The following is an 83405-nucleotide window of genomic DNA, read 5'->3' on the forward strand; positions in this document are numbered from 1 at the left end:
CGCGACCGCCACCCCTGGTTCATCCCACCCCACACACCCGGCGGACCCGAACCGGCGCATCTACGGTCCCACGCCCGCCGCACCCTGACCGACCTACCCGCCGCCGCATAACCCAAAGCCACAGCGCACCTTGACAACTGAACAGAGAAGCTGGGTCGTCCCATCAGGAGACCTGCGCCGCCTCGTCGGCGGTGATCTTCAGCACTGCCTCGTGGATGAGTGCGAGTACGGCATCGAGCACCGCGCCCGCGTGCTTGCCGCGCGCATAACTGCGCAGCACCACGCGGCGGGTCCCCAGGCCTGGCACGTCGACCGTCTCGACACCGTCCTGCGGCATGCCGCGCAGCGCAAGCATCGGGATCAGCGTCATGCCCTCGCCGGCGGCCACCAGCGCCAAGGCCGTCTGGGTGCCGAAGTAGCGATGCACGATCGGCTGGTTCAGCCCGATGGAGCGGCTCAGCCGTGCAGCCGCGCGAGCCGTGGCCGACGACGGCTCTACACCGACCCACGGCAATGGCAAGCGTCCCAGCTCGGTCACATCGGTAGCCAAGGTGCCGGCCGGCACGACCAGCTTCCACGGCTCGTCGAGCAGCGGTACCTCGACGATGCCCGCCGGAGGGCGCTTCGGGATGTCCGCGGAGTCCAATTCGACGATGGCGGCGTCCAATTCGCCATCCTTGAGGGAGCGCATCAGCGGTTCCTGGTCGGCCTCGACGACCTCGAACCGGATACCGGGCAGTTGGTGGCGCCACTCCGGGAGCATCGGCGCGATCACCACCGACAGGAAACTCTGGAACCCGCCGAGGCGCATCGTGCCGTGGATCTCGGCTTCGCCTCGCTCGAGCTGCAACTGTGCCTCGGCGAGTGCACGTTCGATCTGCTGGGCGGCCTCGGCCAGGATCTGGCCCTCGTGGGTGAGCACCGAACCGTTGGTGGTGCGGGTGATCAGGACACGGTCGGTCTCCCGTTCCAACCGGGTGATCTGCTGCGACACCGCCGACGGTGTCATCTGCAAGTCATCGGCCGCTGCGAGGACGCCGCCCTCGCGAGCCACCGCCAGCAGATAGCGCAGCCGACGCGGATCGATATTCATTCAGAAAAACTACACTGACAGTACACATCTATTCAATTGTGTTTAATGCGCACGGCACTGATACTTCTGCTGGCTTTGGTTGGCATGAAGGCGGTTTTGATGATTGCGGCAACCCTCGGTTGGTTCGGGGCGGCAGGCACGTTGTTTGCGTACCTGGCGGTCAGTCGTGGTTGGCTCGGCGGGAAGTCGCGCCGCTACGCAGCGCTCAACATCACGGGTGGCCTGATGGCTGGCGCGGCCGCCGCAATGTACGGCGCCTGGCCGAGCGCTGCATCGAACCTCGTCTGGGCGATGATCGGGGTCGCGTCCATGGCAACCCATCTGCGCGAGGTGCGCCACCACCGTCTGGTGCTCGTCTCGACCGTTCCTGCGCCCCGCTACTCGCTTCGGCGGGTCATCACCGCCCCGGGCACGCAGGTCGCGCCCGTCGCCGCCGAGGTGCAGACCTGCACCTGAGCGCACAGGATTACCGCACGCGCTGAGCGGGCACATCTCCTAGGTCACAAGTGACCTGCGCCACATCGGCGTGACGTGCAGGAGAGGCCATGACCACAGAGCAGCCTGTGAAGAAGACCGATGTCGACAGTGCCTTGATGGGTGGTTCCACCTACCGAAGTCTGGGTGAGCAACGGCTCAGTCCACAGGAAGAACGGTTCGAGAGAGGCCGCCGCACGACGGGTTTGTTCCTCGCGCCGGTCGTGGCCGCCGTGTTCCTGCTGCTGCCGCTGGATATCCCTCCGCAACAGCAGACGCTGGCCGGCGTGCTGCTCGCAGTGATCGTGCTGTGGGTGACCGAGCCGATCCCCATTCCCATCGGCGGCCTCCTCGGAGTCGCCGTCATCGTGTTCCTCGGCGTGGCCCCCGTCGACGAGGTGTTGGCGCCTTTCGGATCATCGACGGTCTTCACCTTCATCGGCGCGTTCATCTTGGCGCAAGCCATGCTCAAGCACGGTCTGGCCCGCAGATTCGCCTTCCGCATCCTGGCGTTGCCGCGGGTCGGGCAGTCGACCACCGGCGTGATCCTGGCATTCGGTGCGATCACCTGTCTGTTGTCGGCGTTCGTATCCAACACGGCCACGGTCGCGATGCTGTTGCCGACCGCGATCGGCATCATCGGCGTCGTCGCGAAAATCCTGCAGGCCCAGGGAAAGGTCGCCGACGACTTCGATCCCCTGAGGCTCAAAATGGGTGCCGCGATCATGCTCATGCTCGCCTATTCGGCCAGTGTGGGAGGACTGCTCACCCCGGTCGGCAGCCCGCCCAACCTGATCGGGCGCGGACTCATCGAGGAGGCGACCGGGGAGAAGATCAGCTTCGGACAGTGGATGGTGCTGGCCGCCCCGATCTGTCTGGCCATGTTCCTCGTACTGGCCCTCGTCCTCATCAGGATCAACAAGCCCGAACTCAAGCGGATCGAGGGCGTCACGGAGTACGTGGCCGAGCAGCGTGCAGAGATGGGGACGCTGTCTCGTGCGGAGAAGAACACCCTGATCGCCTTCGGAATCACGGTCACGCTGTGGGTACTGCCGGGCGTCATCGCCCTCATCTTCGGCAACGACTCGGACGTCTACACGATCGTCAGCGACCGTCTCGACGAGGGCACGGTCGCAGTCTTCGGTGCGGCGCTGCTGTTCCTGCTGCCCACCGACTGGCAGCAGCGCGAGTTCACCCTGCGCTGGAAGGATGCTGCGGCCATCGATTGGGGCACCATCGTGCTTTTCGGTACCGGCATCATCTTCGGTTCATTGCTCGCCGACACCGGACTCGCCGAGACCATCGGTACGTCGGTGGCCGACGGTCTCGGTTTCACCAGCGTGCTGGCCATCACGATCTTCGCGGTCCTGCTGGCCATCGTCGTATCGGAGACGACGAGCAACACCGCCGCGGCCGCCGTCGTCGTGCCCATTGTCATCCCCATCGCCGTCGCAGCCGGGGTCAACCCGTTCGTCCCGGCGTTGGCCGCCACATTCGCCGCCTCGTTCGGGTTCATGCTGCCCGTGTCCACGCCGCAGAACGCCATCGTCTATGGCTCCGGCGCCGTGCCCATCACCACCATGATCCGCTCCGGGGTGACCTTCGACATTGCCGGCGCGATTCTGATCATCGCGTTGTTGCCGTTGATGGTCGCGGTGCTCGGTCTCGGCGCGTGACGCGGTGTCAGCGGCGCCGGGAATGATACGCAGCGGCTAGTCTCGTCGGCGTGTCTGATGACCTCTGGGCCGCCGCGACCCGTCACCCGTTCCTCGAAGCGGTGCGTGAGGGAACCGTCGCCGCATCATCCTTCGACCGGTGGCTGTCTCAGGACGCGCTGTTCGTCGCCGACCTGCTGACCTTCCAGGCGCGCCTGCTGGCCCGTGCTCCGCGCTCGGCGCAGGGTGTGTTGGCCGGCGGATGCACGGCGCTGGTCGCCGAGTTGGACTGGTTCGACGGCCATGCCGCCGACCGCGGGTTGGCCCCGGACCCCGAACCGTTACCGACCACGCTGGCCTACCGTGAGTTGTTGCGGCGGTTGGACAATGAGCCGTTCGAGGCCGCCGCCACCGGCCTGTGGGTCATCGAGCGCGTCTACCTGTTGGGCTGGACCTCCGCGAAATCCGCCGACTCGCCGTACTCCGAATTCATCGACCACTGGACGGTTCCGGAATTCGCCGAGTATGTCGATGGCCTGGCCGAGCTGGCAGAGCCGCAACGTCACGCCGATCTGGTCGACGAGGTGCTCCGGCTGGAGGTCGAATTCTGGAACATGGCCTTGGCGGACGCGTCATGAGTCTGTCAGCACAGTTGTGGGCGGCCAATGCCGACATCGTTGCCGAGGTTCTGGACAACCCCTTCGTGCGGGGGATCGGTGACGGATCGCTGGACCGAGCCGCCTTCGCCGGGTACGTCGCACAGGATGCTTTCTTCCTCGAATCCTTCGCGCGCGCTTATGCGTTGGCCCTAGTACGCAGCCCAGATACGGATTCGCTGCTGACCTTCGCCGATCTCCTCGCCGGCGTCCGTGAGGAACTGCGTCTGCATGACTCTTATGCCGCCCGGTGGCATATCGATATGGCGGCCGTCCAACCGGCTTCGGCGACTTTGGCCTACACCGAATTCCTGCTGGCCACCGCAGCCACCGGCGAACTCGGAGTCATCTGCGCGGCGATGACCCCCTGTATGCGGCTCTATGCGCACATCGGTTCCATGCTGGACGCCGACAAAGCCGGGCCCTACGCGGAGTGGGTGCAGACCTACGCCGACCCTGAGTTCGAAGCGGTGGCAGCGCTTTTGGAGAGGCTACTGGATCAACACGGCGAGGATGTCCCGGCGGTACGGGAGGCCTATCGCCGCGCGATGCGCTTGGAACTCCAGTTCTTCACCGCCGCGTACAGCGCCTGAACCGCTACCGGTGACTACGCCTGCGAACCGTGGGCGATCGCATCGACCACCGCCGCGCAGAATGCGGGCAGATCATCGGGTGACCGGCTGGTGATCAGGTTGCCGTCAACGACGACCTCCTCGTCGACCACTGTGGCACCCGCGTTGCGCAAGTCGGTGCGCAGACTGGGATAAGAGGTGAGGGTGCGACCCTTGGCCACACCGGCCTCGACCAGCGTCCACGGTCCGTGGCAGATCACGCCAACCGGTTTACCCGATTCGACGAATGCTCGGACGAAGGCCACGGCGTCGTCATCGGAGCGCAGCTTGTCCGCATTCACGGTGCCGCCGGGTATGACGAGCCCGTCGTACTCATCCGCGCGGGCGTCCTTGACCAGGCCGTCGACGTGATAATTGCCGGACGGTTCCAGATCGTGATCACGCGCGGAAATGTCGCCGTCCTGCAGTGACAGGAGGGTCACGGTGGCGCCGGCTTTGTCCAACGCGTCACGCGGTTCGGTCAACTCGAGGCGTTCGACACCGTCGGTAGCGAGGATGGCAACGCTCTTGTCGGCGAGTGGGGCATGTTCATCAGTCATCCGATCTGGATTCCACGGCCGCGACGCGGCCAAACACCCGGGGATTCAGAACTGCACGCCGCGGGTCAGCGCACCATCGACCAGCAGATTGGTCCCGGTGATGAAGCCGGCGGCCGGGCTGGACAGAAATACCACGGCGTTGGCGACCTCCCGGGGCGTGGCCATCCGTCCCGTCGGATTCAGCGCGAGTGCGGTCGCGAACAGTTCCGGGTCGTTCTGCTCGATCGATGACCAGACCCCGTCGGGGAAGTACGTGTTGCCCGGACTGACGGTGTTGGCCCGTACGCCTTTGCCGGCCAGCTGGTAAGCCAGTCCCTGCGTGTAGTGGATGATTGCGGCTTTCATGGTGCCGTAAGGTCCTGCAGCAAAATCGATTTCGCGCCCGGAGACGCTCGAGATGGTCACGATTGAGCCGGAATTGCTTGCGTGCAGATGCGGCAGCGCGGCATCGACCAGACCGATGGTGCCCATCAGATCGACCTCGAAGCTGGTGCGCCAGTTGTCCGCCGACTCCGGGATGGCCAGGGCGCTGACATTGGCCACCACGCCGTCCAGACCGCCGAGCGCCTCGGCACTTGCATCCACCCAGGCCGCGAGGGCGGCGGTGGCGCCGACATCGACAGCCGTTCCGATGGCACCACTGCCGAGTTCCTGCTGGGCCGTGGCAACAGCCTCGGAGGTGCGGGCGCAGAAGGCCACCGTCGCCCCCTCGGCGAGGAGGCCCTCGACCACCGCCCGCCCGATACCGCGGGTACCGCCGGTGACCGCGAAACGCTTGCCCTTGAGTCCGAGATCCATCGGTCCTGCTCCTCAGTAGGTGATGCTGCCCAGAGTTTTTGCGGCAGAACGAAGCTCGGCATGCACACCGCCATATGCCGCGGCGGTGGGCAACAGCTTCTTTTCGATCTTCGTCACCGAACTGTAGTTGGTGTCGACGACGTTCGCGATCGGTGCCAACGAGATCTGGGTCAGCAGCTGGTAGGCGTCGAAGCGGTCCAGCCCGTAGAGCTCCCCGAGCCAGGTGATCATCTCGACCTGTCCGGCCCGCCAGGCCTCCTCCAGCGGGCGGCCCGAGCCGATACACATCAGGTGGGTATCGGTCTCCAGTCGCGGCCACGCGGGACCGCCACCCTTGATCAGGTCGACGATCGCCGTGACGTTCATGGCGCCCTCCACGGCCGTGCCGCACGACTCGCCCTCACCCTGGCGGTAATGACCGTCGCCGAGGGAGAACAGGGCACCAGGCACGTTGACCCGCAGGTAACAGGTTGCGCCTGCGGTCATCTCCGGGGTGTCCATGTTGCCGCCGAACACGTCGGGTACCAACGAGGTGCGCACCTCTCGGCGGGCAGGGGCCACCCCCACCGTGCCGAGCATCGGGTTGGCCGGTAGTGCGACTTCGAAGTTGCTGCCGTGCGCCGAGAAGCCGACGGTGTGGGTCGCCGAATCGTATTCGTAGATCCAGGTGCGTTCGGGCAGCGGTTCCTGAAGTGTCGGGTTGACCGGAACACTGGTCAATCCGCCGAAGAACGGGATCAGGGTGGACGCACCCCAGCCGCGGGCCGGAGTCAGGTCCACCAGATGCACGGCGAGCGTATCGCCCGGTTCGGCACCCTCGATCCAGAACGGACCGGTCTGCGGGTTGAGGTCCTCGGTGTCCAGTGCGGAACTGGCGATGTCATCGGCGCTGGTGATGCGCCCACCGTAGGCATCCTCGGTCCACAATCGCAGGGCCGTCCGTGGCTTGATCCGCATGACCGGTTCGGCACCGCCGAAGGTGAAGGCGAACTGCTCGGGTGTCGGGACGAAGGTGATGTGGTCCATGGCTCCATCCTTGTCGCACCGCGCCCGTGCGCGCCACCGATGTCCGAAAGATGTTGCAGTGCAGTGTTACCGAGTAGCCCGACTCTTCGTCCGCTGTCTTCCGCCGATGCTGACCCGGACTGCCGGGCCGTCAACATCCAGCCAGCTGCGTTCGACAGCCGCCATGGCCGGACGCAGTTCATCGTGCAATGCGGTGCCGCGTGCGCTGAGATACACCCGCACCTTGCGGCGGTCGAACTCATCGACCTCGCGGTACACCAGCGAACGGGACACCAGCTTGTCGACCACGCGGGTCTGGGTCGGCCCGGCGATCTGCGTGGTGGCCTGCAGTTCGGCCATCGTCAAGCCGTCACCGGATGCCAGGGCGGCGATGACGAGCCAATGGTCCAACCCGAGATCGGTACCCTGCAGTTCGGCTTCCAGGTCGGCACCGAGGCGTCGGGCAGCGCGCATCACGACGAGTGCCATCGAATTGCCTGCATCCTTTGCCGGCGACGCGCTCGACATGACGAATATCCCCTCAAACCTTGCCGATCGCGTGTGAAGCGCGCGATACTTCCAGTTGAAAACGATAGCAGTTGTACGCCCGTAAGCACAGGTGAGGACGAGAAGATGACGGGTCCGCCCTCGGCAGGTGGCGACCCCGAGCGTTGGCGGATAGCCATGGTCGTCCCGCTCCAAGGACCGGGCGGGATTTTCGGACCCGCCTGCGAGGCCGTCAGTCACCTCGTCGCCCAGGACCTCAATGCCGCGGGCGGTGTCCTTGGCCGGGAAGTGCAGGTCGAGGTTGTCGACGGGGGAGCGGCGCCTGTCGTGGTCGCGGACCGGATCGATGCGCTCATCAGATCCGGCCGCATCGACGCGGTCAGCGGCTGGCACATCTCTTCGGTGCGTAACGCGCTCGCGCCGGTGGTCGCCGGACGGGTGCCCTATGCGTACCCGGCGTTGTACGAAGGGGGCGAGCGGCGGCGCGATATCTACTGCTGCGGGGAGACCCCGGACGCGCAGATCGCTCCGGCGTTGCGATGGCTTCGCGACAATCTCGGTGCGCGTAGGTGGTTCATCGTCGGTGATGATTATGTCTGGCCGCGATCGTCGATGGATTCGGTGCGCCGCTACGCACGCGAACTCGATCTGGACATCGTCGGCGGTCGGTTCGTCGATCTCGGCAGTGCCGATATGACAGAGGTGGTCCGCGCGGCGGTGGCATCAGGTTGTGATGCCGTTCTGATGTTGCTGGTCGGCCACGACGCCATCGAGTTCAACCGCACATGCGCCGAAATGGGCGCCGATGCGGCGTTCTTGCGGTTCAGCCCACTGATGGATGAGAGCATGCTGCTGGCCAGTGGTGATGACGGCACACGTCGACTCTTCTCGTCAGCATCCTATTTTCGCTCGATTGTAGGTGCCGGCCCGATGGAACTGCTGGGCCGCTATCTGGAGTTGCACGGTACGGCCGCGCCTCCGCTGAGCGGAATCGCCGAGTCGTGCTACGAGGGACCGCAGCTGCTTGCCCGACTCATCCATCGGGTCGGCCGGCTGACCGATATCGCCACCGCGGACGAGATCTCGTATGAGAGCCCAAGGGGCACTGTCAAATTCCGGTACGACGGAACATCGCAGCCAGTGCACCTGGCGATCGCCGACGGGTTCGACTTCGAGGTGCTCACCACGCTGTCGCGACGCTGAATCGATCGCGGACCGCCACGCGCCCTTGACACTGTGGCCCGGCTCACATACTTTCATTTGGAGATAATCCAGATGAAATCAATGACGAGGTGTCGAGTGAACTATGTCGGATTGCTCTATGTCGGCGCAGTACTTTTCGTCAACGGTCTGATGCTGCTCGGGCGCGTGCCCGCCCGTTCCGCGGCAGTGCTTAACCTCTTCGTGGGAGCGCTGCAATGTGTCGTCCCGACCGTGATGCTCATCCAGAACGCCGGTGACCCCGCTGCCGTGCTCGCCGCATCCGGTCTGTATCTGTTCGGGTTCACCTATCTCTACGTCGGTGTGGTCAACCTCGCCGGACTCGAACCCGAAGGGCTGGGCTGGTTCTCGCTGTTCGTCTCGGGCGCGGCTGTCGTCTATTCGATCCTGTCGTTCACGGTGTCCGGTGACCCCGTATTCGGTGTGATCTGGTTGTCGTGGTCGGTCCTGTGGTTCCTGTTCTTCCTCGTGCTGGGCCTGCGTCGCGAGGAACTGACCCGCTTCACCGGTTGGGCGGTGACCCTGCTGAGCCTTCCCACCTGCGCGGCGCCGGCCTTCCTGGCGCTCACCGGCACCTACCAGACCTCGGGAGCGCTTGCCCTCGGGTGGGCGATCGGGCTCGCAGCACTGCTCCTGATCGCCAAACTGCTCAGCCCCGGACCGCGTCAGGTCCCCGTGGCCGCCGGTGCGGCATACCGCTGACGCCTGCCCCGGAAAGGGCCAATAGCGCGTCAAACCAATTGTTCGAAAACCATTTTCACCAAACAGAAGGAGAAGCATCATGCGTCACGGTGACATCTCGTCCAGTCCGGATACCGTCGGTGTCGCGGTCGTCAACTACAAGATGCCCAGACTGCACACCAAGGAGCAGGTTCTGGACAACGCTCGCAAGATCGCCGACATGATCGTCGGGATGAAGTCCGGACTGCCCGGTATGGATCTCGTTGTCTTCCCGGAGTATTCGACGCAGGGCATCATGTACGACCCCGATGAGATGTACGCCACCGCCGCCACCGTTCCCGGCGACGAGACCGACATCTTCGCCGCCGCCTGCCGGAAGGCAAAGACCTGGGGCGTCTTCTCCATCACCGGCGAGCGACACGAGGACCACCCGAACAAGCCGCCCTACAACACCCTGGTGCTGATCGACGACACCGGGGAGATCGTGCAGAAGTACCGGAAGATCCTTCCGTGGTGCCCGATCGAGGGCTGGTACCCCGGTGACACCACGTATGTGACCCAGGGGCCGAAGGGGATGAAGATTTCGCTGATCATCTGCGATGACGGCAACTACCCCGAGATCTGGCGCGATTGCGCGATGAAGGGTGCCGAGTTGATCGTGCGTTGCCAGGGGTACATGTACCCGGCCAAGGACCAGCAGGTGATGATGGCAAAGGCGATGGCCTGGGCAAACAACTGCTATGTGGCGGTCGCCAACGCCGCCGGATTCGACGGTGTGTATTCATATTTCGGTCATTCGGCGGTGATCGGATTCGACGGCCGCACGCTGGGCGAGACCGGCGAGGAGGAGTATGGCATCCAGTTCGCCCAGTTGTCCCTGTCTGCCATCCGTGATGCGCGGCAGAACGATCAGTCACAGAACCATCTGTTCAAACTGCTGCACCGCGGCTATTCGGGTGTGCACGCAGCCGGTGACGGTGACAAGGGTGTGGCCGATTGCCCGTTCGAGTTCTACAAGCTGTGGGTGACCGACGCGCAGAAGGCGCAGGAAGTTGTCGAGTCGATCACCCGTGACACTGTCGGCGTCGCGGATTGCCGGGTCGGCTCGCTGCCGGTCGAACAGACATCCGAGGCCTAGGAGTTTCTGGTGCCGTTTCTCACGGACATGTACCACGAGCAGAACGCCGCGCAGGACGACGACACCGGAGACACCGCTACGTTGCCGGATCGGTCTGTGGCGTTCGACCAGAGACTGTTTCGTGAGCGACTGGGCAGCAGAATCCTCGGTCAACCCGATGCCATCGACGCCGTCGCTCGTGCGGTGGCGATCGCCCAAGCGGGAATCACCGATCCCGGTCGGCCGCTGGCCAGCGTACTGCTGGTCGGTCCGACCGGGGTCGGCAAGACCGAGCTGGTCCGTCAGGTGGCGGCCGAATTGCGGTCGGGACCCGACGACCTGTGCCGCATCGACATGGCGGCGCTGGCCCAAGAGCACTACGCCGCATCGTTTTCCGGTGCCCCGCCCGGCTATGCCGGCAGCAAGGAATCGTTCACCTTGTTCGATCGGAGCAAGATCGAAGGTGATCCGTTCACGCCGGGCATCGTACTGCTCGACGAGATCGAGAAGGCTGATCCCACGGTGATCCGCGCCCTACTGCACGTGCTCGACAATGGTCAGCTGCGCCTCGCCAACGGCCGGGAGACCATCTCCTTCCGCAACAGCTACATCTTCATCACCTCGAATCTCGGTTCGAAGGACGTGGCCGACGACGTGCGTCGACGGCACCGGCGATGGCTGCGCAGGAAGGCCGTTACAAGCGAGCGGTACTCGCGGAGCCTGGTCGTCTCCGCCGTCGAGGACTTCTTCGATCCGGAGTTCTTCAATCGCATCGACGAAACCGTCGTACTCGACCCCTTCCGGCCGTCGACTGCGCGACAGGTGACGATGCGTGAGGTCGACCTGGTATGCCGTCGGCTGGCGGCGGAATCTGTACACCTGGATGTGGACGATTCGGTACTGGATGAGTTGCGAGCCGGTGGGTTCGATCCGGTCTACGGTGCGCGCGGATTGCGCAGGACCATCCGCGAACAGCTGGTTGCACCGGTGGCCGAAGCCCTGCTTGTCACCCGCCCGGCGGGCCGGGAACCCGTGTCGCTGACGGCGTCGGTGGTCGACGGTCGCGTCGTGGTGGTGGCGCGCCCGGCCTAACCTTCGCGGGGTATCAGCCGCCGGAACTGGGTGACGTGCTCGGGGGTCAGCTCGTCGAGAGCGGTCACGCCGAGCAGTCGCATGGTCCGGCTGATCTGCTCGGACAGGATTTCGATCGTCCGATCCACACCGGCCTCGCCACCAGCCATGAGGCCGTACAGGTAGGCCCGCCCGATCAGCGTGAACCGGGCACCGAGCGCCATCGCGGCGACGATGTCGGCGCCCGACATGATCCCGGTGTCCAGGATGATCTCGGTATCCGCGCCGACGGCGGCGGCCACCTCGGGTAGGAGGTGGAAGGGGATCGGTGCGCGATCGAGTTGACGTCCGCCGTGGTTGGACAGCACGATGCCATCCACTCCGAGATCGGTCACCGCCCGCGCATCGGCGACGGTCTGGATTCCCTTGACGACGAGTTTGCCCGGCCATTGAGACTTGATCCACGCCAGATCGTCGAACGTGACGGTGGGATCGAACATGGTGTCCAGCAATTCGGCCACCGTGCCCGACCACCGGTCCAGCGTGGCAAAAGCCAATGGTTCGGTGGTGAGGAAGTCGATCCACCATTGTGGTCGTGGGATCGCGTTCAGCACCGTCTTCGCTGTCAGTGCCGGCGGAATGGACATCCCGTTGCGCTTGTCGCGCAACCGCGCCCCGGCGACCGGCACGTCGACGGTGACCAGTAGCGTGTCGTAACCGGCTGCGGCGGCCCGCTCGACCAGCGCCATGGAACGGTCCCGGTCTTTCCACATGTACAGCTGGAACCAATTGCGTCCGTGCGGATTAGCGGCCTTGACATCTTCGATGGATGCGGTGCCCATGGTGGACAGGGAGAACGGGATGCCTGCGCGGGCCGCGGCCCGCGCTCCGGCGTACTCACCCTCGGTCTGCATCATCCGGGTGAACCCGGTCGGCGCAATACCGAACGGCAGCTCGGAGCGACCGCCCAGAATGGTGCAGCTGGTGTCGACCTTGGACACATCGCGCAGGATTGCCGGGTGAAATTCGATGTCCTGGAAGGCCTGTCGGGCACGGGCCAACGACAGCTCGGCCTCGGCGGAGCCGTCGGTGTAATCGAATGCGGCCTTCGGAGTTCGGCGTTTGGCGATGGCGCGAAGATCCTCGACGGTCAACGCGCCCGCCAGGCGACGCGTGCGAGCATTGAACTCCGGCTTCTTGAACTGCATCAACGGAGCCAGGTCGGCGATCCTCGGGACGCGGCGTTGCATGTGTCGACCTTTCTACCCGGCGCGGCGGGCACGCTCTGGCATCGCCTGCGCCGACACACAACCTACCGCAACAGGCCCCGGCCGAGTTCATCGTCGTGTGCCCGCACACGGACCGACGCTGCAGCCAAACCGATTTCGGTCGGCAGCGCCACAGCGCCGGATGCGCCGGCGCTACTCCAGCACGAACACCGGAATCTGACGGTCTGTCTTGGTCTGGTACTCGGCATAGGGCGGATATGCCTGCACGGCCAGGTCCCACCAGTGCGCCCGCTCGTCACCTTCGACCTCGCGCGCGGTCAGCTCGACCACCTTGTCACCGTCTTGGGCGGTGACCTGCGGGTGGGCCTTGACATTGTGATACCAGGCGGGGTGCGCGGGATCGCCACCCTTGGAGGCGATCATGGCGTACTTGCCGTTTTCCTCGACGCGCATCAGCGGCACGTAGCGCTTCTTGCCGGACTTGGCGCCGGTGGTGGTGAACAGCACGACCGGTCGGTCGAGTACCTCGACCCCTTCGGTTGTGCCCTGCTCGAGGATGCGTTCGGTCTGTTCACGGACCCAGTCGGTGGGGCTCAATTCAGGATTCTCGGCCATGGGCTCTAGAACACCACATCGCGCCACATTGTTTCCGGTTTCGACGACAGGCTCACTATCTGGGACGCTGAGAACGTGACCGATGCCTTCATCACCGTAGCCGAGCTGGCAGACCTACTCGCTGCCGGCGAGCCGGTGACCGTGCTGGACGTGCGCTGGCAGCTGATGCAGCCCGACGGTCGTGCCGATCATCAGCGCGGGCACATCCCCACAGCGGTGTACGTGTCCCTCGATGGCGAGCTCAGCGATCACGCGGTGACCGGGCGCGGTCGCCATCCGCTGCCGTCTGGGACGCAGCTGCAGGATGCTGCGCGGCGCTGGGGCGTACGCCGCGGGGTGCCGATAGTGGTGTACGACGACTGGAACCGGGCCGGATCCGCGCGGGCCTGGTGGGTCCTGCGGGCCGCCGGTATCCAAGACGTACGGATCCTCGACGGTGGCTTGGGTGCGTGGACTGCCGCGGGGCACGCCCTGGAAACCGGGAGTGTCGAGCCCGAACGCGGCGATGTCGTGGTCGTTCACGAAGATCTGTACGCCGGCGCGATGCCGACCTTGACCGCTGATGAGGCCGCCGTCCATCCGAATCTGCTCGACGCCCGGGCACCCGAGCGCTTCCGGGGCGAGGTCGAACCGGTCGACGCCGTCGCCGGCCACATTCCCGGCGCCCGAAACCTGCCCAGCACCGCTGTTCTCACCGAGGACGGCACCGTGCTCTCCGAGGACGAGCTCTCCGCGCTGGGCTGGACCTTCGGTGGAAGCGAGCAGGTCGGTGTGTACTGCGGCTCGGGTGTCACCGCCGCGGTGCTGGTGGCGGCGCTGGCCGCGGCGGGGGTGGACGCCGCGCTGTTCCCGGGTTCGTGGTCGCAGTGGTCGTCCGACGATCGTCCCGTCGAGACCAGCTGAGCCGAGCGGCTAGTGGTGCGCGATCATCTTCACCGCGACCACGACGGCGCCCGCCGCGGTCAGTAGCAGCACCGCCAGCAGCTGCTGCCACCAGAGCAGCCCGGCCCGCCGTACCGCGAGATAAGCGATCAGGGCCATTTCGGCGACCAGGAACCACATTGCGATCCACACCGCGGTGGCGGTATCCATCACTCCGAAGCCCGCAAGCGCGAGGATCAGGGCCGGTGCCGCGGCGGCCTGCATGATCTGACCCGAGGCCGCCAACATCGACCAGGCTGCGCGGCCGCGCGGTGCGGCTCCCTCGACGCTGAGCCGAGCCACGAACTCGGCCAGCAACGCCGCCGCCCACAACCCGCCCGCGGCCACCGCGACATCGAGCACCCGATACCAGGCATTGGTATCGGCGTCGGTATAGCGGGCCAAAGCGGCCAATGTCGCCAGGCATGAGATTGCGCCGTACAACCGTTCCCGCAGTGCGGCGACGACGTGTTCGACGGGAGGCTCGGCCGTACTCATGACAGCCGCTCCGACAAGAAGGCCGCGATCTCCCGTATCGACGCGTCCATGATCGAACGGTCACCCTGGGTGTTGAACGCGTGGTCGGTCGGATAGCCGGTATGGACGACGTCGACACCGCCCGCGCGTAACCGGTCGGCCATCTCGATCATCTCCGGGCCCAAGGTGTCCAGGTCGCCGGTCTGGATCAGCGTCGGAGGCATCTTCGCCGGCAGGTCGTCGTCATAGTACGGTGAGGCGATCGGGTCGGCGTGACTCGCCGGATCAACGAAATACATTCTGGCGGAGAACTTCTGAAGTGTCGGGGAGATGATCGGGTTGGCCTTTGGTGACGTGCGGCCGGTGCGCGTGCAGTCGGCGACCGCGTAGGACAGCACGGCGGCTCTCAAGGCGATGCCTGCCTCGTGGGCGTACTGGGCAAGGTTCATGCTCAACTTGCCACCGGCACTTGCGCCGCCGACGCTGACGCGGTCACCGTCCCAGCCCTGCTGGTCGGCATGGTCGATCACCCACTGCAGGACGTCGGTGCATTCCTGCTCCGCCACCGGGAAAAGCACTTGTGGGGCCGTGTGGTAGTCGATGGCCAACACCGCGCAGCCCACATCGGAAGCAAGGAAGCGGCAGATGTGGGCGTCCTCGGCGGTGTTGCGCAGCACGAAACCGCCGCCGTGGATATCGATGTGCAACGGTGGGGCGCCGGGGCCGGCCAGGGGCGCGGACGGATGCGGCCGGTAGACGAAACAGCGGACCGGACCATGCCGGGTCGGCACCAGGACGGTGTCGGGCGGGCCCACCGGCAGGGCGGGCTCGGGGACACCGGGTGGGCGGAAGACCAACGGGGCGGTCTGTTGCGCCAGGTAGGCCAGGGCGTACTCCAGCGGCGTGATGCGGGGGCTCGCCATGGCTGTCACCGTAGCGGGTTTCGTGACGGCACGTTACGGACTCCGAATCGCGCCGATCGGATAGCTGGACCCGGTGCGCACCGCGATCCATGGTGGCGTGGTGGGCAAGCAGATCATCCTCAACGCGTTCGACATGAACTGTGTCGCTCATATCGTGGCAGGTACGTGGCGGCACCCGGAATCGCAGGCGGCACGGTACAAGGATCTGGAGTACTGGACCGACCTCGCGGCACTGCTGGAACGCGGACTGTTCGACGGCCTGTTCATCGCCGACGTGCTCGGGGTCTACGACGTCTACGGCGGTGGGCCAGACGCGGCCCTGCGCGCCGGAACGCAAGTGCCGGTGAATGATCCGCTGTTGCTGGTATCGGCGATGGCGGCCGCGACACGACACCTCGGGTTCGGCATCACGGCGGCGACGTCCTTCGAGCACCCCTATTCGTTCGCCCGCCGGATGTCGACGCTCGACCATCTCACCAAGGGGCGCGTGGGCTGGAACATCGTCACCGGGTATCTGGAGAGCGCCGCGCGCAACCACGGTCTGGACACCATCACGCCGCACGCCGTCCGCTACGAGATCGCCGACGAGTACACCGAGGTGCTCTACAAGCTGTGGGAGGGTTCCTGGGAGGATGATGCCGTCGGCACCGATCCGTCGCGCGCCCATTACGCCGACCCGGACAAAGTCCATGCGATCGACCACGACGGCGAGCATTTCCGGGTGCCGGGTATCCATCTGTGCGAGCCGTCGACTCAGCGGACCCCGGTGCTGTATCAGGCCGGTGCCTCGGACCGGGGTCGATCCTTCGGGGCGCAGAACGCCGAGGTGATCTTCATCGGAGCGCCCACAAAGGACTTGCTGCGCGAGGCCGTAGCAGATATCCGAACCAGAGCCTCGGATGCCGGACGTGATCCCTATGACGTCAAGATCGTCAACGGTCATGTCGCGGTGACGGGGCCGACTCCGGCCGCGGCCCGAGCCCGGCACGACGACTTCCGCAGCTATATCGATCCCGAAGGGGCTCTGGCGTTGTGGTCGGGTTGGCTCGGCAGCGATCTGTCCCGGTTCGACCTGGATGACCCGGTGGCGGTCACGGACAACGAGTTCCTGAAATCCTCGGTGCAGATGTTCGGGCAGGGACAGTGGACGCTGCGCGACTTCGTCGACGCGCACGCCATCGACGCGGAGGGCGGATTCAGCGTCGGCTCGGGCAGCGACGTTGCCGACGACCTGCAGTCCTGGGTCGAGGAAACCGATGTCGACGGTTTCAACATCACCAACGTGATCACCCCCGGTTCGTTCGCGGATTTCATCGCCCACGTCATCCCGCAGCTGCAGCGTCGCGGTCTCTACAAGACCGAGTACACGCAGGGGTCGCTGCGGCACAAGCTTTTCGGGCGCGGCCCACGGCTCCCCGACACCCATCGAGCGGCCGCATACCGTCGTACCTACCAGGATGCGACCCGATGACCGTGACAACCGAACCGCTGACTTTCGGCTCGGCGCGACTGGCAGCCCTGCTCGCAAGGGTCGGGGAGGGCGTACTGGAACGAGAACGCGCCAACGAGCGACCGTTCGGCATCATCGACCTGATCCGGTCGGAACGGCTGGGAGCGCTTCGTGTCCCGGCCTCCGATGGTGGCGGCGGAGCCAGTCTGCGCGAACTCTTCGCCACCGTGATCGCCCTGGCGGCTGCGGATGTCAACGTCGCGCACATCCTGCGCGGGCATTTCGCCCACGTCGAGGAGCGGTTGCGGCTTTCCGGTGCGGTGCGACAGCGTGCGATCGAGTTGGCGTTGTCCGGCGCCATCGTCGGCAACGCGTCCACCGAGCTGGGATCGGACCCGGCGGGCGGATTCGTCTGGCAGACCAGGCTGACGCCGGACGGTGACGGCTACCGGCTCAACGGCAGGAAGTTCTTCACCACCGGCACGTTGTATGCCGATTACGCCGAGGTGTTGGCCAGCGATCCTGATGACGCGTCGGTGATCGCGCTGGTGCCCACCGACCGGGCGGGTGTCACCGTGCTGGACGACTGGGATGGCTTCGGCCAGCGCGCGACGGGCACCGGCACCGCGATCTTCGAGGACGTGGCGGTCGCCGCCGACGAGGTACTGCTCTGGGCGCCGCCGGAGAGCGGTGCGGAGCGGCCGCCGCTGTACCACTCCGGGGCGTTCTTCCAGTTGTACGTGACCGCGTTGGAAGTCGGTGTGCTGCGGGCGCTTCGCGATGATGCGGTCGCCCATGTGCATCAGCGGACACGCAGTTTCACCTGGGCGCCGAGCCCGTCACCGCCGGACGATCCGCTCTTGCAACGCGAGATCGGCGAGATCGCCGCCGCGGCGTACGCGGGCGAAGCCACCGTGCTGGCGGCAGCGGATGCCCTGGCCGCGGCCTACGACGCGGATGTGTCCGGCACCGACCCGAACCTCGATCTGGCCCACGAGGCGTCCTTACAGGCCGCCAACGCCAAGGTCGTCGTCGACGCGTTGGGCCAGAAGGCGGCCTCGCAGATCTTCGATGTGGGTGGGGCCTCGGTGGTGCGCGCGGCACATCTACTTGACCGGCACTGGCGCAACATCCGCACGCTGGCTTCGCACAACCCGACGTCGTATAAGGCCCAGGCGATCGGCGCCTACCTCACCCGCGGCACCAAACTGCCCGGCAGCGGCTACTTCTGACCTGTGATTTGTGGAGTTTCAGCCGCCATGGTGGCGGTTGAAACTCCACAAATCGCAGACGATGGAACCGTTCGGCCGGCCGCTGCGTCCAAGTCAGCATGCTCGCGGACATCTTGCGTCGCCACGACGGCGTCGTCACCCTTGCCCATGCTCGATCAGCAGGCCTGGGTCAGGACGCCATCGACTACCGGGTGCGTACCGGTCAGTGGCGCCGGTGCGCGAAGGGGGTGTACTTCGCCGATGATCGGGAGTTCACCGACCGGGCCCGGATTCGCGCCGGCATCTGGGCCTATGGTGATCAGGCCGTCGGTAGCGGACTGACGGCGGCGTGGTGGCAGCGGCTCACACAGTTCGCGCCGGACGTTGTCGAGGTCACGGTGCCGAGAGAATGCCGACTTCGCTTCCAGCCCGGCACCAGATTGCGTCGCCGCGATCTCGATCCGCGGGAGATCGTCGAGGCCGACCATCTTCGGGTCACCGCTCTGCCGCTGACGGTTATCGAAGCGGCCGTCCGACGTCGCGGTGGTGCCGCGTTGATGGACGCAGCCCTACAACGCCACGTCGACCTGCGGGCGCTGTGGAGGGCCCACCTCAACAACAAGGGGCGCCACGGTTCACCGGCCGCGCGAATACTGTTGCGTGCCGCGGAGGACGGAACTCGTTCTGCTGCAGAGCGATTGCTGGGCAGGCTCCTTCGCTCGGCGGGCATCACCGGGTGGAAGGCCAACTATCCGGTCGCCGGCTACAAGGGCGACTATGTGTTCGTCGACCGCAAGTTGATCCTCGAAACCGACGGCTGGGCATTCCACAGTGATGCCGACGATTTCAACAACGACCGGGTACGACAGAATGCGCTGATTCTTGCCGGCTATCTGGTCTTGCGATTCACCTGGTTGGACCTCACCGAGTACCCCGGTCGGGTCATCGCCCAGGTCCAACGTGCCCTCACCCGGTGATTTGTGGAGTTCTAGCCGCCATGGTCGCGGCTGAGACTCCACAAATCACGCGCGGGTGAGGGCGCACGCGCGCGCCGCAAGAGTTTCGCTCAGCGTGGGTTGCAGTCACGGTTATTTTTATCCTGCGCGAGATACTCGGCGAAATCCACTGAGCCGACTACCTTCTGGGCGATGACATCCGAGAGCGACAACCGTCGCGCCATCGACTCCGTTCTGGAGAAGCTGGATACCTACGGGCTGGGCAGGCGGCAGTTCGTCAAGCTGCTGGCCGGCAGTACCGCGGCGTTGGCTTCCGCGGGCGCGCTGACGGCCGTCGGACGCCGCGATGCCGCCCGCGGCGGGGCGGTGGCCTACACCGACGGCCAGATCGCGCTGCTCAACTGGTCGTCCACCGGCGATTACCAGGTGCAGTGGGGCAAGGCTTTTCAAGAGGCTGCCGCGCAGCTGGGCTACAAGTCGGTGGTGCTGGACGGCAAGAGCGATGCCGCCGTGCAGTCCAACCAGTTCAACCAGCTTCTCACCCAGAAGACCACGGCGATCTTCGTCGGCCTCAACGACCCGGGCTCGTTACCCACGTTGGCCCATGATGCCAACGATCGGGGCGTGCTCTTCCAGGCCGCCTGGAACTCACCGGCCTGGTACACGCCCTGGCACAGCGATCGTTACGGCGACAAGTACAACTCTTTCCTGATGCCCGACGAGTACCTCTCGGTGAGCAAGGCCGTGGATGTGTTGGCCAAGCAGATCAACGAGGAGGGGACCGTCGTACGGGTCGGCGGCTACTACCCGTCGATCGACGGTCTGGAGGTGCAGCGCAGGCTGGCCGTGCACGACACCCTGAAGAAGTACCCCAAGATCAACTTCGCCGGAGAACTACACGCGAAGTATGACGCCGACCTCTCGCAACGGGCCGCGGCGTCCTTGCTGGCCCGTTATCCCGACACGGTCGGCATCGTGGCGGTCAACGATGACGCCGCCACCGGTGTCGTCGCCGGTATCGAAGCCGCGGGAAAGGTGCCAGGCAAGGACGTGTTCGTCGTCGGGGCCAACGGCTCGACCGCCGGTATCGACCGCATCGTCAAGGGCACCCAGTTGGTGACCACCGGTAATGTCCCGGCCTACCCGTCTTTCGTGACACTGGCCCAGTTCCACGATCGCCTCAACGGGTGGAAACCCGAAGCGGCCGAACGCTTCTACGGCTGGCACGCCGAGATCATCACCGCCCAGAACGTCGGTTCGTTCAAGGCCCGCTATGTCGACGGGCCGATTGCGGAGTCCTTCGACGTCCGCTTGCTCTCGCGCACCGAACATCCCACGGATTTCGATCTGCAGTTCGACGGCTACCCCGTAGAGGACCTCGAAACCATCTGGCCGGGGGTGCCGAAGCCCGAGGGATTCGAGTACCCGGAGTCCTATCTGAACGCCAAGCGCAATGGCGATTTCGACCGAATCCGCGCTCTCTACAAGGACCACTACCGGACCCCGGTGCTCGGTCCATCACCGTACAAGAAGGTGTGATGTGAGCACTGTGAACGGCGCACCGCGCCTACTGGCCCGCGGCATCGTCAAGACCTTCGGCGCGCATCGGGCCCTCAAGGGCGTCGACCTGACCGTCGGCGACGGCGAGGTGGTGGGTCTGATCGGGGAGAACGGTGCGGGCAAGAGCACCATCCTCAACATCGTGTCCGGAGTGTTGCCCTTCGACTCGGGCACCTTGCAGCTCGACGGCCGTGATATCGCCCCGAAGTCCTACCAGGACGCCAACCGGCTGGGCATCTTCCGGGTGTTCCAGGAAGCCGCGCTGATCGACTCGCTTCCGGTGTATCAGAACGTCTTCTTCGGCTGGGAGCAGCTGTTCCGGACCCGGCTCGGTGGGCTGGATCACCGCGCGCTGCGCAGGGCGGCCGCCGATGCCCTGAGCAAGGCCGATGTCGACGGGGTGGGCGTGGATGCGCCGACGGGATCGCTGACCCCGGGGCAGAAGCAGAGCCTGGATATCGCACGGGTCACCGCACTGGCCGATCTGCTCGAGGTGGCGCGGCCCGTGGTGCTCTTCGACGAGCCGACCACCGCGCTGGACTCCGAGCACGAGGACAACTTTCTGCTGCTGCTGAAGCGTCTGCGCGGGGTCGCCGCCGTGGTGTTCGTGTCGCACCGTTTACAGGAGATCATCGAATCGACCGATCGGATCACGGTTTTCAAGGACGGTGAGTCGGTGGCAGACCGCCCGACCGTAGGGGTCGACGAGAGCGAACTGCACCGGCTGATGGTGGGCCGATCGCGGACCGAGAATTACTACCGGGAAAACCTGCAGCGCAGCATCACCGAGGATGTTCCGCCGCGGCTGGTCGTGGAGGGCGTGGCCGGCGCCGGGGTGCTGCGCGATGCGACGTTGCAGGTTGCTCGCGGCGAGATCGTCGGGCTCGCCGGTACCGAGGGCTCCGGTAAGCGCGTGCTCGGCGAGATCATCGCGGGGGCGGTTCGACCGACCGCGGGCCGCGTGTTGGTCGACGGTAAGACGGTGGCGGGGAGCATCGGCGATCATGTCCGTGCAGGCATCGCTTATGTACCGCCCGATCGTTCCGACAAGGGCCTGGTGACCTCGTCGTCCATCGTCGACAATATCCAATTGGCTTCACTGCATGATCTTTTCGCGACCAAGCGGGTCGGGCTGTGGGCCGTCGGACGCGCGCGCAAGGTTGCCGAGAAGTATGTCGATGAGCTCGGCATCGTGGCACGGGGCATCGACGCGCCGGTGTCCTCGCTCTCGGGTGGCAATGCGCAGAAGGTGCTGATTGCCAAATGGCTGCTGCGTAAGCCGGATGTGCTGGTGCTCGACGAGCCGACCCAGGGTGTCGACACCGGTGCGCGTGAGGGGATATACGACCTGCTGCGGCAGGTCGCCGCCGACGGCACCGCGGTGATCCTGGTCAGCGATGACCTGCCCGAACTGATCGGCCTGTCCAACCGGATCGCCGTGGTGACCGAGGGGCGTGTGGTTGCCGTCGTCGACGCCCCGCCGGACGACAAGCCCGGTGAACACGATCTGGTCGCGTTGATGATCCCCGGCTCGACCCATTTACCTACCACCATTGGATGAAGACATGACCGCCGAATTGACCCACCCCGCAGGCACACCCGACGCCATCGCAGAAGACGAATCGGCCGGCTCGCCCCCGAGCCGACTCAATATCGTGCGCGACGTGCTTCCCCTGGCAGCCCTGTTGGCGTTGGTGGTGTTCTTCTCGGTGCGTGCCGAGGCTTTCCTGTCGGCAGCGAACCTGACCTTGATCAGTGGACAGGCCGGAATCCTGCTGCTGGCCTCGCTCGGTGCCACCCTGGTGATCGTCGCAGGCAGCGTCGACCTGTCCGTCGGCTCGATCGCCCTGCTCACCGGAGCCGTCATCGCCTCGCTGATCAACAGCGGATTCGGCAACCCGATCGTGGTGCTACTCATCGCGATTGTCGTCGGCGCGGTGATCGGCCTGATCAACGGTGTCGTATTCGCCTACGGGCGGGTCCCGTCGTTCATCGCGACACTGGGCACGCTGTCGTTGTTCGCCGGTATCGGGTTGACGGTGTTGCAGGGCAGCACGATCAACTTCACCAACGAAGCGGTCCGCAACCTGGCGATCGGTCAGTTCATCCCGAACATCCAGAACGCCGCGCTGACCGCGCTGCTGACCCTCGCTGTGGTGTGGTTCCTGGCCCGCCGGACGCGGTTCGGGCTCTACGTCTATGCGATCGGCGGTAACGAACGTGTGGTGGAGCTGGCGGGCGTACGCACCGCTCGCGTGAAGGTGCTGATCCTGGTGCTCTCCGGAATCACCGCGGGGCTGGCCGGGCTGTTGCTCACCGCGCAACTCGGGGCGGCGGGGCCGACACTCGGTTCGACGATTCTGCTGGATTCGATCGCCGCCATCGTCATCGGCGGTACCGCACTCTCCGGTGGTGTCGGCGGTGTCGGTCGCACGGTGCTCGGTGTGCTGATCCTCACCGTGCTGTCCAACGGGCTCAACCAGATCGGAGCGGCCGACTACACCCAGACCATCATCAAGGGTTTGGTGATCATCGTCGCGGCGATCTTCACGATGGCCTCCCAGCGCAAACTGATCGTCAAGTAGTCCGGCGCACTAGAATCGAGGTATGGCCCGTAACTATGCGACCGCCGACACGGTCACCCGCGACGAGTTGCTCGCCTTCGTCCGGCCGCGCCACCAGATGGTGCTGACCACGTTCCGTTCCGACGGCTCGGTGCAGAGTTCTCCCGTCACCGGCGGCGTCGACGAGCAGGGACGGATCGTGATCGCGAGCTATCCGCAACGAGCCAAATCGCGCAATATAAGCCGTGATCCGCGAGCCAGCGTGACCGTGTTGTCCGAAGAGTTCCACGGGCCGTATGTCCAGATCGACGGTGATGCCGAGTGCATCGACCTGCCCGACGCCGTCGAGCCGCTGGTCGACTACTTCCGCGCCGTCGCCGGTGAGCATCCGGATTGGGACGAGTACCGGCAGGCGATGGCCGACCAGGGCAAGTGTCTGTTGCGGATCACTCCTCGACGGTGGGGCCCGGTCGCTACCGGGGGATTTCCGCCGCCGAGCTGACCGCGGTCATCTCCTCCCGGCGGGATCGAATCCGGTACTGGCTATCGCGGTCGACAATCCGATGCCGATCTGTCCGAGATGGTCGAACAGTGCCGTCGATCCGGTGGCGATACCGTCTGCGGCGCTGTGGGTCTGCACGGCGAGACCGATGTACGGGCCATCGGGTAACCGGCTCAGCGTGAGCGTGTAGTCGGCGTTGATGAACCCCAGCCCGGCAGTGCTGAAGTTGGCCATCGAAGCGGTGATGTCGACCGCCATCGCCGCACGCACGAACGCCGTCATCGACTCGCCCTGCACCAGGTCCCGGAACTCGCGAACCCATGCATAGCGTGGTCCGTCGTGTTGCCACGGAAAGTCGGCATCATCGGACGATCCGTAGGCCTGGATGAACATCGGCATGTTCGCGGCGACGGCATCGGTTTCGTCCGGTACCGCCGGCAGCTCCACCGGTGTGGTCCAGAATCGGCCGGGCGGTTGAGCGCTGCGCCGTAGGAACAGCGCGGATGCCCTGGCGACCACATCACCGGCCTGGGTCATGGTTGCGTCCATCGAACACATCCGCCGACCGGCCCGCAGCACCGATGCGCTCGTGCGCACCGGCTCGGTGGCCACCCGCCGCAGGATATCGACCGTCAGCCGTGCCGGATGCAGGTCGGGATCGTCGACCTGCTGCTCGATGGCCCGGGCCAGCAGGCCGCCGATGACCTGACCTCCCAGCGTCGGGCCCCAGCCGCCGTGGGCGACCGCGTTGGGCACCAACTCGTCCCCGTGGCGCGTCGTGAACGGTGTCACCGCGGTGTCTGCCATCACGGCATATTACAAAACACGACCGCGCTGTAATGTCGAAAGCTGCTTCTCGTAGAAGGCCAAGTGTGCTCGGGCCGCACTGTCCCAGGTCAGCGACAGTGCAAGCGCACGGCCGGGACCGGGGTCGCCGGGATCGGCCAGTGCAGCGGAGATCTCGGCCGCGAAACCGTCCACATCGGAGGCGAACCGGGCGGTGGAGCCGAACACCTCGCGCAGGACCGGCAGGTCGCGGGTGACCACCGGCCGGCCGGCCGCCAGGGCCTCCAGCGCGGCCAAACCGAAGCCCTCCTTGGTGGATGGGAAAGCGAACACCTCACAACCCGCCACCAAGCCCGGTAGCTGGTCATCGGCGATGGCCCCGAGGATGATCGGCTCGATGCCCAATGCGGCGCTTCGCGATTCGAACGCTCGTCGATAGTCGCGGTAATCGAACAGCGTTTCGCCACCCGCGATGACCAACGCGAGCTCCGGATGCCGGCGGCGCAGTAGCTGATAGGCCTCCAACAGGTCGAGGGTGCCTTTACGGGGTTCGATGCCACCCACTGTCAGCAGGTAGGGACGCAGCTGATCGAATCCCGGCTCGGCATCGATGAATCGCTGTGCTGCCACACCATTGGGAATCACCGTCGGATCCAGGCCCCAACCCGTCCGCACCTCGGCGGCGACAGCGGAGGAGACGCAGATCCGTGCGTACGGCGCGGTGATCGCCTTCTCGTGGCATTCGGCAAGGATCGGCGTGGTGAACTCGTCGAGGTGATGGATGGTGCGGATACAGTGCCCTACGGCATTGGCGCTGATGCAGTCCTGGGCGTGCACGATGTCATAACTGCCCGCGGTGAATTCACCTCGCAGGGTGTCGATGGAGCGCACGATGCGGTCGGTGACGGTGTCGCCGGGGAGATCGACGAACTCGACAAGTCGCAACGAGACCGCCGGATCCACGGACCGGAAGAATCCTGGGTCGCCGGCGCGCGCCAACGACCACACCGTGACGTCGGCGCCTGCTCGTGCCAGCGCCTCAGCCAGGTTGAGGGTGTGCACCACGCCGCCGCGTGGTTTGGTCGAGTAGGTGAGCAGAGCGATCCGCATATCACCTCCGCACCCGGTAGATGTCACTGCGCAGCTCCGTGAGGTGATTCAACACCTTTCTCGCCCTGGCAATCTCGGCCTCGACATCGATGTTCGCGACGGCCAGCCCGCCCTTGGACCTGGTGGTGGACAGGATGTCGCCGCCCGGACCGACGATCTTGGCCTGGCCGAGAAACCGCAGATTTCCCATCACCCCGGTTTGGTTCGAGGACACCAGCACCACCTGGTTCTCGGCGGCGCGCGCGCAATCGTAGAGGTCGAACAGTCGCGACTGGCGGTCCGCGGGTAGCCGGGAGGCACGATCGGTGATGCTCGCCGGCCATGCCGACAACGCGGCGATGATCTGCGCCCCGTCGAGTGCCAGGGTGCGGGCGGCCTCCGGAAAGGTCTTGTCGTAGTCGATGAGCATCCCGACCCGGCCGACCGGGGTGTCGAAGCTGTCGAAGCGATCACCGGCCAGGTAGGTCAGCGACTCACCGGCAGGCTGGTGCACCTTGCGGTATCGACCGAGGACACCGTCACCGGACACGCAGACGGCCGCGTTGTAGCGGCTGCCGCCCGCCGCTTCCTCGGCATAACCGACGCATACGGTCATGGGACCCGCCGCGGCGATCACGGCTGCGATCTCGGGACCGTCGGGATCCAGCGCGGGTGGTGGGTCATCGGGGTCGGGGGCAGAGAAGTCACCTATATAGCCGCCCAGGCAGGCGTCCGGTAGGACCAGCATGTCCACTCCGTCGCGGGCGGCGGACTCGATGATGCCCACGACCTTGGATACGCCGCGATCGAGATCACGCCCGAAGTGCCCGGCGACCGCGCCCAGGGTGACCGGTGCCATGCGCCCTCCTCAGGCCGGGCCGAGTCCGGTGACCGGCGACGACAGTGCGGTCGTGGTGACCCCGTCGGGCCAGCGTAGGCGCACGCCTGCGGTGGCGGTCAACCGTCCGCAGTCCGCGGCCGTGACACCGTGCGGAAGTGCCACCGGCTTGGCAGATCCCGCGGTCAGCATGGCGTAACCCGGGAAGCAGGTCAGCCAGGCAGCGAGGTCGGCGGCCTGCGGCCGGGGCACCGCGGAGACCTCCAGTTCGGCGCCGGTGCCGCACGCCTCGGCGAGCATGCCCAGGGTGCCGACCACACCGGCCATGCTGACGTCCTTGGCGGCGCGGGGACGCATCCCGGCGACGACTCCCGACAGCGCGGCAAGGTCGGCGCCGGACCGGGTGCTGCTCGAATCCCACTGCTTACCGGTGTAACCGGTCCGCCAGCCGCCGGACAGGTCGGCGGTCAGCCGCACCCGGTCACCGACGCGCCCGCCACCGGCCGGCACCGGATCGCTTGTCCGGCCGAGTGCGGTGACGGCCAGTGCGGCGGGGACACCGAGTTGGGTGTGCCCACCGAGAACCGGGACATCCCATGCCGCCGATGCGGCCGCGATACCACCGATCACGCGCTGCACGGTCCGCCGGGTGGGAGCCGCCACCGCGTCGAGCAATGCGGTGGGAACGGCGCCCATGGCGGTCAGATCGTTGATGTTGACCAGCACCGAGCACCAACCGGCCCACTCCGGATCGCGTTCGACCATCGACGGGATGATGGCATCGCATGCGGCGATCAGGTCCGTGCCGGGCACCGGGGCACCGTCGTCGCCGATGTACCCGTCGGCTCCGAGCCCTCCCGGCACAGCGCGGAGCGGGGCCAGCGAATCACCCAGAAACGACTTCGTTGCGGTCGCGAGTGTGCCGAAAGGGTTGATGGGGTAGCGCATCCGGGTGTGTGGTCGGCCACAGACCTGGTCGTCGCCAAGGCGTTCCCATCCCATGGCGGCGAAGACGGCCTCGTACCGGGTCTGCACACTGGCTTCGAATCGCAACACCCCGACCGATTCGGCGTAGGCGCAGGCGGCTCGGATCAAGGCCGGTCCGACACCCGCCGAACGGGCCTGAGGCGCGGTGACCAGGCGACTACCGGTCCACCACCCCAGGTCGCGGGATCCGACCGGCGCCAACCGCACACCGCCGAGGACTTCGCCATCGGCGGCGACGGCAACCAGCACGACGGTGCGCGGGTCGTCGTCGATATCGTCGGAGTCCGATCCGGTGAACAAGCGCTGGACACCGACGAACTCGATCCGGCGCAGGGTGCGGTAGGAGCAGACATCCGCTCCGTCGCCTCGACGGATGAGAAACGGTGCGCCCGGCCGTGTCCCGGCCAGGATCGACAGGTCTGCCGTCGACGTCGTGGCGCTGTGGTCGAAGGGGATCATCACGCACCGAGCCCTTGCAGCACCGAGCACGCACCACAGGCCGCGCAGCCGGCCCGTTGATCGGCACCGGCCATGCCCGCCATCGCCAGTTTTGTCGCGACCTCGCGAGATACCTTCTCCACCAATGCAGCATCCGGTGCCGGCGCGTGATCGACCTCGACCGCCAGCGACCCGGCCTGCGGGCGGTAGGGCACGACGAACGGATAGACCCCCATGTCGATCAACTCCGCGGCGCCGGCCACCAGGTCGTCCGGGTCCTCACCGAGGCCGACGAGTAGATAGGTGGATACCTGGTTGCGGCCGAACACCCGGACGGCTTCCCGCCAGGCGTCGCGGTACTGCTCCAGCGGCACGGTCGCCTTGCCGGGCATCCACCGCCGGCGCACATTTTCGTCCAGTGATTCGACGTGGATGCCGATCGTGGCGGCCCCCGCTTCACGAAGGTCACCGATGACGGACAGATCGGCGGGAGGTTCGCACTGGACCTGGATGGGCAGTTCCGGTACCGCCGCCGTGACCGCTCGAACACAGCGGGCCAGATGTGTTGCCCCCCGGTCGGTTCCGGCGGATGTACCCGTCGTCATCACCATCTGGGTCACCCCGTCCAGCCGCACCGCCGCCGCGGCCACCTCGGCCAACTCGGCCGGTCGTTTGACCGCTGTGGTGGAGTCCGTGCGCAGTGACTCCTCGATGGTGCAGAAACGGCAGCGCTGTTCGGCCTCGTAGCGAATACATGTCTGCACCACCGTGGTGGCGAGCACGTTTCGACCGTGCAGGCGAGCGATCTTCTCGTAGGGGACCCCGTCGGCGGTTCGTAGATCGTAGAAACGTGGGCGGTCGATCACCTCGACGTCCAGCCCGGTGTCCACACCGTCGCGAAGCACCCTGGTGCCGTCGAACAGGAACGGACTGTCATCGTTTCGCGGGATCGCGGCATTGAGACCGTCGATGACGAGGTGACCGTCGGCGCTCGGGCCGGCGCCCGAGGTACGGCGCACCGGTGGCTGCCCGCGAAAACCCATCAGGGCGAGGTCGACTCTGGTCGATATCGTCATTGCATCCCCTCAGCTGGCCGAAGCGATCGTGTGAAACCTGCTCTGCTGCGCAACGATCGACTCCGCGACATGGCGCGCATCGCGGTCGATCCCGAGAAACCGTCCCGACCCCCAGGTGTGCATCCACGGCAGTCCGATGAAGCTCAGTCCCGCCACGCCGGTGATACCGCGGGTCTGCATGGGCCGGCCGGCACCGTCGAACGCGCTGGCTTCGATCCACCGGTAATCCGGTCGGTAACCGATGGCCCATACGATGCTGGTGACGTTCCGGTCGACGAGATCGAGCGTGGTGGGCTCGTCCTCGGGTGTCCACACGGGGGTATAGCGCGACGCCGGAGGTGCCGGGATCCCCTTCTGCTCGATGTATGCGTCGATATCGGCGCAGATCGAGTTGTACACCGAATCGGCGTGATCCAGCGCGGTGGTCAGATTCGGGGCGAACCGCAGCTCACCGTCCCGGCCGTCGGTCAGCGAGCCGTACAGCATCATGCCTTCGAGGGCGAACTGGCGCAGGTCGACATCGCGGCCACCGTCGCGTCCGGTGACGTAGTGGTTGGTCTTCTCGATCGCCGCCTTGCCGCCTGGGTACTGGGCGGCGGGCCGATCGTAGAGGCCCATATCGGACAGCCAGGTCATGCAGTCCCGGCCGCGATAGGTCCGCGCCACCCGCGGTGCGCCACCGACGGCCAGATGCACCGCTCGGCCCGCCAGGTGCAGGTCCTCGGCGATCTGCGTGCCCGATTGACCGGTACCGACCACCAGCACCGCCCCGTCGGGTAGCTGATCGGGGTTACGGTAGAGCTCGGAGTGGAGTTGGCGGATCGATGGGTCCAGTGTTGCTGCGAACGGCGGTATGACGGGCAACGGGTAACCGCCGGTGGCGATGACGGCGTGGTCGCAGGTGAGGGTGTGTGAACCGGCGGCATCCTCGACGGTGAGTTCGAATCCGCCTTTGATGTGATTGGTCAGTTTGGTCACCCGGGTATGTGTGCGCAGCGGCGGGGTGAAGGTCGCCAACCACCCGTTCAGCCATTCGACGACCTGATCGCGGGTCATGAAACCGTCTGGGTCGGGGCCGTTGTAGGAGTAACCGGGCAGTCGACAGTGCCAGTTGGGTGTCACCAAGGTGAAGTTGTCCCAACGGGTGTCCGACCAGGCATGAACGGGGGTCACGGCTTCCAGGACGAGGTGCTCGATGCCGGCCCGGCCCAGGTACCAACTGACCGACAATCCGGCTTGGCCGGCTCCGACGACGACCACAGGGACATGGGTGTCGGTCATCGCTGCTCCGATCCGGGGTTCATCGAGGTGATCTCGACCAGCGCGTCCAGCGGGAAACCCGCAGCGGCGCCGCTGATCCGGGACGCGGTCTCAGCCGCGGAGGTGCAGGCGAAGCCGAACTTGGCTCGTACGCGGTCACTGGCCTCGGTCATGGCGTGTCCGGTGCGCTGGACCAACTCGCCGACGGTGTAGCTACGGCCCGTCGAGAGGTGATCGTGCACGACCAAACTGGGCGAGTAGTAGCGCTGGGTATTGCCATCGGGCCAGCGGACGTCGAATGTCATTTCAGGCATGGGCGAGCGCCTGCCAGTTCGTCTCGTGCGCCGAGGTCGGCGCGATCAGTGGGCCATACACATCGGGCCTGCGGTCGCGCAGGTGGAACATCCCGGCACGGGCGGTGCGGAAGGCATTGTCCAGGTCGACCTCGGCGATGGCCAGTCCACTGTCCAGAAGCGTTGTGGCGAGGATGTTTCCGCCAGGGTCGACCACCTTTGCGTTGCCGACGTAGCGCAGTGATCCGAAGGTGCCGCTCTGATTGGATGCCACCCAGAACACCTGGTTGTCCAGCGCGCGGGCGGTGTCGAAAAGATTGAACCGATAGGTCCAACGGTCGTCCTGCAGATTCTCGGCAGTGGCGGTACGCGCCGCCGGCCAGGCCGACAGGCTCGCGATGATCTGCGCGCCGTCCAAAGCCATCATCCGGGCAGCCTCGGGAAATGCCTTGTCGTAACAGATCTGTAGGCCTATCCGGCCGACCGGGCTGTCGAAGACCCGATAGCCGGATCCGGCGGAATAGGACATTCCCTCGCCGAGTGGTTGGTGGACCTTACGATAGGTGCCGTAGACCTGGTGGCCATCGAGAATGGCAGCCGTGTTGTACCGGGTCTCGCCGTCGTCGGCCAGTTCGCAGAACCCGATGGCGATGGTGAGATCGCCGATTATCTGCTGGACTCGGGCGATTTCCGGGCCATCGATCCGAATGGCAGGTGGCAGATCGCGCTTCGTTGTTCGCACGGTATCGCCGTGGTTTCCGAGGGAGGACAGATATCCGCCGATCGCGGCCTCGGGCAGCACCATGAAGTCCACATCGGCTGCCCGTGCTTTGTCGGTGAGCGAAGAGATGAGCGCGTAGTTCTGTTCGAGATCGCGGGTGAAGTTCGCCGAAACGGCGGCCAGGGTGGTCACCGTCATGTCCTAGACCATGTAGGTGGAGTTGATGATGGCGCCCTTGCGGGCATAGTGGATCAGCGCGTCCTGGACGTCGAGGGGGTGGGCCGGGATGACGCCGTCGATCAGATCTTCCTCGCGTCCACCGTGCAGGCCGAGTCCGAAGCGGCAGCAGAAGACCGTGCCGCCCTCCTTGATGAAGGTCGTCAGCGCGTCGTTGATGTTCTGCTCGCCAGGGAATCCCGAATCGCCGGTGGTCGGAAAGCCGCGGGTGGCAAGGCAGTTGATGGCTCCGGGACCGTAGAAGTAGAGCGCCGAGTCGAACCCCTTGCGCAGGGCCCGAGTGGCCTGCAGGACCGCGACGAATGACACCGACGATTCGTGGGCGATGCCATGGACGAGGGTGAAGTAGCTCTCACCTTCTTCGGCCTGGTAGTCCGGGAAGATCTTGGTCCCGCCGTAGATGGAGGTGCCCTTCGGTAGGGCGGGATGTGGGATCTCGGCCAGCGAGGTGGCGATGTTCGCGGTGATGGATTCGTCAAAGGACATGATGTGCTCCGGGTTTTCGTATCGCGGTTCGTCGGCGGTGTCGCCGGGCGGCCGGTGATCGGCTGGTTCCATTAGATGCGCCGGGTATTTCCGCGTGGTTAGGCCCGGAATACGGCTGCGTTGCCATCGACTCACCGCGGAAACATCACAGAAACATGAATTACGTTGTGCCGCAACGATAAATGGCCCGAGCGGAAATCCGCCGGGCCTGCAATATGGATAGTACACCATCAATTAGTGCGCCAGCATTCTGAAGTGGCTAGCTGTGGTATCGCTTTCGTCTAGCCTTGACGGGTGAAACTGGACGGCCAGCAGTTGACGGCCTTTGCCGCCGTACTCGACCTCGGCAGTTTCGATGCTGCCGCCGAGCGACTGCACATCACCCCGTCGGCGGTGAGCCAGCGTGTCAAAGCGCTTGAGCAACGGGTGGGGCAGGTTCTGGTGGTGCGCGAGAAGCCCTGCCGGGTGACGCCCGCCGGAGTGCCGATCCTGCGCCTGGCCGCCCAGATCGCGACACTGGAATCGGAGGCCTTGGCGGAAACCTCCGGTGGCTCCGCCGAGCGCACCCGTATAGCGGTCGCGGTGAACGCCGACTCGATGGCCACCTGGTTCACTGCGGTGTTCCGACTGTTGCCCGAGGTGCTGTTCGATGTGCGCATCGAGGATCAGGATCACTCGGCTCGGTTGCTCCGCGAGGGTGCGGTGATGGGCGCTGTCACCACCGAACGCGCCGCGGTGCCAGGATGCCGGATCCAGTCGTTGGGCGTCATGCGCTATGTTCCCGTTGCGTCGGTGGACTACGTGGCTCGGTATCTGGCGGACGGATTCACGGCCGCGGCCGCCGCGCAGATGCCCTCGCTGGCGTGGAACCGAGATGACGCGTTACAGGACAAGCTGATTCGGAAAGCATTCCGGCGCGATGTGCAGCGTCCCGTGCACTATGTGCCGACCGCCGAAGGGTTCGGTGCGGCCGTGCGCGCCGGACTGGGCTGGGGCATGTATCCCGAGCAGCTGGTCACCACCGACTTCGTGCAGATCTGTCCGACCTATCTCGACGTGCCGCTGTTCTGGCAGTCCTGGAAGCTCGACAGCGCGCTGGTGGCCTCGATCAGCCGTGCCGTATCCACGGCGGCCGCCGGCACCCTACGCTGAGTCGCCGGAGCTCAAGAAGCAAGTGACCTACGGAGCGCTGGGGTCCGTAGGTCACCTGGTGGGTCTCATGCACGTCAGCTGATACCGACGATCTCCTGGGCGATGGCGCTGAGCCGTGCCTGAGCGGCCGAGACGACGCGCTGCCGGTTCTTGTGGAACTCTTCGTAGGCAATGATCACCCGGATATCGGCGGCATCGGAGAGTTCCTTCACTGCGGCTACGGCGTCGTTGACGTTGAGGTCGTCGTAGCCGGCGATCGGCAACTCGTCTGCCTCCAGCACACCGGCCTCGCCACGGATGGTGTGCAGAGCGTCGGCGACCTCCGCGGCGCCCTCTCGACGGCTGACCTTCTCCGCGGCGGACAGCGCGGCATCACGCGAGGCGGAGAGCGTCTTTGCCGCGATCTCACCGGCCTGGCTACCGCGGCTGAGTGCATCGTCGATGGTCGGGCGAGTTGCCCGTGCGGTGGCGTACACGCGCTCGAAGGCGCGGGTGGCCACGATGCCCGGCAGGTTGGCCAGTTTGACCGCAGCACCGGCCACAGCCTGAATCGGTGTGCGGCGCAATGCCGCCGGACCACCGAGAGCCTCCTCGGCCAGTACCGTGGTCAACCAGATCACGGTCGCGCTGTGGGCTTCGATCAGCGAGTCGGCGAGATCTTGCACCTCTCGGTTGCCTGCGGCGACCGACAGCGACTTCAGGTAGCGGGCACGGTCCACGAGCTGATGCTCGAGAGCCAAGTCGCCCAGCAGTGCCTCGGCGAAGGGCTCGGCCTGCTCGGTGAGCGCCTTCACAGCGGCGGCGGCGCGGCCGAGCAGCGGTCCGAGAACATCGGGCGATCCGCCGAGTTCGCGGATGGTTGCCTCGATCAACGCTGCGCGTGTCCGCGCGTTCTCTGCGTTGGCGGACAGTTCTTCGCGTACGGCTTCGGTGCGCGCCTGTGCGGTCCGCACCTCGGCTATCTGGATCTCGGTGCTGGTCAATTCCAGAATGGTGCGCAAGTTGGTGATGAGCGCGGTCTTGTCAGTCATGCGTATCCCCCTGCACGTGTATGGATGAACGGATCCGATCGGTCGATCGGACGGTGCGGGTGAGCACCTTCGATCAACGGCTACCCGGCTGCGTCGGAGTTGACACGAGACACGCCGCGATGTGGCCCATGTCTCGATCAGCGATCATGACGATCGTAATATCTAGTGTTCAGAGTGCTTTATAACGATTGTTATAGGAGTAAATTTGAGTGGCGATGCGCTCAACTCGAGGGACCGACTGGTCGCCGGAGCAGCCGATCTGCTCGCGCGTCACGGTTTCGGGACGATGTCCATGCGCGAACTGGCTCGGCACGCCGATGCCCCGCTGGGGTCGACGTATCACTACTTTCCGGGCGGGAAACCGGAACTGACCGCAGAAGCGGTGCGTTGGGCCGACCGTGAAACCGGAGCGGTGTTGCGGCAAGGGCTGGTGGATGGCCCCGTCGCCGGGCTGCGCAGCTTCGTGCACATGTGGCGCCGCGCACTGGTCGACAGCGACTTCGGCCGAGGTTGCGCAGTGATGGCGGTTGCGGTGCACGAGGATCCCGGAGACGCGGCGCGCGATGCCGCGGTTTTCGCGTTCAGCAATTGGACGACCGAACTTTCCGCCGTGCTGCGTCGGTGCGGCATCAGCCATGAGGCCGCCGCCGAGCTGGCCACGTTGGTGATCGCAGCCGTCGAAGGTGCCGTGGCGATGTGCCGTGCCGAGCGCAGCCTTCAACCACTGGAGGTGGTGGCCACTCGGTTGGAGGGTCTGCTCAGATCCTGACGTGCAGGACCTCGCTGAGCGGACGCCGCGGTGTCGGCGGTGGGACTTCGTCGAGTTCGGAGGCCAACCCGACTCTGACCACGATCTGCGGATGAGCGCGGTTGATCAGGGCACCGATGATGTCGCGGCTGGCCGGGAGCTCGGTGAGGTGAGTGAGCGTGCAGGAGGACAGGCCGGCCATGGTGGCGTCGAGCAGGAGTGCCGAGAGCCTTTCGCCGCATCGCAGCATGTCCAGACGGGTGTCCTCGGGGGCGGAGATGACGATCAGCTGCGCCTGGTCTTCGGTGATGTGCCTGCGCCGCTCTGCGTGCTGGGTCACCGGGAAGTTGCGGCCGACGTCGACCCGGTCCGCCTCGGCGGCCGACACCAGTGAGCTGTGCGGGATGCCATCGCTCACCTCAAAAGGCGATGTCCACCAGTCGATTTCGTGATGATAGGCACTGTCGTAGAGGCGCATCGACTCGGTGAGCTGGGCGGCATCGGCGACAGTGTGGCGATCCGCGGGATCGATGGCATCCACGGTGGTCGCAGCGGGATCATGCGCGGTGTTCAGCAGCAGGTCGTTGGTTGCCGGGTCGGCAGGTGCTGCCAAGGGCAGACGGTCGGTTCGCCGGGCCAGGATGGCGTCCGCGTGACGGCGTTGCAAGGCGGTGACGGTGTCCGCGGGCGCCAGCGTGATGGTCGCGAGATGCAGATGGTCGTCGGGGTCGGGGTAGCGATCAACGGTGGCCCGCAAGCCGGCCGCGGCGGCCGCAACACGGAAATGGTCAAGGGCCGCACCGCAACTGATCACCGCCTGGCGTCCGCTGGTGTCGGTGGCGACCAATCGATCGGTGTCGACGAACAGCTGCACCCCGTCGGGGGTGATGAGCCACCGCCACGGCTGGCTGTTGTGGTACGACGGTGCACGGCACGCCAGGTGCACGACGTCTTCCACGATTCGTGCATCGGCCGCTGTCTGCGATGTTGCTGCCATGCCGCATAGTCTGCGGCGGGGCTGCCGGAGTCGGTAGGGCCGGAAGTCCCTAGCCGGATGTGGTGACTGCGACAGATATGAATCGGCTCCCGCCACAGAGGTGGCGGGAGCCGATTCGTTGTCGGGAAGGGGCCCTAGTGGGCCGGCTTGCGATGCCGACCGATCAGGGCGGTCAACCAGCGAACGTCGAGCAACATGTCGTTCCGCCTTTCTATGCGGTCTTGCGGAGGAGGGGGAGCAGGCGCCGCCGGGCAAGGGTGCCCTCGGCGAAATGGTGCAACGCCTCCGGAACGGAGACCGTGATGGGGAATGCGTCGTCGATCATGTGCAGGGTGTCGAGAACGGGGGCGCCGGCAATCAGCGCCCATTCGACACCGGCCATATCGCATTCGTCATCGAGTGCGTAGAGCAGTGCAACACCGCGTGCGGACAGGAAGGTCACGTCGGTGAGGTCGAGAACGAACGGCTTCTCGGCCAGGACCAGTCGACGCACCTGCTCGGTGAGGCTGTCGACGTTGTTGTCGTCGATCACCCCGGACACCGTCACCACCAAGGCCAGATGGCGGCACTGCGCCCGCAGTTCCGCTCCGCCGCACTGGACGGCGGGGTTGCCATACCGGAATGCGATTGTCATGGACTGCCTCCCTTCGTGGATCTCTACTGACACCGAAGTTATCGGGCGACTTTAAGGTACTTGGGAGTAGTGATTGAGACTTTGCTAAGAAGATAGTCTGAGAGCAGGGTAAGGTTTCGCTGAGCAAATTGAAAACCTATGCACTGCAATGTATTTCAGCTTTGCGTTTCAAGGGTTCGTACCGTGGGTACCGCTTACCGGCCAGTAGCCGACCCGCGCGTTCAGCGCCGCCACTGAGATCCGCTGTAGCCATCCCACGGCGAATAGTCGGCAATGAGTTCCTCTTGCACCGGCCGCTGTGACTGCGGGACGTGCTGCAGATTGACCCGGACGCGATACCAGATCGAGCTCGGTCCACGCATTCCGTCGATGAGCACGTCGACGGGTTCGAGGAGTGCCGCCGCCTCGGGATGGTGTTGGCGCCACACATCCAAGGCCGCCATCGCCTCGTCGCGGGTCTTGGTTCTGGCAACCTCGATGAGCGGCATCGTCGAGGTCCGCCGACCCGTACCCTTGGGCGGTTTCTCGGCCGGACCCAGCCGCTGGGCCAACTCCAGCAGACCATCCAGGCTTCCCCGATGGTCGTCCATCGCCTCCCACGGATCACCGATCTCGGCGAAGCGTGCCGGCACCGTGGCCACCGTGAACGCTTCCGGGCGGCATCCGGGCACCTCGTCCCAATGCAGTGGTGTCGAGACCCGCGCATCCGGGGTGGCTCGCACCGAGTAGGCCGAGGCGACGGTGCGGTCCTTGGCGTTCTGGTTGAAATCGACGAAGACGCGAGCACCCCGCTCCTCTTTCCACCAGCGCGCGGTGGCCAGATCGGGCCTGCGGTTCTCGACTTCGCGGGCCACCGCCTCGGCGGCCAGTCGCACCTGCTTGAACGGCCACTGGCGGTGGATGCGCGCATAGATATGGAAGCCGCGCGAGCCCGATGTCTTCGGCCATGCGGTCAGGCCATGGTCTTCGAGCACCGATCGCGCGACCGCGGCGACGTCGAGGATCTGTGCCCACTCCACACCGGGCATCGGGTCCAGATCCACCCGCAGCTCGTCGGGATGCTCAAGGTCGTCGGCGCGCACCGGATGGGGATTGAGGTCCACGCAACCCAGGTTCACCGCCCAGATCAGACCGGCCGGTGCGGTGAACACCGCCTCTTTCGCCGACGTGCCGGAGGCGTACTTCAGTTCGGCGACATGGATGAAGTCGGGTCGTTTCTCCGGGGCCCGCTTCTGGAAGATCGCCTCCACCGCGATGCCCTTGACGAATCTTTTGAGGATCATCGGTCGGTCACGCACGCCGCGCAGGGCACCATCGGCGACCGCCGCGTAGTAATCGAAAAGGTCGGCCTTGGTCAGGCCGAGATCGTCGAAGATCACCCTGTCCGGGTTGGTGACGGGCACTTGCCTACCCGCAATCTCCACCTGCGCGCGAGCGGCCATCTCCTCATCGTAGGTTCGACCGCGCGTAGCGACCGGCGTCACATAAGGTTGACAGATGTCGAAGCTGAGCCCGCTGTCAAAGATCCAGGAATCGGTAGGCAAGTACATCGATCGGGGCGCCGCGGAGCTGCACTATGCCCGCAAAATGTTCCAGGCGGGTGCGCTCAAGCTGGAGCCCCCGCGCGATATCGCCGCCTTCGTCAACGATATGAAGCAGTGGGGCGAGATCGGGATGATCCCCGCCCTCAATGCTCGTCGGTACCCGAACCGCAACGCCGTGATCGACGACTTCGGGACCATGACGTTCAAGGAGCTCGACGACGCGGTCAACGCCGTCGCCAATGCCTTGCTGGCCCGCGGTATCGGTGGTGGGGACGGGGTCGGCATCCTTGCCCGAAACCATCGGTGGTTCCTGGTGGCGGTGTATGCCACCGCCAAGATCGGTGCCCGCATAATCCTGCTCAACAGCGAGTTCTCCGGCCCGCAGATCAAAGAGGTGTCCGAGCGCGAGGGCAGCCGGATCATCATCTACGACGATGAATACACCGCCGCGGTCTCACAGGCCGCGCCTGAGCTCGGCAAGCTGCGCGCGTTGGGCGTGAACCCCGATAAGGACGAACCGTCGGGCAGCACCGACGAGACGCTCGAAGACATCGTCACCAAGAACGGTTCCGCGCCGCCGCCTGCGGCCACCAAGAAATCGTCGATCATCATCCTGACCAGCGGCACGACCGGTACCCCCAAGGGCGCGAATCGCAGTGCCCCGCCCTCGTTGGCGCCGATCGGCGGCGTGCTGTCCTCGGTGCCGTTCAAGTCGAACGAGGTCACCTCATTGCCGGCGCCGATGTTCCACGCGCTGGGTTTTTTGCACTCGACGATTGCCATGATGCTGGGTACGACGCTGGTGCTGCGTCGTCGATTCAAGCCCGCGACCGTGCTCGCCGATATCGAGAAGCACAAGGTCACCGCGATCGTCGTCGTCCCGGTGATGTTGTCCCGCATGCTCGATGAGCTCGAGAAGACCTCACCCAAACCGAATCTGTCCTCGTTGCGCATCGTGTTCGTCTCGGGTTCGCAGCTCGGCGCCGAGTTGGCGACCAGGGCGATGAAGGACCTCGGCCCGGTCATCTACAACCTCTACGGATCCACAGAGGTTGCATTCGCGACCATCGCCGGGCCGCAGCACCTTTCGAAGAATCCGTCGACCGTCGGCCCGGTGGTGAAGGGTATGAAGGTCCGGATCCTCGATGACAACGGCAACGACGTTCCCAAGGGTGAGGTGGGGCGCATCTTCGTCGGCAACTTCTTCCCGTTCCAGGGGTACACCGGTGGTGGCGGCAAGCAGATCATCGACGGCCTGCTGTCCTCCGGTGATGTCGGCTACTTCGACGACGATGATCTGCTCTACGTCAGCGGGCGTGACGACGAGATGATCGTCTCCGGTGGAGAGAACGTGTTCCCGGCCGAGATCGAGGATCTGGTCAGCGGCCACCCCGAGGTGGTCGAGGCGACCGCACTCGGCGTGGAGGACAAGGAGTGGGGCCACCGGCTGCGCTGCTTCGTCGTACGAGTCGAGGGCTCTTCGATCGACGAGGACACCATCAAGGCGTATGTGCGCGACAACCTCGCGCGCTACAAGGTGCCACGTGAGGTTGTCTTCATCGAGGAGTTGCCGCGCAATCCCACCGGCAAGATTCTCAAGCGCGAACTGCGCGAGATGGAGATCGACTGACCTCACCTTCCCGGCGAGCGTGCGTGTCTGCGCCCCGACACACCGCGTGTCGCTGCGAGTCGACGCACGCTCCCGGGCAGGAATACCTCGGGGCGCGTGGTGGTAATACCTTGTCGTGAACATCGACCTCTCCGGTAAAACCGCACTCGTCACCGGTTCCACCCAGGGGATCGGCCGGGCCATCGCGCACGGACTGGCCGGCGCCGGGGCGCGCGTCATCGTCAACGGCCGTGCCCAGGCCCGTGTCGACGAGGCCGTTGCCGCCGTCGGCGGTGATGCGGTCGGCTTCGCCGGTGACGTGGCCGACGCCGACGGGGCCGCCGCGCTGGTGGCGGAGTTCCCCGATGTGGACGTATTGGTCAACAACCTCGGCATCTTCGAGGCGGTTCCGGCCCGCGAGGTGACCGACGAGCAGTGGCGCACCTACTTCGACGTCAACGTGCTCGCGGCGGTCCGGCTGATCCGCGCCTACCTACCGAACATGATCGAAAAGGGTTGGGGCCGAGCGCTTCAGATCGCCAGCGACTCGGCCGTCGTCACACCGGCGGAGATGATCCACTATGGCGTGTCCAAGACGGCCCTGCTCGCGGTGACCCGTGGTTTCGCCAAGGACGCGGCGGGTACCGGTGTCACGGTGAACTCCGTGATCGCCGGGCCGACCCACACCGCTGGTGTGGAGGACTTCGTCTATCAACTGGTGGACAAGGAGCTGCCCTGGGAGCAGGCGCAGCGCGAGTTCATGCGGCTGCACCGGCCGCAATCGTTGATCCAGCGGCTCATCGAGCCTGAGGAGATCGCCAACATGGTGGTGTATCTGTCCTCGCCGCTGGCCTCGGCGACCACCGGCGGTGCGCTGCGCGTCGACGGCGGCTACGTCGACGCCATCCTGCCCTGACGGACCAGACGCGTGTACCCCTGAAACGGCGTTGTTTCAGGGGTACACGCGCCTGCTCGCGCAGGAAAGGTGACCGTTACGGGTCGCGGGGCAGGCCCAGCAGACGTTCGGCGATGATGTTGAGCTGCACCTCGGTGGTACCGCCGTAGATCGTGGTCGCCCGGCTGAACAGCAGCCGCTCCGACCACTTGCCCGGCGCATGCTCCTTGTCGCCGAGCGCGCCGTCGGTGCCGAACGACGAGACGCCGAACTCGGCGTAGCCCTGACCGGTCTTCATCGACAGCAGCTTGGAGATCGCGGCCGCGGGCATCGGATCGCCACCGGCCAGCGTCAGCAGCGTCGAGCGCAGATTGAGCACCTTGGCGGCGTACCCCTCGGCGATCAACTTGCCCGCGTGGTTCTGCTCGATCTGATCGAACTGGCCGTCGCGGACGAACTCCACGAACTGGTCCAGGCTGGCCAGGAACGGCGGCTCGGCACTACCGATGGAGACACGCTCATTGGTCAACGTGTTGCGGCTGACCTCCCAGCCACGGTCCACCTCACCGAGCACCATCGAATCCGGCACGAAGACGTCGTCGATGAAGACGGTGTTGAACATCGCGTCCCCGGTCAGCTCGCGCAGCGGCTTCACCTCGACACCAGGTGACTTCATGTCGATCAGGAAGTACGTGATGCCATTGTGTTTCGGAGCATCCGGGTTGGTCCTCGCCAGCAGTGCGCCCCATTGTGAGAACTGCGCTCCGGTGGTCCAGATCTTCTGGCCGGTGATGCGCCAGCCGCCGTCGACCTTGGTGGCCTTGGTGGTCAGGCTGGCCAGATCCGATCCGGCGCCGGGCTCGGAAAACAGCTGGCACCAGATCATCTCACCGCGGAAGGTCGGCGGGAGGAACTGCTGCTGCTGTTCGTCGGTCCCGTAGGCGACGATCGACGGGATGATCCAGGCCGCGATTCCCATCTGCGGGCGGGCCACCCGACCGGTCGAGAACTCCTGGGCGATGATGATCTGCTCGATCGGCTGGGCATCGCGGCCCCACGGCTTGGGCAGATGCGGTTGCACCCAGCCGCCCTCGGCGATCGCGGTGTTGCGCTCTTCGCGCGGGATCTCCTTGAGCGCGGCCACCTCTGCGCGGATCTCCTCGCGCAGCTTCTCGGTGTCGGGATCCAGATCGATGTCCAGCTTGCGCAGACCGCCGCCGGTGGCGGTGTCCACGACCTGCTGCGGGTAGTCGGCGGCCCGCCCGAAACTGGCGGCCAGCACCAGTGCGCGGCGGTAGTAGACGTTGGTGTCGTGCTCCCAGGTGAACCCGATTCCTCCGTGGACCTGGATGCATTCCTGGGTGGTGTGCTGCACGGCTACCGGAGCAAGTGTTCCGGCGACGGCGGCGGCGAACTCGTACTTGGAATCCTCGTTACCGCTGTGGAATTCGTCGATGGCGCGGGCGGCATCCCAGACCGCGGCGGTGGCCCGCTCGGTCTCGGCGATCATGCCCGCGCACTTGTGCTTGATGGCCTGGAACTGCCCGATCGGGCGGCCGAACTGCTCGCGGATCTTGGCGTACTCGGTGGCCGTGTCGGTCGCCCAACGCGCCACGCCGACGCACTCGGCCGACAGTAGGGTCGCGATCAGCGCCCGAGCATGTGCGCGGGTCAGGTTCGACAGGACCCGGTCGCCGGCAACCTCGACGGCGTTGACCCGGACGTGGGCCACCGGACGCAACGGGTCGAGACTCTTGACCTCTTCGATCTCCAGCGCGGCGGCGTCCAGGACGACCCACTCCTCGCTGCTGTCGATCGAGACGGGCAACACCAGCAGGGAGGCCTGGGCGGCGGCCGGGACGGCCCGCACCTCGCCGCGGATGACCAACTGCTCACCCTGGCGGGTGGCGGTCAGGCCGGAGTCGATCGCGTAGGCGGCGATGGTGTCACCGGTAGCCAGGCCGTTCAGCAGCGCGGACTCGCCGTCGTGGGCGGCGATGAGCGCACTGGCGATCGCGGACGGGACGAACGGGCCGGGGACCGCTCCGTATCCGAACTCGGCGAGGGTGATCGCCAGTTCGAGGATGCCGAAGCCCTGACCGTCGACCTTCTCGGACAGGTGAACGCCCTGCAGCCCCTGCTCGGCGGCGGCCTTCCAGTACGGCGGCGGGTTGGAGATCGGCGTCTCCAGCGCTTCGTGCAGGACGTCGGACGGGGCGACCTTGGCCACCAGTGACCGGACCGAATCGGCCAGGTCGTTGTGTTCAGAGTTGATCGCGATGGGCACGCTTAACCTCCATGGGGGCAACTTCCCTATTAACCGGTCGGTTGGTAACCGAGGGTACCCGCGGGGTGACGGTTGTCACCGCCCGCCCCTAGTTCACCTGGTTCACCACGTTAGCGAGGGGCTGGCCGTCCCGGATCCGTCGGCAGTTGTCGAGGGCAAGCTCCAGGTAGCGACGCATGGTGTCGGCGGTGTACCAGGTGACATGCGGGGTCAGCACCACGTTGTCGAGATTGAGCAGCGGGTTATCGGCTTCGACGGGTTCGACCGAGAACACATCGAGACCCGCGGCGGCCAAGCGTCCGGCGCGCAGTGCCTCGGCGAGCGCCAGTTCGTCCACGATCGGCCCACGCGCGGTGTTGATCAGCACCGCCGCGGGCTTCATCAATGCCAGGGCTTGCCGATCCAGCAGGTGATGGGTGGCCTCGGTGAGTGGCAGGTGCAGCGAGACGATGTCGCTGTCGGCCAGCAATTCGGGCAGCGGGCGCCAGCCAGGGTGCCCGTCGTCGCGGGTGCTGGTGTGCAGCACCCTGTCCGCGGGTGTGCCCATCGCGACGACCACGCGCTCGACCTGCTTGGCGATGTTCCCGTAGCCGACCAGTCCAACGGTGCAGCTGCCGACGTCGCGGACCGTCTCGCCGAGACTCGGATCCGATGGCCAGCCCGTTCCGGCACGGGTGGCGCGGTCGAGCAAGGGTAGGCGGCGCAGCGCCGCGAGCATCAGCAGCAGCGTGCCCTCGGCCACCGACGGCGCATTGGCGCCGGGCATGTTGGCCACCGCGATACCCCGGGCAGTCGCTGTCGGCACGTCGATCGTGTTCACCCCGGCGCCGAGCTTGTGCACCAGTCTGCAGCTGCCGGCCAGCTCCAGGTCTGCGCCCGACAGTGGGCGCAGCACGTGCCAGATCACCTCCGCGTCAGGGAGCTCGCGATAGAAGGTCTCGTCGTCATCCTCGGCGCACCACCGGATGTCCAGCCAATCATGTTCCGGCGCAACCATATCCAGAACACGCTGACCGGGTGTGAAGTGTGCGAGGACTCTCAACGCCACCGTGTCGCTATCCACCTGGAAATGGTATCGGCCTGTTCACTGCGCGCACCCGGCGTGGTGAAGTAGTGGTCGGTGTCGATCGAGACCATCCCCTTGTCGGTCGAGCTCAGCGCGTCATGAATTCGCTGCGCGTCGGACGGGAAGACGCCGGTGTCCTGGTGGGCATTGATCACCAGTGCCGGGCAATCGATCAGCGCCAGGTGGGGTTCGGCCCGGGTTTGTGCATGCCGCAGGCTCCACATGCCGATCCAGTTACGCAGCGTGCAGGCCGCGGCGATCCCACGTGCGGATCGGTTGGCCTTCACCGGTGGTCCGGCGTAACAGAGATTGGGCCGCCGGTTGGTCGGTTCCAGTGTCGGGTCCACCATGCGTGGATCGGCCCAGGTACGCAGGACGGTGAACGGCCGGTCCGAGTAGCCGGCTTTCTGCACGCGCTTCAGCTCGGATTCCACCCAGTCCGTGATCGCCTCGTTACGGGCCACTTGCGCTGCGCGGTATCGGGTCACGAAGTCCGGTGGGTAGGGCGGACCGTTGCGCTCGTCGAACAGGTCGAGCTCGGGATTGGCGGCGACCGCATCGGTTTCGTCGATGACCGAGGCGTCCATCCACGAAGTCAGTACTTCGGGACGGCCGGGGTGCGCCGCGCTGGCGACGTACCCGTCTGCTGCTGGCAAATCGGCCAGACCGGCGGCCGGACGCATGCCGTCCAACGGGGTGACATGCTGGTGCCGCGCCTGCGCCTGGTACGCCGCCATCAACGACCCGCCACCGGAATTGCCCAGCAGCACCACGGTTTCGATGTTCTGGACCTCGCGCAACCAGCGAACGCCGACGCCGATGTCGACCAGTGCGTGATCGAGTAGGAAGCTGCTCTCGAAACCGCGGAAGCGAGTGTTCCACCCCAGGAACCCGATACCGCGCGTGGCCAGGTAATCGGCGAGGTAATGCTCGGAGAAGTCGATCTGATAGTGCGTGGCGATGACCGCGATCTTCGGTTTGCGGCCGACCCCACGGTGATACAAACCCTGGCACGGGTGCCCGCCTGCACCTGCCCGCCGAGCCGTGGGGGAGTCCATCGCGACGAACTCTCGGATCACCCCCGGTGTCGCGCCCTTGGTTGTCATGGCCGGGGAGTCCCCTCGTGGTAGATGGTCCGGTGGAAGATGGCGGCCAGGGTCGCGATGCACTTGTCATCATCAACGGTCTGCGCACCCGAACCCGACAGCTGGGTGTAGCAGAACTGGTTGAGCATGGACACCAGCGCCACCGCGATCAGATGGGCGTCGTCACCGGCGCAGAATCCGCGCTGCTGTGCCTTTTCGACCATGGCGGTGATCAACGTGATGGGTAGTTCACAGATTTCGGACCAGTACTGTGCGAAATCCTCACTGACCATCGCGAGCTGAGATACGGCGATGATCTCGGCGAGACGGTGCCGGTAGGTGTGCCAGTGTGCTGCCGCGGCGGCATGGGCGCGGGCGGCATCGTCCAGACCGGGTTCGGCCGCCGCGCGAGCCCGCTCGCGCGCCTCGTCGCGGAAGCGGACGGCCCACTCTCGGACCATCGCCTCCTTGGAGTCGTAGTAGTTGTAGAACGACGCCGTCGAGCGCCCGGCCTCCGCGGTGATATCGGCGATGGTGGTTGCCAGAATCCCCTTGCGTGCCACGACAGTTCGTGCGGCAGCGTCGATGGCTGCCTGCGTCTGGCGGCCACGCACCGTGGGCAGCTCGACCCGAGCGGTCACGTTCCCACCTTCCCGGTTCGTTGATCAGATCTGAATCTGATGTTAGATTCAGATCTGGATCTGCGCCAGACCTGGAGGTCGTGATGATCAAGCCGGACAATCCGAATTCCGAGTTCACCCTGGGTGGTATCAACCATGTCGCTCTTGTCTGTTCGGACATGCAGCGCACCGTGGACTTCTACTCCGGTGTCCTGGGCATGCCGTTGATCAAATCGCTGGACCTGCCCGGCGGGATGGGGCAGCACTTCTTCTTCGACGCCGGCAACGGTGACTGTGTGGCGTTCTTCTGGTTCACCGATGCCCCCGACGGTGTCCCGGGCGTGTCCGCACCCATCGCGCTCCCGGGGCTCGGCGAGATCACCAGCGCCGTGTCCACCATGAACCACCTGGCCTTCCACGTGCCCGCGGAGAAATTCGACGAGTACCGGGAGAAGCTCAAGGCCAAAGGGGTTCGGGTCGGACCGGTGCTCAATCACGACGACAGTGAGTGGCAGGCCTCCAAAACCCTGCACCCGGGTGTCTACGTCCGGTCGTTCTATTTTCAGGATCCCGACGGCATCACCCTGGAGTTCGCCTGTTGGATCAAGGAGTTCACCGATGCCGATGCGACGACGGTGCCGAAGACCGCAGCGGACCGCCGACCGCGAGCGGTCGTATAGAACACCGCCGCGAGCGGTCGTATAGAACCGGTCTAACCCTGGCGCGGATCGGGGAAGCTGTTCAACATCCCGGTGAGCAGATCGATCAGTTCGGCGCGCGTGAGGTCGATGGCCCCGCTGAGCCAACCGCTGATCGTCTGGCTGACGCCGCCGACGACGAAATGCGCTATCGCGTCGACCTGCGCGGTCCCGGCTTTGGGGAGTACTTCCCCGGCATGCTGGGCGGCCAGCACGGCGAAGAATCCGCCAAGCTCGGCGCGTTTGCGGATGAGCATCGCGTTGGAGGACGAGGCATCGAAGAGCAGTCTGCCGACGCGGGCATCCGCCCCGATGGTCTCGACCAGATTGCTGATACCTGCCCGGTTCTGTTCGCTCGGTGGCGCGGCCGCCACCGCCGCCTGTGTGGTCGCCGCGATGGCGCCGATGACCGAGTCGAACACCGCCGCGACGAACTGATCCTTGTCGGTGAAGGCCTCGTAGAAGTGCCGGGTGGTGACTCCGGCCCGGCTGCAGATGGCGCGGACGGTCAGTTCCTCGTCTTCACCGCCGAGCAGGTCCAGGCCGGCGTCGAGGAATCGTTGCCTGCGTTCGGCCAACCGCTGCGGTGCCGCGATACCGCGGTACGGCCGAACCTGGGGCATGGACCCATATTGACACCCGTCGAAACTGCGCGGCAAGATGGGCGGCACTATCAGGAAACGTTCGTTCTCACTTTTGGGGGCAATCAATGGCGATCGTCGAACGAGGCGTCGGCGACACCTCCCGCCAGCCGTCTGTGCCGCACAAGCGAGGCCGCGGGGCTTCGGTCGGCGACGGGTTGATGGGCGTGGCCCTGCTGGCCGGTCCGGCCAACGTGATCATGCAACTCGGGCGCCCCGGCGTCGCGTACGGCGTGATGGAGAGCAAGGTGGAGAGCGGGCGCATCGATCGCCATCCGATCAAGCGGGCGCGCACCACCTTCACCTATCTGGCGGTGGCCGGCCGCGGCACCGAAGACCAGAAAGCGGCGTTCCGCCGGGCCGTCAACAAGGCGCATGCCCAGGTGCACTCGACCGAGGGCAGTCCCGTCGAGTACAACGCCTTCGACAAGGATTTGCAGTTGTGGGTGGCCGCCTGTTTGTACAAGGGATCGGTCGACGTGCGGCGGATCTTCGTCGGTGAGGTCGATGAGGAAACGGCCGACCAGCACTACCGCGACGGCATGGCGTTGGGCACCACGCTGCAGGTGACCCCCGAGATGTGGCCCGCCGACAGGGCGGCATTCGACGCCTATTGGGAAGAGCAGCTCGAGCAGATCCACATCGACGACGCCGCGCGGGAGTTCCTGTATCCCATTGCGGTCGCCCGGTTGCGCGGTCTGCGGTTGCCCGGCCCGCTGCAGCGGCATGCCGAGAACTTGGCAGGCCTGATCACCACAGGATTCCTACCGCAGCGGTTTCGTGACGAGATGCGGTTGCCGTGGGACCCGCAGCGACAGCGCCGGTTCGATCAACTGATGGGCGTGCTGCGGTTCGTCAACAACATCGCGCCGGGTCCCGTTCGGCAGTTCCCGTTCAACGTGCTGCTCAAGGACCTCGACTGGCGCATCCGGACGGGCCGACCGCTCGTCTGAAATTTCCCCGCGCTTCCCGCGGGTCTCGTCAGAGTTTGCTGATCGGCTGATCTCGCGAGTACATCCGCTGTGCGGCTTCGCTGGCACGTCGCACGCTTGGTGATGTTCCACACCGTTGGCGCCCGTGTCAGATATCTCGACAGTTAGTTTATGCAATGCTAACTTCTGCGGAGTTAGCCTAGGCATACTTAAGGAGATAGCAGGGGGCGTGCAGCCACTCTGTGACCACTACATGGACACCGTCAGTAACTCGCTTGCCCCGGCCACCGGGGGAGCGCGCGTGGATCGCGACGTGGTGAGCAGGTTCGCAACGTGCTGCCGGTCGCTCGGGCTGTCGGTCAACGATCGCCGACGACCGGCAGATCTTGTCGCGGCGCGTGCGGGTTTCACGGAGCTGACGCGTATCGCACGCGACCAGTGCGACGCCTGGATCGGCTTGGCTGCCGCCGGAGCGGGCGTCGGGACGGACGCTGACCGCGTCATCACCGCAATCTGGCGCACTCTGGGCACCTTCGGTGTGCTGAGCCGCGAGGTCGATCTGGGATCGGGCGACCTCGCCTTCGTCTATGACACCGGGCTCTACCTCCGGTTCCGCGCCACCGACCGCGACGACATCACGCTCGCCCATGCCGCCACGCTGGCAGAGGCCGGTGATCTTGCTGCCGCGGACCTACTCGTCGAGGAACTGATCAACAGGCGTCCAACCTGGCTACAGGCGCGTTGGGTGCGGGTCGCCCTCTACCACCGCAGCAGGCGCTGGTCGGATGTGGTGCGCGTGCTGACCCCCGTGGTGAACAACCCGGACCTCGACGAGCACTATGCCCACGCCGCCCGGGTGACCCTCGGCATCGCGCTTGCCCACCTCGGCATGTACGCGCCTGCGCTGTCGCATCTGGAGAATCCCGCCGGTCCTGTGCCGGTGGCCACGGTCGACGGCGGCCTGGTCAAAGGGTTGTGTCTGCGCGCCGAGGGTGAGGACGACGAGTCCGAGGATGTGCTCGCCGAGCTGTATGCGGCCAATCCCGAGCACAGCGGTGTCGAAGAAGCCTTGCTGGACAAGTCTTTCGGACTGAACACCACCACCGCAGCCCGAATCGAGGCCCGCGCCAACCCGTGGGATCCCGAGACCGAACCGGGTGAGGCCGACTTCGTCGACCCGGGCGCCAAGGAACGCAAGGCGCATCTGCTCGTCGAGGCCGAGACCGAACTCGCCGATTTCATCGGTCTGGAAGAGGTCAAGTATCAGGTGGCCCGGCTGAAAAGCTCGGTGGCCATGTCGATCCGCCGCCAGGAGCGCGGGCTGGCCGTCGCCCAACGCGCCAACCACCTGGTATTCGCCGGCCCCCCGGGTACCGGCAAGACCACCATTGCGCGGGTGGTCGCCAAGATCTATTGCGGACTAGGGCTTTTGAAGAAGGAAACCGTGCGCGAGGTGCACCGGGCCGACCTCATCGGTCAGCACATCGGCGAGACCGAGGCGAAGACCAACGCCATCATCGACAGCGCGCTCGACGGTGTGCTGTTCCTCGACGAGGCCTACGCGTTGGTGTCCACCGGTGCCAAGAACGATTTCGGCCTGGTCGCCATCGACACGCTGCTGGCCCGGATGGAGAACGACCGTGATCGACTGGTCGTGATCGTCGCCGGCTATCGTGCCGATCTCGACCGCTTCCTGGACACCAACGAGGGTTTGCGGTCACGCTTCACCCGCAGCATCGACTTCCCGTCCTATAACGCAACCGAACTCGTCGAGATGGCAACCCGGATGGCCGAGAAGCGCGACAGCGTCTTCGAGCCTGCGGCCCACGACGAGATGGAGGCGCTGTTCGCCCACCTCGCCGCCAGCTCCACTCCGGACGCCACCGGCACCGCCCGGCGCAGCCTGGACATCGCCGGTAACGGCCGATTCGTCCGAAACCTTGTCGAGCGCTCCGAAGAGGAACGCGAGTACCGATTGGATCACTCCGATTCCGACGACTTCACCGATGAAGAACTGATGGCCATCACTGCCGAAGACGTCAGTCGATCCGCCGGACCGCTGCTGCGTGGCCTGGGCCTCGCCTTGCCGCAGGCCGCCGGATGAGCGAGCAAGAGCGTCGCGAATTCGCTTCTCGCACACCGGTCAACGAGAATCCCGACCGTGTCGCGTACCGCCGCGGTTTCGTCACCCGTCACCAGGTGTCCGGGTGGCGATTCATGATGCGCCGCATCGCCTCTGGTGTGGCACTGCACGACACCCGGATGCTGGTGGACCCGTTGCGCACGCAGAACCGCGCGGTGCTCGTCGGCGCGCTGGTCTCGGTCACCGTCGTCGCAGGCTGCTTCGTCTTCTCCCTGATCCGGCCGGGTGGGGACGCCGGCAGCGCGACGATCTTGGCAGATCGGGAGACCTCGGCGCTCTACGTGCGTATCGGCGACGTCGTACATCCCGCGTTGAATCTGACCTCCGCACGGTTGATCGCCGGGCAGGCCGACAACCCGACGACCGTCAAGAGCAGTGAGATCGACCGGTTTGCCCGAGGTAACCTCATCGGCATCCCCGGTGCCCCGGAGCGCATGGTGCAGAACACCTCTCGCGATGCGAACTGGACGGTCTGCGATTCGGTGTCCGACAACGGGGCCGGTGTCACCCTGATCGCCGGCGTTCCCGACGAACAGGGCGAGCGGGCCGCGGAGTTGCAGACCGGCCGTGCGGTACTGGTGCGCAACGTCGGCGCCGTGAACGCGGGAACCTGGCTGCTGTGGAACGGCAAGCGCAGTCTCATCGACCTCGGCAACCGCGCCGTGACCGCTGCTCTCGGTCTCGGTACGGCCATCCCGGAGCCACGCAACATCGCCCCCGGCTTGTTCAATGCGATCCCGGAATCGGGACCTCTGGTCGCGCCTGCGCTGCCCGGTGCCGGAGCGCCGCCGCAGTTCGACCTACCGGTCCCTGCTCCGGTCGGAGCGGTGATCGCGGCGTTCGACTCCGACAACACCCTGCGGCACTACGTCGTGCAGATCGACGGACTGCAGCCCGTATCGCCTGTGCTGGCCTCCATCATGCGCAACACCGATTCATATGGCCTGCAGCAGCCACCGCGACTCGGCGCAGACGAGATCGCCAGACTGCCGGTGGCCGGCGGAATCGACACCGCCGCCTACCCGTCCGACGAACTGACACTGGTCGATGCCGGACCGGCCCCCGTCACCTGTGCCTATTGGTCCAAGCCCGCCGATGCGACCGCAGGCAGGCTGAGTCTTCTGTCCGGAGCCGCATTGCCGTTACCGCAGGGACTCCAGACCGTGGACCTGGTCGGTTCGGGAAGTGCGGCAACGGCCGAGCGGGTCGCCCTCAGGCCGGGCAGTGGATACTTCGTCCAGTCCGTCGGGTCCGATGCCGGTGCCCCGCCGGCCGGTTCGGCCTTCTGGGTCAGCGACACCGGTGTCCGCTACGGGGTGGACACCACCACCGACGCCAAGGCCGTCGAGGCCCTGGGCTTGAACCCGCCCCCGCTGGCCATCCCGTGGTCGGTGCTCACCCAGTTCGCGCCGGGGCCCACCTTGTCGCGGGCCGACGCGCTGGTCGCACACGATGCCGTCGGAGCCATCGCCTCGGATGGAGAAAACCGATGAGTCGCTTGATCTTCGAGGCGCGCCGCCGACTGCCGATTCCGGAGGTCCGCAAGGGTGCCATCACCATCGAGGCACCGCCGTCACTACCGCGACTGGTGCCGCCATCGCTGTTGCGTCGGGTGTTGCCCTATCTCATCGTCATCCTGATCGTCGGCATGATCGTGGCGCTCTTCGCCACCGGTATGCGGATGATCTCACCGACCATGCTGTTCTTCCCGTTCGTACTGCTGCTGGCGGCGAGCGCGCTGTACCGCGGTTCGGACAACAAACTGCGGACCGAGGAGGTTGACGCCGAGCGCGCGGACTACCTGCGCTATCTGTCGGTGGTGCGGGACAATGTCCGTGCCCAGGCCGCCGCGCAGCGAGCCGCGCTGGAATGGTCGCATCCCGAACCGAATTCGTTGTCCGCGATACCAGGAACCCGTCGTCAATGGGAGCGTGACCCGCACGACCCCGACTTCCTGGTGGTGCGTGCCGGTGTCGCCGATGTGCCGTTGAGTACCCCACTGCGGGTCAAGGACACCGCCGACGAGATCGACCTGGAACCGGTGGCGCACACCACCCTGCGCGGGCTGCTCGACGTACATCGGACGGTGCGCAACGCTCCGGTCGGCATCGACCTGGCCAACGTATCCCGCATCACGGTCTTGGGAACGTCGGACGAGGTGCGCGATGCGATGCGCGCCTGGGTCGCGCAGGCGGTCACCTGGCATGATCCGACGGTGCTGGGTGTCGCGCTGGCGACCCCTGACCTCGAGGCCGCCGACTGGTCCTGGCTGAAATGGCTGCCGCACACCGATGTTCCCGGCCGTGTCGACGGAGTCGGACCCGCCCGCTACCTCGCGCCCAGCGCTGATGCACTGCGGGCACTGCTCGCCCCCACGCTCGATGAGCGTGATGCGTTCGGTGGCAACGCGCTTGAGGCGGGAAGGCATCTCCTGGTGCTCATCGACGACGCCGATGCTGACGTTGATGCGGTGTTCGGTCGGACCGGTATCGCGGGTGTGACCGTGATCGTCCGGTCGGACACCGAGCCCCATCGCGAGCAGTATTCGGACCCGGAGCGCCCCATCCTGAAGGTGGTCGGTGGCCGCCTCGAGCGTTGGCAGACCGGTGGCTGGGGGCCCTATATCGATATCGCGGATGGCTTTTCGGCTGGACAGGCGTCCCATCTGGCCCGTCGGCTGGCGCGCTGGGACACCAACCCTGATCAGTCGCGGACCGCTGCCACCGGGTCATCGACCTTCACCACGCTCTTCGGTATCGACGATGCCTCGGCACTTGATGTGGCAAGTCTGTGGGCACCGCGGCATCGTGACGAGGAACTGCGCGTACCCATCGGCGTGACGGCCACCGGCGAACCCCTGATCTTCGACCTCAAGGACGAGGCCGAGGGCGGAATGGGACCGCACGGGCTGATGATCGGCATGACCGGGTCCGGTAAATCCCAGACCCTGATGTCGATACTGTTGTCACTTCTGACCACCCATTCGGCAGACCGGTTGATCGTCATCTACGCCGACTTCAAGGGTGAGGCGGGAGCCGATATCTTCCGCGACTTCCCCCAGGTCGTTGCCGTCATCTCCAATATGGCCGAAAAGCGTTCGCTGGCCGACCGTTTCGCGGATACCCTGCGCGGCGAGGTGGCCCGCCGAGAGCAGTTGCTCAAGGACGCCGGCCGCCGGGTCCAGAACAGTGCTTTCAATTCGGTCACCGAGTACGAGGGTGCGATCGCGGCCGGACACGATCTTCCGCCCATCCCGACGCTCTTCGTGGTGGCAGACGAGTTCACCCTGATGCTCGCCGATCATCCCGAGTACGCCGAACTCTTCGATTATGTGGCGCGCAAGGGGCGTTCCTTCCGCATCCATATCCTCTTCGCGTCGCAGACCCTGGACGTCGGTCGGATCAAGGACATCGACAAGAACACCTCCTACCGAATCGGTCTGAAGGTCGCGAGCCCGTCGATCAGCCGACAGATCATCGGATCCGAGGACGCATACCGGATCGAATCCGGCCGCGAACACAAGGGCGAGGGTTTTCTGGTGCCCGCACCAGGGGCCAACCCCATCAAGTTCCGCAGCACCTATGTCGACGGAATCTACGATCCACCACGCAGTAGTCACGCAGTGGTGGTGCACTCGGTGCCCGAACCTCAGTTGTTCACGGCGGGCTGGGTGGAACCGGCGCCCGATACCGTCATCGTCGACGCCGCGGTCGACGATGTCCCGCCGCCGCGCAAATTGATCGCAACGATCGGCGACCAGTTGGCCAATTACGGTCCCAAGGCGCCGCAGCTGTGGTTGCCGCCCTTGGAAGAGGCCATTCCGCTGGCCGATGTGCTGGCCCGCGCCGAGATCGCCGAAGGGCTATGGCGGTGGCCGCTGGGTGAGATCGACAAGCCGTTCGAGATGCGCCGCGATCTGTTGGTCTTCGACGCGGCGGGTTCGGCAGGCAATCTGCTGATCCACGGTGGCCCGCGGTCGGGTAAATCGACTGCATTGCAGACGTTCATGTTGTCGGCGGCAGCTCTGCACGCACCCGGTGACATCAGTTTCTACTGTCTGGATTATGGCGGCGGCCAACTGGCCCCGATGGCCGATCTGGCACATGTCGGTGCCGTCGCGACGGCATTGCAGCCCGAGTTGATCCGGCGCACCTTCGCCGAGCTGGAGCAGCTGCTGCGGGCACGTCAGGAACGCGGCGCCGCGACCGGCACCGCGGGCCGGTACAGCGACGGCTACGGCGAAGTGTTCCTGGTGATCGACAATCTGTATGCGTTCAGCAGGGACAACACCGATACGTTCAACACCCGCAACCCGTTGCTGGCGCGCGTGACCGAACTGGCCAACGCAGGCCTTGCCTACGGCATCCACGTCGTGATCACCACGCCGAACTGGCTGGAGGTTCCGCTGGCCATGCGTGACGGGCTGGGGATGCGGCTGGAGCTCAAGCTCAGCGACGCACATGACAGCAATGTCCGGGTCGCGGGTGCCTTGCGCCGGCCGGCGGAGAGTGTGCCGGCCGATCAGCCCGGTCGCGGCCTCACCATGGCCGCCGAACACTTCTTGTTCGCCGCACCGGAACTGGGCGGTATTGCGGCGCTCAACGCGCGGTACAACGGGCTACGTGCCCCGACGGTCCGGCTACTGCCGACACAGCTGACCCCGTCGGCGCTGGGCGCGGTGTATGTCGGCCCCGAACAGGTCGTCATCGGTCAACGCGAAGAAGATCTGCGCCCCGTCGCGATCGACTTCGCCCGGCATCCACTGATGATGGTGTTCGGCGACTCCCGCTCGGGCAAGACGACACTGCTACGCCACATCATCCGGACCATCCGCGAGAATTCCACCGAACAGGACGTCGCGTTCACGGTCATCGACCGCCGGCTGCACCTGGTTGAGGAGCCGTTGTTCCCGGACAACGAGTACACCCCGAATATCGACCGCGTCACCCCGGCCATGCTCGGCCTGTCCGCACTGATCGAAAAGCGCCGCCCACCGGCCGGATTGAGCGCACCGGAGCTACGCAACTGGTCCTATCGCACCAACGGCGGCGGGCAGATCCACTACTTGATCATCGACGATGTCGACCAGATACCAGATGGTCCTGCGGTCAGCGGTCCCTACGCCGGACAGCGACCCTGGAGCCCGCTGTTGGGCCTGCTGGCAGAGGCGGGTGATCTGGGGTTGCGCGTCATCGTCACCGCCAGGGCGAGCGGTTCCGCGCACGCGGTGATGACGGCACCTCTCTTGCGCAGGCTCAACGACCTGCAGGCGACCACCGTCATGCTGTCCGGTAGTCCCGCCGACGGAGGCAAGCTCCGCGGTGTGCGTTTCAGCAAGCTACCGGCCGGGCGGGCGATGCTGCTCGGTGACAGCGAGGTGGCAACTCATGTGCAACTTGTGAATCCGCTGGTACCCGAGGAGATCGCACCGGCCGGATCGAACGGAAAGGAATACAGCTGATGACACTGCGTGTGGTTCCCGAAGGACTTACGGCCGCCGGTTCGGCGGTGGAATCGCTGACCGCGCGACTGGCGGCCGCCCACACTGCGGCCGCTCCACTGGTCAACGCGGTGATCCCGCCTGCCGCAGACCCGGTGTCGTTGCAGACTGCAGCCGGCTTGAGCGCACACGGCAGTGCGCACAGCACTGTCGCCTCGCTGGCCCTCGAAGAGCTGGGCCGTGCCGGCATGGGTGTTACGCAGTCCGCCGCGAGCTATGCCTGTGGTGACGCACAGGCGGCGGCAAGCTACCTGATAGCCCGCGGCGGCTGACATGACCGCTCCCATCTGGATGGCCCTGCCACCCGAGGTGCACTCGGCGCTGCTCAGCAGCGGCCCGGGCCCCGGGTCGCTGCTGGCTGCCGCGGGAGCCTGGCAGTCGCTGAGCACCGAATACGCGGCAGCAGCTGCCGAACTGACCACGACCCTCGGCGCGGTGGCCGCCGGGGCCTGGGAAGGGCCGAGTTCGGAACAGTACATCGCGGCCCACCAGCCTTACCTCGCGTGGCTGGCGCGAGCCAGCGTCACCAGCGCCGTGGCCGGCGCGCAGCACCAGACCGCCGCGGCCGCCTACACCACTGCGCTGGCCACCATGCCGACGCTGGCCGAACTGGCCGCCAACCACGCCATGCGGGGCGTGCTGATCGCCACGAACTTCTTCGGTATCAACACGATTCCGATCGCCGTCAACGAAGCCGACTACGCACGGATGTGGATCCAGGCTGCCACCGTGATGAGCACCTATCAGGCGGTCTCCGCGGCGACGGTGGCCGCCACGCCGACATTGGAACCCGCGCCGCCGCTACTGGCCCCGGGTATCGGCGAGGCGGGTGCGTTCACCGCGAGCGCAGCCCAACTGTCGGCCCAAGCGGATGCGGTCAATTCGGCTTCGGCACTGAACAATTCGAATATCATCGTCCAGTTCCTGGAGCAGTACATCAAATCGCTGCCCGGTGGCGACCTGATCCTGGAGTTCTTCTCCGACCCGGTCGGCATCCTGCGCCAGATGTTCGTCGACTTCCTCACCAACCCGTCGGCGGCGCTGGTCACCTGGGGGCCGATGCTGTTCGCGCTGGTCTATCAGGCCATCTTCCAGCCGGTCGGCTGGGGCACCTGGATCGGGGTGGCGTTGGCGCCGTTCCTGCTGCCGCTGCTGTCCCTCGGCCTGGTCGCGCTGGCCTTCCTGGCATTGATCCCCAAATTCACCGACCTGCCACCATTGGTACTCAGTGATCCGGCCGCGCCTGGACCGCAACGAGAATCGGCGCTGCCGCTGGCGAGCATCGCCCCGGCAGGCACACCCGCGGGCGCGGCGCCCGCACCGGCCACCCCGGCCGCCGCACCGGCTGCCGCGCCGGCGGCGGCTCCCGCGGCAGCCGCTCCCGCGTTGGCCTACGCCGTCTACGGCGGGCACCCCGGCGGTGGCTTCAGTCCTACGGTCCGGGACGGCACCCAGGCAAAGGCGCCAGCGTCAGGGTCCTCAGCAGCCGTGGCCTCGGCCGCCGCGCTGTCGGCCGCCGAGCGTCGAAAGCGGCGGCGAAAAAAGGGTGGGGAGATCAAGGACCGCGCGTACGCCGACGAGTTCATGGACTACGAGGCCACCGAGGAGGACCCGCGACCGCCGCACTCCCGGCCCGAACCGACAGTCCGGGCTTCCGAGCGTGGAGCCGGCCCGATGGGCTTCACCGGCGCGGTCAGCGTCGAGCGGCCCACCGCCGCAGGCCTCGCGGAACTGGCCGAGGATTCCTTCGGCGGTGCGCCGACCAACCCGATGCTGCCGGGTTCCTGGAGTCCTGATGAGCCACCCACATCGGAAGGGGGAAGACCGCACTGAGAACTCGGCGGGTGAACCCCGAATGCCGCTCCATCTGATCCCGAATACTGCTGTCCGAAAGGAACATTCATGAGCATGCTTGACGCACATATCCCGCAGCTGGTCGCCTCCGAGTCGGCGTTCGCCGCCAAGGCGGCCCTGATGCGTAGCACCATCACCCAGGCCGAGGGCGCAGCCCAGGCTTCCCAGGCCTTCCACATGGGTGAGTCGGCGGCGGCATTCCAGGCCGCACATGCCCGGTTCATCGAGGTGTCGGCGCGGGTGAACGCGCTGCTCGACATCGCCCAGGCCAACCTCGCCGACGCGGCAGGCACCTATGTCGCGCAGGACGCGGCCGCCGCCAGCACCTACACCGGCATCTGACAGCGGCCGACAAAGGAGAAATCACATGTCCCAGATCATGTACAACTACCCGGCCATGCTGGGTCTGTCCGCCGAGATGAACGGCTACGCAGGAGCATTGAACACCGTCGGCGCAGACATCGCCGCCGAGCAGGCCGCCCTCGCGGGTGCTTGGCAGGGTGAGACCGGGATGACGTACCAAGCGTGGCAGGCGCAGTGGAACACGAGCCTGGCCGAGTTGGTCCGTGCCTACCAGGCGATGGCCAGTACGCATGAGACGAACACCATCGCGATGAATGCGCGGGACCGGGCAGAGGGCGCCAAATGGGGATAGATGGCAGCTAATGCGGTCGAGCTGACTGTCGAGCAAGCCTGGTACATCGCGGATACGACGGGTTGTGGGTCGTTTCCGTGGGCGCTGGCAATCACGCCGCCCTACAGCGAACCGTCTGCCGCGGAAGAGTTCGCGACCGATCGGAACGCCGAGCTGACCGAGCTGGGTGTGATGTCCGGCAGCGGGGTCGTCAATCCTGCTGTCGCAGGGTGGATAAGGCAGACCTGCCAGGCCCGGCAGTGGCTGGAGATGCGCGTCGTTGCCCCGCACGGTGACATGCTTCGCGGCCTCGTGGGCAGGTCCGGGGATGCCACGGTGGTGGCATTGCGCAGCGGCGGCTTGGTGACGTTCACCGCCATGGACATCCACGCCGCTCGTGATCTGGTGCCGGTCCTGGTTTCCGGACTCACTGGTCGGTCACCGGCACAGTTCGACGACTTCACCGTGCCGGTCCGGGCCGGCGCCCGCGCCGACGAGAAGCTGAGAGCCGGCGCCGATCTGACCGAGATCCTCGCTTATTTGGGGATCTCGTCCTCGGCTCGTCCTGTCGTCGAGTCGGTGTTCACCGGACGGCGTAGCTATGTCGAGATCGTGGCCGGGGAGCACCGCGACGGCCACCGGGTCAGCACCGAAGTCGGTGTCAGTGTGATCGACTGCCCGGCCGGTCGCATCCTGGCCAGTCCGGAAAGGGCCTTCGACGGAGAGTGGGTGTCCACCTTCACGCCGGGAACAGACACCGCCATCGCCGCGGCGATCGACAGCCTCATCGCCTCCCTGCCTGGCGGCCCGTGGTTCGCCCCAGCCACGCATAACCGAGATTTCGACCAGAGAACGGAAAACCGATGCCCGACAACACTGTGATGCCGATCGTGCGGGTGGCTGTGCTGGCAGCCACGGGCGGTGATGCGGCGGGGCGCCTGACCGAGCTGGCACTGCCGGCCGGCCTGCCGCTGCGCGAGATCATCCCGGCAGTTCAACGCACAGTGCTGCCCACCGACGACACGGTAGACATTGCGCCGGCTCAACTGAGCCTGGCGCCCATCGGGGGCGCGCCGTTCAGCTTGGACGCCACGTTGGACACAGTGGGTGTCGTCGATGGCGACCTACTCGCACTGCAGGAGATCCCGGCCGGACCGTCCGCGCCGCGCATCGTCGAGGACATCGCCGACGCGGCCGTGATCTTCTCCGCCGCGCGCGAATTGCCCTGGGGCCATGAGCATATCCAGCGTGCCGCCGCAGGCGCAGTCATCGCGTTGATCCTGCTCGGCGCGGCACTGGCAACTTCTGTGCGGCTGATCACCGGTCACTCCGCCGGATTGTTCGCCGTCGCCGGCCTTGCGGCCGCGACGGTGGTCGCTTCGTTCGCCGCGCGGGTGCGGCACCCGAAGCTGGGCACCGCGCTGGCGTTGACCGCGCTGGTTCCGGTCGCCGCGGCATTCGGTCTGGCCGTGCCTGGTGAAGTCGGTGCGTCCCAGGTCCTGTTGGCCGCTGCCGGTGTCGCCGCTTGGTCGGTGATCAGCATCGTGGTGTTCGAACGCGGGATCGCAGCCTTCACCGCGGCGACCGTCCTTGGCGTTGGCGTGATGATCTTTGCCGCACTGGCAACCATCTGGGATATGACCGATGTGCGGATCGGCACCGGGCTGATCGTCTTCGCCCTGCTGGTCACCGTGCAGGCCGCCCGCCTGTCAGCGTTGTGGGCCCGGCTGCCGGTGCCGGTCATCCCCGCTCCGGGTGACCCGACTCCGTCGGCTCAACCGCTGCGCGTGCTGGAGGACCTCCCGCGGCGCGTCCGGGTGACCGACGCGCATCAGACCGGCTTTCTGGCCGCCGGCGTGCTGCTCTCGGTGATGGGCTCGCTGATCCTGGTCGGTGGTCAGTCGTCCGTATCGCCGTGGGCGTGGGTGTTGGTGGTCGTCGCGACATTGGGTACCACGGTGCGCGCCAGGGTGTGGGACTCCGCGTCGTGCAAGGCGTGGTTGTTGAGCCAATCATTCCTGCTCCCTGCAGGTCTGTTGGTGGTGTTCGCCTCGACAGATCGGTATACCGCGGCGTGGTGGGCGTTGGGCGCACTGATCGTGGTGGCGGGCTGCTGGCTCGTTGCCGCGCTGAATCCGCGGGTGGCAACACCGGAGACCTATTCATTGCCCGCTCGCCGGTTGTTCGGTTTCGCCGCCGCGGCCCTGGATGCCTCGGTGATCCCGGTGGCCGCATATCTGCTGGGGCTGTTCGAGTGGGTGCTGAACCGATGACTCGGGATTTCGGCGCGTTGACGTTCGGTGAGCGAACGTCAGCGCGCCGAAATCGCCGGGGGAGAGGCGCGACGTTCGCCGCTGCGGTCATGGTCGCCCTGGTGGCCAGCCCGGGGGCCGGCGCTGTCACGCCCCCGGAGGTTGACGCCGCCGTGACGCCCCCACCGGGTACTGCGGGCCCGCTACGCACCATGACCCAGCGCAGCGCGTGCTCGGTGACCGGCGTGATACCCGGTACCGATCCCGCGGCGGTGAGCCCCAACCAGCTGTCGCTGGACCTCGACGACGCATGGCGCTACAGCCGCGGTGCGGGTCAGACCGTCGCCGTGATCGACACCGGTGTGCAGCCCGGGCCTCGGTTGACCAATGTCGAGGCCGGTGGCGATTTCGTCGGTGCCACAGACGGACTGACCGACTGCGACGGACACGGCACCATGGTCGCCGGGCTGATAGCAGGCCAACCGGGTGATGACGGCTTCTCGGGGGTTGCTCCGGGTGCACGGCTGCTGTCCATCCGGCAGACATCCGGCAAGTACGCCCCGAACCAGCCCGGTGAGGATCCGATGATCGCCGAGGCGAGTAACGACATCGCGACGCTGGCGCGCGCGGTGGTGCGTGCGGCCGATCTGGGCGCCCAGGTCATCAACATCTCCTCGGTGGCCTGTGTGCCCGCGACCACCACCATCGACCAACGCGAGCTCGGTGCCGCATTGCGTTACGCCGCAGTGGAAAAGGATGTCGTCATCATCGCCGCCGCCGGTAACACCGGAGGGGGGATCGCCGGCGGGACGGCATGTGCAGCCAACCCGCTGACCGACCCGAACCGTCCCGACGACCCGCGCAACTGGGCAGGCGTCACCTCGATCTCGACGCCGTCGTGGTGGCAGCCCTATGTGTTGTCCGTCGGTGCGCTCGGCTCGGCGGGGGAGCCCGCATCGTTCAGCATGTCCGGTCCGTGGGTGGGTCTTGCCGCGCCGGGGGAGAACATCACCTCGGTCAGCAACAGCACCGAGGGTGGACTGGCCAACGGCCAGCCCAACGAGAAAGGCGAGCTGGCTCCGGTTGCGGGCACCAGCTATGCCGCAGCGTACGTTTCCGGTGTGGCAGCCTTGGTGCGCAGCAGGTTTCCCGAACTTTCGGCGACCCAGGTGGTGCGCCGATTGACCGTGACCGCCCGCGGCGCCGATCGCTCACCGTCATCACTGGTGGGCGCGGGCACCATAGACCCGGTTGCCGCCCTGACTTGGGATGTGCCGGGTCCCGCCAGCCCACCGGCAACAACCAAAGATGTTGCGGCTCCGCCCGATCCGGTGATACCGGACCACACCGGACGCAATATCGCCTATATCGGTGCGGGTCTGCTGGCAGTGATCGCCGCCGTGACCGCCGTGACCGCAACTCAACGACGGAAGGATACCGCCGCATGACGGTCCGACTCGCGCTGGCGCTGCTGTTCATCGTGGCCGCAGTGCTGGCCTACCCCTACCGGAGCACCACCGAACAGTGGGTTCTGGGTGTCTCGGTGGTCGTCGTGATCGGACTCTTCGCTTGGTGGCGTGGGGATTTCGCGACGACCAAACTCGCCCGACGGTGGGCGATCTGGCGAGGCAACCGCGGCGGTACGCGCCGGCCGGCCCGTGTGACCACCGCGACCGTGGTGCTGGGCATCGAGGATCCACTGGATGACGAACTACCGGTGGGGCTGATCGCCGGTTATGCCGAGCGCTACGGACTACGGCTGGACAAGGTGCGCATCACCAGCCGGGAGGTCGGCGGGCAGGTCCAGCATTGGATCAGCCTGACTCTGGATGCCGAGCAGAACCTGTCTGCACTACAGGCACGTTCGGCGCAGATCCCCGTCGCCCAGACCACCGAGACCGTGGCCCGCCGGCTGGCCGACCACCTGCGGGAGGGCGGTTGGACGGTCACCGCGGCGCAGCACGCCCCGCGACCGGTGTCAGATTCGGCCAAGGAAACCTGGCGTGCATTGACCGACGAGTCGGGCTTCCTGACCGCCTACCGGATTCCGGTCGATGTGTTGGCCGCCACGTTGGATCAGTTGCGGGCGTATCCCTGCGAGGAACGCTGGACGGCAGTCGAATTCGGCCCTGAATCGGTGACCTCGGTGGCCGCGCTGCGCTCGGCAGCCCGGCCGGCCGGAGCGCCCCCGGTCGCAGGGCTTTCTGTGCTCGGCGGACGTCAACGGTCGACTCTCGACGCACTCGATCCTTTTTCGGGGCACCGATTGCCCGGACACCAGCCCGCCGGAACGCTCGCCGACCAGCTGCGCTGGCCCTCGACAGTGTGACGCGGGAGGGTCAGAACATGTACGGCCGCAGGAACCGGGTCATCCGACGCAAGTAATCGGGCTGGCTGACGTGCAGCACGTGGTTACCGGGGAACCAGTGGAATTTGCACCGGTCCCAGTGTTGCCAGAGCAGTTCGGCCTGCTGCGGTGGCGCCAGCTTGTCGCCCAGTCCGGCGATGATCAGCCTGCGCTCCTTGGGGACCAGTGGCGCGTAGTTCAGCGGTGAATGGAACATCGTCGCGGCATCCGATCGCGACTTGTCGACATGGCTGAGTCGATTACCCAGACGGACAAGCATGTTCGCCGGGAACCAGTCATCGAAGGCGGCTTCCGGTGTTACCACCGGGACGTTCGGGATGACCGCTTGGATGCGGTCGTCGACCGAGGCGATCAATGCCGAGGTGTACCCGCCCAGTGACATACCGGTCAGCGCGATCCGGTCGACGCCGGTGTACTCCAGATAGTCGATGACCGAACGGAAATCGTGCACCGCCTGGGCCATCGCCTCGGCGAAACCGGGCATGCCGTCGGCGAAGTAGCCGTATCCGCTATAGGGCGAATTGGATTCGGCACGCATCCCGTGGAAGGGCAGCGTGTAGAGCAGCACGTCGTAGCCGGAACGGTAGAACCACGGCAACGAGAAGAACAGGCCGTTGAACAGATACGCCGACCCCATGAAGCCGTGGATCAGGCACAGGGTGGGTCGGGGACCGTCGCCGTGTACCCAGTGTTGGGCGTGCACGACATTGTTGCGTGCATATCCGGCGCGCTGGTCGCGCAGTGCCGGGTTGATCGCCCGAAAACTGCTGTTGAAACGGATGTTGTAGACCGAGCCGTGGGCGATCGAGGATGCCAGCAGGTTCGCCGGCCGAGAAGACACCCGGGGCGGTTCGGTCGGTGCGGGGAACGAGAGCGTCGGATCATGCTCGGCTGCCAGGTCGATGTAGAACTGCAGCGCGGCGTCCTCATCGTGCACCGAACCGGGACGAAGCGCCGCGCCTGCCAGCTTGGGCAGCATCGCCGCCCCGACGATCGAGGCCACCGTGGTGCGCAGCGCCAGATCGGCGACCGCGGAGGCATCCACCACCAGCCGCTGCTGACGGGTCAGATCCGCCCGCCGGGGTAGTCCGCGGGCAGTCGCGTCGGCGCCGGGGACATCGGGGACGGGGATCGGCGGATCGAGCGGTTGCGCTTGGGTCACGGCTGCCTCTCTCGGGCGTTCGCGGGCCAACTGATGCTAGCCCGGCCGAACCGACGGTATCGGTCAGTCCGGTTCTGGTGTGCCGAAAACCGCCGCGGCATTGTGGTGGAACACCCCGCGCAGCCACCCGTCGTCCACGCCGGGCAGATCACTCACCGCGCGCATCGCCTCGGCATAGGTGTACGGGATGTTCGGGAAATCGCTGCCCCACAGAATACGGTGGCCCAGATCCCGTAGCCGGGGATACTCGTTCGTCGGGAACGGCATCGTGCGCTCCATGAACGGTGTGAACGCCATGGTGGTGTCCAGGTACACCCCGTCGTGTGCGGCCGCGATGTCCAGGAAATCGGTGTACTCGGGGCCGCCCATGTGGGCCACGATGAGGCGCAGCCGCGGATGCCGGGCCAGCACCGCGCGGATCGGGTCAGGTCCGGTGTGGGTGCCGGGAGTGGGTCCCGAGCCGCAGTGGGTGACCACGGGCGTACCGCTCTCGGCGAGCACACCCCATACATCGTCGAGCAGGGCGTCTGTCGGGTCGTAGCCGCCGACCTGGACGTGGGCCTTGAACACCCGCGCACCGCGGTCGATCGCGGTGGCCACATACCGTGCGGCACCGGGTTCGGGAAAGAACGTCGCGGTGGGCAGACAGTCGGGGGTGTCGGCGGCGAAACGGGCCGCCCACTGGTTCAACCACTCGGCCATGTCCGGCTTGTGCGGATAGATCAGCGAGGTGAAGGCCAGCACGCCGAAGGATCGCAGCGTGGCCAGACGCTGCTGCTCGTCGGCGCGGTAGGTGATGGGCCAGGGCCGTCCGGTCAACGGGCCGGCGCTGTCGAAGTATTGCCAGACCTTGTCCATGACGTTCTTCGGCATGAAGTGGGTGTGGACGTCGATGATGCCCGGCAGGCCCAGTCCCTCGACGATCCGGCGCACTTCGGCTGTGTCTTCCATCGCCAGTCATCCTGTCAAAGGCGCCGACCGGGCAGACTCGGGGTATGTGGAATCCCGACACCTATCTGGCGTTCGCCGATCACCGCGGCCGTCCGTTCTTCGACCTGGTGAACCGCGTGACCGCCGACGCGCCGCGTCGGGTGGTCGACCTCGGATGCGGGCCTGGAAACCTGACCGAGACGCTGAGTCGCCGCTGGCCGGCGGCATCGGTGTCGGGTGTGGACTCGTCACCGGAAATGGTGGCCGCCGCCGGTGAACGGGGACTCGATGTCCGGTTGGGCAACATCGCGGACTGGTCGCCCGAACCCGACACCGATGTCGTCATCTCCAACGCCGCGTTGCAGTGGGTGCCCGAGCATCGGGAACTGCTGGTGAGCTGGGTGCAGCAGTTGGCGCCCGGGTCCTGGATCGCCTTCCAGGTTCCCGGTAACTTCTCCGCGCCGTCGCATGAGGCCGTCCGCGAGGTGGCCCGCCGCGCGGAGTTCGCCGAGGCACTGGGCGACATGCCGTTCCGCGATGCCGACGTGGTGGGTGCCCCGGCCGAATACGCCGGCCTGTTGACCGACGTCGGGTGTGCGGTGGATGCCTGGGAGACCACCTACCTGCACGAGTTGCGCGGCGAGACACCGGTTCTGGATTGGATCACCGGCACGGCGCTGACCCAGGTGCGGGAGCGGCTCACCGAGGACGACTGGCAGCGTTACCGTGCGGCGATCATCCCGTTGCTGGCCCAGGCCTACCCGGTGCGCGCCGACGGAACGACGTTCTTCCCGTTCCGTCGGATCTTCGTGGTGGCCCAGTTGCGGTGATTTGTGGAGTCTCAGCCGTGACGACCGCGGGTGAGACTCCACAAATCGCGATCAGTCGAGCAGTGCGATGACCCTGGCGACCAGCTCGTCGATATCGGCACCGGTGGTGTCGACGACGAGGTCCGGGTTCTCCGGGGGTTCATAGGGTGCGTCGATCCCGGTGAGTCCCTTCAGCTCGCCCGCCCGTGCCCGGGCATAGAGCCCCTTCGGGTCGCGGCGCTCGCACTCGGCGACCGGGGTCGCGACGTGCACCTCCAGGAACGGCAGCTTGGCCGCATCGTTGAGGGTGCGGGCCAGCTCGCGGTCGGACCGCAGCGGCGAGACAAGGGAGGCCAGCGCCACCACACCGGCGTCGGCGAGCAACCGCGTCAGGTGCCCGACCCGGCGGATGTTCTCGGCCCGGTCACCGGCCGAGAACCCCAGATCATCGGAAAGGCCGTGCCGCAGATTGTCACCGTCGAGCAGATAGGCCACCCGCCCCGATTCGACCAATGCGCGCTCCACGGCGACGGCCAACGTCGACTTCCCGGAGGCAGGCAAGCCGGTGAACCAGATGGTGGCACCGCGCTGACCGGTTCTACCCCAGCGATGTTCACGATCCAGCGAGGACGGGTGCCACTTGATATCGGACCTGTTGTGTCCGCTGGGCTTGACCTCGCGGGGCTCTCCGATGATGCCCGCGCCGACGGTGTCATTGGACACCTCGTCGATCAGGATGAAGGCACCGCTGTCCCGGTTATCGGCATAGGCATCGGCCACCACCACCGAACTGGTGCGCAGCGTGATCGAGCCGATGTCGTTGAGGGCCAGCTCCACCGGGCCGTCCACCTCGTCGAGGGTCTCCGGGTCGAGCTTGGTGTGCAGCTCCTGCACGGTCGCCCGCACGGTGCGGGTGCCCTGCTTGAGCGCCAGCCGGTCGCCGGCGCGCAGCGGCTCATCGCGGAACCAGCAGACCGTGGCGTCCAGCTCACGTGCCAGCACCGGCAGCGACGCATTCTCGGCGGCGCTGACGAACACATCACCGCGGCCGACATCGATATCGTCGGCCAGTTCGATCGAGACCGACAGCGGCGCAACGGCCGTCGTACGGTCATCATCGAGGGTGTCCAGCACCGTGACCGTCGAGCGGGTGCCTGCCGGCAGGCTCACGACCGGATCGCCGACCTTGAGGGTGCCGGCCGACAACCGTCCGGTGTACCGGCGGCGCTGTTGCGCGGTGGGTCGCGACACCCACTGCACCGGCAGTCGCAGGCTGGCCGGATCGGGCTGCGGCGCGGCCAACTCCACCGTCTCCAGATACTCCAGCAGGGTGGGCCCGGTGAACCACGGTGTGTTGGGCGAACGGTGCACCACGTTGTCGCCGAGCTTGGCCGCGATGGGGATGACCGAAAGATCGGCACCACCGAGCCGGTCGGCGACCTGCTGTAGTTCGCGCTCCACCTCACCGAATCTGCCCTCGTCGAAGTCGACCAGGTCGATCTTGTTGACCGCGGCAACAAAGTGCTTGATGCCCAACAACTTTGCGATACGGGCGTGCCTGCGGGTCTGCCGCAGCACACCGGCGCGGGCGTCGACCAGCAGGATGGCCACGTGTGCGTTCGAGGCGCCGGTGAACATGTTGCGGGTGTAGCGCTCGTGGCCGGGTGTATCGGCCAGGATGTAGCTGCGGGTGTCGGTCGAGAAGAACCGGTAGGCGACATCGATGGTGATGCCCTGCTCGCGTTCGGCGCGCAGACCATCCGACAGCGCGGCCAGATCGGCCACCCCCTCGGCGTCGGTCACGGCCTCGAGGTGATCGAGCGGCAGGCTGTCGGTGTCATGCAACAGCCTGCCGATCAAGGTGCTCTTACCGTCGTCGACCGATCCGGCGGTGGTGATGCGCAGTAGCTGACGGGTCGTCATGTCAACTTCGACTTTCGTTCTTCTTCGCTTCGCTCATCAGAAATACCCTTCCCGCTTACGGTCTTCCATTGCCGCAACCGAAGTCCGGTCGTCGGCGCGGGTCTCACCCCGCTCGGATACGGTGGCCGCCGAGATCTCGGCGATCACCCGGTCGATGGTGGTGGCCTGCGACCGGACCGCGCCGGTGATGGTCAGGTCACCGACGGTGCGGTAGCGCACCCACTCCACCGCCGAGGACTCCCCGTCACCAGGTGTGGCGTATTCCGAGACCGCGAGCAGGATGCCGTCGCGCTCGAACACCTCGCGTTCGTGGGCGAAGTAGATCGACGGCAGCTCAAGGTTTTCCAGCTCGATATAGCGCCAGATGTCGATCTCGGTCCAGTTCGACAGTGGGAACACCCGCACCTGCTCGCCCTTGCGGATGCGCCCGTTGTACAGCGACCACGGCTCGGGCCGTTGCGCTCGCGGATCCCACTGCCCGAACTCGTCGCGGAAGCTCAGGATGCGTTCCTTGGCGCGGGCCCGCTCCTCGTCGCGGCGTGCGCCACCGAACGCGGCATCGAATCCGCCGGCTTCCAGGGCATCGAGCAGCGTGCGGGTCTGCTGCCGGTTGCGCGAGGCGCCGGGCCCCGGATCGGCGACGCGGCCGCTGTCGATGGTCTCCTGCACCGACGCCACGATCAGCTTGTGCCCGGCTCCGGTCGTGCGCCGGTCACGGAACTCGATGACCTCCTCGAAGTTGTGTCCGGTGTCCACATGCAGCACCGGGAACGGCAAGGGCAGCGGACGGAAAGCCTTCTCCGCCAATCGCAAGAGCACGATCGAGTCCTTACCCGCGGAGAACAGCAGCACCGGGCGCTGCAACTCGGCGGCCACCTCGCGGATGATGTGCACGGCCTCGGCCTCCAACAACCGCAGCTCGTCGACGCGCTCGATGGCGCCCTCGGCAGAAGTCATGTCGGCAACCCTTCCCGGTGTGCGTCGGCGCGATATCGGTCCACCCACTCGTCCGAACGTTGGTCGGCCTGACGTTCCAGCACCGGCTCGGGGGCCAGCCGCGGATCGAGCCCCAGCCGTTGCAGGACATCGCCGACGACGGTGGTGAGGTTGCGCCAGAGGTAGGGGTAGGACACGTCGAGGGGTTCGATGCCCTCCTCGGCGAACCAGTTGCGCCAGCCCTCCTCCTGCGCGCGCAGCATGGTGATCACATGCGCGATGGCTCCGGCGTGATACTCGGCACGGGCGTCGCGTACCGGATCGGGGCGGCCGCGCCAGACCCGGGTCTGCACCGCCCGCCAGAACGAAACCGCCTGGGACACCACATCCGGGCGGTAGACGTGCACCAGGACCGGATCACTGCCGACCACATCGCGGATGGCCGACAGCAGGCCGGTACCGGATCGATCGGGCAGTCCGGCCGCGCGGTCGAGCAGCAACGGCGTCTGATTCCACATGAGCTTGCCACCCCAGATCCCGTTCGGTGTCCGGCCGACGGTCTGGATGTAGTCACGCCAGATCGCCGGCGGCGCAAGGTCGGGCTTGCCTTCGTCGAGGGGATCGAGCAGGCGCAGGATCGACTCGTCCTCGACTCCGGCGAACCACTGCCGCGGCTGCGGTGATTGGCTGGTGGTCGGCAGATATTGGAAGAACTCCTGCGGTTCACCGGCGACGCCCGTCGCGCGCAGCGATTCGACGAGCAGAGTGCTTCCGCTGCGCTGCGACGCGAGGACGAGATACGCCTTCGAGTGGGCCATGGGCGAGACTCTAATGGCAATTGTTGCGCCTCGTAGACCGGGTATTCAGGTCACCGCGAGTTTAACTATTGCGTTGATTTCGAGGTGTCTTCGATACCGCGTTCGGTTGCCTTTGCCGACCTGCTCAGAGCGGGCCATTCCAGAATGGTCTTGTAGGTCTGGGTGTAGCGCTCCGAGATCCGCGTGCCGGCGAATTCGGACGGGATCACGTCATTGGTCTGCTGTCGCCAGTCGTTGAGTCGCAGCGCCAAGTCGCGTGCCACGGTCTCCATTTCCGCTGAAAGAGGGCCATCGAAGAGGTTATGTGACTCGCCGGGGTCGACCCGCAGGTCGTACAGCTCCCGTGCCGGCCGGGGACTGCGCACATGGGGCCCGACAGCGGCGCCGGGCGCACTGTCGGCGATATCCCACGGAAGGTCCAAAAGCGGTCGTGCGGCGTAATTCTCGATATAGGAAAATTCTTTCGTCCGAATTGCGCGGATCGGATCGAAAGAATCGTGATAAGTCTTTGTCGAATAGACCTCGGAGCGTGGTGATTCTCCGGTGCTGACAAATGCCTCGGCATGGGAGATGCCGTCCACCTCGGCAGGCACCTCGATGCCCAGCAGATCCAGCAGGGTGGGCACCAGATCGACTCCGCTGAACAGTTCGTCGTACAGCTGGGCAGGCACCGTGGACCCGGTCGGTGGCCGCACGATCATCGCGATGCCGGTACCTGCCTCGTACAGCGTCGACTTGGCGCGGGGGAGGGCCGGACCATGATCGGTCATGAAAACCACCCAGGTGTTGTGGTCAAGACCGGTGTCTGCCAGCGTGTCCAACAGTTCGCCGACGGCGGCATCGGCGACGGTGATGGACCCGTAGAAGTCCGCGAGATCCTCGCGGACGGCCGGGGTGTCGGGCAGATAATCGGGCAGGTCGACGGCAGCGGGGTCGGCCGGTGCATAGCGATCGTGTGGGTAGGGCCGGTGCGTCTCGAAGAAGCCGGCGGTCAGCAGGAAGGGCTCGGCCGGCGCGCGCCGCAGCCATCCGGTGGCCTGCTCCACGACGTATTCGCAGTAGGAATTGGAGACGTCGAACTCGTCGAAACCCAGCCGCGAGGGATACGACGTCTCGTGCTGCATACCGAACAACGCGGTGTGCCAACCCGACCGGGACAGGATGGCGGGCAGGGTCTGGACCCCGGCGCGGTATTCCCAACCGTGGTGGGCCAGGCCGACCAGTCCGTTGGTCTGCGGATAGCGGCCGGTGAACAGGGAGCCACGCGAAGGCGAGCACAGCGGAGCGGTGGCGTGGGCGCGGGTGAGCAGGATTGACTCGGTGGCAAACCTGTCCAGCCGCGGGCTGTGTACGTCGGGGTGGCCGTACACCCCGAGATAACGCCCCAGATCATGCCAGTGCACGATCAACACGTTCTCGCGTCGTGCCTCGGTCACGCGCCACCTCCTGTTCGTCCCTTCGCAATATTCCACAGTGACGGTCCCGCGCGCCGAGCGGTTTTCACGCAGGCCGATCGCCGCACTGTCGAGGAAGGGGCGAATGTGCTAGTGGTTCCGCTATTTCCAGGCGAAGACCGGTTGCTCGAGCTGGTCCACCGCATCGGCGCGGCCCTCCAGGCCCAACCAGCGCAACTGCAGCAGCACCGCGCCGGTCGGGGCGTGGATCAGGTCGTGGCCCAACGGAATCTGCACCACCGGCCGAGGACTTTCCGGGATCGTGACAAATCGCGGGGAATCGGGACGCTGGAGCTGGTGCAGGCCCACCCGGTAGACGGCGACCACCTCATCGGGGGCGGGCGTGAGGTCCAGCCGGCCGCCACCCCAGAGCACCACCGGGGTGATGACATATCCGGAGCGGGTCGGGTAGTCGTCGAGCAGTCCGAGAACCGCGTCGCCGCCGAGCTCGACGCCGACTTCCTCGTGCAGTTCGCGCAGCGCAGCATCGATGACCGACTCGCCGGCATCGAGTCGGCCGCCGGGTAACGCCCATTGTGCGGCATGCGAATTGAGTCGCGACGCCCGCCGGCACAGCAGGAATGATGCCCCGCCGGAAACGTCGATCATGCGGCCGTCCAGGCTGTCCGGCATCGGCCGGCCGGCGATCCAGTCCTCGACCGGTGCGGGGTCGACGCGGTCCTCGCCGACGCGTGAGTCGACCAGGGTCACGGCAACGGCGGCGTGCCGCTTGGTCGGGTCGGTGACGGTACGACGGGTGTGGGCTGCGAGGTTGGCGCGGATCCGGTCGCGCAGCGCGGTGTCGTAGGGAACGGTCATGGCGCGACCCTACGGGTGGTAGGGCACCCCGACGGCACGGAAGACGAATTCCGGCGGCACGTCGTAGGCCAGTGATCGACGCGGCAGCCGCGCCAGCAGGTCTTCGGGCAGCGGTTCCTTGTAGTGCAGCGACAGTGTCCCCGAACAGCGCGGGTCGACCGCGGCGATGTCGACATCGAGCACCAGTCCGGCCACCGAGAGATCGGCGGTGACAGTGCCGGATTGCACGGCGTCCCAGCGCTGGTCGATGGTGCGGCCTGCCAGCTTCGGCATGGTGGACAGGGTGGCGAGCACCCGCTGTTCGGTGATCACCAGGGAACCGGTGAAGCTGGAGACGCTGCCTGCGGATCGTTTGCCGGGAACCTGGCCCGAGAACCGGCGGGTCACCGCGACGTACTCGGCGAGGTGGAGAATTCCTTCCGCCTCCACCTCGGCGCGCAGCTCACCGGGAAGTTTGCCGATCCTCAGCCACTTACGCAGAAGTACCGCCATGCAGCGAACCCTACGCCAACCGCCGAGATCGGGTCGTCGGTCACTTAGTCTCGATGAGGTGACCACTTCTCAGCACCGCATGGCGGCCACTTCTCGACACCGCATGGCGGCCATGGCCGCGGCGATCGTGTTCCTGGTGTCGCTCGGCGGTGTCCTGGGCCACTGGGCCTGGATGACGGACGCGGACTGGACGGTGCTGGACCCGCTCTACCGGTATGGATCGGCTCATCCTGCGTGGGTGGACGGCTGGAATGTGCTCTGCAATGTGCTGCATCCGGCCGTGTTCCGAGTGCTCGCGCTGGTCTGGATCGGGTATGCGCTGCTGCGCGGCCAGTACCACGTCGCCCTCTTCCTCACCCTCACCGTCGAGGCATCCGCTCTGCTGGTACTGGTCCTGAAGTTGGTGATCGACAGGCCGCGCCCCGACACCGCGCTTGTCGCCGAGATGTCCTCGTCGTTCCCGTCCGGGCACGCACTGGGTGTCGCTGCCGCCGTGACCGCGCTGCTCATGGCCGGCTGGCATCAGCTGCGGCGTTGGCGCACAACGGTTGTGGTGATCGGTGTGTTGAGCGTGGTCGCAGTCGGTGTCGGCCGGGTGGTGCTCAACGTGCACCACCCCTCCGATGTGTTGGCGGGCTGGGCATTGGGATACCTGTGGGCGTTGGCGTGGCTGCCGCTGCTCAGACGTTCCGAGGTAGCGGACGAAACACTGGCAGCGAGCGATAGCGATTCTTGAAGGTCGCCTCCTGGCAGACGATCTCGACCTCGCCGTCGTGGGCGATCCGGGTGGGCCCGTCGACTGCGGTGAAGCTGAACTCGGGCACGCGCAGTTCGTGATAGAGCGGGCTGTGCACCAGGCGGCCGGTCGCCAGCGCGGCGAGGATGCGCGGGGTGGCGAATCTGGGACCGGTCTCCAGGATGCGGACATCGATCAGTCCGTCGTCCATCCGGACCCGCCGCGAGGGGGCGAAGCCGGAGGGGGAGTACAGCGAATTGCCAAGGAAGAACAATGATGTCTGCACGGTCTTGTCGTCGTAGCGGATGCGCACGCTGGCATCACTGCGCAGGGTGCGGAACAGGGCGTACACGCCGGCCACGGGCTTACCGACCCGCTTCTCCAGTTTTTCGCGGATTCGGACGAATTTCGGGTAGGCGCCGATGCTGGCGGTATTGACGACGGTGTCGGTGTCGTTGAAGGCGATGGTGTCGACGAAGGCGGCCGACCCGGTGCGTAGCGCCTCGATGGTGGCGGCGACGGTATCGCACCCGATGTCCTTGGCGAAATGGTTGAACGTGCCGCCGGGGAATACCGCCAGCGGCACCCCGGCCTGCAGTGCGATCCCGGCCGCGCAGGACACCGTGCCGTCACCACCACCGACGGCAAGCACTTCCGCCCGCTCGGCGGCCTCGCGGAGCTTCTCGGCGATGTCCTCGTCGTCGCCGACCTCGACGATCTCGGCCTTGGGTAGCGCCTGTCGGACCTCGTCGAGAATGCGCGCACCGGTGCCGCTTCCCGAGTTCGGGTTCACGACAAGGATGACGCCCTCGCCGTCGGGCCGGGCCTCGGTCTGGTAGCGGCGGGGATGCCCCGCGGTGATCGGCGGTTCCACGATGGTCGGCACGACGGCGGCACCGGCCAGCGCCACGGCGGTGCCGATACCGAACCCGGCAAGCACGTCACCGGGGTAATGCGCACCCGTGGCGACCCGGGACAGTCCCACCAGGCCGGCCAGTACTCCCAGACCGACACCGAGTGACCGGTTCTCCAGTCCGACCCCGACGGCGAACGCCGCCGCGCTGGCCGAATGACCGGAGGGCAACGAGTTGGAGGTCGGCATCCGGCGCGAACGGCGGAGCAGCGGCACCATCGAGTGGTCGGGCCTGGGCCGTTTCCAGATGCGCTTGGCGCCCTGATTGGTGAGCAGGCTGGTGACCGCGAGCGTCAGCACCCCACGCGCGGCACCGCGTCGCATCGACGGTGATCCCGTCGCCGTCAACGCCGCGGCGATGGCGAACCAGAGCTTGGAGTGATCGGCCGCCGAGGTCAGCCGGGGCATGACCTTGTCCAGGAAGGGGCTGTCGGACTCGGCGACGGCGTCGAAGATGTGGCGGTCGAGCGTTCCGAGTCCCATGGCCTTCAACCTATCCAACGGGATCGTGTCTGAAACTTGACTTGACCCGCCTGCGCGAGGCACCGACGATTGACCGATGCGCCGACTGCTCGCCATGGCGTGCGCGCTGTGGCTGGCGTGCGCTGTCGCTCCTGTTGCCCGTGCCGCCGAGACGCCATGGTTCGTCGACTCGGTCGGTTCGGCCACCCAGGTGATCTCTGTGGTGGGGGTGGGGCCCACCACCGCCAAGATGGATGTCTGGGAGCGGACCGCGGCGGGCTGGGAACCGATCGGCGTCGGCATCGCCGCCGATATCGGGTCGGCCGGGATGGCCGAGGACATCAGCGAGGGCTCGATGAAGACGCCGATGGGCATCTTCTCGCTGGACTTCACCTTCGGTACCGAGCCCAACCCCGGCGGTGGGCTGCCGCATGTGCAGGTCGGCCCCGATCACTGGTGGGATGGCGATGAGGACAGCCCCACCTACAACACCATGCAGGTGTGCAAGCGCGACGAGTGCCCGTTCGGTATCGAGGGCACCGCGACCGAGAACCTGCAGATTCCGCAGTACGCCCATGCCGTGGTGATGGGCGTCAACAAGGCCAGGGTGCCCGGCGCGGGTAGCGCCTTCTTCCTGCACACCACCGGGGGTGGACCGACCGCGGGCTGTATCGCCATCGACGACGACATGATGGTGAAGATCATGCGCTGGCTGCGGCCCGGTGCGCTGATCGCGGTATCCAAGTAGCTCCGGTCTCAGATATTGAGTGCGCGACCGGGTTTCAGGTTGAAGTTCAGGCCCTCCAGCGACATCGTGGCGTCATAGGTGCGGTCGTAGGAGGTCGCACTGATCTTCCAACCGTCATCGGTGCGCCGGTAGCGGTCGTGGTAGAACGCCGCGCCGATGAGCATGAAGTTGAAGTCCGGTGCGATGACGCGGTCCTGCAGGTACCAGGTGGCCGCCGCCTCGTCGGGACCGTCGAAGGTGATCTCGGGGTGATCGACGCGGTGTTCGGTGTAGATCGTCGGGCCCAGGGAGGTGCGCATGAAGTCCACCAGGGCGTCGCGGTCGGTGAAGTGCAGTTCGTTGCCCAGCGACGGCCCGTAGTCACCCTTGACGTCCTCGACCAGCGTCTGGGCGAAATCGTCCCAGTGCTTGGAGTCCAGGGCGCGCAGGTAGCGGTACTTGACCTGCTTGATGTCGTGCATATCGCGTGCAATGTCTGCCATGCCCGACATCACAACACAGCCTCCGGTCGATGTCTGGAACTCCGGCCAGACCGGCGGTGTCCGGCCTGCCACCGACATGGCCGCCGGTTAGGGTGGGCCCAATGAGCGACCCGTTGGGGTTGTCGATCGGCACGACCAATCTGGTTGCTGCCCGGGTCGGCGACCAACCAGTGACACGGCGCGCGGTGCTGACCCTTCCCACCGACGGCGCTCCGGAGATCGGCGTGTCCTCCGGGCGTCCCGGCCAGGTGCTCTCCGGTTTCGTCGAACGGGTGGGTGATCCGGTGCCCCTGGTGGCCGCCGATGGATCGTCCTACCTGGCCGACGATCTCCTGGTGGAGGCGCTCGAAGCGCTGATCGGGCCAACCGGGTCCGGACAGACGGTGATCGCGGTACCCGCGCACTGGACTCCGGCCACCATGCGGGTCCTGCGCGCGGCTTTGCGCGCCAACCCGGTGCTTTCCCCTGGGGGAGCACCGCCACGGCTGGTGTCCGATGCCGTCACCTCATTGACCGCACTGAACGCCAACCCGGGCCTGAACGCCCGCGGGGCGGTGGTCCTCATCGATCTCGGCGGTGGTGGCACCAGCATCACGCTGGCCGACGCCGATGCCGGATTCGAGCCGATCGACGAGACGGTGCGGGTGGCCGACTTCTCCGGTGACCTGATCGATCAGGCGTTGTTGGGTCGTGTGCTCGCCGACGCCGACGCCAACGACACGGACCCGGCCGCGACGGCCGCTGTCGGGCAGCTCGGGGTGCTGCGTGAGCAGTGCCGGCAGGCCAAGGAACGGTTATCGGGGGTGACCGCCACCGAGGTGCCCGTGGACCTTCCTGGTGTCCGCTCGGTTGTTCGGGTGACCAGGGCCGAATTGGAGGCCCTACTGGTGGAGCCATTCGCCCTGGTGCTCTCCGAACTGGACAACCTGTTGCAGCGCAACAGAATCGGATGGTCGGATATCTCGGTGATCGCCACCGTCGGTGGCGGGGCCAGTATCCCGCTGGTCACCCAGAAATTGTCCGAGCACACCAGGACACCTGTGGTGAACACGCCGCAACCTGCACTCGATGCCGCACTCGGGGCGGTCCTGCGGGCGGCCTATGGCACCGATACCGGCGCGCAGACCGGGATGGCCCCGGCGGTCGGCGCCGACGCGCCGACCAGTCTGGCGCCGGCCGCGGCGATCACCCATGACCCGTCCGGATCGTCGACATTCCGTGCGCTGGCCTGGTCGGAGGACGGTGATGCGGGTAATGAGCCGGTGCCCTATACCGGCCCCGAGGACTATCCGAGTGTCAATCCCTATCTGGCCGACCCTTACCTCGCCGACGAGGCCACCCATGTGGTGTCGCAGCAGGACCCGTCGATGTACGCCGATGAGCCGCGGGGGTTGCCGCGGGTACCCATGGCGGTCTTCGCTGCGGTGGGCCTCATTTCCCTCGTCGCGCTCGGTGGGGTGGCCATCGCCTTGACCGGAACCTCGGAGAGCCCCGCGCCCACCCCGTCCACCGCCCCGGTGACCGGTGTGTTGACACCGCCACCGGCCGAACCCGCCGCACCGGTCGAGCCGCCGCCCGTCACCGTGACCCAGGCGCCCGCGCCGCCGCCGGAGCCGGTGGCGCCGAGTCCCGAACCGGTCGCGCCGGTGGTCCCCACGACGACCGTCACCACGACGCCGCCGACCACCACGACCACCACTCCGACGACGACCACCACCACGACGACCACCACCACGACGACGACCACGACGACGACCACCACCACAACAACCACCACGCCGTCGACCACGACCACCACGGTCACCACGACGACCGCTCCGGTGACGACGACGACCGTTCCGCCGGTCACCACGACGCCTGCGGTGACCACCACTCAACCGGCGATGACCACCACATATCTGGAGATTCCTTTGCTGCCGCCGATCCCGATCCCGGTGCCCAATCAGGGCGTTCCGGCCGGGCCCTAGCAGCCCAGGTGCGCTCTCACCTGCAGCTATGGTTTTTGCGAAGAGTTGAGCCGCCGCGACACGCCGGGTTATAGTCCCGGAGTCAAAGTCACGAATATGTAACGGGAAGCAAACGCCACGGTCTCGGTGATTGCTGAACCAGTTCGTTAGGTGCGGTGAATGGCGCGACATGGAACGGCGAGCGGCCGCTATCGGTCGTCAGCGGCTCTTGCCGCGATCTTGGCCCCGGCGGCCATTCTGTTCTCGGTCGGCTCCGAGGTGCGCCCACAGGCACCACAGGAACCCATGACGGTCGCCGGTCCCGCGGCCGCACCCGTCGTGCCCGGTGTGCAGATCGTCGCCGCACCCGCCGACTTCGCCTGGAATTCGTCGACGGTCTCCGCCGCGGCACCCGCGACGCCGACCGCTCAGCTGGTCGCCGCATCCCGCTGGCGTCCCGACAACCGCCCGCTGCTGTTGCCTCCCGGCGTGGCGCCCGAACACGGACTGCAGGTCAAGACCATCCTGACTGCCCGCGCCATCAGCGTTGTCTTCCCCGAGATCCGCAGCATCGGCGGTGTCCGCCCCGACGCACTGCGCTGGCACCCCAACGGACTTGCCCTCGACGTGATGATCCCGAATCCGGGCAGCGCGCAGGGGATCGCACTCGGCAATCAGATCGTGGCCTACGTGATGAAGAACGCCGCCCGCTTCGGCATGCAGGACGCCATCTGGCGCGGCACCTACTACACCCCGACCGGAGCATCCGGGTCGGGCGGTTACGGCCATTACGACCACGTGCACGTCACCACGACCGGCGGCGGTTACCCCACCGGTGACGAGGTCTACTACCGCTAGGCCGGTCCGCTGGCAGGCGGGTAGGGCAGATTGCTGCTGGTCTGCGGATCCACCTGGACCGGTCGCCCCACATAGGGAAACGCCCGCTGCGGGCACGCCGCCCGGTCACAGATCCGGCAGCCGGCGCCGATCGGCACGGTGGCCTCCGCGTCGGCAAGATCGATACCCACCGAATAGACCAGCTTGTCGGCGTGGGCCAGATCGCATCCCAACCCGATCGCGAAACTCTTCGGGGTGCCCAGATACCGGCTGGGTGGGGACACCGATGTCTTCGCCAGCCAGAAATAGCTGCGGCCGTCGGGCATCTGCGCCACCTGGGTGAGGAACTCCCCGGGCCTGGAGAAGGCATGGTGAATTACCCAGAGGGGGCAGTTGCCGCCGACCCGGGAGAAGTGGAAGGCGGTGGCGGATTGCCGTTTGGAGATGTTGCCCGCACTGTCGGTGCGGACGAAGATGAACGGGACCCCGCGGGCGTCGGGACGCTGCAGAGTCGACAACCGGTGACAGATGGTCTCGAAACCGACGTCGAAATTGCGTGCGAGCTGGTCGATGTCATAGCGCAACGACTCGGCAGCGGACAGGAAAATCCGGTAGGGCAGTAGCAGGGCGCCTGCAAAATAGTTCGCCAACCCGATGCGCGCCACATCGCGCGCCTCGGCGCTGAGCTGGTCGTCGGAGGCCACGATCGACGAGATCAGCTCCGAGTGCAGTAGCAGAGCCAGCTGGGTGGCCAACTGGAAGGCGCGCTGCCCCGGGAGCAGCCAACGTGCCAGCAGAAGCGTCCTGGTGTCCGGTTCGTAGCGTCGTTTGACGTTGGGGCCGAGGCGATCTCCGCTGTCGAGGACGACCGATATGGCGAACTCATCGGACAACAGTTCGGCGAGCTGGCCGTCCATGCCGCCGGTGTGCAGACCGTGCCGGGCGTAGATATCCTCGGCCGCACGGTCGAGCGCGTCGATGTAATTGCGTCGGTCGTAGAAGAAGTCGCGAACCTCCTCGAACGGCATCGGTTGTTGGGTACCACCGTGAAGGTCGGAATTGGCGCGAGCATGGACGGTTTCGAGTTCGGCCACCGCATCGTGCAGCCGCCGGTGCAGGTTGACTACGGTCTGTCCGATCTCGGGCATGCGTGCGACCAACTCTTCGATCTGTGCCGTCGTCGACGACCCATCGGCCAGGATTTCGCGAAGGTCGGACACCAGCCGCGCATCGGAATCGGGGGCGAAGTAGTGCGTCGGAAGATCGAAGCGATCCGAGAGCGCGAGCAGTACGGGAACGGTGATGGGACGCTGGTCGTTCTCCAGCTGATTCACATAACTCGTGGATAGCCCCAGGGCGCGCGCCAGCGCGACCTGAGTCAGGCCCTTCTCGTCCCTGAGCCGCCGTAGCCGGGCGCCCGCGAATGTCTTCGCCACCGCGCCAGACTCTATCGCACGCGGCTTACACAAGATTCGCAAACGGCGTCGATAAAGGACGCAAAATTACGCATTTACAGGTACTTTCGCATGTCGTCGCCGCCTGCGTAGCGTGCGAATCATGCAGAATCTCGATGTCCGAACCCGGCGCAGCGCCGAGAACTTCCCTCGTACCGAACACCTTGCCTGGAAGATCGCCGAGGTCGCAGCCGATCCCGTCGCGGTCGAGCCGGCCACCGAGGAGATGGTGATCAACCGCATCATCGACAATGCGTCGGTCTCGGCGGCCTCGGTGATCCGCCGCCCGGTGACGGTCGCCCGCGCACAGGCACTGGCGCATCCCACGCGCCAGGGTGCCGCCGTCTTCGGGGTCGAGGGCAGCTACTCGGCCGAGTGGGCCGCCTACGCCAACGGTGTGGCGGTGCGCGAACTCGACTTCCACGACACCTTCCTGGCCGCCGAATACTCCCATCCAGGCGACAACATCCCCGCCCTGGTCGCCGTCGCCCAGCAACTCGGGGTGCGCGGTACCGACCTGATCCGCGGATTGGCCACCGCCTACGAGATCCAGGTAGATCTGGTCAAGGGAATCTGTCTGCACGAGAACAAGATCGACCATGTCGCGCACCTCGGCCCATCGGTCGCCGCCGGTCTGGGCACCATGCTGCGTCTGGACACCGAAACCATCTACAACGCCATCGGTCAGGCGCTCCATCTGACCACCGCCACCCGCCAGTCCCGCAAGGGCCTCATCTCCAGCTGGAAGGCGTACGCCCCGGCCTGGGCCGGCAAGGTTGCTATCGAGGCTGTGGACCGCGCGATGCGCGGCGAGGGATCCCCGGCCCCCATCTGGGAGGGTGAGGACGGCGTCATCGCCTGGATGCTGGGTGGACCCGAGCGCACCTACACCGTGCCGCTGCCGGAGCCGGGTGAGCCGAAGCGGGCCATCCTGGACACCTACACCAAGGAGCACTCGGCCGAATACCAGAGCCAGGCGCCCATCGACCTTGCCCGCCGGATGCGCGAGCGGATCGCCGATCTCGAGCAGATCGCGTCGATCGTGCTGCACACCAGCAACCACACGCACGTCGTGATCGGCACCGGATCGGGAGATCCGCAAAAGTTCGATCCGGACGCGTCCCGAGAGACGCTGGACCACTCGGTCATGTACATCTTCGCCGTCGCGCTGCAGGACGGTACCTGGCACCACGAGCACTCCTACGCACCGGAGCGCGCGCACCGTCCCGACACCATCGAGCTGTGGCGCAAGATCTCCACGGTCGAAGATCCGGAATGGACGCGTCGCTACCACAGCACCGACCCGGCTGAGAAGGCATTCGGCGCCAAGGCCGTGATAACCCTCAAGAGTGGTGAGACCATCGTCGACGAGCTCGCCGTCGCCGATGCGCATCCGCTGGGCGCCCGCCCCTTCGCCCGGGAACAGTACGTGCACAAGTTCGGCGTTCTGGCCGAGGGAGTGGTGGAACCGGAAGAACAGCAACGCTTTCTGCAGGTCGTCGACGGCGTTTCCGGTATCAAGTCCGGTGGTCTGGGTGCGCTGAACATCCGGGTCGACCAACGGGTGCTGGATAAGGCCCCGACGATTCCCTCGGGCATCTTCCGATGAGCCTGATGGGTGCGTCGATCTCGGCCGCGGAGAAGCGATCGCGCTTTCGCGCAGCGCTGAACTCGGGCAGGCTACAACGGTTTCCGGGCGCGTTCTCTCCGCTGGTTGCGAAGCTGGTCGCCGAGATCGGGTTCGACGGTGTCTACGTGTCCGGTGCGGTGCTGTCAGCCGACCTCGGGCTGCCCGATATCGGCCTCACGACACTGACCGAGGTGACCGGCCGGGGTGCGCAGATCGCCGCGGCGACGGACCTGCCGACCCTGATCGATGCCGACACCGGGTTCGGTGAGCCCATGAGCGCCGCGCGCACGGTCACCCTCCTCGAGGACGCCGGCCTGGCCGGCCTGCACCTCGAAGACCAGGTGAATCCCAAGCGTTGCGGCCACCTCGACGGCAAGGCCGTGGTGGAGACGTCCGAGATGGTGAAACGGCTGCGGGCGGCGGTCGCTGCGCGGCGCGATCCCAACTTTGTGATCTGTGCCCGCACCGACGCCGCCGGCATCGAAGGAATCGGCGCCGCGATCGATCGGGCCAAGGCCTACGCCGATGCCGGTGCCGATCTGATCTTCACCGAGGCGCTGCACCATCCGGCCGACTTCGAGCACTTCCGGGACGCCATCGACACGCCGCTACTGGCGAACATGACCGAGTTCGGCAAGTCCGAACTGTTGACCGCCGGCCAACTCGCCGATATCGGCTACAACGTTGTCATCTATCCCGTCACCACGCTGCGGTTGGCTATGCATGCCGTCGAAAGCGGTCTGCGTGAGATCAATTCCGCGGGAACACAATCCGGGCTTTTGGATCAGATGCAACACCGCAGCCGGCTCTACGAACTGTTGCATTACGCCGAATACAACGAATTCGACTCCGACATCTACAACTTTGCACTGCAAGGGGTGGCACCATGAGCGCTGTCGAAGACAGTCCGCGCATCTACAAGGGCCTGGCCGGCGTCGTCGTGGACACGACGGCGATCTCCAAGGTTGTGCCGGAGACCAATTCGCTGACCTATCGCGGTTACGCGGTGCAGGATCTGGCTGCCATGTGTTCCTTCGAAGAGGTCGCCTACCTGCTGTGGCATGGTGAGCTGCCTGGAGACCAGGAGCTGGCTCTGTTCACTCAGCGTGAGCGTGCTGCCCGACGGATGGACCGCGGTATGCAGTCCTTGCTCTCCAAGCTGCCCGACACCTGCCATCCGATGGACGTCGTGCGGACGTTGATCAGCTACATGGGCGCCCAGGACCCCGATGAGGATGACAGCAGTCCGAGAGCCAACTACGACAAGTCGCTGCGCATGCTGTCCGTGCTGCCGACGATCGTGGCCGCGGATATGCGCAGGCGTCGCGGTCTCGACCCGATTGCCCCGCACAGCCACATGAGCTATTCACAGAACTTCTTGCACATGTGCTTCGGGGACGTTCCGGAGAAGGCCATCGTGGACGCCTTCGAAGCATCGATGGTGCTCTATGCCGAGCACAGCTTCAATGCTTCCACGTTCGCGAGCAGGGTCGTCACCTCCACCCAGTCCGATATCTACAGCGCGGTGACCGCGGCCATCGGTGCGCTGAAGGGTCCGCTGCACGGCGGCGCCAATGAGGCCGTGATGCACGACATGCTGGAGATCGGCTCTGCCGACAAGGCATCGGCATGGTTGCACGGCAAGCTGTCCCGCAAGGACAAGGTGATGGGTTTCGGCCACCGGGTCTACAAGAACGGTGACTCACGCGTGCCGACCATGAAGGACGCCTTGATTCGGGTTGCGAACATCCGGGATGGCGGTAGATGGTTGGACATCTACGACGCTCTGGAGACCGATATGGCGGCGACCACGGGCATCAAGCCGAACCTGGACTTCCCGACCGGACCAGCCTATTACCTGATGGGTTTCGACATCAGTTGCTTCACACCGATCTTCGTGATGAGCCGGATAACTGGTTGGACGGCCCATATCATGGAGCAAACCGCTTCAAACGCTCTCATCCGGCCGTTGAGTGAGTACGTCGGTTGGGAGCAACGTCAACTGGATCGAACCCGGTGATCTCGAAACTCTTGGTGGCCAACCGCGGTGAAATCGCCATCCGCGCGTTCCGTGCAGCGACCGAGATGAACATCGC

80 protein-coding genes are annotated in these 83405 nt (G+C 66.1%); 42 read left to right on the plus strand and 38 right to left on the minus strand.

Annotated elements, in window-relative coordinates; all coding sequences use genetic code 11:
• Positions 1-163: 163 nt before the first annotated feature.
• Positions 164-1093, minus strand: a complete 930-nt coding sequence (locus IC40_RS0124710) for a LysR family transcriptional regulator (protein WP_030137342.1) — start codon at positions 1091-1093, stop codon at positions 164-166.
• 45 nt (positions 1094-1138) lie between these two features.
• On the opposite strand from IC40_RS0124710, the gene IC40_RS26995 reads away from it, so the two are divergent.
• The 4 genes from IC40_RS26995 to IC40_RS0124730 all read left to right on the plus strand — a co-directional run bounded on the left by IC40_RS26995 (position 1139) and on the right by IC40_RS0124730 (position 4471).
• On the plus strand, positions 1139-1549 hold the full coding sequence (locus IC40_RS26995) for a CBU_0592 family membrane protein (RefSeq protein WP_234411546.1): 411 nt from the start codon (positions 1139-1141) through the stop codon (positions 1547-1549).
• A gap of 89 nt (positions 1550-1638) precedes the next feature.
• Entirely contained in the window at positions 1639-3243 is a 1605-nt protein-coding gene (locus tag IC40_RS0124720) for an SLC13 family permease (RefSeq protein ID WP_030137344.1), read from the plus strand.
• A gap of 50 nt (positions 3244-3293) precedes the next feature.
• On the plus strand, positions 3294-3860 hold the full coding sequence (locus IC40_RS0124725; protein WP_030137345.1) for a TenA family protein: 567 nt from the start codon (positions 3294-3296) through the stop codon (positions 3858-3860).
• On the plus strand, positions 3857-4471 hold the full coding sequence (locus IC40_RS0124730) for a TenA family protein (RefSeq protein ID WP_030137346.1): 615 nt from the start codon (positions 3857-3859) through the stop codon (positions 4469-4471). The genes IC40_RS0124725 and IC40_RS0124730 overlap by 4 nt, the downstream gene beginning before the upstream one ends.
• 14 nt (positions 4472-4485) lie before the next feature.
• On the opposite strand, the gene IC40_RS0124735 is transcribed toward IC40_RS0124730, so the two are convergent.
• The 4 genes from IC40_RS0124735 to IC40_RS0124750 all read right to left on the minus strand — a co-directional run bounded on the left by IC40_RS0124735 (position 4486) and on the right by IC40_RS0124750 (position 7341).
• Positions 4486-5049, minus strand: coding sequence for a type 1 glutamine amidotransferase domain-containing protein (locus IC40_RS0124735; protein WP_030137347.1), 564 nt, complete (start codon positions 5047-5049; stop codon positions 4486-4488).
• Positions 5050-5094: 45 nt separating this feature from the next.
• Positions 5095-5847 (minus strand): SDR family NAD(P)-dependent oxidoreductase, encoded by a 753-nt coding sequence (locus tag IC40_RS0124740; protein ID WP_030137348.1) that lies wholly within the window; start codon positions 5845-5847, stop codon positions 5095-5097.
• A 12-nt stretch (positions 5848-5859) separates the two neighbouring features.
• Positions 5860-6873, minus strand: a complete 1014-nt coding sequence (locus tag IC40_RS0124745) for an acetamidase/formamidase family protein (RefSeq protein WP_030137349.1) — start codon at positions 6871-6873, stop codon at positions 5860-5862.
• A 66-nt stretch (positions 6874-6939) separates the two neighbouring features.
• Positions 6940-7341: a MarR family winged helix-turn-helix transcriptional regulator gene (locus IC40_RS0124750; RefSeq protein ID WP_234411545.1), complete on the minus strand. Its 402-nt coding sequence runs from the start codon at positions 7339-7341 to the stop codon at positions 6940-6942.
• A gap of 144 nt (positions 7342-7485) precedes the next feature.
• Here IC40_RS0124750 and IC40_RS0124755 point away from each other — a divergent pair, with 144 nt between their 5' ends.
• From IC40_RS0124755 to IC40_RS0124770, 4 genes are all read left to right on the plus strand, one after another.
• The gene (locus IC40_RS0124755) at positions 7486-8562 is read left to right on the plus strand and encodes a substrate-binding domain-containing protein (protein ID WP_030137351.1); all 1077 of its coding nucleotides are present in this window, start codon (positions 7486-7488) and stop codon (positions 8560-8562) included.
• 96 nt (positions 8563-8658) lie between these two features.
• A complete protein-coding gene (locus tag IC40_RS0124760; protein WP_030137352.1) occupies positions 8659-9282 on the plus strand; it encodes an AmiS/UreI family transporter in 624 nt (207 codons plus the stop codon).
• Between the two features lie 79 nt (positions 9283-9361).
• Positions 9362-10399, plus strand: a complete 1038-nt coding sequence (locus IC40_RS0124765; RefSeq protein ID WP_030137353.1) for an aliphatic amidase — start codon at positions 9362-9364, stop codon at positions 10397-10399.
• 9 nt (positions 10400-10408) lie between these two features.
• A complete protein-coding gene (locus tag IC40_RS0124770) occupies positions 10409-11470 on the plus strand; it encodes an AAA family ATPase (protein WP_030137354.1) in 1062 nt (353 codons plus the stop codon).
• Here IC40_RS0124770 and IC40_RS0124775 read toward each other — a convergent pair.
• Both IC40_RS0124775 and IC40_RS0124780 read right to left on the minus strand, forming a co-directional pair.
• Positions 11467-12699 (minus strand): alpha-hydroxy acid oxidase, encoded by a 1233-nt coding sequence (locus tag IC40_RS0124775; RefSeq protein ID WP_030137355.1) that lies wholly within the window; start codon positions 12697-12699, stop codon positions 11467-11469. The genes IC40_RS0124770 and IC40_RS0124775 overlap by 4 nt on opposite strands.
• 171 nt (positions 12700-12870) lie before the next feature.
• On the minus strand, positions 12871-13293 hold the full coding sequence (locus tag IC40_RS0124780) for a nitroreductase family deazaflavin-dependent oxidoreductase (protein WP_030137356.1): 423 nt from the start codon (positions 13291-13293) through the stop codon (positions 12871-12873).
• 75 nt (positions 13294-13368) lie between these two features.
• Here IC40_RS0124780 and IC40_RS0124785 point away from each other — a divergent pair, with 75 nt between their 5' ends.
• A complete protein-coding gene (locus IC40_RS0124785) occupies positions 13369-14196 on the plus strand; it encodes a sulfurtransferase (RefSeq protein ID WP_030137357.1) in 828 nt (275 codons plus the stop codon).
• A 9-nt stretch (positions 14197-14205) separates the two neighbouring features.
• Here IC40_RS0124785 and IC40_RS0124790 read toward each other — a convergent pair whose 3' ends face one another.
• On the minus strand, positions 14206-14712 hold the full coding sequence (locus IC40_RS0124790; RefSeq protein WP_030137358.1) for a hypothetical protein: 507 nt from the start codon (positions 14710-14712) through the stop codon (positions 14206-14208).
• The gene (locus IC40_RS0124795) at positions 14709-15614 is read right to left on the minus strand and encodes an alpha/beta hydrolase fold domain-containing protein (RefSeq protein WP_051644435.1); all 906 of its coding nucleotides are present in this window, start codon (positions 15612-15614) and stop codon (positions 14709-14711) included. Before IC40_RS0124795 ends, IC40_RS0124790 begins: the two co-directional genes overlap by 4 nt.
• Positions 15615-15714: 100 nt before the next feature.
• Here IC40_RS0124795 and IC40_RS0124800 point away from each other — a divergent pair, with 100 nt between their 5' ends.
• From IC40_RS0124800 to IC40_RS0124830, 7 genes are all read left to right on the plus strand, one after another.
• On the plus strand, positions 15715-17085 hold the full coding sequence (locus tag IC40_RS0124800; protein WP_030137360.1) for an LLM class flavin-dependent oxidoreductase: 1371 nt from the start codon (positions 15715-15717) through the stop codon (positions 17083-17085).
• A complete protein-coding gene (locus tag IC40_RS0124805) occupies positions 17082-18296 on the plus strand; it encodes an acyl-CoA dehydrogenase family protein (RefSeq protein ID WP_030137361.1) in 1215 nt (404 codons plus the stop codon). Before IC40_RS0124800 ends, IC40_RS0124805 begins: the two co-directional genes overlap by 4 nt.
• A 98-nt stretch (positions 18297-18394) precedes the next feature.
• Positions 18395-19252, plus strand: coding sequence for a type IV toxin-antitoxin system AbiEi family antitoxin domain-containing protein (locus IC40_RS0124810; protein WP_030137362.1), 858 nt, complete (start codon positions 18395-18397; stop codon positions 19250-19252).
• Positions 19253-19423: 171 nt separating this feature from the next.
• Positions 19424-20770, plus strand: coding sequence for a sugar ABC transporter substrate-binding protein (locus IC40_RS0124815; RefSeq protein WP_030137363.1), 1347 nt, complete (start codon positions 19424-19426; stop codon positions 20768-20770).
• A 1-nt stretch (position 20771) separates the two neighbouring features.
• A complete protein-coding gene (locus tag IC40_RS0124820) occupies positions 20772-22352 on the plus strand; it encodes a sugar ABC transporter ATP-binding protein (protein WP_234411544.1) in 1581 nt (526 codons plus the stop codon).
• Between the two features lie 4 nt (positions 22353-22356).
• A complete protein-coding gene (locus IC40_RS0124825) occupies positions 22357-23376 on the plus strand; it encodes an ABC transporter permease (protein ID WP_234411543.1) in 1020 nt (339 codons plus the stop codon).
• Positions 23377-23398: 22 nt separating this feature from the next.
• The gene (locus IC40_RS0124830; RefSeq protein ID WP_030137366.1) at positions 23399-23857 is read left to right on the plus strand and encodes a PPOX class F420-dependent oxidoreductase; all 459 of its coding nucleotides are present in this window, start codon (positions 23399-23401) and stop codon (positions 23855-23857) included.
• A gap of 6 nt (positions 23858-23863) precedes the next feature.
• On the opposite strand, the gene IC40_RS0124835 is transcribed toward IC40_RS0124830, so the two are convergent.
• From IC40_RS0124835 to IC40_RS0124875, 9 genes are read right to left on the minus strand one after another with little or no spacing between them, the layout of a single operon-like run.
• The gene (locus IC40_RS0124835; RefSeq protein WP_030137367.1) at positions 23864-24664 is read right to left on the minus strand and encodes a thioesterase family protein; all 801 of its coding nucleotides are present in this window, start codon (positions 24662-24664) and stop codon (positions 23864-23866) included.
• Positions 24665-24673: 9 nt separating this feature from the next.
• Entirely contained in the window at positions 24674-25753 is a 1080-nt protein-coding gene (locus IC40_RS0124840) for an MSMEG_0565 family glycosyltransferase (protein WP_030137368.1), read from the minus strand.
• Between the two features lies 1 nt (position 25754).
• Complete coding sequence (locus tag IC40_RS0124845) at positions 25755-26591, minus strand: carbon-nitrogen hydrolase family protein (RefSeq protein ID WP_030137369.1); 837 nt, start codon at positions 26589-26591, stop codon at positions 25755-25757.
• Positions 26592-26600: 9 nt separating this feature from the next.
• Positions 26601-28016, minus strand: coding sequence for an MSMEG_0567/sll0787 family protein (locus IC40_RS0124850; RefSeq protein WP_030137370.1), 1416 nt, complete (start codon positions 28014-28016; stop codon positions 26601-26603).
• Positions 28016-29071 (minus strand): MSMEG_0568 family radical SAM protein, encoded by a 1056-nt coding sequence (locus IC40_RS0124855; protein WP_030137371.1) that lies wholly within the window; start codon positions 29069-29071, stop codon positions 28016-28018. Before IC40_RS0124855 ends, IC40_RS0124850 begins: the two co-directional genes overlap by 1 nt.
• 9 nt (positions 29072-29080) lie before the next feature.
• Positions 29081-30352 (minus strand): MSMEG_0569 family flavin-dependent oxidoreductase, encoded by a 1272-nt coding sequence (locus IC40_RS0124860; protein WP_030137372.1) that lies wholly within the window; start codon positions 30350-30352, stop codon positions 29081-29083.
• Complete coding sequence (locus tag IC40_RS0124865; RefSeq protein WP_030137373.1) at positions 30349-30645, minus strand: MSMEG_0570 family nitrogen starvation response protein; 297 nt, start codon at positions 30643-30645, stop codon at positions 30349-30351. Before IC40_RS0124865 ends, IC40_RS0124860 begins: the two co-directional genes overlap by 4 nt.
• Complete coding sequence (locus tag IC40_RS0124870; protein WP_030137374.1) at positions 30638-31537, minus strand: carbon-nitrogen hydrolase family protein; 900 nt, start codon at positions 31535-31537, stop codon at positions 30638-30640. The genes IC40_RS0124865 and IC40_RS0124870 overlap by 8 nt, the downstream gene beginning before the upstream one ends.
• Before the next feature lie 9 nt (positions 31538-31546).
• Positions 31547-32068, minus strand: a complete 522-nt coding sequence (locus IC40_RS0124875) for an MSMEG_0572/Sll0783 family nitrogen starvation response protein (RefSeq protein ID WP_030137375.1) — start codon at positions 32066-32068, stop codon at positions 31547-31549.
• Positions 32069-32362: 294 nt separating this feature from the next.
• Here IC40_RS0124875 and IC40_RS0124880 point away from each other — a divergent pair, with 294 nt between their 5' ends.
• Complete coding sequence (locus IC40_RS0124880; protein ID WP_030137376.1) at positions 32363-33220, plus strand: LysR family transcriptional regulator ArgP; 858 nt, start codon at positions 32363-32365, stop codon at positions 33218-33220.
• A 74-nt stretch (positions 33221-33294) separates the two neighbouring features.
• Here the strand turns inward: IC40_RS0124880 and IC40_RS0124885 are convergent, their stop codons facing one another.
• The gene (locus IC40_RS0124885) at positions 33295-34251 is read right to left on the minus strand and encodes a hypothetical protein (RefSeq protein WP_030137377.1); all 957 of its coding nucleotides are present in this window, start codon (positions 34249-34251) and stop codon (positions 33295-33297) included.
• Positions 34252-34456: 205 nt separating this feature from the next.
• Here IC40_RS0124885 and IC40_RS0124890 point away from each other — a divergent pair, with 205 nt between their 5' ends.
• Positions 34457-35020: a TetR/AcrR family transcriptional regulator gene (locus tag IC40_RS0124890; protein ID WP_030137378.1), complete on the plus strand. Its 564-nt coding sequence runs from the start codon at positions 34457-34459 to the stop codon at positions 35018-35020.
• On the opposite strand, the gene IC40_RS0124895 is transcribed toward IC40_RS0124890, so the two are convergent.
• The 3 genes from IC40_RS0124895 to IC40_RS0124905 form a co-directional block, all read right to left on the minus strand.
• Positions 35010-35996, minus strand: a complete 987-nt coding sequence (locus tag IC40_RS0124895) for an Acg family FMN-binding oxidoreductase (protein ID WP_042509584.1) — start codon at positions 35994-35996, stop codon at positions 35010-35012. The two genes, IC40_RS0124890 and IC40_RS0124895, sit on opposite strands and share 11 nt — an antisense overlap.
• 211 nt (positions 35997-36207) lie before the next feature.
• Positions 36208-36630 (minus strand): STAS domain-containing protein, encoded by a 423-nt coding sequence (locus IC40_RS0124900; protein WP_030137380.1) that lies wholly within the window; start codon positions 36628-36630, stop codon positions 36208-36210.
• A gap of 221 nt (positions 36631-36851) precedes the next feature.
• A complete protein-coding gene (locus IC40_RS0124905) occupies positions 36852-38072 on the minus strand; it encodes a DNA polymerase domain-containing protein (RefSeq protein ID WP_030137381.1) in 1221 nt (406 codons plus the stop codon).
• A 55-nt stretch (positions 38073-38127) separates the two neighbouring features.
• Here IC40_RS0124905 and fadD2 point away from each other — a divergent pair, with 55 nt between their 5' ends.
• Positions 38128-39804, plus strand: coding sequence for a long-chain-fatty-acid--CoA ligase FadD2 (fadD2, locus tag IC40_RS0124910; protein WP_030137382.1), 1677 nt, complete (start codon positions 38128-38130; stop codon positions 39802-39804).
• Positions 39805-39919: 115 nt separating this feature from the next.
• Positions 39920-40699, plus strand: a complete 780-nt coding sequence (locus tag IC40_RS0124915; protein WP_030137383.1) for an SDR family NAD(P)-dependent oxidoreductase — start codon at positions 39920-39922, stop codon at positions 40697-40699.
• 76 nt (positions 40700-40775) lie between these two features.
• Here IC40_RS0124915 and IC40_RS0124920 read toward each other — a convergent pair whose 3' ends face one another.
• The 4 genes from IC40_RS0124920 to IC40_RS0124935 all read right to left on the minus strand — a co-directional run bounded on the left by IC40_RS0124920 (position 40776) and on the right by IC40_RS0124935 (position 45757).
• Positions 40776-42965: an acyl-CoA dehydrogenase family protein gene (locus tag IC40_RS0124920; protein WP_030137384.1), complete on the minus strand. Its 2190-nt coding sequence runs from the start codon at positions 42963-42965 to the stop codon at positions 40776-40778.
• A gap of 88 nt (positions 42966-43053) precedes the next feature.
• Positions 43054-43962: an NAD(P)-dependent oxidoreductase gene (locus IC40_RS0124925; RefSeq protein WP_234411576.1), complete on the minus strand. Its 909-nt coding sequence runs from the start codon at positions 43960-43962 to the stop codon at positions 43054-43056.
• A gap of 41 nt (positions 43963-44003) precedes the next feature.
• Positions 44004-45137: an alpha/beta hydrolase gene (locus IC40_RS0124930; RefSeq protein WP_030137386.1), complete on the minus strand. Its 1134-nt coding sequence runs from the start codon at positions 45135-45137 to the stop codon at positions 44004-44006.
• The gene (locus IC40_RS0124935) at positions 45134-45757 is read right to left on the minus strand and encodes a TetR/AcrR family transcriptional regulator (protein WP_030137387.1); all 624 of its coding nucleotides are present in this window, start codon (positions 45755-45757) and stop codon (positions 45134-45136) included. The genes IC40_RS0124930 and IC40_RS0124935 overlap by 4 nt, the downstream gene beginning before the upstream one ends.
• 83 nt (positions 45758-45840) lie before the next feature.
• Here IC40_RS0124935 and IC40_RS0124940 point away from each other — a divergent pair, with 83 nt between their 5' ends.
• The gene (locus IC40_RS0124940; RefSeq protein WP_030137388.1) at positions 45841-46416 is read left to right on the plus strand and encodes a VOC family protein; all 576 of its coding nucleotides are present in this window, start codon (positions 45841-45843) and stop codon (positions 46414-46416) included.
• A gap of 32 nt (positions 46417-46448) precedes the next feature.
• On the opposite strand, the gene IC40_RS0124945 is transcribed toward IC40_RS0124940, so the two are convergent.
• Positions 46449-47057 carry a TetR/AcrR family transcriptional regulator gene (locus IC40_RS0124945; protein ID WP_030137389.1) on the minus strand — a complete coding sequence of 203 codons (609 nt, stop codon included), beginning with the start codon at positions 47055-47057 and terminating at the stop codon, positions 46449-46451.
• 86 nt (positions 47058-47143) lie between these two features.
• Here IC40_RS0124945 and IC40_RS0124950 point away from each other — a divergent pair, with 86 nt between their 5' ends.
• The 12 genes from IC40_RS0124950 to eccE all read left to right on the plus strand — a co-directional run bounded on the left by IC40_RS0124950 (position 47144) and on the right by eccE (position 62719).
• Positions 47144-48028 (plus strand): oxygenase MpaB family protein, encoded by an 885-nt coding sequence (locus tag IC40_RS0124950; protein WP_030137390.1) that lies wholly within the window; start codon positions 47144-47146, stop codon positions 48026-48028.
• Between the two features lie 232 nt (positions 48029-48260).
• A complete protein-coding gene (eccA, locus tag IC40_RS0124955; RefSeq protein WP_030137391.1) occupies positions 48261-50111 on the plus strand; it encodes a type VII secretion AAA-ATPase EccA in 1851 nt (616 codons plus the stop codon).
• Positions 50108-51643 (plus strand): type VII secretion protein EccB, encoded by a 1536-nt coding sequence (eccB, locus tag IC40_RS0124960; protein WP_030137392.1) that lies wholly within the window; start codon positions 50108-50110, stop codon positions 51641-51643. The genes eccA and eccB overlap by 4 nt, the downstream gene beginning before the upstream one ends.
• Positions 51640-55611 (plus strand): type VII secretion protein EccC, encoded by a 3972-nt coding sequence (locus tag IC40_RS0124965; RefSeq protein ID WP_030137393.1) that lies wholly within the window; start codon positions 51640-51642, stop codon positions 55609-55611. Before eccB ends, IC40_RS0124965 begins: the two co-directional genes overlap by 4 nt.
• Positions 55611-55922 carry a PE family protein gene (locus IC40_RS0124970; RefSeq protein ID WP_030137394.1) on the plus strand — a complete coding sequence of 104 codons (312 nt, stop codon included), beginning with the start codon at positions 55611-55613 and terminating at the stop codon, positions 55920-55922. The genes IC40_RS0124965 and IC40_RS0124970 overlap by 1 nt, the downstream gene beginning before the upstream one ends.
• A 1-nt stretch (position 55923) precedes the next feature.
• Positions 55924-57483: a PPE family protein gene (locus tag IC40_RS0124975; RefSeq protein WP_030137395.1), complete on the plus strand. Its 1560-nt coding sequence runs from the start codon at positions 55924-55926 to the stop codon at positions 57481-57483.
• Between the two features lie 69 nt (positions 57484-57552).
• Positions 57553-57846, plus strand: a complete 294-nt coding sequence (locus tag IC40_RS0124980; protein WP_019511451.1) for a hypothetical protein — start codon at positions 57553-57555, stop codon at positions 57844-57846.
• 25 nt (positions 57847-57871) lie between these two features.
• On the plus strand, positions 57872-58159 hold the full coding sequence (locus IC40_RS0124985; protein WP_030137396.1) for a WXG100 family type VII secretion target: 288 nt from the start codon (positions 57872-57874) through the stop codon (positions 58157-58159).
• Entirely contained in the window at positions 58160-59020 is an 861-nt protein-coding gene (locus tag IC40_RS0124990) for an ESX secretion-associated protein EspG (protein WP_030137397.1), read from the plus strand.
• Positions 59002-60411 carry a type VII secretion integral membrane protein EccD gene (eccD, locus tag IC40_RS0124995; RefSeq protein ID WP_030137398.1) on the plus strand — a complete coding sequence of 470 codons (1410 nt, stop codon included), beginning with the start codon at positions 59002-59004 and terminating at the stop codon, positions 60409-60411. Before IC40_RS0124990 ends, eccD begins: the two co-directional genes overlap by 19 nt.
• 89 nt (positions 60412-60500) lie before the next feature.
• A complete protein-coding gene (gene mycP, locus IC40_RS0125000; RefSeq protein WP_036470816.1) occupies positions 60501-61838 on the plus strand; it encodes a type VII secretion-associated serine protease mycosin in 1338 nt (445 codons plus the stop codon).
• Complete coding sequence (eccE, locus tag IC40_RS0125005; RefSeq protein ID WP_030137400.1) at positions 61835-62719, plus strand: type VII secretion protein EccE; 885 nt, start codon at positions 61835-61837, stop codon at positions 62717-62719. Before mycP ends, eccE begins: the two co-directional genes overlap by 4 nt.
• A 10-nt stretch (positions 62720-62729) precedes the next feature.
• On the opposite strand, the gene IC40_RS0125010 is transcribed toward eccE, so the two are convergent.
• Together IC40_RS0125010 and IC40_RS0125015 are read right to left on the minus strand one after the other, a co-directional pair.
• Positions 62730-63920, minus strand: a complete 1191-nt coding sequence (locus IC40_RS0125010) for an alpha/beta hydrolase family protein (RefSeq protein ID WP_030137401.1) — start codon at positions 63918-63920, stop codon at positions 62730-62732.
• A 63-nt stretch (positions 63921-63983) separates the two neighbouring features.
• Positions 63984-64871: an amidohydrolase family protein gene (locus tag IC40_RS0125015; RefSeq protein WP_030137402.1), complete on the minus strand. Its 888-nt coding sequence runs from the start codon at positions 64869-64871 to the stop codon at positions 63984-63986.
• Positions 64872-64915: 44 nt separating this feature from the next.
• Here IC40_RS0125015 and IC40_RS0125020 point away from each other — a divergent pair, with 44 nt between their 5' ends.
• Entirely contained in the window at positions 64916-65680 is a 765-nt protein-coding gene (locus IC40_RS0125020; RefSeq protein WP_030137403.1) for a trans-aconitate 2-methyltransferase, read from the plus strand.
• 51 nt (positions 65681-65731) lie between these two features.
• Here the strand turns inward: IC40_RS0125020 and cysC are convergent, their stop codons facing one another.
• The 6 genes from cysC to IC40_RS0125050 form a co-directional block, all read right to left on the minus strand.
• Positions 65732-67582: a sulfate adenylyltransferase subunit CysN gene (gene cysC, locus IC40_RS0125025; protein ID WP_030137404.1), complete on the minus strand. Its 1851-nt coding sequence runs from the start codon at positions 67580-67582 to the stop codon at positions 65732-65734.
• A 36-nt stretch (positions 67583-67618) separates the two neighbouring features.
• A complete protein-coding gene (cysD, locus tag IC40_RS0125030; protein ID WP_030137405.1) occupies positions 67619-68539 on the minus strand; it encodes a sulfate adenylyltransferase subunit CysD in 921 nt (306 codons plus the stop codon).
• The gene (gene stf0, locus IC40_RS0125035) at positions 68536-69336 is read right to left on the minus strand and encodes a trehalose 2-sulfotransferase (protein WP_030137406.1); all 801 of its coding nucleotides are present in this window, start codon (positions 69334-69336) and stop codon (positions 68536-68538) included. Before stf0 ends, cysD begins: the two co-directional genes overlap by 4 nt.
• A 65-nt stretch (positions 69337-69401) precedes the next feature.
• Positions 69402-70772, minus strand: a complete 1371-nt coding sequence (locus IC40_RS0125040; RefSeq protein ID WP_030137407.1) for a sulfatase family protein — start codon at positions 70770-70772, stop codon at positions 69402-69404.
• Between the two features lie 120 nt (positions 70773-70892).
• The gene (locus tag IC40_RS0125045; protein ID WP_030137408.1) at positions 70893-71609 is read right to left on the minus strand and encodes an NUDIX hydrolase; all 717 of its coding nucleotides are present in this window, start codon (positions 71607-71609) and stop codon (positions 70893-70895) included.
• Between the two features lie 9 nt (positions 71610-71618).
• Positions 71619-72101 carry a hypothetical protein gene (locus IC40_RS0125050; protein ID WP_030137409.1) on the minus strand — a complete coding sequence of 161 codons (483 nt, stop codon included), beginning with the start codon at positions 72099-72101 and terminating at the stop codon, positions 71619-71621.
• 58 nt (positions 72102-72159) lie between these two features.
• Here IC40_RS0125050 and IC40_RS0125055 point away from each other — a divergent pair, with 58 nt between their 5' ends.
• Entirely contained in the window at positions 72160-72837 is a 678-nt protein-coding gene (locus IC40_RS0125055) for a phosphatase PAP2 family protein (protein ID WP_234411542.1), read from the plus strand.
• Here the strand turns inward: IC40_RS0125055 and IC40_RS0125060 are convergent.
• Entirely contained in the window at positions 72782-74233 is a 1452-nt protein-coding gene (locus IC40_RS0125060; protein ID WP_030137411.1) for a bifunctional phosphatase PAP2/diacylglycerol kinase family protein, read from the minus strand. The two genes, IC40_RS0125055 and IC40_RS0125060, sit on opposite strands and share 56 nt — an antisense overlap.
• A gap of 76 nt (positions 74234-74309) precedes the next feature.
• Here IC40_RS0125060 and IC40_RS0125065 point away from each other — a divergent pair, with 76 nt between their 5' ends.
• The gene (locus IC40_RS0125065) at positions 74310-74960 is read left to right on the plus strand and encodes a L,D-transpeptidase family protein (protein WP_030137412.1); all 651 of its coding nucleotides are present in this window, start codon (positions 74310-74312) and stop codon (positions 74958-74960) included.
• An 8-nt stretch (positions 74961-74968) separates the two neighbouring features.
• On the opposite strand, the gene IC40_RS0125070 is transcribed toward IC40_RS0125065, so the two are convergent.
• Complete coding sequence (locus IC40_RS0125070; protein WP_030137413.1) at positions 74969-75451, minus strand: nuclear transport factor 2 family protein; 483 nt, start codon at positions 75449-75451, stop codon at positions 74969-74971.
• Between the two features lie 92 nt (positions 75452-75543).
• Here IC40_RS0125070 and IC40_RS0125080 point away from each other — a divergent pair, with 92 nt between their 5' ends.
• Complete coding sequence (locus IC40_RS0125080; protein WP_030137414.1) at positions 75544-77409, plus strand: Hsp70 family protein; 1866 nt, start codon at positions 75544-75546, stop codon at positions 77407-77409.
• 159 nt (positions 77410-77568) lie between these two features.
• The gene (locus IC40_RS0125085; protein ID WP_042509583.1) at positions 77569-78246 is read left to right on the plus strand and encodes a VldE C-terminal domain-containing protein; all 678 of its coding nucleotides are present in this window, start codon (positions 77569-77571) and stop codon (positions 78244-78246) included.
• On the opposite strand, the gene IC40_RS0125090 is transcribed toward IC40_RS0125085, so the two are convergent.
• Positions 78243-79661, minus strand: a complete 1419-nt coding sequence (locus IC40_RS0125090; RefSeq protein WP_030137416.1) for a short-chain fatty acyl-CoA regulator family protein — start codon at positions 79659-79661, stop codon at positions 78243-78245. The two genes, IC40_RS0125085 and IC40_RS0125090, sit on opposite strands and share 4 nt — an antisense overlap.
• 121 nt (positions 79662-79782) lie before the next feature.
• Between IC40_RS0125090 and prpD the strand changes: the two genes are divergently transcribed.
• From prpD to IC40_RS28595, 4 genes are all read left to right on the plus strand, one after another.
• Entirely contained in the window at positions 79783-81288 is a 1506-nt protein-coding gene (gene prpD, locus IC40_RS0125095) for a 2-methylcitrate dehydratase PrpD (protein WP_030137417.1), read from the plus strand.
• Positions 81285-82199: a methylisocitrate lyase gene (gene prpB, locus IC40_RS0125100; protein ID WP_030137418.1), complete on the plus strand. Its 915-nt coding sequence runs from the start codon at positions 81285-81287 to the stop codon at positions 82197-82199. Before prpD ends, prpB begins: the two co-directional genes overlap by 4 nt.
• Positions 82196-83329 (plus strand): bifunctional 2-methylcitrate synthase/citrate synthase, encoded by a 1134-nt coding sequence (locus tag IC40_RS0125105; protein ID WP_030137419.1) that lies wholly within the window; start codon positions 82196-82198, stop codon positions 83327-83329. Before prpB ends, IC40_RS0125105 begins: the two co-directional genes overlap by 4 nt.
• On the plus strand, positions 83326-83405 hold an 80-nt coding region (locus IC40_RS28595; protein WP_420896605.1), incomplete at its 3' end, for a biotin carboxylase N-terminal domain-containing protein. The genes IC40_RS0125105 and IC40_RS28595, both read left to right, overlap by 4 nt.

It is taken from the genome of Mycolicibacterium neoaurum ATCC 25795 (assembly GCF_000691525.1).
GTDB lineage: Bacteria > Actinomycetota > Actinomycetes > Mycobacteriales > Mycobacteriaceae > Mycobacterium > Mycobacterium neoaurum.

Bases quoted from the DNA above. Each gene is read 5' to 3' on its own strand.
- stf0 (WP_030137406.1), bottom strand. From the start codon at position 69,336: ATGGCCCACTCGAAGGCGTATCTCGTCCTCGCGTCGCAGCGCAGCGGA.
- IC40_RS0124990 (WP_030137397.1), top strand. From the start codon at position 58,160: ATGGCAGCTAATGCGGTCGAGCTGACTGTCGAGCAAGCCTGGTACATC.
- IC40_RS0124795 (WP_051644435.1), bottom strand. From the start codon at position 15,614: ATGGCGAGCCCCCGCATCACGCCGCTGGAGTACGCCCTGGCCTACCTG.
- IC40_RS0125065 (WP_030137412.1), top strand. From the start codon at position 74,310: ATGCGCCGACTGCTCGCCATGGCGTGCGCGCTGTGGCTGGCGTGCGCT.
- IC40_RS0124985 (WP_030137396.1), top strand. From the start codon at position 57,872: ATGTCCCAGATCATGTACAACTACCCGGCCATGCTGGGTCTGTCCGCC.
- cysC (WP_030137404.1), bottom strand. From the start codon at position 67,582: ATGACGACCCGTCAGCTACTGCGCATCACCACCGCCGGATCGGTCGAC.
- IC40_RS0124780 (WP_030137356.1), bottom strand. From the start codon at position 13,293: ATGGCCGAGAATCCTGAATTGAGCCCCACCGACTGGGTCCGTGAACAG.
- IC40_RS0124730 (WP_030137346.1), top strand. From the start codon at position 3,857: ATGAGTCTGTCAGCACAGTTGTGGGCGGCCAATGCCGACATCGTTGCC.
- IC40_RS0124815 (WP_030137363.1), top strand. From the start codon at position 19,424: ATGACATCCGAGAGCGACAACCGTCGCGCCATCGACTCCGTTCTGGAG.
- IC40_RS0124895 (WP_042509584.1), bottom strand. From the start codon at position 35,996: ATGGCAGCAACATCGCAGACAGCGGCCGATGCACGAATCGTGGAAGAC.
- IC40_RS0124905 (WP_030137381.1), bottom strand. From the start codon at position 38,072: ATGGCCGCTCGCGCGCAGGTGGAGATTGCGGGTAGGCAAGTGCCCGTC.
- IC40_RS0125050 (WP_030137409.1), bottom strand. From the start codon at position 72,101: ATGGCGGTACTTCTGCGTAAGTGGCTGAGGATCGGCAAACTTCCCGGT.
- IC40_RS26995 (WP_234411546.1), top strand. From the start codon at position 1,139: ATGCGCACGGCACTGATACTTCTGCTGGCTTTGGTTGGCATGAAGGCG.
- IC40_RS0124765 (WP_030137353.1), top strand. From the start codon at position 9,362: ATGCGTCACGGTGACATCTCGTCCAGTCCGGATACCGTCGGTGTCGCG.
- IC40_RS0125045 (WP_030137408.1), bottom strand. From the start codon at position 71,609: ATGACCGTTCCCTACGACACCGCGCTGCGCGACCGGATCCGCGCCAAC.
- IC40_RS0124745 (WP_030137349.1), bottom strand. From the start codon at position 6,873: ATGGACCACATCACCTTCGTCCCGACACCCGAGCAGTTCGCCTTCACC.
- IC40_RS0124740 (WP_030137348.1), bottom strand. From the start codon at position 5,847: ATGGATCTCGGACTCAAGGGCAAGCGTTTCGCGGTCACCGGCGGTACC.
- IC40_RS0124825 (WP_234411543.1), top strand. From the start codon at position 22,357: ATGACCGCCGAATTGACCCACCCCGCAGGCACACCCGACGCCATCGCA.
- IC40_RS0124720 (WP_030137344.1), top strand. From the start codon at position 1,639: ATGACCACAGAGCAGCCTGTGAAGAAGACCGATGTCGACAGTGCCTTG.
- eccB (WP_030137392.1), top strand. From the start codon at position 50,108: ATGAGCGAGCAAGAGCGTCGCGAATTCGCTTCTCGCACACCGGTCAAC.
- cysD (WP_030137405.1), bottom strand. From the start codon at position 68,539: ATGACTTCTGCCGAGGGCGCCATCGAGCGCGTCGACGAGCTGCGGTTG.
- IC40_RS0124940 (WP_030137388.1), top strand. From the start codon at position 45,841: ATGATCAAGCCGGACAATCCGAATTCCGAGTTCACCCTGGGTGGTATC.
- prpB (WP_030137418.1), top strand. From the start codon at position 81,285: ATGAGCCTGATGGGTGCGTCGATCTCGGCCGCGGAGAAGCGATCGCGC.
- IC40_RS0124875 (WP_030137375.1), bottom strand. From the start codon at position 32,068: ATGTCCTTTGACGAATCCATCACCGCGAACATCGCCACCTCGCTGGCC.
- IC40_RS0124750 (WP_234411545.1), bottom strand. From the start codon at position 7,341: ATGGCACTCGTCGTGATGCGCGCTGCCCGACGCCTCGGTGCCGACCTG.
- eccE (WP_030137400.1), top strand. From the start codon at position 61,835: ATGACGGTCCGACTCGCGCTGGCGCTGCTGTTCATCGTGGCCGCAGTG.
- IC40_RS0124845 (WP_030137369.1), bottom strand. From the start codon at position 26,591: ATGGCACCGGTCACCCTGGGCGCGGTCGCCGGGCACTTCGGGCGTGAT.
- IC40_RS0125015 (WP_030137402.1), bottom strand. From the start codon at position 64,871: ATGGAAGACACAGCCGAAGTGCGCCGGATCGTCGAGGGACTGGGCCTG.
- IC40_RS0124950 (WP_030137390.1), top strand. From the start codon at position 47,144: ATGGCGATCGTCGAACGAGGCGTCGGCGACACCTCCCGCCAGCCGTCT.
- IC40_RS0124865 (WP_030137373.1), bottom strand. From the start codon at position 30,645: ATGCCTGAAATGACATTCGACGTCCGCTGGCCCGATGGCAATACCCAG.
- IC40_RS0124710 (WP_030137342.1), bottom strand. From the start codon at position 1,093: ATGAATATCGATCCGCGTCGGCTGCGCTATCTGCTGGCGGTGGCTCGC.
- eccD (WP_030137398.1), top strand. From the start codon at position 59,002: ATGCCCGACAACACTGTGATGCCGATCGTGCGGGTGGCTGTGCTGGCA.
- IC40_RS0124835 (WP_030137367.1), bottom strand. From the start codon at position 24,664: ATGGCAGACACCGCGGTGACACCGTTCACGACGCGCCACGGGGACGAG.
- IC40_RS0124930 (WP_030137386.1), bottom strand. From the start codon at position 45,137: ATGACAACCAAGGGCGCGACACCGGGGGTGATCCGAGAGTTCGTCGCG.
- IC40_RS0125060 (WP_030137411.1), bottom strand. From the start codon at position 74,233: ATGGGACTCGGAACGCTCGACCGCCACATCTTCGACGCCGTCGCCGAG.
- IC40_RS0124925 (WP_234411576.1), bottom strand. From the start codon at position 43,962: ATGGTTGCGCCGGAACATGATTGGCTGGACATCCGGTGGTGCGCCGAG.
- IC40_RS0124900 (WP_030137380.1), bottom strand. From the start codon at position 36,630: ATGACAATCGCATTCCGGTATGGCAACCCCGCCGTCCAGTGCGGCGGA.
- mycP (WP_036470816.1), top strand. From the start codon at position 60,501: ATGGTCGCCCTGGTGGCCAGCCCGGGGGCCGGCGCTGTCACGCCCCCG.
- IC40_RS0125105 (WP_030137419.1), top strand. From the start codon at position 82,196: ATGAGCGCTGTCGAAGACAGTCCGCGCATCTACAAGGGCCTGGCCGGC.
- IC40_RS0124840 (WP_030137368.1), bottom strand. From the start codon at position 25,753: ATGCGGATCGCTCTGCTCACCTACTCGACCAAACCACGCGGCGGCGTG.
- fadD2 (WP_030137382.1), top strand. From the start codon at position 38,128: ATGTCGAAGCTGAGCCCGCTGTCAAAGATCCAGGAATCGGTAGGCAAG.
- IC40_RS0124805 (WP_030137361.1), top strand. From the start codon at position 17,082: ATGACCGTGACAACCGAACCGCTGACTTTCGGCTCGGCGCGACTGGCA.
- IC40_RS0124755 (WP_030137351.1), top strand. From the start codon at position 7,486: ATGACGGGTCCGCCCTCGGCAGGTGGCGACCCCGAGCGTTGGCGGATA.
- IC40_RS0124965 (WP_030137393.1), top strand. From the start codon at position 51,640: ATGAGTCGCTTGATCTTCGAGGCGCGCCGCCGACTGCCGATTCCGGAG.
- IC40_RS0125080 (WP_030137414.1), top strand. From the start codon at position 75,544: ATGAGCGACCCGTTGGGGTTGTCGATCGGCACGACCAATCTGGTTGCT.
- IC40_RS0124860 (WP_030137372.1), bottom strand. From the start codon at position 30,352: ATGACCGACACCCATGTCCCTGTGGTCGTCGTCGGAGCCGGCCAAGCC.
- IC40_RS0124735 (WP_030137347.1), bottom strand. From the start codon at position 5,049: ATGACTGATGAACATGCCCCACTCGCCGACAAGAGCGTTGCCATCCTC.
- eccA (WP_030137391.1), top strand. From the start codon at position 48,261: ATGGACACCGTCAGTAACTCGCTTGCCCCGGCCACCGGGGGAGCGCGC.
- IC40_RS0124980 (WP_019511451.1), top strand. From the start codon at position 57,553: ATGAGCATGCTTGACGCACATATCCCGCAGCTGGTCGCCTCCGAGTCG.
- IC40_RS0124810 (WP_030137362.1), top strand. From the start codon at position 18,395: ATGCTCGCGGACATCTTGCGTCGCCACGACGGCGTCGTCACCCTTGCC.
- IC40_RS0124945 (WP_030137389.1), bottom strand. From the start codon at position 47,057: ATGCCCCAGGTTCGGCCGTACCGCGGTATCGCGGCACCGCAGCGGTTG.
- IC40_RS0124970 (WP_030137394.1), top strand. From the start codon at position 55,611: ATGACACTGCGTGTGGTTCCCGAAGGACTTACGGCCGCCGGTTCGGCG.
- IC40_RS0124975 (WP_030137395.1), top strand. From the start codon at position 55,924: ATGACCGCTCCCATCTGGATGGCCCTGCCACCCGAGGTGCACTCGGCG.
- prpD (WP_030137417.1), top strand. From the start codon at position 79,783: ATGCAGAATCTCGATGTCCGAACCCGGCGCAGCGCCGAGAACTTCCCT.
- IC40_RS0124830 (WP_030137366.1), top strand. From the start codon at position 23,399: ATGGCCCGTAACTATGCGACCGCCGACACGGTCACCCGCGACGAGTTG.
- IC40_RS0124850 (WP_030137370.1), bottom strand. From the start codon at position 28,016: ATGATCCCCTTCGACCACAGCGCCACGACGTCGACGGCAGACCTGTCG.
- IC40_RS0124885 (WP_030137377.1), bottom strand. From the start codon at position 34,251: ATGACTGACAAGACCGCGCTCATCACCAACTTGCGCACCATTCTGGAA.
- IC40_RS0124790 (WP_030137358.1), bottom strand. From the start codon at position 14,712: ATGAGTACGGCCGAGCCTCCCGTCGAACACGTCGTCGCCGCACTGCGG.
- IC40_RS0124855 (WP_030137371.1), bottom strand. From the start codon at position 29,071: ATGACGATATCGACCAGAGTCGACCTCGCCCTGATGGGTTTTCGCGGG.
- IC40_RS0124775 (WP_030137355.1), bottom strand. From the start codon at position 12,699: ATGCAACGCCGCGTCCCGAGGATCGCCGACCTGGCTCCGTTGATGCAG.
- IC40_RS0125020 (WP_030137403.1), top strand. From the start codon at position 64,916: ATGTGGAATCCCGACACCTATCTGGCGTTCGCCGATCACCGCGGCCGT.
- IC40_RS0125085 (WP_042509583.1), top strand. From the start codon at position 77,569: ATGGCGCGACATGGAACGGCGAGCGGCCGCTATCGGTCGTCAGCGGCT.
- IC40_RS0125070 (WP_030137413.1), bottom strand. From the start codon at position 75,451: ATGTCGGGCATGGCAGACATTGCACGCGATATGCACGACATCAAGCAG.